This window comes from Pedobacter sp. GW822-FHT03F06 (assembly GCF_058801365.1).
Map to the genome: position 1 here is coordinate 461372 of NZ_JBXANE010000003.1, position 100390 is coordinate 561761.

A 100390-nucleotide genomic window follows, 5' to 3' on the forward strand; every position below is an offset into this window, starting at 1 on the left:
TATTCTCAGTAATCAAAATCCCTTCGCGTAATGCATTATCGCTGGTATATTCTGCTGGTAGCTTTTTAGCGAAATAAGTAGATTCCAAAACCTGGAGTGCCTGTTTGTCGGCAGCAATTGCCTTACAATGTTTAAACGCCTCATTTAAGAAATGAATGGCATTGGCCTCTCCACTAAGTGCATGAACTGAATTAGTGCCCCCAGGCACATATACTGCATCGTAAAGGACAGATGCTGCTGTTAGAAGACTTTCATCCACTGCAATATTTTTACCACCTGCCGAAATAATTTCGCCCAATCTTGGTGCTATAATGTGCACCACCGCTCCCTGTGCAACAAGGAAATCTTTAACTTTACTCAGTGTTTGCTCATTTACTCCATCTGCGGCAAGAATTGCAATTTTTCTTGACTTGATGGTATCTTTGATCGTTGTGGCCATACTTAGCGCTGTGGACCTTGCAAGGCTTCCTTTAGGATTTACAGAAGCATAATCCTTCCTTTTGCCATCAGCTGGCAGGCTATTGTTAAGGTCTGCCAAAGGGATTTTTGGAATCTGCAGGCCAAGTGCCTGCGCAACGGCCCCAGCCAGGTCCTTATCTATCTGGATTAATACAGCCAGCATACGTTCCCGGACAGGAATTGCCTTTACTTTACCGAGTTCAAAGCTAAAGGCATCAATAATGTGGTTCTTTTCGGCATTGCTCTGTGAATTGAGGAATAAGCGGGCCTGCGAAAAATGATCAAAAAAACTCCTGCTCCTTGCGCGGATCTTTCTGGCATCAATTGCCTCATTATGACTTACAAAGCCACCTTGGGCAGCAGGTACCTGCCTTGGGTCGTTTGCGGCGAGTCCGTTCGGACCATAACTGGTTTTACCCCTGTTTATCGTTTGGCGCATATGGCCATCGCGTTGATTATTATGCACAGGAATTACAGGTCTGTTAATCGGGATTTCATGAAAATTTGGTCCTCCCAATCGGATTAGCTGGGTATCGGTATAAGAAAACAATCTGCCCTGCAATAGCGGGTCATTGGTAAAATCGATACCTGGTACAACATGACCAACGTGGAAAGCGACTTGTTCAGTTTCCGCGAAAAAGTTATCGGGGTTTCTGTTCAGTGTCATCTTACCAATGCGCTGCACAGGAACAAGTTCTTCAGGGATCAGTTTAGTGGGATCCAAAAGATCAAATTCAAACTTAAACTCATCTGCTTCAGGCACGATCTGCACACCAAGTTCCCATTCTGGAAAGGCACCGGCCTCAATCGCATCCCAAAGATCCCTTCTATGAAAATCAGGGTCTTTGCCCGAAATATTCTGTGCCTCATCCCAGGCCACCGAATGAACACCCAGAAGTGGCTTCCAGTGGAATTTCACAAAACTGGCTTCCCCATTGGCATTTACAAATCTAAAAGTATGTACGCCAAAGCCCTCCATCATGCGGTAACTCCTTGGTATGGCCCGATCACTCATCAGCCACATAATCATATGCGACGACTCTGGCATCTGGGAAATAAAATCCCAAAAAGTATCGTGAGCTGAGGCGGCCTGTGGCATTTCATTATCAGGCTCTGGTTTTACCGCGTGGACAAGGTCTGGAAATTTAACCGCATCCTGAATAAAAAATACCGGCATGTTATTGCCTACAAGATCAAAATTCCCCTCCTGGGTATAAAATTTTACGGCAAAACCCCTTACATCACGCGCAAGATCTGTCGATCCCCTGGAGCCTGCTACGGTTGAAAACCTAACAAACACCGGAGTTTCTGCTCCCGGATCGCATAAAAATGCAGCTCTTGTTAACTTAGATAGGTCTTCGTATACCTTAAAAACCCCATGTGCAGCAGAACCCCTGGCATGCACTACGCGTTCGGGTATGCGTTCATGATCGAAGTGTGTAATTTTCTCCCGGAGGATAAAATCCTCCAGAAGTGTTGCGCCTCTTTCCCCGGCTTTGAGCGAATTCTGATCATCATTAATCCTGACTCCATGATTAGTTGTTAAAAATTCGCCTGTCGAATCCGCTACAAAAGATTCCAGTTTGGCCGTCTTACCATTTTCTGGCTGAGCAGGTTTATTTTTTCTTTTTGGTGTTTTCTTGTCCATATTTTTTTTAGCTTACGCCTCTTTTTGGGCTGTTAACAATTATTTTTTCTGCGATTTATTCATTATTGGTTGAGGGAAAAACTATCGGCCAATGTGCCGTTGGCACGGACAAAGTTTATCTTTGCCAATGTATTTTCATCAACAATCTCTGTAATATGGTTCCGCAGTTCCGATGCAAGGGGTTCTAAGGGCTGCTCGTCATCAATCAGAATATCAACTTCCGCTGGTCCCTTTATCGTTAGATCCATAATTCTGTTTCCTAAAAATGCTTTAAGCTGTTCAATGAGTTTTTCCATGTTGTTTAAGGAAAGATGCGTAGCTGGATGAAAAATTTAAGTTTCTAAATAGCAATTAAGGTTTTAAAACAACCTTTACACAATCCTCCTCCTTTTCGTCGAAGATCTTATAGCCGTGTGCTGCCTGATCAAGGGGAAGGGTATGCGTAATAATGTCATCAAGCACTACCTTTCCATCATTTACCAAACCAACAAGTTTATCTATATAGTTAAGTACGGGTGCCTGGCCCTGTTTGATGGTAATACCCTTGTCGAAAATTCTAAAGAGCGGAAAGTTATCGTAAGGCGAACCATAAACACCCATAATAGATACGGTTCCCATTCTACGAACAGCTTCAAAGCACATTTCGAGCACTTTTATAGAGCCTTTTTCAAAATTGAAGGTTGCCTTAACCTTATCCATAAAGCTACGTTCGGGCTCAAATCCTACCGCATCTACACATACATCAGCTCCCCGTCCGCCTGTCATTTCCCTTATTGCTTCCACTACATCCACTTTATGTGGGTTCAGCGTATCAACTTTATTTACCGCCTTTGCCTTTTCGAGCCTATAATCTAAGGGATCAATTGCAATTACCCGGCTGGCACCATTTATCCAAGCTGCTTTTTGTGCCATTAACCCAACCGGTCCTGATCCAAAGATGGCGACCACTTCTCCTCCTTTTAACTGCGCCCAATCAATGGCCGACCAACCGGTTGGAAAAATATCGGTAAGGAACAGTGCCTGTTCATCGCTTAAATGATCGGGAACAATACGCGGACTGATATCGGCATATGGTACCCTCACATATTGCGCCTGGCCACCAGAGTAGCCACCATAAAGATCGGTATAACCAAAGAGTGCACCACCCTTCTGGCTCATCATATCACCATTTGGTCCATAGTTTTTAAAGTTCGAATTCTCGCAGGCAGGTGAAGCTTCATGAGTACAGAAAAAACACTTACCACATGCAATGGGAAAAGGAACTACTACCCTGTCGCCTCTTTTCAGGTTCGTAATGGAGGCGCCAACCTCCTCAACTATCCCCATAAATTCATGCCCCATAACCAAAGGTTCTTTTTGCGGAACTGCACCGCTTAAGATATGCAGATCGGAGCCACAGATTGCGGTTGAGGTTACTTTAAGGATTACATCCCTGGGATCAAGAATTTCCGGATCGGGTATATTGTCTACCCGGATATCGCCAGGTTTGTGGAATACTGCTGCTTTCATAATTTAAATTTTATGTAGATAATGAATAAAGCCTTCATAAACAGCCTATGGTACAATAAACAACAATGAAAAATATGTTAAAGTTTAGCTAATTTGAATTAAAGAATAACAAAAAACATTTTTCGGGCAGAATGGGTTGTACAATAATGATGAAGGAAAAAAGAACGGTTGTAATTACAGGCGCTTCAAGTGGCGCTGGCAGAGCAATGGCTACGGTATTTGCTCAGAATGGAGATAAATTGGTAATCTCTTCCCGCAATATAGATGAACTTACAGCACTGGCTAAAGAATGTGAATTATTCGGTGCAGAAGTGTTAACAGTTGAAGCAGATGTATCCGATTATAAACAGGTAATTAATCTGGCAGCGGCTGCCGACAATTTTGGACCTGGAATAGATATCTGGATAAATAATGCCGGCGTACTTGCTATCGGCGAATTTGATGTTACACCAATGGAAGTTTCGGAGCAGGTGTTACGCACCAATCTGCTTGGCTATATGAACGGAGCTCATGCCGTACTCCCATATTTTAAAAAACAGGGATCAGGTATCATCATCAACAATATCTCCATCGGTGGCTTTCTTCCTGTACCTTACGGCGTGGCCTATTCTGCAAGCAAATTTGGTTTGAAAGGTTTTAGTGCAGCCCTTCAAACAGAATTATCCAGGTACCCCAATATTTATATCTGTGACGCCTTTCCAGCATTTTTAGATACACCAGGGATCCAGCACGCGGCAAATTATACCGGAAAAAGTTTAAAACCTGCACCACCGGTATACGATCCGATGCGTATAGCACTAAGCATACTTAAACTTTCTAAGCAACCGAAACCGCAAACGATGATTGGAAGCACTTCGATACTGCTTCGCTTATCTTATGCCGTTTTTCCGGCAATTACAAGGGGCATAGCCGGAGCGGTGATCCGTAATTACTTAAAAAATGCCCCTGATATCGAAAAAACAAACGGCAATATTTTCTCTCCACTTCCTTTTGGCAATGCCATACACGGTGGTTGGGGAATACCTGGAAGACCTAAGGCGCACCGTAAATACCTTACTGGCGGGCTACTTCTCTTTGTAGGCGCAGTGCTTTTAACGGCCAAAAGTTTATCACAACTGCCCAAGGGATAACCAGGGATTTTACACGTTTAGCGTCCATAAAGTTCGGTTTCTGATTTCAACCAGTTTACGGTTTTTTCGGTAATAAATCCTTCATCCACCCTCCATGCCCAGTTACCGGATGCTTTACCCGGTGTATTCATCTTAGCGTCATCACCTAACTGCATAATATCCTGCATGGGGATTATTGCTATTTCCGCAATCGAAGAATAGCAAAGCCTGATCATGGCCTTGATAATATTCGTTTCATTAATACTGGCACCCACATAGTTCGATAACCGTTTTCTAAGCGCCTCGTCTGTTTCATTTTTAAACCATCCCAAAGTTGTATTGTTATCGTGGGTTCCGGTATAGACAATAAAATTCACCGAATCAAAATTATGCGGAATATGGGGAGAAGCTGCCAGGTCTTCGCCAAAGGCAAACTGTATAACTTTCATGCCCCGCAGGCCGAACTGCATTCTTAAATTGACCACATCTTCAGTAATTTCGCCAAGATCTTCGGCAATGAAAGGAAGTTCGCCAAATTTTCCTTTCATTGATTTAAAAAATTGAGCACCCGGCCCAGGTTTCCATGTACCATTTACCGCATCATCAAAATGAGCTGCAACCTGCCAATAACTCGCAAAAGCCCTGAAATGATCCAGGCGCACAAGATCGTATATCTTTCTACTTTTCTTGAGCCGGTTCTTCCACCATTTAAATCCATCATGTTCCATCCTCTCCCAATTATATATCGGCATTCCCCACAACTGCCCTTTTTCATTAAAATAATCTGGTGGTACAGCCGCAACAACAGTTCTGTTTCCATTTTTATCAAGCAGGAAATTTTGAGGTTCTGCCCATACTTCAACCGCATCGTAATCCAAATAAAATGGAAGATCGCCGATCAATTTTATTCCCTTTTTATTTGCATAGGCTTTTAATTTGTACCATTGACGGTAAAAAATAAACTGGTTCCATTTTATTTCTTCAAGCTCGGCCAGGTAGTTTTTTTCATATTCAGCAATAGCCTTTTTATTTTTAGACTTAAACTTTTCTGGCCAGTTAAACCATTCACTGTTTTTATAAAACTGTTTTAAATGGGTATAAACAGAAAAATCATTGAGCCAGTGCGCTTCAGCCTTACAAAACGAGTTGTAACTTGCAACCAGTTTCTTGTTACCCGTACTTTTAAAGCATTGATAGGCCTTATCTAAAATGCGCTGTTTCATTTCTGCTGTTTTTTCAAAATCAACTTGTGCTGTTGCGGGTAATAGGAAGGCATCAAGATCGGTTTTACTCAAAAGCCCATCTTCGAATAGTACTTCCGGACTAATTAGCATGGTATTTCCAGCCATAGCAGAACTGCTGGAATAGGGAGAATACCCATTCTCCTTTTTTACCGGATTGAGGGGCAGAATCTGCCAATAACTTTGTCGCGAAGCATAAAGAAAATCTACAAATTTATATGCCCAGGGACCAAGATCGCCGATACCAAAATTGGATGGTAAGGAACTGATGTGCATCAACACCCCCGCAGAACGTTCATTTTTTTTGGGGATTAACCTAAGCACCGCCAATTGAACCTCGTTGAACAACTGGCTGATGAGTATCCCCCTCTGTAATGGATCTTTAGCCCCTTTTTTCCCGGTAAGCAGATTTTCCCATGTTAAGGGGGCCTCATGCGGTAAAATAACTGCAGTATCTTCCCAATCGAAATCGCTAATTGCTACATTCTGGATTTTACAGCACTTGGCAAAACCAAGGGGAACAACGGTTATTATCCAGCGCTGTTTATACCTCCTTGCAAAAGCACAGATATGGTTACTATATTTACCTTCAACCGTTAAAGGAATATAGGTACCCAGTTCAAAAACATCAGTTTCAGATTTTCTGATTAATAGCAAAGTTTTGGTTAACCACATTTTCAACTTTCCAGAAAACCTGTCTTCCCAAAGTTTTTTATAGTCAGCAGGTGTATCCAGCTCTTTCATCATTTTGGATCTGCAGCTATAATCAACAGCTCTTCTGTTATCAGGGTCAACAAGGCTTAAATCCCATAATTCGGTTCCCTGATAAATATCCGGAAGACCAGGGCAGGTAAATTTTAAAGTAAGCTGCGCTAAACTATTGATTATTGCAAAGTCCGAAATGCGCTTCAAAAAGTCTTTGATCAATTTTCCGCTTTCCAGCCTTTCGTTTAAAATAACCCTCGAAAACTTATTCAGTTGATGCTCGTAAACCTCATTCGGACTTGCCCAGTCTGACCGTTTCTTGGATTCCCGCAATGCTTTTACAATAAACTGTGCTAAACGGTTATCAATATCCTGTTCATCGTCTTTTAGAAAAGGAAAGGCTCCAATAATGGTCTGCAGGAGGAGATAAACATCATTAATGTGTAACTGTTTGAAGGATGGCACCTTATGCTGTAAACGGATAAAATTGCACTTAAGCTGTTCAACCAGCAGGCTCCACTCCTCAGGAAGATCGCTGAGCACATTCAATCTCGCCCTTACATCCTCCCCTTTTTTAGTATCATGGGTAGAACTCGCATTTATACTTAGTGGCCAGTACTGCTGTCGATTCAGCATTTCATTATGAAAGCCATCGAGCGATATCCCGAATGCATCCGGCGCATCTCCAACTTCGCTGTGGCCTACAAAACGGTTGTAGGTAAACATCAGCGTATCTTCGACTCCTTTGGCCATTAACGGACCGGTAAACTGCATACAGCGCTGAAAAAACTGACCGACTTTTCGTCTATATGCATGATCTGCATTTCGGGGTTTTTCTAAAAATATGGCAGCTAATAATTCTCCTGCTTTACCCAGTTTTTTATCACCAATAAGGGGCATCAGCAGGCTGCTGATTCTCTTTTCATCGATTTCTGCAAGTGGGAAACTATAATTGTAATACCGATATACAGGCATGCGGATGAGGAGCCAGCCAAGCGCCTTTTTCAGTTCTGCATTTTCTACAAAAGAAAAACCAGGCGGTTTAAGTGGCAAAAGCATTTCAAACAGGTTATCCAATTCACCCTGCATATGTTTAAACAATATATTATGCTTTTTTTCATAGATCAGCTGAGATGGATTGAGTTTTTTTCCTGTTACCCGTTTATAAAGTCTGGTAAAAGGTTTCTCGGCCTGCTTATTGGTAAAAAGATTGTTTACCATTGCCATAAAATCATAACCAGTGTTCCCCTGTACTTTCCAGTCCAATGGCATCTGTTCTCCCTGTTCCAGAATTTTTTCCACTACAATGTAAATTTCCTTTCCAACTGACCTCCGGAGGCTTTGTAAATAACCTTTGGGATCGTAAAGCCCATCTACATGGTCGATTCGTAGTCCCTGAAAAACACCTTTATCGATCAGTTCGAAAATATAGCGGTGATAAAGATTGAATGTTTCCTGATGCTGCATGTTGAGGCAGATCAGACTATTGACTGTAAAAAACCTTCGGTAATTGATTTTATGATCGGTTTCGTGCCAATTACACAAGCGGTAATGCTGATCGTTAACTATCTGTTTTAAAACAGCTGTATTGCTGTTAATTTTCCTAAAATCGAGCAATGCCAGCATTTTATGCGTATCAGCATTAACGGGCCAATCGGTTTCACCATAACTCAGGTAATATTCGCCTTTAACTTTCTTGAGTTGTAATTTCTCCAGTTTTATGGCCTCATCGAGCTCCTCACCTAAAAAAGGAACCATTAAGCGTCCATCGCCCTTTTCCAGGTCGATATCAAAAAAAAGGGCAAAATCTGAAGCACTGCCTTTTTGAAGCACATCCATTAACCAGGCATTACCAGGATGAAAGGCCATGTGGTTGGGAACAATGTCCTGAAGCCATCCAATCCCTGCCGCTTTTAATTTTTTAGACACATTTAACAACTCTGCTTCGGTACCGATCTCAGGATTTATCTTTAATGGATTTACAACGTCATAACCGTGCATACTGCCCGGAATGGCTTCAAAAATGGGTGAAGCATACAATGTGCTTATCCCCAGTTCGATGAGGTATGGGATAATACGGTCAAGAGATTTCAGGTTAAAATCTTTGTGAAACTGGATACGGTAAGTGGCGCTTGGTTTATACATCTTTTTTAGAAAGAATAAGAATTGATTCTGGAAATAAGGTAATTTGTTCACCGGGAGCTAAGCGCTTTATTTCTTCGTTTGGTCCATTCCAAACGAGTGAAGAAGAGTTAAGCAATATGGTCCAATCTTGAATTGTTTCGCCAGTTAAAAGGTTTTGCTTTTGATCTGAAAAGTTAAACAGCACCATTATTTTTTGTGCACCCTTCCCCCGTTTTAGCATTAAACATTTTTTTTCTGGGTAGGCCCTTGCCTTAACGTTTTTTCGATCTAAGTCTGCAAGCACCTCGTTTTGCTTTCGGAGTGCAATCAATGTTTTGTAATAAGACAACATTTTAAGATTTAACGGCACTTCAAGTTTTTGCCAATCCAGTTTTGAATGTTGAAAAGTTGATTCGTGCTGTGGGTCGGGCACGGCTTCACCTTCGTGGAAAGCAGAAAACTCCGCTTTTCTGCCTTTTCTAACGGCTTCTACCAGATGGTGATCACTGTGACTTATAAAAAACTGGAAAGGATTGGTTTCTGCCCATTCCTCGCCCATAAATATCAAGGGTAAAAAGGGGCTGCAAAAAACAGCAGCAGCCATCACTTTCAACATTTCAAAACTCACCAATGTAGCAGTCCGTTCACCCAGCATGCGATTACCGATCTGATCATGATTCTGTGAGAAAACAACAAATTTATAACCCGGAACATCTCCTATGGGTTCACCAAACTTTTTCTGTCTATGGGGCGAATATTGTCCATCGTACACGTAAGCGCCGTTAAAAGATTTAGCCAGATCATCCACGCCATTAAAATCTGAATAATAACCTTTTTGTTCCTGACCTGCGCAAACCCGCAGCGCATGGTGAAATTCATCTATCCACTGGGCATCCATACCATAGCCATGCTCCTTTTTCGGCCTGATAAAGCGACCGTCGTTCAAGTCAAGTTCAACAATCAGTTCATAAGTTCTACCGGTTACCCGAGCAAGTTTTTCGGTATGCGATTTAATCTCTGCCAGAATATGAACAGGGCTAAAATCTTTAATTGCGTGTACCGCATCTAGCCTAAGCGCATCGATGTGAAAATCCCTGAACCACATCAGCGCATTTTCGATAAAGAAATCCCTTACCGCATCGCATCCTGCATCATCAAAGTTAATGGCCTGCCCCCAGGGCGTATGGTATTTATCAGTAAAGTATGGACCAAAATCTGCAAAATAATTTCCTTCTGGCCCCACGTGATTAAAAACAACATCCAAGATTACGGCCAGCCCCTTCTCGTGGCAGGTATTAACCAATTGTTGTAATGCTAAAGGACCACCATAGGTATTTTGTACGGCGAAGGGAAATACGCCATCATAACCCCAATTCCTGCCGCCCGAAAATTGTGCAACAGGCATAATTTCGATAGCGGTAATGCCGAGTTTAACAAGATAGTCGAGTTTTGTTTCGATAGCGGCAAAATCTCCTTCAGGTGTGAAAGTTCCGGTATGAAGTTCGTAAATGATGAAATCTTTCAATGCGAGCCCATGCCAATGTTTATCTGTCCAAGGGAAACTTCGCAGATCAAAAGCTGTTGATAGCCCCTGTGGTCCTTCGGCCTGGAGCAATGAGGCTGGATCAGAACGCATAAGTTCTTTTCCATCTTTAGGGGCGCTGATTTTAAAGCTATAACTTTCCAGTGGCTTTATCTGATCGGTTTGCAAAAACCAATACCCATACCCCTCATTAAACATATCAATAACGGCAGCACTTTCTGTTATTAAAACAGCAACCTGTTCTGCAAACGGTGCCCAAATCCTTATTTCTACCTCCCCGTTTTCGTTAAAATTTAAACCAATACTTCTTTTTTGTACGTTTACTCCCATTAAAGCCCCTTTTTTATGAGAACAAAAAAAAACAGGCCAAAGTTTTGACGGATATCGATGAAGAATATGCTGCAATTTGCATAAACCTTAAAGCAAGCTATTATAGCGCTCCACGCGGCTTGTCATATACTAGTTCCTGCATTTTACCTATTTGTTCAGTTTGTATTTACTGTTAAAAAAATTTAATCCTGATGAGGAGTTCAGTCATCTTCTGCGCGGTCTGCATCCGAATCCGATTTCTTTGCCTGTTTTGATAATTCCCCAGCAGAAGCCTCATCCTGATAAGCACTATCTGCATCACTAGCCTCAATCTGTGAATGCGGTACAATACCAACCTTATTTTCATTGTCCTGTTGATCTGTTTTTTTGTTTTCCATTGTTTTAAGTTTAAACCTTCAAAATTATTTCCTGCAAGAAGCGCAACCTTTGTTTTAAAGCATGTACTTCATTAAATAAACAAGGCAAAACTGTGGTAGGTTTGATTTATTTAACGGTTAAAGTATTTGGTTACAACACCGGTTAACACATCAATTAAATATTTTGGTAAACGCAGTATCAACATGTTTTAATAACTTAAAAAAGGAACACCCTTGTATTTACATTCTCATTACCAGCAAGAGAAAACAAAAACTGAAAACCATCTGAAATTTTCGCCTGTTTATATAAGCAAAAACACTCCTTAGACTTAGTACCAAAGAATATGACAAACAAGCACAACTTTTTTGAGCGTATATCTGACAGGATTACGAATTGGACCGGAAGTGCAGGCGCCTTTATTACAGCTGTTGGCATTGTCGTAATTTGGGGCGTTAGTGGCCCTGTTTTCAATTATTCGGATACCTGGCAACTGGTAATTAATACCGGAACAACCATTATTACTTTTTTAATGGTATTTCTGATCCAGAAAACCCAGAATAAGGATTCGAAAGCCATACAGTTAAAACTTAATGAGCTATTGGCAGCGAGCAGGCATGCCAGTAACCGTATGGTTGATATTGAAGATCTTTCGGAGGCAGAACTGGATGTACTGCACAAATACTATGCGAAACTTTCTGATGTGGCAGAAAAAGAAGAGGATATCCACCATTCCCATTCAATTGATTCTGCAAAAAAACTTTCGGAAGAAAAATTAACAGGGAACCCCAGGATGGTTAAAAATAAAAAAATGGTTAAACATTAGTCGCTCCATTTATAATTTGATAACACATTAATTAATAAGATAAAACAAAGATGAGAGACCTACCCTTAAATAACAACCAAGAAAATCTGCATACAACAAAGAAAAAATTTAATGATGGATTAATTGAGTCATCATGGAGCGAAAACGGAGAATTGACCTATATTATCAACGATGGATTGGATTTAAACGAATATGCTAACCTGGCCAAACAGATTCTGGAAAGTGAAGGCGATATTGCCCATGATTTTACGGGCAAGGTTACCAATAAATCGGGAACTTCATCAGCAAGATTCGAATACAGGTCTGGCTGGTTTTTAGATGGCATGGCTGATGGAGAAATTGAATAACCGGTAGCGGCTATGTGCAAATAAACCGATAACGAAATATGAAATTAGGAAAAGCATTCATCGGCACATCGGGATGGAAATACCGCCATTGGGAGGGCAATTTTTATCCAGATGACCTTAAAAAGAAAGATCAGTTTAAATATTTTGCCGAACATTTCGATACTGTAGAGCTGAACAATTCATTTTATCGCCAACCAAGCATCGATAATTTTAAGCAGTGGCAATTGCAAAGCCCTAAGAATTTTATTTATGCTGTTAAAGCCAACAGATATTTTACCCACCTCAAAAAGTTGAATGTGGAACAGGCCGAAATCCTGGATTTTCTAGAGGCCAGCGAAGGACTGGAAAACAAACTGGGGCCTATCCTTTTTCAGCTCCCACCTAAATGGAAATTAAATACCGAAAGGCTGGAGCGGTTTTTAAAAATGCTTCCTAAAAAGCACCGATATACCTTCGAATTCAGAAATCCAAGTTGGTATCATGATGATGTATTTACACTGCTCGCTAAATACAACTGCGCATTTTGCATTTACGAGTTGGCCGGGCATCAATCTCCCATTTTGTGCACAGCAGATTTTGTGTACATCAGGCTACATGGTCCTGAAGGAAAATATCAGGGAAGTTACAACAACCACAACTTAACAAAGTGGAACAGCATGTTGTTTTCGTGGATAAAAGAAGAAAAAGACGTATACCTCTATTTCGATAACGACCAGGCTGCTTATGCTGCTTTTAATGCGCTCGAAATAAAAAAAATGATCGCCTCAGTGTATCAAAAATAATTTAGCAGATAAAAAGTTAAACGAAATTGCCCAAGCTTATGCGGGTTAATTCTCGTTTTGCTTAAAACTTTAATCTGATGGTTCTGTTTATTTTAACAAAGTAAACCGCATTATGGCAAATACCAAAAACGACAGAAAAGACCTTGAGAAAGGCAATGAAAGGAAAAACCAGGAACAGCTGAATCAAATTGCCTTGGGCAATACTGAAATAGAAAACACACCGTTAGCCAATAACAACGATCTTTTAAGTTTGCCCAAAACCGATGGCACAGGTTCAAACCCCGCCGCTGCCACTCCCCATTCGCTTATTGTACACGAAGATGAAAAGGAGAAAGACCGGTATGAAGAAGGCAGCAGTGTAGATCAAAAAAATATTGATACCGAATAACTTAAAAACACAATTGCCATTTAATGAACAAAATTTTAGTGTGCAAACTATTTCTTTATGAGTAAACTGATCTGTATACTTGAGGATGATGCAGGGATAAGAGATATATTACAGTTCCTGCTTTTAGAAGAAGGCTACCAAGTAGCGTGTTTTACTACCGTTAATGAGTTTTTTACCAGAAAACATATCAATCCAGACCTTTACTTGTTGGATGTAATGCTTCCAGACGGCAATGGTATGGCGGTATGTAAACTGCTTAAGGCCGACCCAAAAACTGCTGATACACCCGTAGTTATGATGAGCGCCCATGCCGATATTCAACAAATGACCAGCGGATGTAACGCCGAAGAATTTGTGGTTAAGCCTTTTGATATCTTTATATTATTAAAAAAGATTGTCGATCTATTAAATTTAAAAAGTGCTGGAAAGGATACATAAAGTAGCTAATTAAACTTAAATCAATCTGTTTGATATAATATACAGCGAACACCAGAACAATAAGAGCTGGGATGGTATAAACAGCCTTACTTATTTTGTTAAGCCTTGGATTTCATTCAAGTCTGCTTTCCAATGGGCAATTTTTGCTTCTGCCCAGGCCCTCAGATTAGGGTTGAGCAATCCTGTAGCGCCAGTAGCTTTTACATGAAAACCAATCATTTTTTGGTCTGAATCGATGAGCAGTGAATGTAACTGTTCGAATTGGACCGGATCACGTTGACGCAATAGGGTTAGTTTTTGTACATGTTCTTCTTTGAGCGAAGTTTGTGAAAATTGATCCTGTGTATTTGTATTTGCTGCTAACTGCTGAATATAGGCTTGATTTTCATCCCCTCTCCTGATGCCTAAATCCTTAATTGCTGGAGCATCCATCTTTTGCAATTCAAGGTTCAACTGCTGCTGATACCGCATTTCAGGATACACGGAGTCGGTAAATTCGCGATCGTGCATGGCAAATTCGGTCTGATCATGCTTACAGCTAAGCAAAAACAGCAAAACGATAAGAAATAAACAAAACTGAGGGTATTTCATGATTTAACTCTTTTTACATACTAACTAATTACCTGTAGATAAACCAGTACAAAATTGTTCGGCTTATTTAATCCGTTTTTTCAACATAAAACAAAGTAAAAAGAGAGATGGTTTTATAAAATTAATAAGTTGATCGAGCAGAAATGCATCAAAATACCAATGGTTGTGTGCTGAATATAGACGAAAAAGAAAAATTCATAAAACATTCACAAAAACACCATTGTTTTATTACTGGCATTTTAACAATAATTCTATTCTTATGAAAAAACTTATGATGATGATGCTAGCCTGTTCAATCTGCCTGGCATCGGTTGCACAAACACGACAAGACACCACTAAAAAAAAGACGGAAAAAACAAAGCCTGCCAAAAAAAGCAAGGAATGGCCGTCTAAAAAAGACACCACCAAACGTGACACACTCAAACGTGACACCATGCACAAAACCAATCCCGTACATTAAGCAAAGGCCCAAACGGGCCTTTTTAATGCATTCAACAATTTTTCTAGAAGTTTAAGTTATTTAGACATCAGGTGGCCTACAAGCTCAGCCTCATTAGTCAGATCTAATCGCAATGGCGTAATAGAAACATAACCATGATCAACGGCCCAGCGATCGGTGTCTTCTTCGGCTGGCTCAAGTGGCGTTACAGTAATCCAAAAATGTTTCCTCCCCATCGGATCTTCTCCCGGAACAACATTTCCATCATACAGGCGCACAGACTGCCGTGTCCACCTAATGCCCTTAGGTTCTGGCGGAAAATTAACATTATACAGGGCAAGCTCATTGTTTATAAATAATTCCTCCAGTGAACTAACTACAAAGGGTTTTAATTTTTCGAAATCAGGTTCAGTGTGGCCTACTGGCGTACTTAAAGCAATGCCTTTTACGCCCAAAAGAACACCTTGTTTTGCCGCAGCCAATGTGCCCGAATGCCACATGGAATTACCTAAATTTGGCCCCATATTAATACCCGAAAGTACCACATTGGTATCAGGATATAGGTGCAAACCAAGTGCAACACAATCGGCTGGTGTACCGTTTACACGGAAGGCGTCTATTCCCTCAAAAGCTATTGGTGATTTCTTGTAGCTCAAAGGCCGTGAATGTGTTATGGCATGGCCCATTGATGACTGTTCTACATCAGGGGCAACAATTCTTACTGTACCAAAAGTTTTGGCAATGTTGGCAAGTGCTGCTATTCCGGGGCTGTAAATGCCGTCGTCATTGGTGATCAAGATATTCATTTCTATTTTTTTTACTGTTTATATCTCTTAATAAAACTAAGTCTGGCCTATATTGTTCAAATAAAGATGAAAAAGCCAGCGCCTTTAGTTCATGTAATCCATAATCCTGGAGCAGGACAGCAAAAACATTCAGAAAAAAAACTCTCGTCTGCTATTGAGCGTCATGGCTTTTCGATAGATTACGCGTCTTCTGAAAAACGCTCGTTAAAAGAAATCCGCCCCGAAACTTCATTTATTGCCATTGCCGGCGGGGATGGGACGATAAGAAAAACAATTATCAAACTTCTTGACAAAAAACTGCGTTATAAACGACCGGTGGCCCTCCTCCCCTTCGGTACTGCAAATAATATTGCAACCTCTCTTGGTATTTCAAGCGATCTGGACCGTAATATAACTTCCTGGTCTAATTACAATCTGCGAAAATTTGATATCGGACAGGTTACCGGAACAGCAGAACCACTGTTTTTTATCGAATCTTTTGGCTTTGGTATTTTCCCTAAACTGATGCAAAAGCTCGAAAGCATGGATACAAAAGCAATCAAAACGGCTGAGGATGAATTCGAAATTGCACTGGATACGCTATTGGCAATTACCGAAACCTATGTTTCATGCACCTGTAGCATAGAGGTTGAGGATAAAAAAATAAGGAAAAAATGTATCATGGTCGAAATCATGAATATTTCGCGCCTTGGTCCTAATTTGAGGTTAAGTGAACACGCTGATCCCAGTGATGGTTTTTTCGATGTATTAATCGTAGAAGAAAACCAAAGGGAAATCCTAAAAAATTATATTGCAGAAGTTGCAAAAGGAAAAGATGTAGTATTTCCAGTGCCGCCGATAAGAACAAAACATTTAAAGATAAAATGGAACGGAAAAGATGCACATGTTGATGACCAACTGATAAATGACATAAAAAAGAGTCGTTTAAAAGTAAACCTAATGCACAGCCTGCTAGAGATAATGGTTGAAAGTAAAAAACTCAAATAAATAACTACTTGAAAATATAGCTGATTTATATAAGCGGTCGTCACCCTGACCTGTAGCGCAGCGGAAAGTTACACAGTAGACCGAGCCTTAAGCGAGCTCACCGAAGGTAATTTATTTCAGGGTATTAAATGTTAAGACACTGTTATCTCAAGTATACTTCAAGTTTATTTCCGAAAAAGAGGGCTTATTGACTACATTTTTTTATATTAAAGAAGTAATTTTTGCATGGCATAATAAAAATCAGCCTTTCAACCTAAACTCGATTGAAGCGGCATCCCCCTACCGATTTTACATCGGGCTCATTGGGGATACAGCGCAAAGCGAGACTGCATAACCCGAAGAACAACTGCACACTCATTTTCAAAAAAAATAAAAGATTTGCAGAAATTAATCAGTTTTTTATCCAAAAAGAACAATCATCCGTTTAAAGGTAAAAAATAAGTCCTATAAAATCGCGTATAATTCAAAAACCTTTGCGCTTTACATCCTGTTTTAACCTAAAAACAGCTTATGAAAAACCATACTGACCTTAAGTCCGCCAGGGACGGAGAAAATGAAAGTCTATGGCAGGTTTCGCATCCGCGCCTGGAAATCAAACCACTCAAAGAAAATACAATTTACGATGTAGTAATCATAGGTGGAGGAGTTACGGGCGTAACCACTGCCCTTGAGCTACAGCGAAAAGGTAAAAAATGTATTTTGATAGAAGCGCAAAACCTGGGCTTCGGTACAACAGGTGGTACAAGTGCACACCTGAATACCTTTTTGGATGCCACCTATCCGGAGATAGCTAGTGATTTCGGAAAAGAAGCCTCTGCCCAACTTGCCCGTGCAACAAAAGAAATAATAGAAATGATCCGTAGCAATATCAAAGCGCTCGAAATCGATGCAGACTTTGAATATAAGGATGCCTTTCTCTTCTCTCAGAACCAGGAAGAGACGAAACAGCTTAAATCCATCCTTTCCGCTTCACAACAGGCTGGTGTTAACGTAAGTGAAGTATTTGAAAACGGCATTCCGATCGATTTCCAACACGTATTGTTATTTAAAGAGCAAGCGCAATTCCATCCCATAAAATATATACTAGGCCTCGCCAGAGAATTCCTTAAATTGGGCGGAGATATCCTGGAGCATACCTTTGTTGAAAACAGTGTTTATAAAGGCGACGTTCACTATATAAATGCAGGCAAGATAACCGTTCAGGGCAGGCATTTGGTATGGGCTACACACATTCCGCCTGGAATTAATATCCTGTCGCTCAGGAATGCGCCTTACCGAAGTTATGTACTGGCGGCTAAACTTAAAAACGGAGATTACCCCAACTGCCTGGCCTATGATATGCAAGAGCCTTACCACTACTTCCGAAGTCATGAAATAGATGGAGATCAATACCTGTTAATTGGTGGCGCTGACCATAAGACGGGGCACGATGATCCGGAAAAGGCCTTTTCGGCGCTGGAGCAATATGCAATGGAAAATTTTGACATTAGCTCTATTGATTACCGGTGGTCATCACAGTATTATGTTCCCGTAGATGGCCTACCCTATATTGGGCAGTTTCCGGGTGGTGATCCGAACAGCTTTGTAGCAACGGGTTTTAACGGAAACGGGATGATCTTCGGCAGCCTTTCGGCAGTTATCTTAACCGATCTGATATTGGGTATTGAAAACGATCTTGCTAAACTGCTCAGCCCGTCGCGATTGAAACCTATTTCAGGTTTTATGGATTTTGTACAAGAAAATGCTGATGTGGCCTATCATTTCGTTGCTGACCGGTTTGGGACAGAAATTATCCAGTCAACAAAAGAGTTAAAAAACGATAAAGGTAAAATAGTAGAGTTAGAAGGCAAAAAGCTCGCTTTATATAAAGATGTAAACGGCAAGGTTATCGCCCTAAGCCCGGTGTGCACACATGCCGGTTGCATTGTTAACTGGAACGCCAGCGAAAAGAGCTGGGACTGCCCTTGTCACGGAGGAAGATTCGCTACTGATGGTAATGTTCTTACCGGGCCACCAAGGAAAGCATTAGAGAAAATAGAAATCCACAAGATTGGACAAGTTTGATAAATAAGCTCAGATGTAAATCTGAACAAGATTTCAACCTTTACCAAAAGCAGGGCTAAAAAGACCAATGTCCAAACAAATCCATCAACATTAGGGTTGTAATTTTATGGTTCCATTTAATATCCAGATCGATCATGGTGATGATAAAATTACCCTGATTATTATTCCAAAGAAAGATTATTATATAATCGTTTATTTTGGCAGTATCCTTGGCGCCATCAGAAAAATGGGGCTGGACTGGATACTGCTCCAACAGGAAGAGATTGATCCTGGAATGCCAGAATATTTCGACCATAGACTGAATTCTGAAGCGGCACAGGTATCATTAGGTATTCATGAGATTAACCTCATTGCGGGCGAAATTGAAAATCACCTTGTAAATCAGTAATAATAGAAACCTTAGCTAAATCTTCATTTTGTTTATTACAAAAGTCCCGCTCCTGCGCTCCGCCACATAAAACCATTTATCCATAAAGGTTGTTATTTAGGCCAAAAGACCTCCGCACTACCACCATCAGATTCTGCAGAGACCTGCAACTGATCTCTTAATGTTGGGGCCAATAGTCAGATTTTATAATGGATGATAAGATGAAAAATGTAGGCAAAATGCTTATAGGCAGAAACCTCACAATTGCTTTTGCTGAAAGCGCAACGGCAGGCCGGCTTTCAGCAGATTTTTCAATGATAGAAGATGCGGGTAAATTCCTTAAAGGAGGCATTATTTGTTATGATGCCTGTTTAAAGGAAGATCTTTTACAGATTGACGCTTCGTTAATCAAGACCTATACTCCTGAATCAATGGAGGTTACACAGGCCATAACCCTGGGACTGTCAAAACTGATCGATGCTGACATCCATATCGGCATCACCGGACTTACTGCTCCAGGAGGAAGTGAAACTCAGGAAAAACCGGTAGGCACCATGTTCATCTACGCTACTCACCACAATGAACTGGCTTTTTCAGAAAGGCTTAATTTTACTGGAAGCCGGGAAGAAATTGTTGCCGAAACCGTATTGACTTGCGCAACTATGTTAGCAGATTACCTCAGCTCCCTGGATAACCCATAAATAGATATGAAAGCAAAGAAAGTATTTCCAAAAAAGACCTGGCTGTACCGGAACGGACTTTCGGTAACCTTTATCAGCCTATTTGTTTTTACACTCCTGGCACAGGCAATTACCGGCTGGAAAGAACATAATAGCGAACTGAGCGACCAGGGAGCTTCGCCGATCTCTTTTAATAATTACCTTCATACCGGGCATTTTATTTCCGCCACTTTCGAAAATTTTGAAAGCGAGTTTCTGCAGATGGTTCTTTATGTGCTGCTAACCGTAAAACTGCGTCAGATCGGTTCGGCCGAATCTAAAAAACTTGATGAAGAAGAAGCGGTAGACCGCGAGCCTGTTGCCTCGAAAAATGCCCCATGGCCCGTACGCCGGGGCGGGCTGATTTTGAAACTGTATTCCAACTCGCTTTCTATTGCTTTCTGCATCCTTTTTCTGGTGAGCTGGTACCTCCATTTTTATGGTAGCTGGCTAGATCACAACACTGAGCAAATATTAAAAGGTAAAGCAACAGATACGATGACCGCCTATCTGGGGCAGGCCAACTTCTGGTTCGAAACCTTTCAAAACTGGCAGAGCGAATTCCTCTCGGTAGCTGCTATCGTGGTATTAACCATTTTCTTAAGACAGAAAGGCTCTCCGGAATCTAAACCAGTAGATGCGCCGCATATGGAAACCGGGAAATAGAAATATTAAAATTGACCATAATGGATAGATTTATGCCAAGAACTTAAAATAAAATACATAAAACCATTTGAAATTTCAACCTGTTCTATAGCTATCAAAAACCTATAAAAATTATAATTATGGCAACAACAAAAACAGCAGGCAACAAAGCCTCAAAATCTACATCAAAAACAGGAAAAATAGAAAATTCTGAATTCCATGATTTTTTTATTGATGAATTAAAGGATATTTACTGGGCAGAAAAACACCTTGCTAAAGCGCTTCCAAAAATGCAAAAAGCGGCCACTAGCCCTGAGCTTGCAGCAGCTTTTGAAAAGCACACCACAGAAACTCAACAACATGTGAGCACACTGGAAGAAGTTTTTGGGCTTTTAGGTGAAAAACCAGTAGCTAAAAAGTGTGATGCAATGGCAGGTTTGCTGGAAGAAGCCGATGGAATTATCGCTGATACCGACAAAGGCACGATGATAAGAGATGCAGGACTTATCCTGGCAGCTCAAAAAGTGGAACATTATGAAATTGCAACCTATGGTACGCTTAGAGTATTTGCCGAAAATATCGGACACAACGATGTAGCCGAACTACTTTCTCAGACCCTTGACAATGAAAAGGCAACCGATGTCGCGCTCACTGAGATTGCTGTCAATGCGGTTAATGAAGAAGCCGTTGCAGAATAAAAAAGGATGTATCATAAAGGCTGTCATGTTGAGCCTGTCGAAACACCTTAAAGGGTATTTAAGCGGTTCCTTCGACAGGCTCTCCACAGAAGTCCTTTGGACAGGATGACAAATCTATCTTTATGATATAACCTCTTTTACAAAAGAAATCTATAAGATCACATCCATCCAACAATAACGGGTATATAAGTGTTATTTATTATGCAAATGATATGATTAACACCGGAAATCCTATATTCAGCCACAAATTCACTTCTGATCCAACTGTTTTGGTATACGATCAGAAAGTATATTTATACACTGGGCATGATGAAGCACCACCAGGGGTGCATAATTATATCATGCGTAACTGGCTTTGCTTTTCTTCTACAGACCTGATCAACTGGGAAGAACATCCGATACCATTACAGGCAAAAGATTTTAGCTGGGCAAGCGGGGATGCATTTGCATCCTGTGTGGTTTTTAACAAACGACAATTTTATTGGTTTGCTGCAGTCTCCCATCGCGATATACCTGGAAAAGCAATTGCGCTTGGAATATCAGAAACACCTACAGGTCCTTTCCGTGATGCAATCGGATCAGCACTGATCACAGGAAATGATATCCCTTTCGACAAAAATCCAATGGCAAACCTTGATCCTTCTGTAATCATAGATACAGACGGGCAGGCTTATATCTTCTGGGGCAACCAACAGTGCTATTTCGCTAAACTAAGTGATGATATGCTCAGTCTACAGGGCAAAATCAATACGGTTGAACTACCTGGTTTCTCGGAAGGTGCTCATGTTTTTAAACGCGACGACTGGTACTATCTAACTTACGGTTATGGCAGCCCGGAAAAGGTAGCCTACGCCATGAGCCCGAGTATACATGGACCATGGATATTTAAAGGGATATTGAACGAACTGGCTGGAAACTGTGAAACAAACCGTCCTGCCATTGTCGAATTCAAAGGAAAGCACTACTTCTTTTATCATAACGGCGCACTAAAAGGCGGAGACAGTCACAGGCGTTCGGTCTGCGTGGATTATCTTTATTATAATTCCGATGGGACAATCAAGCGGGTGCTCATGACAAGCGAAGGATTACGGTAGCACTCCCTGACCTAAGAAAGCTAGATGCCTGCAATTGAACATCAATTTTACTGAAATATCTCCCACAAATTTCATATTAACACCCTATTTGGACTAGACCCCAGAGCAAACGAACAACAAAATACCATTCTAATACCCTTTATTACTCTAATCCAGATTGTTGCAATTTCATTTACCAGGGAAGCACAAAACAAACAGGTACTACAAAAAAAACATCCGATTGTTCAAATGTACTAGTAAAAATGACGAAATAAACTATTCTCATAGCCACAATCCAAATAATTTAGCCTGCTGATCATCAAGCCAGATTATGAGCCGAAAGCCGAATAAATTACCAGTGATTCTGCTATTCCTTTCCTTAGGAATCCTAACCTTAAGTGCATACAAAAGCGCCAGCGGGCTAAAAGATTATTATAAAAATTATTTCCCCATAGGTGTTGCCGTCAAACCAAGCGACCTGCACAATCAAGAAAAGTCGCTGATTTTAACACATTTTAATAGTATCACTGCAGAAAATGCCATGAAAATGGGTCCAATACATCCCTTTGAAAATAGATTTTTCTGGCAAATTGCAGATTCAATTGTTCAATTTGGACTAGAGAATAAGATAAAAGTAAGGGGGCACTGCTTACTCTGGCATGCACAAACACCAAGATGGCTATTTAAAGATGCTACAGGAAACATGGTAGCTAAAGAAGTCTTACTTTCCAGGATCAAAAACCACATCAACACCGTTGTGTCCCGGTACCGTGGAAAAATTTATGCCTGGGATGTTGTGAATGAGGTGATTGCAGATGATACCAGCACTTTCCGAAAATCTCAACTGTATAATATTGCCGGAGAAGAATTCATTGAACAAGCATTTAGGGATGCACATGCGGCAGATCCAAAAGCATTGTTGTTTTATAATGATTACAATACAGAAAATCCTATCAAACGGGATAAGATATATCGGATGCTTAAAAAGCTGTTAGCCAAAGGAGTTCCCATCCATGGTGTTGGATTACAGGCACATTGGTCTATCAGTAACCCTACGCGCCCGGAGCTTGAAAAATCTATTGAATTATTCTCATCTCTTGGTCTTCAGATCCAATTTACCGAGCTGGATGTTTCCGTGTATTCGGGAAGACAGGGCGGCCAGATGATTACCGGAGAAAAAGGCGCTAATGCAGCTGTTTTTACACCAGAAATGGAACAACAGCAATTGGAAAAATATAAAATGGTTTTTGAGGTGTTCAGAAAATATAAAAAAACATTACAGGTGTTACCTTTTGGAACCTCTCAGACCGCTACAGCTGGCTCGATGGCAGAGGCAGGAAAAATTTTCCATTACTATTTGATGTGGATTTAAAACCCAAAAAAGCATACTACGAGGTTACAAAGTTTTAAACAACAACTTGATGATTAAAGACAATATCTACGGCTAAATCATCAGCTATTAAGCTTAACAATACATACATCAACTATAACCAAATATGACTAAACTCCGTGCCATCTTTACATGCGCAGCTTTATTGCTGATCAGCATTCCCTCATTTTCACAAGATTCGAATTTTTATATATTTCTGTGTTTCGGACAATCGAACATGGAAGGTGCCGCCAAATTTGAAACACAAGATACTACAGCAGTTGATCAGCGGTTTCGCCTTTTGGAAGCCGTTAATTGCGATAACTTAAACCGTACAAAAGGCAACTGGTATACTGCTGTTCCCCCGCTAACACGATGTAAAACGGGACTGGGCCCGGTAGATTATTTTGGTCGGACACTTGTTGCAAACCTGCCAAAAAATATTAAAATCGGTGTAATCAATGTCGCCATAGGCGGATGTAAAATTGAACTGTTCGATAAAGAAAATTACCAATCTTACACGGCAACAGCCCCAGATTGGATGAAAGGTATGTTAGCTGAATATGAGGGAAACCCATATGCCCGTATGGTAGAGATGGCTAAAATTGCACAGCAAAGTGGCATAATCAAAGGAATATTGTTGCATCAGGGAGAATCAAATACAGGCGACAAAGCCTGGCCAGAAAAAGTAAAGGGCGTGTATGAAAACCTGCTGAAAGACCTAAAATTAGAAGCTAAAAATACTCCATTACTCGCCGGAGAAGTGGTAAACGCCGACCAGGGTGGCGTTTGTGCCAGCATGAACGCCATTATTGCAACCTTGCCACAAACCATTCCCAACGCACACGTTATTTCTTCTGCAGGCTGCCCCGATGGGCCGGACAATCTTCATTTTTCTGCTGAAGGCTACCGTATGTTAGGCAAAAGATATGGAGAAAAGATGCTGAGCTTACTCGGCAAAAAATAATCAAATGGCCTATAATTTTCCAAATTGATCAAAATACAATGAGTGCCAAAAATATATTTTCAAGCTATACCCTATTTCTATTCTTCGTACTGGGCTTTGGAGGATGTAAAACGGGTCAATCGCTTTCCAGTTATCAAACAGATACCAGGGGTTTAAAAGATTTTTACAAAAATTACTTCCCCATTGGTGTTGCCGTTGGCAAAAGAAATCTGACCGGAGAGGAAAGTGCGTTGATTAAAAAACATTTTAACAGCATTACAGCAGAAAACGACATGAAAATGGAGTCGATGCAGCCTGTAGAGGGAAAATTTAATTGGCGGGAAGCCGACTCGATTATCAGCTTTGCAGCGCAAAATAACATCAAAGTACGTGGCCATAATTTATGCTGGCACGAGCAGGCGCCCTCATGGTTTTTCACAGATAAAGGAGGAAAGGAAGTAAATAAAACAGCTTTGCTACAACGATTGAAGGCACATATTGATGCCGTAGTTGGGCGATATAAGGGAAAAATATATGCCTGGGATGTTGTAAATGAGGCCATTGACGATGATTCTACAAAATACTTACGAAATTCGAAATGGTACCAAATCTGCGGTGAAGACTTTATCATTAAAGCCTTTGAATACGCGCACGCCGCCGATCCCGATGCAAAGCTTTATTACAATGATTACAATACCGAACGACCAGAAAAAAGAGAACGCGTTTACAGGTTACTCAAAAGCCTGAAAGACAAAGGCGTACCTATAGATGGCGTTGGCCTCCAAGCGCATTGGTCTATTTATGAACCTACTGAAAAGGAACTCGTTACAGCAATTGAACGCTATTCATCTTTAGGCCTTAAAATACAATTTACCGAGTTGGATCTTTCCATTTATCCATGGGAGAAAAATAAACGTGCCAAACGTGCGAATGAAAACGATGCTTATACCGCTGAACTTGAGGCCAGTCAGGTTGCAAAGTACAAAATGGTGTTCAACGTTTTCAGAAAGTATAAAAATGTAATCACCAACGTTACATTCTGGAACATTTCTGATCGCCGTACCTGGCTGGATGGTTATCCGGTACCTGGCCGCAAAAATTATCCCTTACTTTTCGACACGCAATTAAAACCAAAAAAGGCTTATTGGGCCGTTATTAAATTTTAAATAATGAAGAAAATATTTCTGCTGGCCTTACTCCTTTTCAACATCGTCATTGTACAAGCCGCTTGGCTCGGTCCAATTACGGTAAATACTTATTTGCCCGGAAGTTTTGCTGTGGTGAGCAAAGGTAAGGTTCCGTCTATTTTGGTAAGTGCTAACGAATGGCCAGGCACTATACGTGCCGCCCAAAATCTTCAAAACGATATAAAAAAGGTAAGTGGACTTGAACCCGAATTTTTAACGGATAAAACAACCAGCATGCCTATCATCATCGGCACGATCGGCAACAGCAAAATCATCGACGAAATGATCTGGAACCATAGTCTAAATGTCTCTGAAATTGCCGGAAAATGGGAAGCCACATTAATTCAGGTGATAAAAAACCCAATTAAGGGCATAGATTCTGCTTTAGTAATTGCCGGAAGCGATAAGCGGGGAACTATATATGGAATATACGAGCTTTCTGCTCAAATCGGTGTTTCGCCATGGTATTATTGGGCTGATGTTCCGGTAAAAAAAAGCAGTTCGGTTTATGTTATTGGAGGGCGGCATATCATTTCTTCACCTGCGGTAAAATACCGTGGGATATTCTTAAATGACGAAGCGCCAGCACTTTCCGGATGGAGCAGAAAAGAATTTGGAGGGTTTAACCATAAGTTTTATGAGAAGGTGTTCGAATTGATTCTTCGCTTAAAAGGAAATTATTTATGGCCCGCCATGTGGGGAAATGCATTTAACGACGACGATAAACTCAACCCCGTTTTAGCCGACGAATACGGTGTAGTAATCGGAACTTCTCATCACGAACCCCTAACACGTGCCCATGATGAGTGGAAAAGATATAAAGGTGGCAAATGGAACTATGATCAAAACCCAGAACAGTTACGTGCATTTTGGGAAAGCGGGCTGCAACGTGTAGCCGATAAAGAACAGATCGTTACTATTGGCATGCGTGGAGATGGCGACGAACCCATGTCAACCGGCACAGCTACTGCCCTACTGGAAAAAATTGTAAAAGATCAACGTGAAATTATTGAAAAAGTAACAAAAAAACCTGCAGCGCAAACGCCACAGCTATGGGCCCTGTATAAGGAAGTTCAAGATTATTACGACAAAGGGATGCGCGTTCCCGATGATGTAACTTTACTTTTATGCGATGATAATTGGGGCAACATCAGAAAATTGCCAAGTTTAGGTGAGGCGCCCAGAAAAGGCGGTTATGGGATTTATTATCACTTCGACTATGTGGGTGGGCCCAGAAACTACAAGTGGGTTAATACTAACCCTATCCAAAAAATCTGGGAACAAATGCGATTGGCTTACGAACATGATGCTAATCAGATCTGGATCGTAAACGTAGGCGATTTAAAACCAATGGAGTTTCCCATCCAGTTCTTTTTAGATTATGCCTGGAATCCTGACGCCATCCCTGCCGATAAATTAATGGACTACACAATTAATTGGGCGGCCAACCAGTTTGATAATAAACACGCCACAGCAATTGCCAGCCATATAGACGCTTACCTAAAATATGCAGGTAGAATTAAACCAGAACTGCTTCATGCAAATACCTATAGTTTAAGCAACTATAACGAGTTCGAACAAGTTACCGCTGATTTCAAAAAACTTGCACAACAAGCTACCAGCACCAATAATCAGTTAGCTGACAATCAAAAAGATGCCTATTACCAATTGGTTCTTCACCCGATTGAGGCTGTTACTAATTTATATGAAATGTATCTCGCGGTGGCCAAAAACAAACTATATGCCAAACAGGGTAGATTTTCTACGAATAGTTTCGCCAGGAAAGTAGATTCTTTATTTAAGCGGGATGCCGAAATCAGCACTTACTACAACAAAACAATGGCTGGAGGAAAATGGGACCATATGATGGATCAAACGCATATTGGCTACACTTCCTGGCAACAGCCTGATAGCAATATTAACCCTAAAACTACGCTGATTAACAATGCGACCACCACCCTTGGTATTTCACTTGAAAACTCGGAGCTCCACTTTACTGGAAAAACAAAGATAGCGCAGGGCTTCACTTTTTCAGCGCTTGCAAATACATCACATACGCTCGAAATTTTTAGAACAGGTGCAGGTGAACTGAAATACGAGATCAAAGCGCCTGATTTTGTAATGTTAAGCAGCAAAAAGGGAACACTTCACGATGATCAGAAAATCCAGATCAGCATCGATTGGAATAAAGCGCCAAAAAACACTAAAACAAGTGAAATTCTCATTTCTGGCAGTGATAAATCGAGTATCACCATCCCCATTATAACCAAAAACTTTATACCAACCGACTTACCTGCCAATTTATTCCTCCCTGATAAGGGATACATCTCGATGGAAGCGACAAGTTATAGCAGCGCGGTAAACAGCAGACCTATTTTTTGGAAAACCATTCCCAATTACGGAAAAACCAGGGACGGAATAATCGCAACACCTGTAACTTCACCAATTCAGCAACCTGGTAATAGCTCACCACATTTGGCTTACGACATTTTTGTAACTGAAACGGGCAATTTTACCTTAAATACCTTTATCTCGCCCACTATAGATTTTACGGGGAAGGATGGACTAAAGTTCGCTGTTTCATTGGATGAGCAACCTCCTATAGTCGTTAATATCAGCAAAGATTACGCTACTGATTATACATGGGGACAATCGGTTGCCAACAACATCAAAATTTTTAAAACTCCCCTTGTCTTTAACAAAACAGGAAAACACACCATCAACTATTGGATGATTAATCCAGGCGTGGTGCTGCAAAAATTAGTACTAGATCTGGGAGAATTAAAACCAAGTTATTTAGGACCACCAGAAAGCATTAAAAGCACACGAAATTAAATTAACCAAACCATGAACAACATGATTAACGAATTAAAAAAAATCACCCTTTTTACATCCATTATGGGAATGGCTATTGCCAGCTCCTGCCAGCAGGCAAACCAAAAAACAGAAAAGGAAACGGCAAACACTGCTAAAAAATCCAGCTATTTATCACAGCCTATCATTTCCAAAATTTATACGGCCGATCCGTCTGCGCACGTTTTTAATGGAAAAATTTATGTTTACCCTTCACATGATATCGAGGCGGGCACTCCCGAAAATGATAATGGTGATCATTTTGACATGAGAGACTACCACATCTTGAGCATGGATAGTATTAATGGTAAAGTTACCGACCACGGTGTGGCATTAAGCATAAAAGATATTCCATGGGCCGGCAGACAGCTTTGGGCACCCGATGCTGCCTTTAAAAACGGAACCTATTATCTGTATTTTCCGGTTAAAGATAAATCTGATGTATTTAGAATAGGTGTTGCCACATCAAAAAATCCGGCAGGACCATTTAAGGCTGAACTTGAACCCATTAAAAGAAGTTATAGTATAGATCCGGCGGTATTTACAGATACTGATGGCAGCAGTTACATGTACTTTGGTGGAATTTGGGGCGGGCAGCTGCAACGCTGGAATAACGGAAAATACGATGCCAATGGATCTAAAACCGATTCACAGAAAGAAAATGAACCCGCATTGAGTGCTAAAGTAGCAAAATTGAGCAGTGATATGTTATCGTTTGATGGTGAAGTAAAAGATGTTCAGCTTGTAGATAAACGGGGAAAAGCATTACTTACTAATGACCACGACAGACGTTTTTTTGAGGGTGCCTGGATGCACAAATTTAATGGAAAATATTATTTCACCTATTCGACAGGCGATACCCATTATTTAGCTTATGCGATTGGCGATAAACCCTATGGACCATTTGTTTATGAAGGCACTTTTATGAAGCCTGTTCAAGGCTGGACTACCCACCATTCTATTTTAGAGATAAAAGGCAAATGGTATATCTTTTACCACGACACCCAGCTTTCGGGCAAAACACACCTTAGAAATGTGAAAGTGACCAACTTGAAGCATAATGCCGATGGAACAATCCAAATGATTGAACCATGGGTTGAATAAGTATAAGTTGAAAATAAGGTTGTTATGGATAATTGAAGCAATTGATGAAATTAATCATGGTTATCCTATTATTCCCCAGGTTTCGGGAATTGAGAAATCTGGGGACAAAAAAACGCAATACAGCTAGAATTAAAGCTCAACAGGCGGCCTTGCAAAATTGACGTGCTTTTGAAAACCGTTATTTTCCGGCTCCTCTTCAGCTTATCGATGGAGATTTAACTTAAATATTAAATTTCCATCGATAAGTAACAATTACTTACTTACAAACAGCAACTGAGAAAAATTAAACAGATCATTTTTCCAAACTTTAAAATCGTGCTTTCCGGGTTCTTTGTAGAAAATATGCGGCACTTTGTGTTCAACCATGTAATCGCGGGTGCGTTCGCTGATGGTTAAAAGCCTGTCTTCATCACCACAGGAAATCCAGAGCAGTTTTATCTTATCTCTTGCTGTTTCCGGATTGGGCAATAACTGATCTGGCATTTTGGTATTTGGCGCCGATGAAAACCCGCCTATCCAGGCAAACTTATCTAAATTTCCCAATCCAAAATTTAAGGATTGGCCACCCCCCATAGATAGACCTGCAATAGCTCTTCGTTCTCTGGTTGTTTCTGCGGGATAATTTTTTTCGACATATGGGATTAGATCATCTAGCAGATCGCGCTCAAATGTTGCAAAAGCTGCCACTTTATCTGCTGCCATGATATTGCCCGAAGCGCGATCATCGGCCATTGCCCTTCCGTTTGGTAATACAACGATCATATCTTTCACTTTTTTTTGCGCATAAAGATTATCGAGTATACGTTCCGGCCGTCCTTGATTTAGCCACTCAAATTCATCGCCACCAATACCATGTAAAAGATAGAGCACTGGATATTTTTTAAGCTTTGAATAGTGTGGCGGCAGATAAACAACGGCCTTTCGTTTCACCCCAACAGTTTTCGAATTGTACGTGATGGTATCTAATTTACCATGGGCAATAGCAGGATTTAATTCGTCAAATCCTGCGGGAGCCAGGTTGGTTTGCGCATTTGCTAATCCTACAAATAGACAGAGGTTTAGCAAGAACAATAGCGGTTTTTTCATATATATTTAGTTTTTAGTGTCTGTCATTATTCAAGCGAAATGGCAACATCATTAAGTTAAGCACCGCGGTCGTCACTCTGTCCAAAGGACTCCTGTGGAGAGCGTAGTCGAAGATTTCTTTAGATTGATAAAACGTAAATAAATACCCTTCGACTACGCTACAATTGACACATTCAAAAGAAAGGTCGTCATTGCGAGGAGGAACGACGAAGCAATCTTTATGCGCACGCTGGTAGCGATCGTTGTAAGATTGCTTCGTCGGCTGAAAAAGCCTTCTCGCAATGACGATAATCTGAAGAGGTTAATCTTTAAAATTCTCCTGTCATTTATATTGATTTTTATACAATAAATTAACCCTCAGGGGTGACATCTTTTTGCGATTTATCCCACTTAATAACATTGAGCAAAAAGAAAAACTTAATGGCCATATTTAGGATAAGATTAGGCGGAAACTATCTTATTTTGCTTCAATCCTAAAATAATCGAAGTCAACATATCCTCCGGCATTTTCAGTGGCGTAATTAAACAGTCCGAAACGGTAGCCCATAAAATGGGGAAGCGTATACGACATTTGCAACGGCTCTCCTATCGGTTTCCAGGTTTTTCCATCAAAGCTGTAAAAAAAATAACCTTTATCTGTTCGGTTCTCAAAGTCACATCTTGCTTTGAGATAAATGGTTTGCTGTCCAGCTGGAACATCTTCGCCATTAACAGTGCCACTTTGGGCGCTTACTGTTACCACCGTTTTCTTTGACCCCGTGTTTTTTATACCAACCCAACCAAATTTGCGTTGCAACAGCATCAATCCAGCCTGGTCTCCGGTTTTCATATTGGAAATATCGATCGAAGTGATTGCGGTTGATACGGGCCCGATGGTACGCTGGGTTAATGTATTGCGGGCAAGAAGAATATTAGTATCCAATCTGGAAGTGCTAATCCGTAAAAATCCCGGGCGTTTAGTTAGCGACCAAAATGCATCGTCTGGATTGTGGTTCCATTGCCATACCAGTGGAAGCTCGGGCTCACCTTTTTTGCGGGCAAATTCATCTGATGCTACAATGCCGGGAATTAAGCCACTACTAACCGGAAGTTCTAGTGTTCCGGGAACTTTACCATCAACACCCAACACCGGCCAGCCATCTTCCCAGGTAACCGGAACTAAATATGGAATACGGCCAACGGATCCAAAATCTCTAAAAAGATAAGAAAACCACTTTCCTTCTGGTGTACTGATTAAACCGCCTTGCGCAACCCCCTTATCTTTAAGGGCTACCCGCCCTTCATATGGCCCCATAAGTTTGTCGGAACGGTGTACCACAACCGTACGCATCCCATTTCGTGGCCAGGTAATGTTAAAAAGATAATATTTGCCATTAATTTTAAATAATTGGGCGCCCTCAGCTGGTAATCCGGCACCCGTACCTGTAGGAAGACTTGCGTTTTCGATAATCGTTATGGGTTTCGTATTGGGTTTTATTCCAGATAAGTCTTCCTTTAATTCCACCAAAGTAATTTTGCCGGCACCGTATACCATGTAAGGTTTTCCATCCTCAAAAAACAGGGAGTGATCATGGAGCGAAGGTTTAAAAGACCTAAGTTTCCACGGGCCTTTTTCGATATCTTTTGTACTGTAGATATAAGTTTTTCCGGTGGTACCAGAAAAAGTACTGACATAATAAATGCCCTGATGAAAACGAAGGCTACTTGCCCACGATCCCCGTCCATAATCCCATTTTCCATTGGACAAAGTTAATTCATCAGCATTTCCGAGGGTATCGTAAGCGTAACTTACAATTTTCCAGTTTACCAGATCGGTTGATTTCATGATGGGCACACCTGGGTTCATGTGCATTGTGGTGCTGCTCATATAATACACTTTCCCTACTCTGATCATCGAAAGATCGGGTACATCGGCAAAAATGAGCGGATTTGTCGCCTTTTGCGCATCAACACAAACTGTATTTAGCACAAAAAAGAGCAATAATGTAAATAATTTAAGATTCTTCATACAGGTTTAGTCAGTTTCTCAACTTGCGATGTGTTTATATTCGGCATTCAAAGCTATTCAGAAATATGAAGATCAGCGAACTGCTTTGTTCAAATCTATGTTACAAATGTTTCTAATTCAATCAATCCCGTTACAGAAAAACAAGCAAACTAACCAAATGTGCTAGTAAAATTGACGAAATAAAGTAGTTGCTGACTAAGGTTCTCAATAATTTAGCAGCATTGATTGAAATTAACCAAATTATCTTTATGAACCTTAAATCCATCCTAGCCTTCTGCGCTTTTCTATTTCTTCTTACAACCACTCAGATCAGCTCCGCCGATGAAGTTATTGTCGGTTACCGTCATTTGGCAGACCCTGGCACCCTTGTTTACAACGGAAGAGTTTATCTCTATGCATCCAACGACGATGAGAACTCCTACGATAAAAATAGCGGATACAAAATGAAATCGATCGTTTGCATTTCGAGCAGCGACATGAAAAACTGGACAGACCATGGTGTGGTATTTGAAGCACCGAGAGATGTAGCCTGGGCTGGCAGAACCTGGGCTCCGGCAGCAATTGCCCGCGACGGCAAAATTTTTCTATACTTCGGAAATGGTGGCAATGGCATCGGCGTAGCCACTTCGAGCAGTCCGATAGGGCCATTTAAAGATCCAATTGGAAAAAAACTCGTTGAAACCCAAACGCCAGGTGTACTTCCTGCGCCAAACATGTGGTTATTCGATCCGATGACCTTTATTGATGATGATGGCCAGGCCTATATGTACTTTGGTGGTAATGGCGAGAGCAACGTTCGGGTAATTAAACTTAACCGGGATATGATCAGCGTAGATGGCCCTGCAACTTCTATTACTGCTCCTGCCTTTTTTGAAGCTTCATGGATGCATAAGCGTAATGGGATTTACTATTTCTCTTACTCAACCAATCCGAAAGCACAAATGCGCATCGATTATATGATGAGTAAAAGCCCCACCTCTGGATTTACCTATGGAGGAATCGTTGCTGCACAACCGCCAAAAAACAATAACAACAACCACCAGGGAGTTTTCGAATTTAAAGGGCAATGGTACCACGCCTACCACAACAGGGCTGTAGCATACAAATTGGGAATCCCCACAGAATTTAAAAGAAATCTGGCTGTTGAAGTACTCAATTACAAAGCCGATGGCAGTATAGCGCAAGTAACCTACACGGCAGATGGAGTGCCACAGGTGGAAGGATTAAATCCCTACATGCGGGTGGAAGCCGAAACGATGAATGACCAACAAGGTGTTAAAACTGAAACGTGCAGCAAAGGTGGTTTAAATGTTACACATATTAAAAACGGGGATTGGATAAAAGTTAGGGGTGTAGATTTCGGCAAAGGAGCAAAACGATTTTCGGCTTCGGTAGCCAGTATTGGAAAAGACAATAAAATTGAACTCCGATTAGGCAGCCCTGACGGAAAAGTGATCGGAACACTGGCTGTACCAAATACTGGTGATGCGCAGGCCTGGAAAGAAGTAAGCTGTAAAGTTAATGGTGCAACAGGAAAACAAGATCTTTTCCTAACCATTAAAGGAGCAGAAAAACCGGAAGTAAATATCGATTTTTGGACATTTTCGGCGAAATAGAATTTTACCCTATGTTTAAAAAATAACCTCGCAGTATTGCATCTGCGAGGGTTATTTTTTTTTATAACTAATCACCTGGAAGAAATTTCTCAAGTGGCCTAGGTACATCAACTATTTTTCAATAGGTTTCTGGCAATAAGATCATCAGAAACCTGTATTATCTATTTTTGCTTGTAAATGGCATCATTACCGCTATAATCTAACCATTTAAAGGAAGCTGTACTTTTAGTATTTTCTCCGGATGAAGTGGCGTAAAGCGCGTAAAGTGAGCCGACAAAACCTCCTGCGGTTTCGGTACTCAAAAACTTTCCGTCCACATTATCCTTTAATGTTTTCCATTTGCCCGGGCTTTCAGCGTAGCGGAAATTATAATGCCCCCGATCAGCTTCTATTTTAAGCTGCAGGGTTTTAGCTTTTACCGGAGTTTCAATAATCAAGTCCATACCCTTAGTGCTTCGGTTTCCTTTGTAAAGCTGAACCACCTGCTTGCCATCTTTTATTGATTTGCAGATGTAGTAAAAATTATATTCACCTTGAAAGATAAGCATCCCTGCTTTTTCATTTGGCTGCACCGCCATAAAAGTCATCTCCGTTGAAGCGCTACCGGTTAAATGCTGCTGTCTTTTCCCGATAAATGCGGGATTTCCCAACCCCATACACGTTTCTGGCAGTAACTTCATTGTTAAGCCATTTTCTTTATCTAACCTATACCAGCTGGTATCATTGGTTCTTAAAAACAATAACGATTGATCTAGTTTTTTATCGAACGTAGTTCTGTAGGTAAAGTTTCCACTTTGTGGCGGGGCAATCTGTTTTACTTCTTTAAAATCAGCAGTATAACTATATTGAACTTCTTTATGGTCTGGATTGATGATTGGCCAGCCCTCTACCCATTTAACCGGAGCGATAAATGTTTCTCTGCCAGTATTATAATGATTGCCTTCATAAGGCCTTACAGCCAGGAAAATGGCGTAAGTTTTACCATCTGGACCGTCAACCAATTCTGCATGACCGGTAGAGGTAATCGGGTTTTTACGGTTTGGATCTAAATCGCGTTGTGTCAATATCGGGTTTTTCTCATAGGGAACATAAGGTCCGGTGGCTTGTTTACTTCTTAAAATTACCTGTGAGTGGTTAACGGAAGTACCTCCTTCGGCAGCACAGAGATAATACCAATCGCCGCGTTTAAAAATATGCGGTCCTTCAATCCAGACTGGTTTTTTGCTGATGTCTACCCCACCATTTACCAGCTGAACTTCTTCACCCACTACTTTTAGGCCTACCGGATCGAACTGAAAAGTACGGATGGTTCGGTGCCCCGGATATAGGGGTTTATTATCTGGCGCATCGCTGTTATAAACGATATAGGCTTTGTCCTGATCAAAAAACAGTGACGGGTCAATCCCTCTCACTTGTGGGAGCCAAACCGGATCACTCCATGGTCCTTCAGGTTTTTTTGACGTCATTACAAAATTTCCGCGCTTATCGATATTGGTACAGGTCATATAAAATGTGCCTTTATAATAATTGATTGAAGGTGCAAAAAGCCCTCTTGAGGTACCATCACCGAAGAAAGTCATTTGCGATGGGCGATCGATCACATTGCCGATCTGCTTCCAATTTTTTAAATCCTTACTATGAAACACCGGAACCCCTGGAAAGTAGGCAAAGGTTGAATTAACAAGGTAATAATCGCTTCCCACCTTGGTAACACTGGGATCAGGATAAAACCCTGCCATAATCGGGTTTGTAAATGTAATTTGTCCGTAAGAATAGCCAGTATAAAGAAAGGCCATAAAGAGAAGAAGTTTTTTCATAAAGTGCACGTTGATTATGCTCAAAACTAACATCTACGGCCTTACTGTCATGAGCCATTTGTTCAAAAGAAAGCTCCAGATGTTTGTTTTTAAATAAGAAAATTCTACTGAGAAGGATTTTAAATCTTCACACGTTTATCTTTTCGTTTTGCATTAATATATTCGGAAGGAAGCATATTAAACTGCGCTTTAAAAAGCTTAGAAAAATAGCTCGGTGTACCAAAACCAGTCATGTATGCGATTTGTGCAACATTGTAATCACTTTTCTCCAGGAATTCTACTGCCCTTTCCAGTTTTACCGATCTAATGTATTCGATTGGTGTTAGACCGGTGATTTCAAGCAGTTTATGGTAGAGAGAGCCTCGGCTCATGCCCACATGCCGGCTTAGTTCCTCTACTGAGAGTTCTGGATTGTTAAGTTTTTCATCGATATACTGGACGATTTTATTTAACAACTTAACTTCGCTAGACTCAATTTCGATTTCTTTAGCCTGTACCTGCACCTGTTTGGAATACGCATTTTTTACCGAGCGATTAAACAACAATAAGTTGTCGATTTTTGCATGGAGAATGTCAAAATTAAAAGGTTTGGTGAGGTAGTCGTTGGCGCCTGATTTCAGGCCTTTAACCTGGTCTTCTTCTCCACTGATTGCGGTTAACAGAATAACCGGGATATGGCTTGTTCTTTTGTCTGCCTTTATTTTCTGGCTTAGCTCAATGCCATTCATCTCTGGCATGCTGATGTCGGTAACAACTAATTGCGGATGTCCGGAAAGCATTTTTTGCCAACCTTCTTTACCATTTGACGCCTCTATAATATGATAAAAAGGCTGCAGACTATCTTTTAGGTAAAATCTAAATTCCTCATTGTCTTCAACCAAAAGGATTGTGGCCATCCTGACCTCGTTAGTTGCTGGCTCAGTAACGGATTCGTCCAGTTCTTCGTTCGTAAAACTATAGGCTGTATCGTCAACCTCCTGATCATTTTCTTCATCCACTATCTCAACTGGCATCGAAACCAAAAACGCGGTTCCTTTTCCAAGTTCACTTTCCACTGTAATCTGCCCCCCGTGCAGTTCTACAAACTCCTTTACAATCGATAATCCGATTCCACTGCCTTGATTTAAGATAGAACTTACATTGTTATCCATAAAAAAACGATCGAACACCCTATCTTTACTTTGATTTGCAATACCTATCCCGGTATCTGAAACTTCGATACAAAATACAGGTTTAGTTTGATCGGTAGCGGCTCTTAAGAACATGTTAAGAGATACTTCTCCACCTTCTTTTGTAAATTTAAATGCATTAGAAAGCAGATTAAATATAATCCTTTCCATTTTATCCTGATCAAAATGCGTTTTCAGATTCTTAATATCGCTGTTAATACGAAGTGAAATTTTCTTGCGCTCGGAAAGGTCCTGGAATGCTTCTGCGGCTTCGCTGATAAAAGTAATGAGATCGGCCTCGTTCAGGTTCAATTTCAGTTCCTGTTCTTCCATTTTTCTAAAATCGAGCAGTTGATTGACCAGATTTAACAGTCTTCGCGCATTTCTACGGATCATCTTTACCTGGCCAGCTACAGCAGATTCCTGTTTAATGGCAAGCAACTTATCAACGGGTGCCAAAATCAATGAAATCGGCGTTCTAAACTCATGGCTTAAATTGGTGAGGAATTTGATCTTTTGTATATCCAATGCATGGGCACGTTCGGCATCCCTTCGCTGCTGTAGTATCCTTTGTTCAGCATTGATCTGGGCTTGTTCAATAGCAAGTTGCTGTTTAATGCGCTGAATTCCCCGCCGCCTAATGGCAAATAGGATTGTACCGATCAAGAGTGCATAAAAAACATAAGCATAAATCGTTCTCCAGAAGGGTGGTTGTATATGAACAGAAATTGAAGTGATTTTATCACTCCAAACGCCGTCATTGTTACTTGCCCTTACCTGAAAAATGTAGTCTCCAGGATCCAAATTTGTATAATACGCTGTTTTCTCTTTACCAACTTCATTCCAGCCATCATCCAAACCAACAAGGCGATAGGAATAGTGGTTTTGTTGCGGCGCTGTGTAATTTAACGCTACATAACTAATTGAGAAATTTTGCCCATAGCTCAGTTTAATCTTTTTTGCGAAACCAATCTGCTCTTGAATAGGTGATTTTTCACCAGGAAGTACAACAGTATTGGCTACCTTTAGTTCAGTAAGCAATACATTTGGAACCACATTATTAGAGGGCAACTCAAGCGGATTAAAATAGTTGAAACCATCTTGTCCGCCAAAATAAAGCTCGCCATCTGAAGTGCTGATTCCCGAACCCAATATAAAAGGACTGTCTTGCACTCCATTGGGTCGTCCAAAGTTTTTTATTTTTTTTGTTTCTGGATCAAGACAACTGATGCCATTATCGGTACTGAACCAAATCAGTCCGTCTCTTCCTTCCAGTATTTTGTAAACAATAGCATTGGGCAATCCGTTTGTTTCGTTAAAATTGGTAAATTTTCCGGTACGTCGATTGAAAAGATCGAGTCCGGCACCATCGGTTCCGGCCCATACATTCCCCCTACTATCACATAACAAACTCAATACCACATCATTAGAAATCCCACTATTTGCTTTTCGGTATACTTTAAATTTTCCGTTTTTACGTTGAAATACGGCTATTCCCGTTCCGCTGGATGATATCCACATATTTCCGTAAGGATCTTCGACAATTGCACGTATAAAACCATTGCTAGGGAGCACCATAGGTGGCGAGGATTGGGTGCCGTAACGGGTAAATGAATTCGTCTTATAATCAAATACATTAACACCAGTTCCGTTTGTACCAATCCATATTAAACCCTTGCTATCTTCTTTGATCGCGAAAATTTCGTTTTGGCTAAGATCAGTTGCCGATGGTCCGGCCAGGTATTGTTTGTAAGTTTTGGTTTTGGAATTATAGGCAAATAAGCCATGTTGGTAAGTGCCCACCCAAAGCGTGCCCCTGGAATCGAGCATTAATGTAAGTATGGTCAATGGATTTCGGGAAAAATCTATTTTGCTCTTGATGTCGATATGTTCAAACACGCCTTTATCACGATCGAAAAAGTGTAAGCCTCCACCATCTGTGCCCACAAAGATTTTTCGTTTTGAGAATTCGGCAAAGGAAGTGACAATGGGCGATGAAAGTCCTTTAGGATCAAATGGGCTACTACGCTTTAGGTTAAACAATGCTAAATTTGGATCGAACTTATTAACGCCACCTTGGTAGGTACCTAGCCAAATAATGCCATTATTGGCCATACAAATGCTTCTAACCGACTTATGGCTAAGGCCAAAGGTTTCGCGTTTGTTGGGACGAATGTTTGAGAAAACCTCGGTGGCGGTATCGAAAATAGTTACGCCATCTTCGGTTCCTAACCACAATTTACCTCCTTTTTCCAATCTGGCAGAATAAATAATATCGTCTGAAAACAACTTATCACCCGATTGCAAAAAGGACTTGAAATGCTTTTCATCATCCAGCAACATATTGAGGCCATTGTAGGTACCAAAAAATATCCGCCCCTTTTCATCCTTCACCATAGTTTTAATGAAATTATCAGTGAGGCCTGATGGGTCATTGGGGTGATGGATAAACTTTTCGGTGGCACCGCTGGTTAAATTAAGGGCCAAGAGCCCTAAATTGGTACCGATCCATATCTTATTGCCACTACCCTGAAGAAAAGAAAGCACACTGGAACCGTTGCCCATCAATGCGCTGATACCTACATTTTTTACTTTAAAAGTTTTGGTATTGATTACCCGGTAGCCGCCAAAAGTGCCTACCCAAATATTTCCGGCTCGATCTTCGTAGAGTGTTAATACATTAAACGGGACGTTACGATTCGGGATACCTTCACCTGTAAATGATTTAAATGTATTTTGCTTAGCATCATAGTAAGCCAAGCCCCCGCCGTTAGTACCCACCCAAAGTCTTCCCTTCCGGTCTTCTAAAAGTGCCGAGATATTGTTAGACGGAATGCTCGTGCTATCTCCACTTTTAGTGGTATAAACGGTAAAATTGGTACCATCGAACTTATTCAGTCCATCGCTGGTACCAAACCATACAAGGCCATTATGATCCTGCAGGATGGTATTTACAGTATTTGAAGAAAGGCCATTTTTAGTATTAAGGGTAATAAAATTGGGGTTACTTTGCCCCTTTACAATAGTGTACGTTAATAACAATATCCCTAGAAGTGACATTGCGCTTATACCTGATATTCGTTTTAACATCATAACAATAGATTCACGCTTTAGCGATCTGGATTGTGATTGTACTAGTGCAGGGCTCGCTTAGCTTACCTTGGTACACTTTGGATTTATATTTGCTTTGTGCGTAAATATAGTTAACACCCCTAATTTAAGCTACTTTATTTCAGCCTCGAATGGAGATGCCGGCAAGCCCTCCACGTTATACAAATTTGCACCGTCGGGATTATCCGCCCAGGCATATCGAACAGTAACAGGGCTGGAAATGCTATCGTTCCAAACCGTTACGGTGCTGCCTTCAATTTTAGCCTTTGCCCAAACATATTTTTTATCGGCACCTGCAATGGCAAAATGATAAAGTTCAGGTTCACCTTTTGCAGTTAGTCCACTTCCCACATGATCAAAATTCAAAATTACTCTATTACCCTGAACCGTTGCCGATCTGTAGATCGGACCTGAGTAAACGATGTTTTTTTCACCATAAATCAGCTTTTGGGCCCATAAAGCCAAACGTTCGCCAATTGTTTTTTTGTTCAGGGGATGAATATCATTCCATTCGCCGGCACCGAGCCCAACAGCCATTCCGGTATTTGGTACTTTTAAGGTTTGGAGTTGGCTCTGCCGAAGTTCCGCCCAGTCGCTCTCAACGGGAACATAATCAACCTCCATATAATTGGGCAGTTGTGCAAATAAAAACGGAATATTGCCTAAACCCCATTTATTCCTCCAATCGTTAATGAGTGCAGGTAGCAGTTTGGCGTATTCTCTTGGCTTGCCTGCATTTGTTTCACCTTGATACCATAAAAAGCCACTTATACTATAATTGATTGCAGGAGCAACCATGGTATTGTAAAGTCCGGTAGGGGAATTTTGCGCCACAATTGGCTGGACAATTTGTTGCCCTGAGGGGGAATAGCTTGGTTTAGGAAATACCTGGATCACCTGGTAATCCCATTCGCCCCTTAAATCAATTATTTGCCCGTTGGCCTGTAGCGAATAATTTTTATCAGGCACAAAACCACCTTTGCCCATTGTATTAGTAACTTTAACTAAAATGGTATTTTTTCCCGCTTTTAACAGATTGGCTGGCACATTGTATCTTCTTGGAGGATACTGATAAGTGATATTGCCCACAAAAATGCCATTTACGAAAGTGGAATCAGCATCGATAATACGCCCCATAAAAAGTTTTGCCTGCACGCCTGTCATCCGTGCAGGAACATCAATTTCATTTTTAAAGTACAGGATGCCATTCAGGTTTCTCACGCCCTGATCTGCCCAATAGCCCGGCATCCAGAACTTATGCCATGTTTTTGGCACATAGGATGATTGCAGGCTTTTACCTGGCATGGGTAGCCCCTGTTTTTTTAGGCTGCTCATATAAGTCGTATCCCGAAAGTTTTTGATCTGGGCTTCAGCTGCAGGAAAATCCTTAAATGCATCCATACTCATCCAGGCCTCTATTGGTGTTCCACCCACACTGGAATTAATGATCCCAATGGGAATTTTGTATTTTTGATAGAGTTTTTTTGCGAAGAAGTAAGTAACTCCTCCAAACTCAAGCAATTCTTGACCTGATGCCAACTTCCACTCTCCTTTTGGCAGATCCAGTGATTCTTTGGATACATCAGCTTTTGTGGGTACAAAGAAATTCCTGATCTGTGGAAAATTGTCATTCTTAACTTCGTTTGGATAATTTTCCTTCAGTCTTTCCATTGCTAACACCATGTTAGATTGGCCAGCACAAAAATATACGTCTCCAATTAAAATATCGGTTAATGTGATCAAATTCCGCCCTTCAATGGTCATGGTATATGGGCCTCCGGCTTTCATTTTGGGAAGCATAATTAACCACTTCCCGTCGCTGCCAGTAATTGTCTCAAATTTTCTATCATTAAAAGAAAGTTTAACTTTCTCATTTGCACTGGCCCACCCCCAGATCTTTAAATCTGTATTTCGTTGTAGCACCATTCGATTACTGATTAGCTGTGGAAGTTTTACCTCAGCTTTTGTTTTTAGGTTAGTGAACAAAACTATAACGAGCAAGGCGCAAAGCGGAAGATAAGATTTTACGGTCATGCTTATAAAGTCTGGAAAATATGGCAATAGATAATTTTCGGGGAAATGTAAACGCTTACAATTCTTGCCCCAGTATCATCACAGAAATACATCGTTTAAGGTATTAATATTTGGTTATATCTTTTTAAAAAAAATTATCTCATGTAAAAGCTTCATACCTGAGTAATTTTAACCCGAATATATCATTTATTTTTCAAAAAAAACAATCGGTTGCATAACTATATTAAATTTGTTATAATCAGGCTAGAAAAAAGAGCCTGGGAAAATGAAATGATAAATTTTGTGGACGGAAGAGGTAGCAGAAACAGCAATTAGATCTGATTCAACTTTACTGGTAATTTCCAATAAAAAAAGCCAGGAAAACGGTTAACGTTGTTCCTGGCTTTAAGCGTGTAGTAAATTTATTTATTCTTCAAGCCTTCGGCTGTGCCAACATAGGCCGGTTTTCGCACAAAACCTTCTGTCCACAAGCCAATTGGCTCCCCTGCCCTCCAACTTGAAGTAGCTGGACTATCCTGAGGTGCCCATATGGTAATTCCATATTGCTGAGCTGCCGGAATAAGCTCAAAGTATTTCTTGATTACATATTTGTACATCTCAGATTGAGCTGCATATTGCTCAGGTGTTGCCTGTGCCGTTTTTATATTTCCTGTAAAACCCATATCCAACTCTGATATTTTGATCAGTTTACCAGTTGCAGCCAATAATTTGAACATTTCTTCTATCTTGGCTTTATCAGAAGTGGCTACAATGTGCATTTGCGTACCAATACCATCTATTTTTGCGCCCTTGCCCTCTAAATACTTTACGTAATCAATTAATCCTTTGCATTTATCGATACTATATTCCAGGTTATAATCATTAATAAAATGGATATCAGTTGCATTACCATACTGCCTGGCCAATTGAAATGCCTTTAGCGCATAATCCTTCCCCAGGTAATCTTGCCAAAAGAATTCATCAGCCGCAATGGATGTTCTGCCCGCAGCAGTTTTAAGCTCAGTTGGCTTTGCATCATCCATTGGTTCGTTTACCACATCCCAAGCTTTAACATAATCTTTTGAAGCAGTAACTATACCTTTAATCCAGGTATCTAATGCAGTGGTTAAAATGGTCTTTTTCTGCTCAGCAGTTTTTTCTACAATTGTAGTGCCGCCAAGCGGATTGTATTTTTTCAACGTGATATTATCGAAATAAAAATTTGTTGCTGTTTTACCTAGGTTAAAAGCCAAAGCACCGCTTGTTGCAATGTCTGTAGTAACGGTAATTTCTTTAGTATAGGTTGTCCAGGTTGGTGTTGAAGAAATTGCGCCAAAAAAATCATAAAATTTGTAGGCGCCGGGCGTAGTATGGGCCTGTGTAGGGTAAGATGCTGCTACATCAGAACGCACATTCATTTTAAGCTCATATTTCTCTCCAACCGCTACCGCTGGAAACTTAAGAAATAATTGTGCATCGTAATCGTTGGTTCGTACTGCCGAGTTACTAATTTTCAAAGCCCGTCCTGTACCGTTAAAGCCTTCGCCAGCTGCAGTAAAAGAGGCAACGGCATTGGTATTGGATTGATAAACCGAGGCGTTGTCTGTTTCAAAATCGGCTCCGATGACCAGGTCCCAGGTAGGGCCACCGCTTGAAGGAATAACCACTGGGGCAATCAGCCCTTTTAAATATGTTGCATTTTGATTGGCATGCCAGGCCAGGGTATGCCCAAACACGGTGATGCCGGCTTTAGATGCTGTTTCCAATAGGTTTTTCACATTGGTTAAGGCCAAACTTCCATCAGCCTGTACAACGGCACCGTGTTTCATTTCATAACCTAGTGTAATTTCATCAAAATTACTGTTAATGAGCCTGTAAATTACGCCTTTGGAGAGATAGGACTGCAGGCTGGCTCCGGCACCAAATTTAAATTTAGGATTTGCTGTTCTATCAATATAGGTTTTTAATGGCTGATAGGCATCAATCTGCTCTTGAGCCACGAAGCTTGCTGGCTTGGCCACTTGAAATTCGAGTGCTTCATATTTGTGGCAAGACGCAAGCAACATTGCCCAGGAAAGACCGAATGCTATTTTGTATAATCGTTTCATTTTCTCGATTGTTAGATTAAATATTAATTATTTGACCGGCGTAAATGTTTCGGCTTTCACACCGCGGTCACGCATTACCAGGGTATCTAAGCTATTCACTGTTCTATCATTCAGATCGATCTGATAGTTCAGATAAAGGGCGTCGCGATCCTGGCTGCCCCAGCTGTTTTTCTCGCCCCGTTTAACAAATTTACCGGTGCCACTCGCCGTAAAACTGGCATCACCAGCTGTAATTGTACAGTTGCCCGTGTTATCAAAAGTTAACAATAAGGTTCGACTGATACTGGTTCCGCCTGCTACTTTAAACGTGACAGGAAACTCGGCCTGGGTTAGCGAACGCGTGTTTAATTTGTTGATTTCATCATTCTCCACATATTTCATATGGCGAACGACGGATTGATTGAGTGAGGTATTGCCGTTTTTTCCGGTAACCACATCCTTCCCTCTGCGAAGGTAGAAACCCTGCCAGGTATTGATATACTTTACGGCATACAAGGTGTATTTTTTTTCGGGCAAAATCTTTTTGTTCTGATCAACACTGGTCATCGTTAAAGGGATCACATAAGTGGTATTTATAGCCAATGGGTCTGCGAAAAAAGCATCGGTGAGCTGCACATCTACTCCACCGATCAAACTTCCTTTCGGGATGACAATTTTGTTCGCCGCAAGTGTATAATAGTTAGCGGGCATGGGCTTTACAATACCGCTGTAAGGCGATGGAAAAGATAATCCCTGCGTTAACGCGTTATCTACACTGATGCCTATGGTAATATCTTCCTTATTTGAGTAAACTCCACCAACGGTACCCATAATCTGAAGTCGGTGTTGGTTATCAAGTGAAGTATCAAAAATATCTTCGCCCATGGTGAGGGTCCTGATCGGCCCCTGATAGGCAAAATAAACGGTTTGACTATCATTATCTGGAAATGCCCATTCTTCGTTTTTGCAAGCGCCAAGTGTTAAAACGAGCGCAAGTAAAATATATATTTTATTTTTCATGATGTTATTGGTTATAGTGAATGAATATTACCATCCCATGTTTTGTTGCAAAGCATTGTACTTTAATGTTTCGCTGTAAGGAATTGGTCCGAATCTCATATATTCCTGATAGCTTCTTGCTTCCACATTGATTTCCTGATAGTTGCCCTGCGAGATACTCACCCCTTTTACCGGTTCGGTTAATGCTGCATTCCATCTACGAAGATCCCAGAAACGAAATCCTTCAAAAGCTAATTCTAACCTACGTTCATTCCTGATCAATGTTCGCATGGCATCTTTATCTCCCTTAATCGATTCGAGGTAGGCATCACCGTTTGTGGTTCCAACGCCGGCCCTGGCACGAATAGCTTTAATAATATCATAAGCCGAATAGGGATTGCCGCCATTGGCTGTAGGACCCCAGGCCTCATTTGCTGCCTCTGCATAGATCAGGAATATTTCGGTATAGCGGATATGTGGCCTATAGTGTTTCTGATTATTTATGGTTGGCGTACGACTAACATCCTGCCTTAACAGTTTTTTCATGTAGTAACCAGTTCTCGTAGAAACTTCTTTTCTATTCAATCCATCATCATTCGTGGCCACATCTGTTGTGGTATTGATTGCCTTGTTTGTTGGCCCGATGGTATTTCCGTTGTACACTATAAATTTTGCTAAACGCGGATCTCTACCCGTAAATGGAGCGGCAGGATTGTATCCGCTCTGTGGTGTATTGGCAATTGGATAACCGTTTTGCATCGGGAATGCATTAACCAGATTTTGCGTAGGGTTTATGCGGCCCTGTCCAGACAAAGTTGGTGGATAATTAGCAGCTTCTAAATCACTGTTTGATCCAACATTTGTGCGCCAAAGCACTTCTCTGGGACTAGCACCAGAAGCCAATGCATCAATTTCTGCTTTGTTATCATACCAGGTAACACCATTAGGATCTAAGTTGGCCAACCAGTTATTTAGTGTTAGTACCTGTGCTGCGTAGGTGGCGGCATCGGCCCATGTGGTAGAATTACTTGTGCTGAAAGCCGGACTTGCGCCCATTAGTGCTACTCTGGCACGGATGGCTTTAGAAATACGGCCTGTCATGCGCTGATTAAAAAACTTACCAAAAACCCGGTTATAGGTCTCTACATTAACGCCAGCGTATTTTGTCGGAATCTGGCTGGTGCTATTGATATCAGCATAATCTAAAGGAAGCAATTGTTCTGCCTTATCCAAATCACCATAAATCTGTTTTATACAGGCATCAAATGTGGCCCTTGGCTGGTTAAAGTTAGAAGCCGGTGTTTCGGGTTCTAGCACAATAGGGAACCCATATAAATTACCCCCTACTTTTCCGGCATGTGCCTGTAGCATATACGACATTAGGTAGGCTCTCAAAGCATATGCTTCACCTTTTTGCCTATCATTAAACATTCTGCTCAACACCGGGTCTTTAGAATCCCAAAGCACCTTATCTGTCTCTGCTAAAAATAAGTTGATATACTGTATTCCTGCTCTTGCATTGGTCCATTGATCTAATGGATTAAATTGAGCCGACCATTGTCCGGTGGCAATTCTCCTAAAATTATTATTGATATCATTACTTACCGCATCATCTGTAGCTACATCATTAAAAGACCAGCCATTTGATGGAAGCCTTGTATAACCATTTAGCAATAACCCATGGGCAAGTGCGGGTTCTGTATAGATGTTCTCAAAATCTCCATTATTTTGTGGAGCAGGGTCAGTAAACTTTTTACAGCCCGAGAGCATCACAACGACAACTATAAATTGTATTAATATTCTGTTCATCTTTTCTAATCTAATATTCAATTAAAACATTGCCTTTACGCCCAGGTTATACATCCTTGTTTGTGGGGCACCTCCTAAGTTCAGCTCCAGTATTTCTCTTTCCTTCGCTATTGTTAAAAGATTAAATCCGGCTACATACAGCCCCAGTTCTTTCAATACTTTACTTTTGAACAACTTATCGGAAACTGTGTAGGAGATCTGAACTTTAGATAAATCAAACCGGTCTGTGCTGTACAACCAGAAATCAGACGCTCTGAAATTATTATCGCCATTTAAAGTGGTAAGTCGCGGGAAGGTTGCCGTATTTTTTGTTTGAGGTGTCCATCTGTCGCGCACCACTGCCGAATACTTATCACTTCCGTTAACCCAAAAATAGTTATCGCTTTTCATGGCACTTGCACCGAAGCGGCCTGTACCCAAAACAAACAGGGTAAGATTTTTCCATTTGGCCGTTACGTTCAATCCTGCTGTAAACGGAGCGCCGAACCATCCACCGCGACCAAGATATACCTGATCCTTATCGTCAATGATTTTATCACCGTTCTGATCAATATATTTGATATCTCCAGGAGCCAATGCAGACCCAAATGCAGGTTTTGCACTATTAACTCCATCGGCCGCTGCAACTTCGCTGGCATCCATATAAAAACCATTGCTTTTTAGTCCCCAGATCGCATCAAGTGGTTTGCCGGCACGGTATTGATAGCTATTTTCGTACATTAACAGATCGGCACGTTTAGTTGCTCTGGTGGTATAATATGTTCCTGAGGCTCCAAAAGTCCAGTCAATAGTGCCAATGCGTTTGTTAAAATTTAAGTAAAAATCCAAACCGGTTCGCTGATCACTATTATAATTGCTGTAAGGAACAAAAGAAGAACTCGGAAACCCGGTAGTGAAATAGTTTGGATAAAGAACATTAATCTGACCGATAATCCCGGTGATGTTATTTCTAAAAACATTTGCTCCGAAATTAAACTGATTTTTGAACATGCCACCTTTTATCCCGATACTGATTTCTTTCCTTTTAGCGAAAGTTAAATCCATGTTGGATCCGCGGCGCGAATCTGTAGACTGTGTACCTGTACCATCATTCCAGCCATACCAGTTACCCCCTGTGCCTGTATAAATACTTTCATAGGCATAATACTCATCAAAATCAAGATCGGTATTTAAAATACCTGCCGATGCGGTTAGTGTTAAGTCGTTAATGAATGAAACTTTTTTCAAAAATGGCTCTTCGCTAAGGTGCCATCCAATAGAAGCTGCAGGAGAAAGTGCAATCCTGTTTCCAGGCGGCATTTTTGGTGAGCGTACCACAGCTCCGGTAATTTCGGCAAAATACTTACGGCTGAAATCGTAATTTAACTGCAATCCTAAATTAGAATTTGTGGTTGGCTGGTAGATTTCAGATTGCGATTGACGATATGCCGCAGCCAGCAATACTGCAGAGATATGATGATTATTACGGATGGTAGTATTGTAGTTAAATTGACCAGATAACGAAATAGTCTGTCTATAGTAACTATCTGCAATGTTCTGAACTCCGGTTTTAGTATCTTCTCCCCAGCGCGTTAAGCTGCCGATTAGCGTTGTACCAGAGTAGGTTGTCCAATTGGGCTGGTAAGTTGCATATCCGTTTCGATAACCCTGATTATAGCTGTTCAGGTAATCAACCCCCATAGTGGTACTAAAGGTAAGTCCATTCAAAATTCCTTTCAAATCAGCATCAATGCCTGTGGTAAACTGAAACTGGCGTTGTACAAATTTATTATTACCACCTGCATAAATGGCCGCAAAGGGATTAGTCTGATCTAATTGCGTACCACCCAGGATGTATTGTCCATCTATAATTGTTGCATTTTTAATCATCGCCCTGCTCACCTCGTCGCTCTGTTCCAATAAATTAATTGGGATTAAAGGTGTAAATAAATGGGGACGCAAGGTTGCAGCGTTAGCCCAGTAATTCGTATTTACGCCGCCGCCGCTGGCAAACACAGCACTTGCGTCTACCCGGGCTTTTAGTGCTTTGGTTAGCTGCATATCAACATTTCCGCGGATATTAAAGCGTTCTGATGTATTATTTTCTTTGGCTTCGCCGAAATTAAGCAGCGAACCTGTAGATACAAACCCAACGTTGGTGTAATAACGGGCACGGTCATTCCCTCCCGAAATTTCTGCCACGCCATCATAGCGTGAAAAACTATTTTTGAGGTACTCTGATGAGTAATAATCTACACTTGGATAACGATAAGGGTTAACACCGGAGTGATTATAAATAGTTTCTGGTGTATAAGCCGCCGCTAAACCATCATTAGATAAAGCCTCGTTATATAACGTCATGTATTCGGAAGAGCCCAGATATTGAGCGAATCTTTTCGGTGTATTTAATCCGATGTTGGAACGCACGTTTATTTTTTGCTTAGTTGGCATCCCCCTTTTTGTGGTGATCAAGATTACTCCTTTTGCACCGCGGCTGCCATATAGGGCAACTGCCGAAGCACTCTTGAGAAAAGTGATCTCCTCAATTTCATTTGGTGTAACACTATTCACATCCCTCGGTACGCCATCAACCAATATTAACGAGGTGTTCATGCCCCAAAGGTTGTTGCCATTAAAACCAGGGGCAAAAGCTTCTATCCCGTCCAATCCATAGGTTATAAAGTTTTTCTCAAAAAGCTGAGCCAGATTAACGCTTGAAACGCCAGCAGGAAGATTACTTTCGGTGGCATTTTTAAAGCCCACATTTATCAGTCTATCCTCTTTGGTTAAAGTAACTTGCTTTAAGTTGGCTAATGCGATTACCGGCAATGTTTTATAACCTTTAGCATTTACCGTAAATGTGCTGTTCTCCTCTATCGATAGAGAGAATTCACCTGCCTGGTTTGCGATGGTGAGCACGTCGTTTCCTTCAATAGTGATGGATGCCCCTTTTATCGGATTTCCATTGATATCCCGAACAACAGCTTTTATAGGTATCTTAACGGCGTCCTGACCTTTGATTACACCGACAAACAGCGTAAAAAAGACACACAGCGCCAATGCATTTCTTAAAAATTTCATCATTCTTGTCTTTAATTATTTGTGATCATGAACTACCTTACCATCCAGGGTTTTGCGCAAACTCCTTATACATATTTACATCTGCCCGTTTAAGTGGCAACCAATAATGCTTTTCACTAAACGGACGTTGTAATATTAATCGCTCACGATAGTTTACAACCTTGTTTAATTTGGTGTCGACCGCAGGGTTTAAAGGAGCAGCACGATCAAATTCGGCGGCTGTTTTTAAGGTATAAGGTACCTCAGCGAGCAAATGCCAGCGGCGAAGATCATTAAACCGATGTCCTTCAAAGGCAAGTTCAACAGCACGTTCGCGTCTTACTTCTTTCATAAACTCTGTTGTAGATACCAAGAACTGTGCGGCAACACGCCCAACACCAGCACGATCTCTGATCACGTTGATTGCATCTACGGCAGTTTTGCTAAATCCCTCTGCGGTTGCACCTGGAGAGTCGTACCCTGTTGCAACCGATTCTGCGTACATCAGGTAGACATCGGCCAAACGCATATATGAAACCTTAATATTCAGGTTCTGTCCATAATTCCAGCCCTGATCAAAGTTATTGGCAGTTCGGGGCACAAATTTGAACATCATATACCCTGTACGGCTACCAGAACGTTCATCTCTATAACTTCCGTTTGTGAACAGATTTGCATATCGGTGTGGTTCCATGTTCGCTGCTAAAGTTCCCTGTACCACTTTAACTCCATCATAAATAATATCATTATAGAACCTTGGATCGCGATCGCGCCAAGGAAATTGCGGATCATATCCTGAGCCAGTAGGATCGGCCTGGGCAGAATTCGAAATGGGCAGACCATTTTTCATCCCATAATAATTAACATAATTTGCAGTAGGTGCAAATACAAGTGCATCGGCACCTACAATTGCGGGTGTATATTGTTTTGCTGTGCCATAGGTTGAACCATGTGCGCCCCAATATGGTCCTGTAAATATCACTTCGGTACCTCCAGGCATTAAGAAATTTTGACCAGTTGTATAAAAATTGGTGCTGTATTGTGCAAAAGGCAATAATTTATGAGGAGCAGCGCCACTTTCTGTTAGTTTCAATAACTCTGCAAATGCAGCAGCCGCTTTTTTACTCAGCTCTGCATTGTAGGTTTTGCTACCGGTAGATTCTAAGTTCATTAACGGACTAGCGGCCCACAGATAGTTTTTACCTAAATAGCCTAATGCCATGATTTTATTGATGCGCAACTGGTTTTTACCCAGGGTTTGGATACCGGCTGTTGTATTATCCCAATTGATTGGCAAAAGATCGGCAGCGGCCCTTAAATCCAGGGCTGCCTTGGCTGCACATTCCTGATACTTTAGTCTGGGCAACCTCAACTCTTCATCGGCAGGCAATACCTTATCAATGTATGGCAGCCCCCCAAAATATTGCATGAGCTGGAAATGGAACCAACCTCTAAAAAACAATAGCTGACCTCTGATCAGGTTACGTTCTTCGTCTGTTGCGTTTACCATCAGGTTTAGGTTCTCTATGCCTAAATTTGCTTTACGAATGCCATACCAGGCCAGTGGATACAGGCCCTTGGTAAAACGGTCGTTATTTGTATTCGCGTTGGCATTATCTAAAAATCCTGCTCCCCATCCATCAAACTCTCTCTGCCAGCCCCAAAAATCGCCGTTATCTACTTTGTTAACGAAGTGGAAATTTTGAACTGTAGACTGGATTTCATCTTCACCCCAGTTGAAACTGTTGGTCCAATAGCGGTTGGTAAAATCTGGAATACAATTATATAGCTCCTCGGTAAAGCCCTGAAAACTACGAAAGTCTTTGAAGGCAGATTCTGCTGACACAGTTGCTTCAGGATCTCTGTCTAAATATTTTTTACAAGATACCATGCCGGTTCCTGCCCAAATCATTCCTATTAATAATAGGCGTGTTATATATTTTTTCATAATGATCATGTTTAGAAGATGAAATTAGCGCCTAGATTATATCGCTTTACAGTAGGATAAGCACCCTGTGAGGCCCATCCTTGTCCGCCAGCGCTTTGATAGTTTGCTTCACGGTCATCCGGCATCTTAGTCCACACGTATAAATTGTTTCCGTTTAGGAATATACGTATACTCGAAATTCCTGCTTTTTTAACCCAGTCTTGCCTAAACGTATAAGCAATCTCTGCATTTTTTAAACGCAGGTAAGAAGCATCATAGAAGTACCTGTCTGCCGTGTAAAAACCCGCTGGTGTTGTTTCCCAACGTGGCATCGGACCATCAGGGTTTGTATTGTCTTTTGACCAATAACTTCCTTCATCATAGGCAACTGTATTTTTTCCGGAAAATGTTCCGAATACAACCTGGCGGGTAACATTGTTCACACCGTAAAACTGAGCAAATGCACTAAATCCTTTCCATTCAAAGCCTATAGTCGCATTGTAGGTGTTTTCAGGAGCGCCAGAATAACCGTAAGGAATGTTATCATTCGCATCAATTATCCCATCTGCATTGTAATCGACCAGGTGATAGTTTCCTGGGATTTTCAATTGGTCATTGGCATTGTGCATGGTACTTCCATAAAGCTGATCCCAAGTATTGTAATAACCAGCGCTCACATAAGAATAAGCCTGTCCAATCTGTTTATCAATGGGCTTAGCATATAACGGCAGCAATCCGGCAACATCAGCATAGATAACTTTGTTCTTGGCATGAGTATAATTGATATTGGCCCATGCAGTAAAATTGCTGGTGATTTTTTTGTTGAACCGGATATCAATTTCATAACCTCTGGACCGCACCTTACCAACATTAAACGTAGGTGGTGTGGCGCCATAGTAACTTGGAACAGCACGGGTGTTGGTAAGGATATCGCTCCTGTTGTCCTGGAAGAAATCTACACTTCCGGAGATCATGTTTCCAAAAAATCCAAAATCAAGCGCAATATTCTTCTTCACAACCTTTTCCCAACGTACGTTTGGATTACCTACAGAAGTTTCCCTATACCAGTTGTAAGGACTATTCTCTGCAGCTTCACCAGTGGTTCCCAGTGGCGTAGTGCCTCCAAATGCCCAATTCGTCAAAAAGGCAAACCTAGGAGAACCACCATCATCACCAATTTCACCATACGATCCACGTAATTTCAATGAATTGATGAATTTGATTGGTTTCATGAATTTTTCTTCAGAAATCATCCATCCAAGTCCTCCAGAAGAAAAGAAATCAAAACGATAGGCAGGTGCAAATCGCTCAGAACCATTATAAGCTCCATTATATTCTACACTATACTTACCTGCATAATTGTACGTGGTACGGAAAACCCAGTCTTCACGGTAAGAAGGGATAATACTTCCCGTGGCAGTATTATCTCTGCTCCAAAGCCCCATAGCCGTTAAATTATGATTTTGAGCAATTGTTCGGGCATAATTGATCTGCATTTGAGAAAACATTCTGCGGTAGGTTGCGCCATCGTTAACGTCGCCTGCCCGGCTTGCCCATCTTACACTTTCCCTCCATTCCAGCTCTGTTGCCGCATCCTTGGTTTGTGAATAACTTACCACTCCTGTTTCAGGGTCGATGTATTTACTTAATGTCCCATTATTCCGGTCATCAATTCCACGACCAGCTTCAATAAATGTATTATCGATAGAAAGTGTTCCTTTTAAACTCAATCCCTTAACAAGAGAATTTAAGCTCTGATCCAAGGTAAAGTCTGTGGTGATGCGGGAAGTTGTGGTTGTTTGAAGACCACTGGTAGACAAAATCCTCACAGAGTTTAAACTTTGTTGTTCATTGGGCTTGTAGTACCCCCAAGTACCATCCGAATAGACAGGGAGATAGAGATTTGGTGCTGCAGAATAAGCCGCTGTCCAGGTATTGTAAGGGTTAACATCAATCCATGGCCGCTCCGATGTACCTCTTGAACCAGAGATATTTGTTCTGAATACCGTTGATGGTGTTAATTGAAAATCCAGGTTACTCCTTACATTCAGTCTTTTGAAACTGTAGCCGCCGCTATAACCGCGATCGTTACCAAACCTTCTAAACAAATCTCCTTCATCAAGGTAATCAACAGCAGAAAAATACTTCACAAACGATGTTCCACCGCTCACATTAAGGTTGGCATTATAAGACATTGCATTATCTCTAAACAGCGTATTTACCCAATCTACGTTTGGATAGCGTTCAGCCTCTTCGAGATTGGCGGGCGAGCGATATTTTTGCATCACAGCTTCTGGAAGATATGAACTCCAGGCACCCGGAGCGAGTGCCAATTCATATTCGATTGTTCGGTTACGCATCTGGAACATATCATAAGAATCGAGCTTACCAGGCAATTTAGATGCTGATTTAATAACAGTATTAGCAGCTGCCCTGATTTCTGCCTTCCCTTCACGCCCCCTTTTAGTGGTAATCAAGATTACTCCATTTGCTCCTTTTACCCCAAATACCGCTGTGGCTGAGGCATCTTTAAGTACAGATACTGAGGCTACAGAACTGATATCGATGTTATTCATCGATCGTTCAACCCCATCTACTAAAATAAGCGGACTGGCATTGTTCCAGGTGCTACGGCCCCGAATAAGAATCTGAGGATCTTCATCCCCGGGCATTCCAGTGCTGGCGGTAGTAATTACCCCTGGCAAATTACCAGTTAATGCTGCACCTAAACTAGATACACCACCTGTTCGTTCCAATACCTCGCTTGTGGTTTGTGTAATTGCGCCAACAACACTCTGTTTCTTTTGAACGCCGTACCCTACAATTACTACATCACCCAGTTGATCAGCGTTGGATTTCATGGTTATGTTTACCGTATTTTTGCCGGCAATGCTCACATCCTGAGTCTTCATTCCTATATATGCAACGGTAAGCGTCTGTCGATCAGCAGGCACCTCTATAGCAAATTCTCCATTTGTGCCAGTTTGCACTTTAGAACCAGTACCTTTTACAGTAATAGTAACTCCTATTAATAGCTGCTTTTGTTCATCAACTACCGTCCCGGTTATTTTTCGCCTTTGTTGTGCGGCAGCTGTATCAATTAACAGCGCGGAGATAATCAGTGTTAAATAGATCACGAGTAATAACTGCTTTGCTCCCCGATATCTGGAGCGCACATTATTACCCATATTGGTTATTTTTTCCATTATTTAAAATCATTTAAAGAGAAATAGATTTGGATAATTGTATGCAAGTCCTAGTTAGTTAGGATCACTAAAACAGATTTTTCAACTATTTTAGTTAGCATAGAGCGGTGTAACCCCTCTTCGAAGTAGTAGTAGTTTTTAGTCATAAAATTTGGTTTATTTTGGTTAGGATTAATATTCGATACCATTGAACGAATTCAATCTGTATCGGCGTGAGATCGATTTGGATTTAACCAGGTGCTTTCATGAGCGTTTGTTCAGTTTGGTTCATATTTATTTGGTTAGCCCCTTAAATAAAACCAATTTTAGCTTTCCTGATCATTGAACAATCTGCCTTTGGCATCGCACTGAGATTTAAGATCAGCGTTAAGCACGCTTTGGGTAAGTTTTGGTCGTACTTACTTCAGCATCATGTTCAAACGGAAAGGTAATGGTTTTACCTGTATTGAGTATTCGAAGCTAAGACAACTGCAATTTTAAGGATAGCACAATTGTTTAAATTTATACCCAGTTTGTTTAAGTGGTGTAGAAAGTGTCTTTGTGTATCAAAAAAGGCACTAAAGCGATAACATCCATTTTATTTAAGACACAATTGTCTTATCCATATTAGCATATAGGTAGGGCATAAATCTAATGTGTATCCTCTTTTAGCTATTATACGTCACGCTGTTTTCCATTTGATAACCATTGAGACGCATAAAAAATGCAAAAGTATAATTGAGAAAGCGTATCAGATCTTTCCCTACGCAACAAGGTAGGATTATCATCATAGTCATCATTTTTTTGTAGCATAAGCCATTAATCCACCGGTGCATGCTTCAAGGATTAAGTGATAACCAGATTGGTTATATCATTCAGTTACCTGACGGCCGAATGGTTTTTAAAACAATTGGCAATATTAACATCAATAAAAATATTGAGTTTAATGGTTAAAACCGACCTGATATATCTGTTTCTTATATATACTGGGTGCCATGCCGGTTAATTTTTTGAAGGTTTTAGAAAAGTAGGAAAGGTTATCAAATCCGGTCTGGGCACAAATCTCTGAATATGACATTCTGCTTGTCGCCATTAAATACTGTGCCCGTTCAACGCGTTTTTCGTTTATATAATTTAAAGGCCTGGTTCCGGTATGCTGTTTAAACAGCCTTGAAAAATAATCGGGATTTTGATTTACACGAGAAGCAAGCTGATATACAGAAAGGTCTGTATGTAAATTGATAAGGATATAATTTAAAGTTTCCGCAATTTTTACCGGTATAAGTTTATGTTCCGGACTTTTGAAAAGCTGGGGGTTTAGGAACCTGGCCGTTAATAGCATCAGAATCCCTTGGGTTTCCAGATACGACGAAGTGTTCTGCTGGTTGTTAAGTTCCTGATATTCTTTATAATAAATATCTTTCTCGTAGATTTTAGGATTATCAGACCGGTTAATTCCTCTTCCAGGGTTAATCTGGAGCAGCCTGTCAAAAAGATTAAGATCTATTTCAGTGGCCGCTGTTTTCAATACATTTCTGTTATTGGCAAAAAGTGAACTTCCATCTGTCGAATCCTCAAAAAACTGGACAAAATACTGGCCCAAATAATGCTCACAATTTAAATTACATAACGTGAAACTGGGAACAATATACAAATAGCCTGGCTCTAGCTTTAGCAAGCTTTGAGCGCCTGATATTTCACCTTCTCCTTCATCTATATAGTAAATGCGGTAGTACGGACTGATCACATTCCTATAATTCCATTTGGAGTTAAGTCGCACATAGTCAACATTAAGAAGTGAAAAGCTATGCTGTAAATTTCTTTTGATCATCTCAATTACAAATATGCAAACTACTTTAATATCTTTAAACGTGTGCGTAAGATTTAAAATCTAATAAAAATCGGTTTTTTACAATTACTAGCTGGCACGAATACTAATTGCTTTCTGAACAATTAGCAGCTTGCCAAGGCGCGGATTATTTCGCTATACATTAATTGCTGTGTATAAAGTTTAATGTAAAAATAATACAGGTATTTTGGCAGTCAATACTGTAAAGCACAGGCGAATCAAACGTTTGCGCAGTCTTTATCCTTTTACATCAATGTAATTATGGATACATTGTACTGACATTTTAAACAGACTTACACCACCTGTTTTAGAATAAACTGGCTAACTAAACATTACAAATGTAATTACTACCATAATCCATTTATTGGAATATGGCTACCTATAACCAAATATTAACAAAAACCTAAAAAATGAAAAAGAAACTATTACTCTTAACCGTGTCGGCAATTGTAGGCCTTTCGGCCTGTAAAAAAACGGCTGTATTACAAGAAGAAGTTGTAAACAGCAAAAAAACTATGAGTGGCGCCAGCGTGCAATCCCTCACTCAGACCAATGTTTTTAATGTCACCGAAAAAATTAATGCATCAATTGAAAGGGACCGCTTAAAAAATGGATACTATTTAACCGATTTTACTGCAACCGGTTTATACATGGCTCCAGGTGCTACTTTAGATATCACCGTAGAACAAACCACAGGAACCCGCCTGCCAAAATTATTAATTGGTACCTATTCTCGATATGGCACCTGGAACACCCAGCCCACAGCCGTGCAGTTAACAGCGGGCACCAATACCATTACCAACGCTGTTGGTGGCTTATTATGGATCAGGTACACCAATTCTACAACTGGCTCTACCGCTAAAGTAACTTTTAACAGCGGTTACCAATACGCTCCATATTACAAACTTGGCGTAACCACCAATTCAGACTGGATTAATCAATTACAAACCTACACCACTCCTGATGTGGTTCTAGAAGGCTCAAATTGCTTTATCGTAGTATCAAGAACTAAGGCAATACAATACCAAGCAGAAGACCAGAGTGCTATATTGAACAAAATTACGCAGGTTATTGCGCTAGAGGATGATTTGAACGGCTTAGACAACTCTTTGCCTGCACATGCGAAAAATGTACATACCTATCTTTTAACGCAGCATGAAGATCCGGCTTATTATTTTTTCGCTTATGATTACCGTACAGCCTATATCACCTCAGATGTGAATGCCATTTTAACTTTAAGCGCAGTAGGCACCAATGGTTGGGGATTATGGCACGAACTGGGCCACCAGCACCAAATGATGTGGCGTTGGGGAGCTTTGGGTGAGGTTTCGGTAAATCTATATAGTTTATACGTGCAACGTACCCTTACCCCTTCTATCAACAGGCTGGTAAACGATGGTGTGTGGCCAAAAGCTTTTACCTATTTAGGAAAACCTGCCGGTACCAAAGATTATAACGGATCAACAAGTTATACCAATCCTTTAACCGATCTGTTTATCAGGCTCTGCATGTTTCAACAATTAACCTTAGCTTATGGTGATAATTTTTATAGAACCCTGGCTAAGGATATGCGTGTTGAAAATCCAACTTTAGCTAATGATGATGCCAGGATGCGTTATTTCATGCTGAAGGCTTGTAGTATATCGGGCAAAAACTTAAGTAACTTCTTCCAAAAATGGGGATTGAATTTATCTACTTCAGCAGCTACAACGCAAATATATGCAGATATGGCAGCATTGGGTTTACCAGCGCCAGGCATTGATCCCTCTACCCTGCAAGACAATGTTGCACCTTTAAGCGAATTAAGTAAAACTGGCTGGAGCATCAATTCTTTCAGCTCTGAAGAAACCAGTGGCGAGGGAGCTATCAATGGCAGGGCTGCTACTTTAATCGATGGTAGCCACAGTACATTCTGGCACTCACGCTGGACCACTTCTGCAACAAGTTATCCGCATCAGATTGTGATTGATTTAGGATCTTCGAAATCGGCAAACGGCTTAAGTTTAGTGCAAAGAAGCGGATTGAGCCGTGCGATTAAAAACTTTCAGGTTTTAACAAGTACCGATAATATAAATTTTACATCGGTAAACAATTACGTAGCTCAAAATGCTGCAGGAGTGCAATATTTTGCATTTGGCAGCACCAAAACCTTAAGATACCTTAAGGTAACTATGAACTCTGCACAAGATGGTCTGCAGTTTGCATCCCTGGCAGAACTGGGATTATACAATTAACGATTTGATAAAAAAGAGGGCCAATATTTGGTCCTCTTTATTTATCACTGTACACATTGCCTTTTTGATTTTATTCAAAATCGAAAAAATGTTATTGGTATAACAGAAACAGCATTTTAATGATGTGCCTGATGGACAGGCCAATTAGAACCGACAAATCGGTTTATAGGCTTATAGGTTATTTACTTCAAAACCGCGATAGCTAAGCATTTCGGCATTATGCGATACGATCAGGCGAAGTTTTAATCTTTCGATTATTGCTCTGGCTTGAGCAATATTTCTTTGCATATCGTTTATTCCCCTGATTTCGATCCCGCCAGCCATGAGTTTAAATTTACTGGGCTCAAACTGATCAATAAACTGCTGTAGATCCGGGCTAACTGTTACCTGATTGTTTTGCATAATCAATTATTAATTCTTTTGCCACAAAGCAAGACAAAGCATTTTAACTTATCAGCGCTTTCATATTAACTTATTAAGAAATGTTAACAAAGGGATGTCACCAACATGATCATTCTGTTATTTAGGCTAAACGGCTACAAAAAAAGTGCAATTGCAGTTATAACCGATTAAATTAATGTTTAAATTTAAAATTAATCGATAGTGTAGAATATATGGTGTATTTTATTGCACTTGAGCTGAAAATGCAATAAATTAGCTTAGAAATCAAAGCCGATCACATTTGGCTCGTAGCGAACCTCTTCCTAAAAAATAGATGATGCCCAATAACAAAGTATACCCGCTAAGCTTGCTGTTCCTGACGCTTTTATTCAGCTCTTTATCTTCAATAGGGCAAATTGTACTCAAGGATAAAAAATTTCGTGTAGACACTAAAATATTTTCGCAAACTGATTCAGGCACGTTAAAGTTAGATATTTATTACAGTGGTAAAATAACAGAAACTAAGCCAACAGTGCTTTTTGTATTTGGTGGCGGCTTTGTAATGGGCCACAGAGACAGCAAGTTATTTGATCAATACTTTAATACTTTGATAGGTCATGGTTTTAAGGTAGTGTCTGTTGACTATCGACTGGGCCTTAAGGGAAAGAAATTTCCCAGTCCATTTAATACTTCAAATTTAAAAGCAGCTATTGATACTGCTACGACTGATGTTTTCGACGCAACAGCTTATCTGCTTAAAAATGCAAAAGAACTCGGTATAGATACGGCTATGATCATCCTATCGGGATCGAGTGCGGGCGCTATTACTGCTCTACATGCCGACTATAACAAGCGGAATGCGACAGCGTTATCGGCTAAACTTCCACAGCATTTTCAATATAAAGGTGTAATTTCTTTCGCGGGGGCAATATTAAGTTATCATGGTGCACCAAAATATGCCATACCACCAGCACCTACAATGCTTTTCCACGGCACAGCTGATAAACTTGTTCCCTACAACAAAGTGAGGTTACTTAACAGGGGCTTTTTTGGTTCCAGGTATCTTGCACGCACCTTCAGAAAAAACGGGTATCCGTATTACTTTCAGTATGTGCAAGATATGGGGCACGAAATAGCAGGTTCTCCAATGGTGGAAAACCTGCCTGATATTTTATGGTTTATTGAAAATTACATCGTTAAAAAAAAGCGCTACTTTATGGAAGTAGACTTTAAAGATGCTAACAAAAAACCCACCTTCAGCATACCTCCTGCTTTAAAAAAGAGGTAGCGTAAATCGTATGGTTTCGCTATTTTTTCAATTCGAGCACGGCAACGATAGGCAAATGATCTGAGGCATAGCGTTCAGGAATAACTTCGTGGGAAATAATTTTAAAAGAATTTCCGGTTTTAAAACCTATATGATCAATGGTTTTCCGTGGGTTGATCACAGGAATGGTAAAACCACAATCGCTACATGTTCTGGTAAAATTCGAATCGAATATTTTAATGCTTTCGGAACTTGGATCGGCGTTCAGATCACCTGCAACAATTAGCGGCAGGGTTTCTTTTGCTGTTAACCGATTAATCTCCTTAGCTTGAAGGATACGGTTATCTTCCTGGCGTTGCGCATCAAGATGGGTTGAAGCAAAGCGGATAAAAACTCCTTTGGCAATTTCGGCAGTTGCAATGGCCAAAACTCTTTGTTCTGCTTTGGCATCATTATTTTTAGGTAACATAAAAGTCTGCTGTGCAGACAGAGGAAAGCGCGATAAAATAGCTACGCCATAGTCACCCCCATCGTGATCTATCGCTTTACCAAAATAAAAATTCATCTTCAACTTGGTGGCCAGCAAAACGGCCTGGTTAATAGTGCCCGATCTTTTGGTATTCACGTCTACCTCTTGTAAAGCCACAAGATCAGGTTTTTGTTGTGCTATCGCTTTTGCAATGGCATCAATATCAATAAGGCCTTCTTTCTCTTTTGATGGCGGGTTACAATGGTGAAGGTTATAAGACATTACGCGCAGTACATGATCACTTTTCGATTCAGCTTGTTTGCTGATTTTTGGTGAACAAGCACCTAAAAAACAAATACCTAGTACTAAAAAGGAGTATAATTTCATATTGGTTAAATAAATAAAACCAGGCAGTATTATAAAATTTAAATTTCGGTCCGAATATACCCATGTTTAACTTCCCCATAAATTGGGCAGCTACGGGATTACGGTTTCAGATTAATAATATAATATAGTGCTTCTTTACCTTAAGGTTAATATCAAAAACCATCTCTTTATCTTAATGGGTTAGTTTTCATGCTCTCCGGCCTCACCGGTAAGTATCCTTTCCATTTCTATCATCATCTGCTCGGCCAGGCGTTGTTTAGCTTGCAATTTCGACAGGTAAGCATCTGCAAATGTTACTTCAAGTTCATCCATAATAAAGGCATATTTTGCCTTAAGTTCTATAAGATCAATCTGAAGTTTCTTGGAAAGATTTTGCATGGTACAAAGCTAAAAAAAGCGAGGCTATATTCCTGATAAAGGTTTTATTTTTCTTTTTTTAAAAAAAACACACTAAATAAACAAACCCGGCAAAACAATCTCCTAATTCTTTCGTTTATAAATTGATTCCGACGTGGTTTCCGGAATAGTTTGTTTGGTTAGTTGATTAGGGATCACTCCCAAAGTGAATCCCTTTTCTTTTTTACAAAGCTTTTATCGATTGAGCATAGTTTCCAGACAATATTTTCTAAATTCAGCTTTCAAATAGATTATACAATGGAAGAAATCAGATGGGGCATTATTGGTTGTGGAGATGTGACCGAAGTAAAAAGCGGACCAGCATTTAATAAGGTAGCCAATTCTAAATTGGTGGCCGTAATGCGCCGCGATGGTACCAAAGCAGCAGATTATGCCAAACGGCATCAGGTACCCAAATGGTATAATGATGCTGCTCAACTGATCAACGATCCGGAAGTTAATGCCATTTATATTGCTACCCCACCTCTCCAACACGAAGCTTACACCATAGAGGCCTTAAAAGCTGGTAAGCCGGTATATGTAGAAAAACCCATGACTTTAGATGCTGAAGCTGCTCAACGCATGACTGATGCAGCCAATCAGCTAAAGGTGAAGCTCTGTGTGGCGCATTATCGCCGTGCCCAACCAATGTTCTTAAAAGTTAAAGAACTACTGGCTGCTAATACCATTGGTGATGTTCGTTTAGTCCGCTTAAAAATGCTCCAGTCGCCAAACCCTGTGCTAATTGCCAAAACAGCTGATAATTGGCGGATCAATCCAGCCATTTCTGGTGGTGGTTTATTTCATGATCTGGCTCCTCACCAATTAGATCTGATGACTTATTATTTCGGTGCAGTTAAAAACGCTATGGGCATCGCCACCAGACAACAGGAAAACACCAAGGTGGATGATCTGGTTGCAGGAAATATCCTTTTCGAAAATGGAGTTGTGTTCAGCGGTACCTGGTGTTTCTCCGTTTCGCCACAAGACCAGGCCGATAGTTGCATGATTTATGGCTCAAAAGGCCACATCAGTTTCCCCATGTTTGGCAATAAAGTCACGGTTACTACCCATCAAACGGAAGAATTTATATTTGAGCCTTTGCAGCATGTGCAACAACCTATGATCGAAAAAGTAGTTGATTACTTTTTAAACAAAGGAGAAAACGCATGTAGCGGTGAAGAGGCATTGATTACGATGAAGTTAATGGATGATTTTACACGGAAGTAAACTTAGAACATTGTATTGGCTTACTTGCCAAAGCTGCACAGGGAATTGATACCATATTGGGTGAAAATGGGATGAAGCTATCTGGAGCCAAAAAACAGTGGATCCCTATAACAAGGGCATTATTGAGAAAAAACAAGGTTGTTGATCTCAAAGAGATTATCACACATTCAATAACACCTTGTTGCTCAAGAAATTACACAAACTAATAGCCAAAAAAATTATTTTTGGAGCGCAATACCTGTGCAGTTAGGCAAATTGGTACCCGTGTTACGCTTTTACACTTCGGCTTCGTACCTCAGCCTGCAGGATAACACTTCACCCAGGGCTAAATGGCTAAAACAGCATTTCATTTTTGGGGTTGCAAGGTGCAAAACGCTGTTCATTAACCTGATTGACGGGGAAAGCTCCCGATTCTTTACCGATAAATCGGCACTAAATTAGCATCGGGACTTGTACCAAAAGCAGGGCTGCAGTCAGTCAAGAATTACGCCCCTTTCATTTCCAAACAAAAACGGATGTAGCCTATTGATCATCTAAATTTTGTTTAAAATGTCACCCCATAACTAAAAAAAATGATACTATACTCTACCTAAAGTTTTGAAAGCAAAAGTTTTACAGAGGCTCTTTTTTGATAGTTGGGATCAAAATGAACATACTTAATTTTACCTGAACGATCGATGATATAGGTTGCAGGAACGGGTAAAGTATGTCGGGTATTACCATTGTTGTCTTCTAAATTTATACCATAGCCCTTGTATTTGGTAAAGGTTGCCTCGTCCATCATAAAGTTAACGTTGTAGGCTTTCATAATCTCATCGTCTTTATCCTGAAGGATAGAAAAACCAGCGCTTGTTTTTTTAATGGTTTTATCGATATTTTCTTTGGTTTCAGGCGTAACACCGATCACATAAGCATCTTTCCCACTTAATAAACTTAAAGAATCTTGCAGCGTTTTAATGTGTTTATTACAATAAGGGCACCATTGACCGCGATAAAAAAATAATACCACAGAACGGTGTGCTTTAAGTGCACTTTTCAAACTCACGGTTTTACCGTTTTGATCCATTCCGCTAAACATGGGCGCTTTATCACCTTCTTTTAAACCCTCTTGTGCTTTTGTTTGCAGTGATAATACAAGCGCTAACGCTGTAAATAAGATAATCCTTTTCATTTTGTCTTTATGTTTTTCCCTCTTAGTCGAACCAGCAGCATTAACCTTACAGTTAAAATTAATTTTTATTTATTTCTTTTTCAATCTTCTCGTTTAACGTTTTTTTAAAGGCATCATCCAGTTTAAAATCGCTGTTTTTAAACCCTACAAATACCTTATTAATCAATATACTTTGTTGCTGATAAATTTTGCATACAGAACAACCTGCCAGATGTACATGCAATTGTAGTGTTTCGGCAGCCGTAATTTTTCCGGCAATTCTTTTTTCGATCAAAAAAGTAGCTTGTTTACAGTTATAGATTATATTTTTTAGCGCACTCGTCATATCAGTTCCAGTTTTTTTGAAGGCAAGCCCTCAGGTTAAGTTTTGTGCGGTGCATAATCACCCAGAAATTAGCTGTGCTGAGTTTTAATTCGGTACAGATCAGCTCCGATGCAAGATCATCCATATGTTTCATCGAAAATACAGAAAACCATAAGCCGGGAAGTTTGGACAAACAATCGTTCAATACAGCACCTAATTCTTTCATCATTAAAGGGTTATCTACTTCCAAACCAAATGCCCGGGGATAATCTTTTTCCGTCCAATGCCCTGATTCCGCATCAAAAAACCCCTGAACTGTATCTTCTGCACTTCCTACTTTTAAATAATGGGAAGAACGTTTTCGATAAAAATCGGCTATTTTATTTTTAAGGATTGCTGTTAGCCAGGTTTTCTCTTTACTATTACCCTCGAAACCGTCTAATCTTTGCAAACCTGCCAAAAAGGTATCTTGAACCAAATCTTTAGCCACATCTTCATCTCGTATTCTCGACATCGCAAAGCCGTACAGGTAATCGGCATATTTTTCTACCCAATGCAGTGGGTCTGAATGAGGGTTCTTGATTGTATCTTCCTTTTCCGTTTCGTTTTGCATCTTTTGCTATTATCTAATATAAATATACTCCATAATTACTTTGTCGCATGGGATGAAACATCCTTACAAATTATTTTTTTTAGCAGGGCCCGTATCGTTAAAACGGCTAAACAGATTAGCTCAAATAAAAAGATAAAAAAAATCCAATCCTATTTAAAGTAATTTCTAAAGTTGTACGTCTACAGTTCCAACAAACCTAAAAACTTTTCTATATGATAGCCGTTTTCAAAACAAATGTATCCACGGATAACGAGTTAAACGTAATCAGCCCATTGCTGAACAGCCAGTTCAAAGAAATTAAATGGAATATCGATTTATGGGATTCTGATAAAATCCTCAGAGTAGATTCGCCAAGAGATTGGACAAAAGAAATCACTGAACTCTTTAACAGTATTGGTTTGCGCTGTATTAACCTCGAAATTTTTCATTCCGAGCCTTTTTAAGCCTAACATTTAAATTTCCGTCAATTATTATGGATATCATATGCTGGTGGGAGGGTATATCATAAAGGCGATTTCACCTCAGTTGCTGTCATGTTGAGCCTGTCGAAATACCTTAAAGCGTATTTAAGCGGGTCCTTCGACAGGCTCAGGATGACAAATCTATATTATGATACAACCTATTGAATTTCGTTTTCAGAGATAATAAGCATTGGAGTTGCTATTGCAATTCAACATTGGAATTTACTTTATAAGTCAGATGGTAACATCTGACTGCACAAATAAAGGGTACATCTTCCTTTTGCTTGGCTATTTGTAATAGATTATCATTAAATTGCATCATCTATTGCATCAACCCCTAATGAAAGAAATTACCGATATCATAAAGGCATATCAAAAAGCAAAGAAGGAAAAGAAAAAAGCAGCCCTTGCAACGGTAGTTAAGGTAGAGGGTTCCTCTTACCGCAGGCCCGGCGCCAGAATGCTGATTACTGAAGATGGCCAGTTAACAGGTGCCATTAGTGGCGGTTGTTTAGAAGGCGATGCGTTGCGAAAAGCACTTTCGGCAATTGTACAGCAAGAAAACAAGCTCATTACGTACGATACCACCGATGAAGATGATGCCAAATTTGGCGTTCAGCTGGGCTGCAATGGTATTGTACATATTCTGTTCGAACCCATCATAGAAATGGATGGCTTAAATCCAATTGCTATTTTAACCGCATTGCAAGGCAAAAGGGAGCATGCAGTATTAGCAACACTTTTTTCCCTAACAGATAAGCTGCAGTTGGGTACTAGTATGCTTTTTAGAAATGAACCTATTCTATCCAAAATCCCTAAAGCGATCTTCAATGAAACAATTAAAGATATCCTTGAAGTTTCTGAACATAAAACCACGGCAATTAAAGCGTATAATATTGACAACCAGCAGGTTGATGCCTTACTAGAGTTTATCCAACCCCCAATTTCATTAATTATAGCCGGTGCAGGCAATGATGCACGGCCTTTAGCCGAAATGGCGTACCTTTTAGGCTGGGAAGTAACGGTGATAGATGGAAGACCTACCCATGCTACGCCACAACGTTTTGCAAACGCAACCAAAGTTTTGGTGAGCAAACCCGAACATGTATTAGCTCAAATTCAGATAGATGAACAAACGGCTTTTGTATTGATGACCCATAATTACAATTATGATCTCGAACTACTTAAATATTTATTAGCCACAAACGCAGCCTATATTGGTACATTAGGGCCAAAGAAAAAGCTAATCAGGATGTTAGAAGAACTTTATATGGCAACGCCGGCAAACCAAACACGTGTGCATGGTCCGATTGGACTGGATATTGGTGCAGAAACGGCAGAAGAAATCGCCATTTCTATCCTCGCCGAAATCAAATCTGTTTTTACAGGTGCTTCGGCCATGTTTTTAAAAGAGAAGAAAAAACCAATCCACGTTTACGAATTAAAAAATAACTAAGCGTTGAAAACGGGCATTATCATATTGGCAGCAGGTAGTTCCTCTCGTTTGGGAAGACCAAAACAGCTTTTGGATTACAAAGGAAAAACGCTCTTACAAACCGTAATAAATGAAGCTTTAGAAACAAGCTGCAGACCTATTCTCGTTGTTTTAGGTGCAAATGCTAAAGAAATAGCCAGCCAGCACCACAATGATCAGGTTAATTTCGTTATTAATGAAAGTTGGGAAAATGGAATGGCATCGAGCATTGTAGCCGGACTTTCAACTATGATCAAAAATAATAGCGAAATTGAAAGTATCATTATTGCTGTAGCCGACCAGGCTTTTATAAAAATGAGTAACTTTAATAACTTAATAGAAAAGCAGAGAGAAAAAGGTAAAAATATAATTGCCAGTACCTATGCCGAAACGATAGGAACTCCTGTCCTCTTCAGAAAAGATTATTTTGAGTCACTTTTATCGCTCACAGGAGCAGAAGGAGCAAAAAAGATACTCAAACAGTACCCTCTGGATGTAGAAACAGTTGTTTTCGAACACGGAGAAATTGATATTGATACAGAAACAGATTACAACAATCTAATTAGCCAGCAATGATAGCAGATTCTTTTGGAAGAATACACGATTACCTGCGGATATCGCTTACCGATAACTGCAATTTTCGCTGCTTTTATTGCATGCCTGAAGAAGAGTACGACTTCACTCCTGCCTCCCGGCTCATGCAAACCGACGAAATTATTAAACTGGCAGAAGTTTTTGTGGCCAATGGCGTAAAAAAAATCAGGCTTACAGGTGGTGAACCATTAGTGCGAAAAGATGCAGCTCAAATTATTGCGACATTGGGTAAACTTCCAGTCGAGCTCGTCATTACCACAAACGGAACCCGTATTGCCGAAATGTTGCCTGTATTAAAAGAAGCAGGGATTAAAACCATCAACATCAGCTTAGATACCCTTCAGCCAGAAAAATTCTTTATGATTACCCGAAGGGATGTTTTCCATCAGGTACGGAGTAATATCGAACTGCTTTTACAGCATAAAATCAAGGTGAAAGTAAATATGGTGGTGATGAAAGGCCTTAACGACAATGAGATCGGCGATTTTATCAGTTGGACCAAACATAATCCCATCCAGATCCGGTTTATTGAGTTTATGCCCTTTAGCGGAAACAAGTGGACGAGCAATAAGATGTTCTCTTTAGATGAAATCCTATCCGTGGTTGAAAAAGATTTCACCGTATTACCTGTTAAAGGAGAAGCACACGATACAGCCAAAAGTTTCATGATTCCTGGTCATGAAGGTTCGTTTGCCATTATCAGCACCATGACCAATCCTTTTTGTGATACCTGTAACCGCATGCGATTAACAGCAGATGGCAAACTCAAAAACTGCCTTTTTTCGGATAGTGAAACCGATCTGCTTACGGCATTGCGGAAAAATGAAGAGGTGCTCCCACTAATTCAATCGGCCATTTGGAGCAAAAAGAAAGCCTTGGGTGGGCAACTGGTAAGCGATTTCGAAAAAATTGATGCCACTACCATTCAAAACAGAAGTATGATTACCATTGGAGGATAAAATTTTCATGATTAGCGTTAAAGAAGCAAAAGACCTCATTTCTCAACACATCATAGCATTAAATTCCATTTCAATTGATTTGGCCAAGGCATCGGGACACATTCTTGCAGCTGACATTTATGCTAAATACGATATTCCTGCATTTAGTCAATCATCCATGGATGGTTATGCCATTAAGTTTGAAGATCACGAACAAGAGCTCACCTTAATCGGCGAAATGGCCGCAGGAACAGCAACAACTATTACCATCCAAAATGGCCAGACCAGCAGGATATTTACAGGTGCTCCTTTACCGGAAGGTGCCGATACTGTGGTGATGCAGGAAAAAATCACACGTACAGATGAGAAAATCACTTTGCAAGATCCCAATTTAAAGCTTGGCTTGAACGTACGCGATAAAGGTTCAGAAATTAAGGAAGGCGCATTGGCGATGGAAAAAGGAAGCCTGCTCAGTCCTGCGGCTATTGGCTTTCTGGCTGGGATTGGTATTAACGAAGTTAGTGTTTATCCCATGCCAAAGATTTCGATTATTGTAACAGGGAAAGAATTACAACAACCAGGAAAAACACTCGAATTTGGGCAGGTATATGAATCGAATTCCTATTCGCTTTCTGCAGCTTTAAAATATGAAGGCATTGAACAAATTGCCGTTTACAAAGCCGATGATGATCTCGAGATCCTTAAAAAAGTATTACAAACAGCAATAGAAAACAGCGATGTTGTGCTGCTCACCGGAGGTGTAAGTGTAGGCGATTATGATTTTGTAATCGAAGCCGCTGCACATTGTGGCATCAAACAGATTTTTCATAAGGTAAAGCAGAAACCAGGCAAACCTTTGTTTTTTGGCACAAAAGATCAAAAATTAATATTCGGACTTCCAGGTAACCCATCATCTGTACTCAGTTGCTACTATAATTACGTATTGCCATCCATCAAATCCTTATCGCATAAAAGCAATAGTGTAATTGAGGTTCAGGCAGCACTTACACATCCTTATTCAAAAGCTGCAGGGCTAACACATTTCCTGAAAGGCAAATACGAAAATGGGCTGGTTACCCCGCTCAGTGCACAGGAATCGTACCGATTAAGCTCATTTGCACAGGCCAATTGCCTGATCTGCCTTGATGAAACCCAAGAGCAATTTAAAAAAAGCGACAGCCTAACCGTAATGATTTTACCAAACTAAACCATGCAAGAAAGTTTTATCCTCTTTTACTGCTTACTTTTTATTGTTGCCTTTTTATATGCATCAGTAGGGCATGGCGGAGCAAGCGGCTACCTTGCACTGATGGCTATTTTTGCCATTTCTCCAGCCATCATGAAACCTACTGCGCTATTACTCAATCTGTTTGTTTCCTCCACTTCCTTTATCCAGTTTTACCGTGGCGGCCATTTCAAGTGGAAAACCTTTTGGCCTTTTGCGCTTGCCTCTATCCCCCTCTCTTTTGTGGGCGGTATGATGGTAATCGAAAGTTCCATTTACAAAAAGATTTTGGGTGTGCTTTTGCTCATTCCCGTCATCCGTTTTTTCTTCTTTAAAAATACCGATCCAAAAGATTTCAAACCATCAAATATTCCGTTATCGCTTGCCATTGGTGGTATTATCGGCTTACTTTCGGGCATGATTGGTATTGGCGGCGGCATTATCCTTTCTCCTATCCTGTTGCTTTTAAAATGGACAGATCAAAAACAGACCGCAGCTATTAGTGCAGCTTTCATCTTTGTTAATTCGGTTGCTGGTTTAGGCGGCCAGCTGATTAAGGGTTTCGAATTTAACAGCCACATGCTTGCTTATGTTGGCGTAGCTTTCGTAGGCGGCATTTGCGGCGCTTATTTTGGTGCCTTAAAATTTCCGCAAACCGTTTTAAAAAATGTGCTGGCCTGTGTATTGGCGCTGGCCGCTTATAAATTACTTTTTACACATGCATAACATGAAATACCTGATCATCGCCTTATTATTTTTAAGTTTTACTGTGAGTGCTCAAGAAATCAAGCAATTTGTAATCGAAGGAAAGGTTAAAAAGCCATTAACAATCACTTTAGACAATTTAAGTGCTTATAAATCCGTTAGTTTGGATAGTATGACGATTTTTAACCACTTGATGCAGCGTAAAAGCAGCATCAAAAACATTAAAGGTGTGCTTTTGAAAGATATTTTGGCCAAAGTAGAAATAGATGCTGCTTCACCAAAAACATTAAGTGAATATTTTCTGGTTTTTACTGCAACTGATAATTATAAAGTGCTGTACTCGTGGAACGAAATTTTTAATTCGCCTACGGGAAATCAGATATTGGTTTTAACAGGTTATGATACCGATCCTGCAAAGGCTGAAAAGGGAAATATCGCCGTTATTACGCCAAGCGATTTCGCTACCGGAAGAAGATTTGTAAAAGGATTGAGTAAAATCAGCATCTTACAGGTAAATTAGCAGCATGAAACCATCATGAGCAAACACTCACAAACGGTAATAAACCGAGCCTGCGAGCGCTTGAACACAAAAATCAAATAGAAACTTGTGAAACCATCATGAGTTTACAAGTCACCAACAGAAATGCATATAAACTCATGATAGCTTCATAACAATTAAAAAACAAACATATACTGATGAAAATATGCTCATGATAGCTTCATCACCGATAAAAAACAAAATATACAGATGAAAATCGAATTGATCAGTTTTGGCAAGATTGCCGAGTTTATCAACAATCAAAATATTGAGCTTGATGGCATTGCTGATACCGATGCTTTTAAACAGTACCTCGAAAACCAGTTTCCTGCCTTAAAAAGCATGAAATATAAACTTGCCCTGAACAAAAATATCGTTCAGGAAAATACCGAAATTACCAACAATGCTACAATAGCCATAATGCCACCTTTTTCTGGGGGATAAACGATATGAGTGCAGAACGATACAACAGGCAGATTATCCTTAAGGGATTTGGAGAGGAAGCACAACAGCAGCTTTTAAGGGCAAAAGTATTGGTAATTGGTGCTGGTGGTTTGGGCTGTCCTGCCTTGCAATACCTCGCTGCTGCCGGCATTGGCCATATTGGTATTGTTGATGACGATACCATTTCATTATCCAATTTACATAGGCAAATTCTTTTTACAACCGCTGATATTGGAAAACTGAAAGTAGAGGTTGCAGCAAAACGCCTGCAGGAAATGAATACCCAGATCGGGATTATCCGCCACCCGATCCGTTTGCAGAAAAACAATATTCTCGATATTCTATCCAGATACGATTACATATTGGATGGTACAGACAATTTCGAATCCAGGTACCTGATTAACGATGCCTGTGCATTATTGAACAAAGCACTTATATTTGCTGCAGTTTCAGGTTTTGAGGGTCAGCTGGCCATATTTAACACTCCTGATCATTTAACCCCCAGCACCAATTATCGCGATCTTTTCCCCATTCCGCCCGATAAAGGAGAAGTAGCAAATTGTGCCGAAAATGGCGTTCTAGGTGTATTGCCGGGTATATTGGGTACCATGGCAGCCGCAGAAACCATTAAATTGATTGCCAAAATCGGGCAACCGCTTACCAATAAAATTTTAAGTTACAACTTACTTACACAAGAACAATACACCATCAACATCAGTCATGGAGGCGGTTATACCCTGCCCAAAACTGTTGATGAATTTTTAAATATGGATTATCAGGATACGAGCGAAGGACCGCAGGGATATATAGAAATTGATGCCAGCGAACTGGTTAAACTTCAGCAGTTAGAATCGACAATTTTAATCGATGTACGAGAAAGGCACGAAGTACCCATATTGGATAAACAGATCTTTACGCAGGTACCAATGTCGGAGTTTGGCGCCTTTATGAGCAAAGAATTTTACCAAAAACATGTAGTGCTGATCTGTCAGCATGGTATCAGAAGTGTAGCCGCAGCAGAAGCCATGCAGGAAAAATATGGCGATGCAAAAAAAATATACAGTTTAAAAGGTGGTATTGTAAAATGGAGAGATCATTTTCTCAAACCCTAAAATGAGCGAAAAAAAGATAAAGAACATATTTGTAGATGGCCCGATCGAACCTGCTTTTATAGCCGACAGTATTGCCAAACACAACAGCAAAACAGCTATTGGTGGCCATAGTATTTTTATGGGACAGGTAAGAAAAGATGAAATTGAAGGCAAATTTGTTGCTGCGATTGAATATACGGCCTATAAGGACCTTGCGCTCGAAAAAATGCAGCAGATCAGGGAGGCTATTTTCGAAAAATATCCGCTTAATTGCATGCATATTTATCATAGCTTGGGCACAGTTAAAATAGGCGAAATCTGCCTTTTTGTTTTCACCTCGTCGGCACACCGTAAACCGGCAATGGCTGCTTGTAGTGAAGTGGTAGACCGGTTAAAAGCAGAATTACCGATCTGGGGAAAAGAAATATTCGAAGACGAAACCCATCAGTGGAAAGAAAATATTTAATATGGTAAACATCACAAGAAAATCCAACACCTTAAGGATTGCCATTGCAACCGCTACTGTAAAGGTATCGAAACAAGAGACCATTGATGCTATTGAACAGCGTAAAATACCCAAAGGCGATGTATTTGAATTTGCCCGTGCTGCAGGCCTATTCGGCGTAAAAAAAACCAGTGATGTAATTCCGGATTGCCACCCGCTTCCTGTTGAGTATACCGCTATTACCTACGAAATTGTGGGGTTAACCATCATTATTACGGTTGAAGTACATACCATTTACAAAACAGGTGTAGAAGTTGAAGCCATGCATGGTGCCTCGGTTACGGCTTTAACCATGTACGATATGTTAAAACCAATTGATAAAGGCGTTGAAATAGAAAACATTAAGCTTTTAAAAAAATCGGGAGGAAAATCAGACCTTAAAAATGCCAGATTCCCTGAGTTAAAAGCTGCTGTTGTAGTTTGTTCGGATTCTATTTTCGAAAACAAAGCTCAGGATAGCGCTGGCAAAGCGATTATTTCGAGATTAGCACAATGGGATATCAATGCCGGGAAGTATGAAATCGTACCCGATGAAATGAATATCATCAGCAATAAAGCCAGCGAATTAAGCCAAGGCGGCTACCATTTAATCATTTTTACCGGAGGAACCGGTCTTTCACCCCGGGATGTAACTCCAGAAGCCATTGCTCCTTTAATTGAACGCCCTATCGATGGAATTATGGAAACTGCCCGACGTTACGGACAGGAGCGCATGCCTTATGCCATGCTTTCGCGCGGTGTAGCAGGTTTTATCGGAGAAACACTGGTGCTTACCTTCCCTGGCTCAAAAAGTGGTGTAGAAGAAAGCATGGACGCCCTATTCCCTCAGGTTTTGCATTTATTTAAGGTGATTAAAGGTGAGAAACATTAGATTGAGTTAAATCGTCATTTCGACTGAAGCGCAGTCCCGAACCTTCGGGAGAGAAATCTATTACCTATTTATTCCATAAACATTGTTTAAAGATTTCTCCACTGCGGTCGAAATGGCGACTGATTTTTAGAATCTATTAGTAGTAACTTGTTTGGAATCTTAATGCCTCAGCAATAGCTTTATTTTGCATTAAGATTTCCGCCTGCGCGGGAAAGACGAATTCGTTTAAACCAACAAATATTAAATCTAAACAGCAAAAATGTTTTTTGTGATAAAAAATTAAGTCCTATTTTTGCGGCATGTCGTCTAAATATAAGATTTTATACTTTTTCCAAAATTCTGATACTGCTATTCTAGAAATTCAACGTCTAGGTCTGCCCGACAATGCAGATGCAGAAGCGACCTACCACTGGCTTTACTTTGATAAAATTACAGGATCACTGATTAAACTATGGTTCAGATCGATGGATTCTTCTACCGAAATTGAAGAACGTTATTTTGAGCAGGGTTATCTTAAATTCAATAAAACAGAGGCTACATACATCGAAAAGCACAATTCTTCGCAACAAAAACTCAATAATATGGGCAATAGAGCTATTGGAGATGAAATAAGTGTTTTATTAGAAAATTACCTGAAATAATTTAGGCCATTTCTGGCAGTTCTGATTCTAAACCTGCTTTACTCAAAGGATAACGAGAGGCGTGGAAATTTTGTAGCGACTGGCAAAAACCAGTGTACCATTCTTGTTTTTGCATGCTTTCTAAAAGCTGCGCACAGGCGAGTACATCTGCATCAGCCTGATGCAGTGCATGGGCAACAAAATTAACCACATCCCAAACGCCTTCCATCATAAAAAACCTAAATGTAGATAAGATTGCAGACCATTGTACTTTTTTAGCCTGAAGCAAAAAAAAACGTGAAACAGGGCTGCATAAACGTTTAAATGCCATGTAATCCTCTTCAGCGCCTTCTAAGTTTAAAAGTCCATCGCTATAAGGGAGATTTACAATTTCTGCTGCAATTTTATCACGGCCGTGGAAATAAACACTTCCTGCACAGATGGAAGATATCGATATCAGGGATAAATGATCGTAGATTTCGGGATGCATTTTCAACTTTCCATTACGTACAAATACCAGTCCGCCCTTTTTAGCTGCTCCAACCTGTGTATTCATGGCCGATAAACTTAAGAGCTCAAATTCGCCCGCAAAATTAAGTGCCGTTACAAACTGTGCCGCAGCCATAAAAGTACCCCGATCAAGAGGTTTGTCGTTTATAACAGGTTCCTGAATTGAAAAAATAGAAAGTTGCAAAAATATTTAATTTGTTTGGTTCCGGTCGACTTGATCGACATTAGCAAAAATAAAAATCCAATTCAGAAAACAACTATATAGATAGCGGGTAAAGCGGGTCAGATTGGTAATCAGCTAGAAATGAGAAGGAAATTTTTTCAACCTTTTTGTTCAGTTATTGATGTACCCCGTTTCGATGGCGAAATACAAAATATAAAGGCAAAAAAAAGCAGGACTAAATCCTGCTCAAAATCTTTTGGGGAAGAATTAAACAACTCTTACTTTCACTGCATTAAGGCCTTTTTTGCCTTCTTGAACTTCGTATTCAACTGTATCATTCTCTCTGATTTCGTCAATCAGGCCTGATGCATGCACAAAAATCTCAGATCCGCTCTCTTCTTTAATAAAGCCAAAGCCTTTTTCTGAGTTAAAAAATTTTACTGTTCCGTTTTTCATTATACTGGATGTTTTTAAATTAAAAACCAAAAATAGGATTAAAACCCAAAAACCAAAATTACTGGCAAACAAAATTGCGAATTATGCACAAAAAGATTTACAACTGTAAAGATTATGGCTACTATTTTACAGTTAAAGGTATTAACCACGAATGTTTATGAGCATTAAAAAGATTTTCCTTGCGTAATGGAAGAATACCAATTAATTGGGTGCGACCTTAAGTTCATACCGTCACTCTCAATATGATACAAGATAATTGGCATACTAAAATCGACAAAACGTTCTACCTGTCTGGAAAGTTTACCGAGAAAATCCATACTCGATATGCCTTCCTTTAAATGAACATAAATCACACTGCCTGTTTTAAACTCAAAGCGTTCTACCACTCCTGGCCACTCTGCTTTTATCCTGGTGAGGAAAGCTTTGATTTTGGTTTCTTCTTTTAGATTTTCCATAAGCTTATCAGGTTTTTTAATATATGCTAATTTAAAAAATTATTCCAAATAAGATTAATTGTAACAGGACCTATACAATTCGCGTTAAAAACCAATAAAAAACAAAAGAGCTGCATAATGCAGCTCTTTTAATGATAATTTTTCAACTAAAATGACAATTACCCATCAATAACACACTTAAAATCAATTATTTGAACCAAAAATCTGTTAATTTCAACTTTATATACTAAATAAAGATATATTTGATATGAAAGATTACTTTAGGGAAACAATTTCCAAACCTTCACTCTTTAATTCTTTTCCTTTAACATTTAATTGTATCGTCCCGCCTTTCATATCTGATTGTACCACCACCACCAGTTTTCCGCTGAATAATTTCATGGTTGGTTTTACAAATGATTCCAAAGAAGTAGCATCGCCATTACAAACCGCTTTAAATGTCCCCGCTCCTTTTACTTCAAAGTTTAAAGCATTGGTGGCTGTTGGACAAGGTATACCGTTTTGATCAACTACTGAGACGGTTATAAAAGACAAATCTTTTCCGTCGGCCGTAATCTCTTTTCTATCCGGTGTTAACACAATTTTATAAGGTTTACCTGCTGTAGTTATCTTTTCTTCGGCTACGGGGTTTCCATTGCTGTCAAAAGCTATAACCTTTAAGGTTCCTGGTTCGTATTTTACATCCATCCACATCAACCTATAGCGGTTTTGGGGTGTTGATTTATCTTTTTTACGTACACCCAAACTTTTACCATTCAAGAAAAGTTCGGCACTATCATAACTGGTGTATACAAAAACTGGCGTAGTTTGACCTTCTCTTCCCTCCCAGTTCCAATGTGGCAGTAAATGTAATGTTGGCGCAGCTTTATTCCAACGGCTTCTGTACAGGTAATAACGGTCTTTGGGTAAACCAGCCAGATCAGAAATCCCAAAATAAGAACTTCTTGATGGCCAACTGCTATCGTAAGGGGTTGGCTCGCCAAGGTAATCGAAACCTGTCCAAACAAATTCTCCGATTACCCATGGTTTATCGTCCTGCATCACAAAATCATCGTCAGGTACATTAGACCAGCTACAATATTCAAGATCATAAGAAGAAGACTGAAAATCAGGATATTGTTTATCAAATCCTTTTACAACCGGAAATTTATATATCCCACGGGAGCTTACCGTTGAGGCTGTTTCAGATCCCAAAATAAAGCCTTGTGGAAAAACCTTATTGGCTTCTTCGTAAAGATGTACCCGATAATTTAGACCCGGTATATCCATCAATGCACCAAAACCCGATTGCATGGTTGCCTTCACCTGATCCATCCCTACGGTAACCGGACGTGTAGGATCTTCTCGGTGGAAAATTTCCTGAAGCCATTTAGCCCTTTTAACACCTTCTGAACCAAACTGATCGGGCACTTCGTTTCCTGAGCTCCACATCACAATACAAGGGTGATTTTTATTGGCCTGTACCAGGTTTACAATATCTTTTTCGGCATCGGTATTAAAATAAAGGTGGTAACCGTTTTCTACCTTGGCTTTTGCCCATTCATCAAAACTTTCGGCAAGGAACATGAATCCCATTTCATCACACAGTTCCAATTGCTCAGGCGAGGGCATATTGTGCGAACTTCTGATGGCATCGCAACCCATTTCTTTTAAAATCGTTAATTGTCTTCTTAATGCAGCGGTATTAATCGCAGCGCCAAGCGGACCAAGATCGTGGTGCAGGCAAACGCCTTTAAACTTTCTTACCTGACCGTTGAGGCTAAATCCTATTCCTGCACTGAAATTAATCGTTCTGATCCCAAATCGCGTTTTCACTACATCTTTCAATTTGTCCCCTTCATATACTTTCGATACGGAAGTATACAGATAAGGTCTTTCGGGGCTCCAAAGTTTGGGATTGCTGATTGCTATATTTTGATCGGCTTCGTTTCCAAAGATCGATTTTGCTGTATCAATAGCCACCTGCTTACCTAAGCTATCTAAAATCTGCGTAACCAAACGAACACCTTTACCTGTTAATTTTGTTTTGATATTCACTTTGGCAAATTCTTTCTTTACTATTGGGCTTGTTACTGTAATCCCCCATTGTTCGATGCTTTTTTCGTCTTTGATGATTAAATGCACATTGCGGTATAAACCTGCCCCAGGGTACCAACGAGAGGATTTTGGCATATTTTTAAGATGGATAGCCAATAAATTACCGGTTGTTTTTAAGTCGTTAGTGATGTCTATATAAAAGTAATTGTAACCATAATTCCATTGTCCAACCTGTTTCCCGTTGAGGTACACACGAGGTTCGCTCATGGCGCCATCTATCTGAAGCAGCACTTTCTGGTTTGGTTTAAGCGCCTGGAGATTAATTTTTTTTCGGTACCAGCCTTCTCCAATATACGGTAAGGCTCCTGTTCTACCCGTTTTTTCAGTAGCCTTGCTTTCGCCGTTCTGAGTAATGGCGGTTACCTGTTTGTCTATTTCCTTATCAAAAGGTCCGCTAATGGCCCAATCGTGCGGAACAGCAACCGTTTCCCAACGGGTATCATTAAAAGTAGCCTCGGCAGCATTCGGAAAATTTCCTTTTGAAAATTTCCAGCCTTCATCAAGTAAAATTTCGGTTCGTTGTGCAAAGGCATTTAAATAAGCCAGGCTAACCATAAAAATGGTAAAAAGTATTTTCTTCAATCGGAACATATAATTGATGGTTATTTTAAATAGATAGATTCGATAATAATATGAGTTGGTTTAGTGGGGTTTCCATAACCAAATGTAACTTCAAGTTTTTCAGCATTCTTCAAACTAAAGACAGCTTGAGTTGGTGATTGAAAATAAAGTGGTAAAAAACCCGGATAAGGACGTGGAAGCAACAATTGCGCATCGTTTTTAAGCTGATTTAAAGAGATTTCTATCAATTTAAAATCTTTTCCGGCGAGAATTTCTGTCGCGAAGAAATGTGTATCAGTATCAGCTAAACCGATTTTAATCTTTGTGTTTTCGGTATTTGCTTTAATCTTGATCACCAATGTTTTTAAATTGTTCAATTCTGCAGACCTCCCAGCCATTTTATCAGCAAAGAAGCTTTGAAACCCCATCAATTGATTAGTTTTTGGCTTACCCATGGAGAGTTTCAGGTTCAGTACCGATGGATTTTCTTCTGAAACATATTCAATTTTATTGTTTCCCCAATCAGGATTATAGATATTGATATTTTTGCCGTCTTTGCCTGCATTGAAAATTTCTACAATGGCATCTTTAGCGGCCACATAGGTCTGGTAACTTTCCGTTTCAAGCTTATCCCATACATTGGGATTTCCTTTTACATTTGCCGGAAAAGTGATGTAATCGCCATTTGCTTTATGAACGATGATCTGATATTTCAGCACACCATTTTTCACCAGTTCGGCCGGAATTGTTGCATGATATTGGTATTCCTGATTTTTTTCTAGCGGAATATTTTTCCAGCGGTTGGCAGCATTCAATTGAACAAATGCTGAATCTTTTGCACCTAAGCCTGTAATTTGTGCATTGATTGGTAAGGCTATATCTTTTGAAACCGTTGTTAAAGCCTCATGTTTAACAAAAATAGCCTCATTGGAAGCTTTTGGTGCAACAAATTCACCTAAGGCTATATGCTGACTAATGCTTTGAGCGTTCAGATTGGTTTTTAAGTTTTTCTTAATCAACAGATAAGCACCAGGAGAAACACTAAAACGATGTTCAACAGCAGCTGAATTAAAGGTATTGCCTTGATTTAATCCTTTGACTGTAAAGCCAGCACCCAGATCGGGAATATCGATATCGATTGGTAAAGTAGACCAGATAATCTTAGTGACCTCTTTTTGTGGTGAAGCTTTTTCAAAAGGATCTCTGATGGGGATTGCATCTGGCATTACTTCCAAGCGCCACACCCCGGTAGCCACCTGATCTATAAAGTAAGCCCCCCTGCCCTGATATTGAACAATTTTAGAGCTGCCCACACCTGCAATATGTTTTAGTTTTTTTGCATTGATTAGTTTTGAGGTGGTGTTATTGGTATAATAAAATTCTTCAGCGGTATTCATTTCGCTCAACGAATTTTTGTAATCAATTTTAAACGGGCCAAAAGTATTGCCGTTGTTTAAAGTATCTAAACGGCCAAATTGATGGAAAACCTTCGAAGCAATTAACATACTGATTGCTTTTGATGGCGTATAAGCGAGGTTTAAATAATGAGTTTGATACTCGGTATTGGCATAAGCAGTTGCCATCGGGTCGTAGGCAAACTGGGTTGCCCATTGAAAACCTGCAGCCCTAAAACTCCTGGCCATTGCAGGGTACATAATCGGCGCCATTACGTCACCGGCATCAAATTCGTAAACTACTTTAGCCCGGTTTTTAAATTCAGGAATGCTATCGAAAGGGATTTTATACCGGGCTACATTTGGAAGGTAATTTCCTTGTAAAGTATGCCCGGCAACCAAACCTGTTGGATACCATTGAAAGCTATGCCCCTGAACAGCTGCTTTTACAATGGCATCAGCATACCAGGGCGATTCGCTAATGTTATAGAAAACAGGTTTTGTCCAACCCGTACTTTTTATAGCGGCAGTCATGCGGTTAACGTATTCGGTTGCCCTTTCCTTTGGCCCGCTGTGATGCGGTTCGTTATTGATCTCGGTGGCTAGAATATCTATATCCTGTTGGTAGGTTAAACCAGTGTAAGGGTTTTTATGCTTAAAAAACTGTTTCAGGTAATTTTCCTGTGCTTTAAAAGCTTCTTCATTTACTACAGATTTATCTTTACCATATTTATTGGCAAAGCTTCCTGTATTTTCATCTTTCTCCGGATAACCGTTTCCCCAAAAGGCAATTGGCGTAACCAGGGTTTTGATTTTACGTTTCTTAAGCTCTGCAAGCAGAAAATCAAAAAGACGTAAATGTTCGTTATTGATCAGGTTTCCTTCAGCATCTGATATTTCCTGATCCCAGACATGTACACGGAAAGCATCTAAACCCAATCGCGAGAAATGATAAACATCGTCTTTTATGGCTTGTTCGGCAGTTACGCCCCTTCTTAAAATGGCCCGATTACCATAGGCAAAAGGTGCGGTATAATTGGTACCGAAAAAAGCAGCTTCCTTCTTATCTTTCTCCCAGCGGATTACACCCGATGCATCTACATCAATACCTTGTTTATTTTGCGCATGGGTAACGATTGCCATAAGGGCAAAAGCAACAGAAAGAGACAGTTTTTTGAGTAAAATCATAAATAAAAATTGTTCATTAACTGCGGATTTAAAATCCGCTTCCCGCCAAGTCCGGATTACAAATCCTGACCAACTGCCAAGTTAAGGCAGAAACGCATCCATTGCAACCGTTGGTTTGCCCGTATCATCAAAAGCACCCAGTTTATAACCACTCCAGCTATTGTAAGATTGCGGTTCCCAATAGAAAACCCCTAATCCTTTGTTATTTGGCAACGATTTATTCTTCGCGATTAAATCTTTAATAAAAGCTTTGCAGGCTACTGCTTCTGAAACTGGCATTCCCAATTCACAGATCATTACTTCCGATCCGTAACGGGAAACCATATCCGTCATGTTGGCTAAACACTGGGTGTTTTTTGCCGACCAATCTGTAGCTGTAGGATACATTGACATGCCGATTACATCCCATTTGGCACCATTATTTTTTAATCCATCGAAAATCCACCTGAATAGACTGTTATCATAACCATTAGAAATATGCACCACCACTTTCGAAGTTGGATTTACTGCTTTCACACCATTATAGCCAGAAAGCACCAGATCTGCAAAGTTTTTCATGTTTGTAGATGCTTTTCCATCATTCCATAACATGCCATTATTGGTTTCGTTACCCACTTGCACCCATTCAGGTATAATTTTATTGGTTTTTAAAACGGTTAAAACCTCAACGGTATGGTTGTAAACCGAAGTTTTTAAGCCGGCAAAATCCTGTGTTGCCCATGCGGCTGGTTTGTTTTGCTGCCCTGGATCTGCCCAAGAATCGCTGTAATGAAAATCGATCAACAAACGCATGTTCATGGCTTTTGCCCTTTTTGCCTTGGCTAAAACGTCGGCTGTATTGCAATAACCTGCAGCTGGATTTACCCAAACCCTAAGGCGAATGGTATTGACCCCTTTATCTTTTAAAATTTTAAGCAGATCTTGTTGCTCTCCTGCAGCATTGTAAAACTTTTTACCTGCAGCTTCCATTTCGGTCAGCCAGCTTACATCGGCTCCCAAGGCATAAGTGCCCACAGGATCTGGCTCAGGATAAATTTGTGTTTCGCCTTTAACTGATTTTTTACATCCGGCACCTATCATTGCCAGCAATAAAATAAATCCCAGCCATTTCATGCTGTTTATGCTTATATTTTTTAACATCTCTAGCCTATTTAATTGAATACGTATAATTTCCATCACCAGCGCTTAAATCTAAAGTAACGGTGAAAATGCCTGTTTTGGTAACCGGGATATTGATACCGCCCCAGGTTGGTGCACCAGCATAAACTAAGGCCCCATTGGCATCTACTTTGTAACTGATATCGTAACCACCATTACAGGTAAACACAAAAGTTTTGCCTGCAGTTAATGAAACATTCGCCGCAACCCACTTGCCTGTTGCTGCATTGTAAATCAATGGTGTGGATGAAGTACTCCAGGCGTTATCATCACCAGAGATAAAAAATTTAACAGGTGTATAGGTGATCGTCAATGCATCTACATCGGCATTTACTTTCATATAAGCCGGAGCTGGTGTAAGGTACAAATTACCTCCTGTTAAGCTCATCGTAGTTGAAGTGCCTCCCCAGCCGTAAACCTTGCTCGCATCTTTTGTAGATACCAATTGAAAAGCATCGCCACCATAACCATCGGCGTTTGGCAGATTAAGATAACCTTCGTATTTCGAATTGAATTTAGCAGAGGTTAGCACAAAACCATTGGTTCTTGCGGTTGGTGTTTTCCAGGAATTACCTCCTTTTACCATCAAAGCAGGATATTCTATGGTGGCTTTGTATGGATTAACCGTCATGGTTAAACTCGAATAAATTGGTTTAATGGTTGAGGCTGTCCCGGTATTTTGGGTCACTTCTGCTTTCAATCTCACCACTACAGTACTTACCACACCTGTTGGCAATAACAGCTGATTGGCTAAAAGTGAATTAAAATCGGCACCCAGATAAGCTTTTTCAAAAGTACCGGCAGTAAGTTTAACGATTACCGCATTGGCCCAGGCATTTGTACCTACAGTATCTGCAGGCACATCAAATTCCAGTGAATAGGTTGGAATAACACTTGCACCAAAGTTTGCGGCTTTAAAACTAAATGTCGCCACCTGAGCAGCATCATTCGCTGAGGTTAATACTACATTGGCTACCGAACTTTTAAAAGCAAGGCTACCTGCATTTGGTGGCGTAACGATGTTTGTACTTTCTTCTTTTTTGCAGCCAAAGAACAGACTGATTAAAAGCAAAGTATATATGATCTGAATTGATAACTGTTTCATAATTGTTTTGGATTAATAACCTGTATTCTGACGAAGGTTTGGATTAGCCGAAAGATCGGTTGGCGGCAATGGATAAAGGTTGTACTTGCTATTTACGGCTGCACCGCCTTTAACGCCACCTTTCCACGCCCATAAATAAGCAGCGGTGGTAAACTTTCCAAAACGGATCAAATCCGTTCTGCGGCTTGCCTCGTACCAAAGTTCACGCCCGCGTTCATCTAAAATAAAATCGGTAGTTAAAGCGCTTGAGGTGATGTTTCCGGCTACGCTTCCGTTATATGCACGGGTACGCAACTGGTTAATGTACGTTAATGCCTGTGTTAAACTACCGCCTGAGCCACCCCGTAAAACAGCTTCAGCATAAGTTAAATAGGTTTCACCTAAGCGGAAAAGCGGGAAATCGATATCCGAAAAGTCTTTGGCTACATCCTGATGTGGCGCCGGCCCACCTGAGCGGGTTTTATTACGGAATTTAGTGCTGGAGTAACCATCGTTAGAAGTATACAAATCGTTCACCTCCAAATTTTGTCCCGACATATAAAACTGAGCCCTTGTATCCGTTGCACCTGTTTTATCGGTAAAAAGATTTACAAATTGTTGGGTAATCCTTAATCCACCCCAATCGCCGTTGGATCCTGAAACTTCTGCCGGTACGTGTGCCGGACCATGCATCAGGTAAGTAGTACCCCCAAAATTCTGGGTATTTGTGCCGTCGTAATTAATGGTAAAGATGTTCTCGTCGGTATTTAAGTGATTATCGGCAATAGTTAACTCACGGTAATTGCCATGAAGCGTATAACCTGCAGCCGTAATTTTGTTGCAATAGGTAATCGCGTCGGTATATCTGGCGGTACCGGTATATACCTCTGCATTTAGATAAATCCTCGATAACAAAGCCCATGATGCAGTCCTATCAGCACGGCCATATTCGTTTGCTTTTGGCGCAGCAAGATCATTTTCAATGGCCTTAAGTTCTGATTCTACATAGGCGAATAAATCTTTACGGGCAATCTGTTTCGGCAAATCTTTACCCCCAATTTCGGTAGTTTCGGTAACCAGTGGCGGGTTTCCATAAATATCCATTAATACCGCATATTGATACGCCCTGATAAAACGGGCTTCAGCCTTAAACCTGCGTACCTGATCGGCATCAGCGCCTGTAATTCCCCTTTTGCTTAAATTATCATCTGAAGATTGATTGATAAAATCGTTGCAAAGTGTAATCTGGAAAAATGAACGGTAGTATAAACCATTGATGATGGAATTGATTGATGACCAGGTCATTTCGTGCAGTCCCTGGATACCCGCATCGTTCTGCCATGACCAAACAGCCTCATCAGTAGTTAATTCCTGCAAGTTCCAGTATAAACGAAGGAAATCGGAATTACCTTCATCTTTAATAATCTCTACCGGAATATCGGGCTGACCAACGGATGCATTTCCGGTGAGGGCAAAAGCACCGTACACCTTGGCTAATGATTGTTTATAACCGGCAGCTGTGGTATATACTTTATCGGCCGTAAGATCGTTTGTGGGTACTAAATCCAGTTTGTTGCACGATGTGATCAGCATCCCGATGGCACAAACTAGCGTGAATAATGGTAAAACACGTGGTTTCATATATTTTTTATTAAAGCAGTTCATCATCTTAGAAATTAACATTTAAGCCTAAAGAGAAAATACGAGGTCGTGGATAGATATTGTTATCCACTCCTGACGCCACCTCTGGATCCAATCCCTTGTATTGGGTAATTACAAATACGTTCTGTACGCTGGCCGTTAGCTGTACGTTTGCTTTGGTTTTAAGGATCTGACCGAAAGCATAACCCAGATTAACGTTATCCATTCTTAAAAAAGAAGCATTTTGAACATAATAATCGCTCAATAACTGCTGGGTTTTAAAATTGGTGGTCAGATAATTGGGCGAAGCATTCAAAATAATTGCAGTTCCTAAAATCTGGTTTAAATTACCGCTTTGGCTATAGTTATTGTTGTAAACGTAGTTACCTAAATTTGCCCTCAAGGTGAATGATAAGTTCCATTTTTTGTAACTCAGGTTATTACTAAAACCCAGGAAAACTTTAGGATCTGCTTGTTTTCCTTTTTTGAAATCGTTCTGATTGATTACGCCATCACCATTCTGGTCTATATAAACACCCTCAATTGGGTTTCCGTTCTGATCATAAGTCTGTTCAAACAGGTTGAAGGTATTTTTTGGTCCGCCAACCGCGTTGATAAAGGCATTTTGTCCACCAACCCCACCAGCAATGGTTCCACTCGGAAAGCCCGCATAATTTGGATCATTTGGTACTACCGTTAAATTGGTAATGGTATTTTTGTTATAAGTGGCATTAAAGCTAAAATCCCAGTTGAAATCTTTCTCTCTTATTGGGTTAAAATTCAGGGTTAACTCTGCTCCTTTGTTTTCCATATCACCAACATTCACAATTGCTGTTGCAGCGAAATTGGTTCCGGCAGGCTGAGGAATTAAATTCAACAAATCGCTGGTTTTCTTGCGGTAAACTTCCAGGGTGCCCGTAATGCGGTTATCCAAAAATCCGAAATCCAAACCAATGTTGGCTGTTGCAGTTTCTTCCCACTTGATGTTTGCAATGTAAGCGCTTGGACGGAACATCTGATAAAAGGTATTGCCAAACTGGTAAGAGGCATTTAAGGCACTCAAACCATAGGTAGACATATATCCGTAATTGCCAATCCCATCCTGCTGACCGGTTATACCATAACCTACACGTAGTTTTAATGCAGAAACAATTTTACTATCCTTCAGAAAAGAATCATTTTTAATGGTCCACGCTAAGGCCGCAGATGGGAAAACGCCATATTTAAAAGAAGGCCCGAAACGGGATGAGCCATCACGACGTACCGTTGCGGTTAATAGAAAACGCTCATCGTAGTTGTAATTTAATCTTCCGAAATAAGAGATTAAACGATATTGAGGTTTGTTAAAAGCAAAAGCAGGATCTGAGTTTACAACTTTATTTCCATAAGCATCAAAACTGGGATAGTTGTACTGTGTAGTTAAATAATCATTGTAAGAATAACCTGCGGTTGCATCAATCCTACTTTTAATCGATTTAAATTCTTTAACATAGTTCAGGTAAAAATCCAGAACGGTATTTCTTCTATTTTGTTTGTATTGATTGTTTACGCCGTTGCTTAAGATCGATTCCGCAGCATTTGGATCTACATAAACCGTTCCTTTGCCCGAAGCCACATCATAAGCAGCGTTTAAATTAGCGTGCAGTTCTGGCAAAAAGTGAAAACTATAATCCAGTTGCAGGTTACCGATACTCCGCATTGGTTTCGCACGGTCTTCTCTTTGTTCCAATAAGCCAACCGGATTACGGCCAACTAAATTAACCAGACCGGTCGGTGTAGTTGAATCTAACCACTCCCAATAACCATTATAGTCTGGCCTGTTCGTGTAAGTAGCTTGTGTTGGATCAAAACTCACTGCACCACCAATAGCGGATGTATTTGCAAAACGTGTTTTCTGCATACTTCCTTTCAGATTGATATCGAGTTTTAAGTGATTATCAAAAAACCTTGGATTAAAAACAACGGCAGCTGAAGTTTTCTGCAATTCATCCGTCCTTAACACACCTGTTTGATTCTGATAACCAATTGATAAACGGTAGGGCAATTTTTTGATTCCGCCACTAATGCTGATATTGTTATCGGTAGAAAAACCATCCTGATAAATCAGATCTTGCCAGTTGGTATTAAATGTACCCAATTGTGCTTTTTGCGCTGCCGTTCCTTTCGAATTCACAATCGCACGGATTTCATCAGCATTTAAAACATCCAACGGTTTGCTTAATTTAGAAACAGAATTTACCGAATTGAAAGTTACTTTTAAGGCATCGCCCAAACCTTTTTTTGTGGTGATAATGATTACACCATTTGATGCTCTTGCACCATAAATGGCTGCTGCCGATGCATCTTTTAAAACCGTAAAGGTTTCAATATCATTCGGATTGATGAAACTCAAAGGATTTGATGCGCCTGAAACGCCACCGCTTTCTAAAGGTACGCCGTCTATCACAAACAACGGATCGTTACTTGCGTTTAATGATGAACCGCCACGGATACGGATGGTACTGCCACTTCCCGGCTGACCGCTGTTCGAAGTAATCGAAACCCCCGACACCTTACCCGATAACATCTGCTCTGGCGTACTAATACTTCCCTTTTGGAAATCCTTTACACCAACAACTGCTACAGAACCCGTAAGATCTTGTTTTCGGGTGGTTCCATAACCCACTACAACCACATCATTTAGGGTAGAAGCATCTTCAATTAAGGTTATGTTTAAGGTTGTGGTTTTCGAAACCGGGACCTCCCGGACTTTATAACCTACCGAAGTAAATTCGAGCATACCGGCCTTAGCAGGAATCTTGATACTAAAATTTCCATTTGCATCTGTAGAGGTGGCAATCGCCGTTCCTTTTAAGCGAACACTTACACCCGGCATACCTAAATTATCGGGCGCTGATTTAACAACACCGGTAATGGTTGCCTGCTGTGCAAAAAGATATCCATGGGTAAAAATCAGAAGTAAAAGCATTAACATTCGCTTGTTACCTTTGAAGAAAGATGTAAAAATGTGCATAGAATATTATGGTTAGAATTAACGATACAAATGAAGGATTTATCGCATTGTCCGCCTTGTGCTATTGTTCATTTCTTTTGTGCTAATCGACATATTATTGCTTTAAATTGCTTTCAATCCGTCATTCCTCATGTATCATTCCCGCGCAGGCAGAAACCACGAAGTGCTCAGCAAAGCTAATCTTAATGAATAATGCAAGCCTGGCTAAGGTTTCGAAATTCCCAATCAAGTTGTGAATGAGGTTGCGAGGATAACCATCGTTTATAATTCCGACGATTACCCATCCTCTATAATAAGGTTGATAAAAAATCAATTATCTTTATCGGCTCAGAACTGTCTGCATAAACTGTCAAATGAACACGTTAACGAAAACTTTTTTCCTGCTCCTCTTTATTTTTTCGATAGGAAATGTTAGCGCACAAAATTTAAAATTTAAGCATGTTAGTGTAGAGGATGGACTATCGAACAGCACCATTGAATGCATCTTTCAAGACCATCGGGGTTTCATCTGGTTTGGTACACGCGATGGTTTGAATAAATACGATGGCAATCAGATTACTGTTTTTAAGCACAACAAAAACGAAAATAGCATCAGTGATAATTTTATCAGGTGCATCTTTGAAGATCAAAACCATACCCTTTGGATCGGCACTTCGGATGGACTGAACAGGTTTAATGCCGAGAAAAACAATTTCTTTACCTACAGGGCCAAAAACCAAAAGAACCAGACCAACATTGTTACCTCAGTTAAAGAAACCAGCAAAGGAATCTGGGTAGGCACTTATGGTGGTGGACTGAACCTGCTCGACAAAACCTCGAATACCTTTAGCCGATATCAATATCAATCCGATGTGGCAAAAACCGACCGAAAAGATTACATCAATGATCTGTATTGCGATGCTTCAGGAAATATCTGGATGGCTACCGATGCTGGTATTCATATATTAGACCTTAAATCAGGTAAAGCAGCAATTATTAAGACATTAGAAAATGAATCCTTTAGGGTGATTAAAAAAGATTCAAATGGCTCTTTTTGGTTTGGAACAGAAGAAAATGGCCTAATCTATTACGATCCTGGCAAGAATACCATTAAAACATACCAGCACCAGGAAAAAAACAGCAATAGTATAGGAAGCAACCTGATAAGGGCAATTGTTTTCGATAAGCATAAAAACTTGTGGGTTGGTGGTATTAATGGTGGCTTAAACCTTTTTAATCCTAAAAATGAATCATTTACACATTATCAGAACGAGCCTGGCAATGCCTTTAGTTTATCGCAGCGCACCGTTTCGGCACTTTTCGTCGATCAGCAGGATAATTTGTGGATTGGTACCCACCGGGGAGGAATAAACCTCTATAGCCCACAGGCAGAAAAGTTTAAATTGGTGCGCCAGGAGCCCAACAAAAACAGTTTAAGTTACAATGATGTACGGGCCTTCCATGAAGATAAAGCCGGCAACATTTATATTGGGACTGATGGTGGCGGACTCGATATTTATAACAAAATCAGTAAAACCTTTATCCATCACCGCTATAATCCCTTCAACCTCAATAGTATTGGTGCTGATGCCGTTTTAGATATTACCGCAACAAAAAGCGGTTTGTTATTAGTCGGCACCTGGGCAGGTGGCTTAAACCTCATGCACAACGATGGCTCATTTACCCGTTTTAACCACAATGCCAATCCTACTTCCATTTCTTCGGATTATGTACAAAAATCGTTCGAAGACAGCAATGGCAACATCTGGATCGGCACTTATTATGGTGGTTTAAACCTTTTCGACGCGCAAAGCAAACAGTTTAAACGCATTACCGGGGGGAAAAATGGCAGTAAGTTAACAGGCAATAACATTGTTTCCCTTAGTGAAGACCAATACAAAAACCTTTGGATTGGCACCGATGATGGCGGTTTAAACTGTTATAACCTCAATACCCAGGTATTTACCCATTATTTTATGGGCGGTGGAAAACGACCGGATTTAAGGGTAATCTTTATAGACAGTAAAGGAAACCTTTGGATCGGGCAGGCTGGTCTTTACCGCTTTAACCGTGCAAAGAACAAATTTGAACTTTACACCACCAAAGCAGGTTTATCAACTGAATTTATAAAAGGAATTACCGAAGATGAAAAAGGCAATTTCTGGATCTCGACTGCCCATGGCCTTACTAGATTTAATCCACAAAACCAGACTTTTAAAAAATATAATACAGCTGATGGTTTGCAGGGACTTGAATTTGAAACCAATGCCTATTTAAAAACACGAAACGGGGAAATGTTTTTTGGGGGAATAAACGGTTTCAACACGTTTTTCCCTGATGATATTCAGACCAACAAATTTATCCCACCTGTTTACCTTACCGAATTTCAGATCTTCAATCAAAAAATCTTACCAAACACAGCAGGTTCTGTACTCGAAAACGACATCAGTTACACCAAAGAACTTCAGCTGGATTATGATCAGGCTTCAATATCGTTCCGTTTTGCCAGTTTAAATTATGTGGCCAACGAAAATAATAACTATGCTTACCGCTTAGAAGGTGAAGATAAAGACTGGGTTTTTGCCGGCCATGTGAAACAGGCCTTTTACACCAACCTCGATCCGGGAACTTATACTTTTAGGGTTAGGGCATCGAACAACGATAATGTTTGGAATACCACCGGAACTGCTGTAAAAATCATCATTTCTCCACCTTTCTGGGCAACCTGGTGGTTTAGGTTAATCGTTATTGCAACCGCTCTTTACTTAACCTATTTAGCGCTGAGCTTTAAACGTAGATTGGAAATCAGAAAAATAGAGGAAGAAAAAAGAGAAGAAATGCACCAGACACAGCTTCAGTTTTTCACCAACATTTCGCATGAGTTCCGCACACCGCTTTCGCTAATATTGGGCCCAATAGAACGCCTGTTGAGAGAAGATACACAAGAAAGTTTCCAAAGTTATTACCATACCATTCACCGCAATGCCAATCGTTTATTGAGGCTCATTAATGAACTGATGGATTTTAGGAAAACAGCTTCGGGGGCTTTAAAACTCAATGTGATAAACGGTAACCTGAACCTTTTTATTGATGAGGTTGCCGAAGAATTTTCGGAAATGGCTGCTGAAAAAGGAATCAACTTTACCGTAGAAAAAGAAAATCTCCCAGCCGATATCTGGTTCGACAGACAGGTAATTGAAAAAATTATCCTCAATCTGATTAATAACTCCATTAAATACACTAAAGCTGGTGGAATACTCAAACTTCAGGTTTTCAACGAACCGATCGGTTATAAACCACAATTTGAAAACCAATTGGTGATTAAAAGTGACTATGAGGCCAAAGCTTACATCTATTTCCGCGTGATTGATAGTGGAATTGGGATTTCTAAAGATTCTATCCAGCATTTATTTGAGCGCTACTACCGGATCACTGAAACGCATCTGGGCTCGGGAGTGGGATTGGCTTTCGTAAAGAGCTTAACCTTATTGCATAAAGGATTAATTCAGGTATCGAGCCAGCGGAATGAAGGAACAGAAATTATTATCGGCATCCCAAGCAGCAAGGCAGATTATACGCAAAATGAACAGTTCAGCCAAAATAACGAGCCTGGTGGCACAAGGCTCGAAAGTATCAGCTACCGGTCGGAAACTGAAGTTATCCAACCGGGAACCGAACAAACACCTGCGAATACTAAAACCAGTATCCTAATTGTAGATGACAACGAAGAACTGAGAACTTTTTTAAAGGATACGCTAAGTCCTTTTTATGCCATTATTGAAGCTTCAGATGGCCACTCAGGGCTTGAACAGGCTCGAAAAAATTTACCTGACCTGATTATCAGCGATGTGATGATGCCTGGCATGAACGGAACAGAATTTTGTAAGCGCATTAAAGAAGATATTGAAACAAGCCATATCCCGTTTTTAATGCTTACCGCTAAAAACAGTGTGGAAGCTGAAATTGAAGGTGCCGAATCGGGCGCCGATCTTTATTTCACCAAACCCATCAACATTAACCTGTTACAGCTTACCATTAAAAATATTTTTGAGCAACGGCAAAAACTGAAAGACCATTATTTAAAAAATAAAGATACTGAGCCCAAAGCGCTTGCCCATTCTGAAAGAGACAAGGCTTTCCTCACCAAATTATTATCGATCATTGATGCGGAAATGATTAATCCTGAAATGGATATCGATTACCTCTGCAAAGAAATTGGAATGAGCAGAACCAAACTTTACCAGAAAATAAAATCAATCACAGGACAATCTATTGGTGAGTTTGTAAGATCAGCTAGACTCAGAAAAGCCATTGAGATCATGAAAAGTGAAGATGTTTTGATGACAGAGGTTATGTACAGGATCGGTATTCAAACACAATCATACTTTACAAAAGCATTTAAAAAAGAGTTCGGCGTAACGCCAACCGGCTACATGCAGAACCTAAAACCTTAAGGATGGATTAAAGTAAAAAAGCCCTTCAATCCTGAGAGGGCTTTTTCATAGTCGTCTATCCCTATAAGTAGGAATCCAAAACTAATTAATGCCTTTAATATTTTTAGGGGTTGAATAAACTGAACAGAAAAAATTTTCACATTAATTCATTCTTAGTTTTTTCGGCTTTATATGCCCTTAAATGGCTATAACAAACTATTACTCCACGCCCTTTGTATTCGTTGGAATAATGTACAGCGATTTTGAAGCCGTAATAAAAAGCATGTTTTTGTTTTTTCCGCCAAAACAGATGTTACCACACCACTGTTCAGGCACTTCAATATGACCGATTTGTTCGCCTGTAGGTTTATAAATATTTACCCCTTTACCGGTTACATAGATATTTCCATCGCTATCTAAAGTCATCCCATCAGAATGCTGATTAAGGATGAGTTGCCTGTCTGTTAATTTGGCATCGGCACCAATACGATAACGATAAGTTTTATTGGCACCCATATCGGCCACATACAAAAATTTACCATCCGGAGTACCTACTATGCCATTAGGCTTGATAATATCATCTGCCACGACAATCGCTTCTTTTTTTCCTTTCGGAAGATAATATACCTTTTGCCCTTGAATCTCAGGTGATTTTCTGGTCCAGTAATCGCGCTGATAATAAGGATCAGTAAAATAAATACCTCCTTTGGCATCTAACCAGATATCGTTTGGTCCGTTTACCTTTTTGCCTTCATAATCACTGAAAAGCACTTTTATCTTTTTGTTTTTATCTATAGACCAGATCTGGTTATCCTCATCCGCACAAACAATCAGGTTGCCTTTTTTATCGAAATAAGTACCGTTTGCCCTTCCCGATTTGTCCATATACAGGCTCAGTTTGCCATCAATACCATATTTCCAGATTTTATCATTAGGCTGATCAGTAAAAAACACGTTTCCCTGTTTATCAACTGATGCACCTTCTGTAAACTTAAATTGTGAAGAAATCAACTTTAAACTATCCTGAACAAAAAGGTTTTGCCCTGCACTTTGCGCAAAAGAGATGAGGCTTAAGGCTGAAAGCGCCAAAAAGAAGAAATATTTTTTCATTTGTATTAATTATTTGATCAGACCTCGCAGGTTTTTAAAACCTGCGAGGTCTATGCCCGTAAAGATATTAACTTACCCGTTTCCCTTTCAGTAACATATTTAATGCATCATTCAGCGTTCCGGCTTTTTGCACTTCACCTTCATTTACAAAATAAATTTCATCAGCGTTTTCGATGGTATTTAAACGATGTGCAATAATAACAAGCGTAGTTTCTTTCGACAATTTATTTAAAATACTACCCAAAAGTTGTTCGGTTATGGTATCGATGTTGGCCGTAGCTTCATCAAGGATTAACAGTTCAGGATTTCTGAGCACCGCACGCATAAAGGCAATCAGCTGTTTCTGGCCTAAACTGATACTGTCCGATCCGGAAGTAATCTGTGTATTTAACCCTTCATCAAATATGGCTAAAAGTGCATTCAGATTGGCTTCTTCAATTATTTTCTCCAGCTGCGTGTCACTTACATCCTTATATTGACTATTACCATACAAGATATTCTCTTTTACCGTTCCGGTAAATAAAAATGGTTCCTGCAAAATGAATCCGATTTTTTGTGTTCTTTCCGCTGCAGAAGATGAACGGATATCTTTACCATTTAATAAAACTGTTCCCTTTGTGGCATCGTATAAACGCGAAATTAAAGAAGCAGTAGTGGTTTTCCCTCCTCCGGTTGGTCCAATTAAGGCATAAGTTTTTCCTTTTTCGAACCTCAGGTTAATGTTATGGAGGATTTCTTTACTGTCATCATAAGAGAAATGCACATTTTTAAATTCAAGCAAAGCATCAGAAGTGATATTTCCGTCAACTTCTATCTGTTTTAGGTCACTCTCCAACGATAAGATCTGCGATATCCTGTCCCAACTGGCCATCGCCACCTGAAAACTTGTCCAAAGTGCAGCCAATTGCCTTAACGGATTATAAAAATTAGTGGTATAAGCTATATAACTCACCAATAAACCCAAAGTAAAGTTTCCGGTAGAAATCAGGTAAATACCAAATAATAAGGTAATCAGCTGTGCTATGCTTGATAATAAACCATAAACGGGCACAAAAATATTGTTGGCCAAACCTGCACCTATGGCTGTTTTATAGTTTTCGGCATTGGCCTCATTAAAACGTTTCCTAAAATAATCCCTGCGGTTAAAGGCAATAATCACTTTAAAGTTGTTCAGGCTTTCCTGTATTTCGGCACTCATTCCACCAACGCTTTTTAAGTTTTTGGCATTTTTCCCTTTTACCCAGGGAGATAAAGCCATCGTAAAGATAACGATCACCACCGCAGGCGAAAGTGTTGCGGCCCCTAGTTCTAAATTAATCGAAAGCAAGAAAATACCGGCACCGATCATGGTTACAATACTGCCTATAAACTGCATTAAGGACTGTGAGAAAAACTGGTTCAACTTATCGGTATCATTATTTACCCTCGAAATCAGATCGCCAGCTTTGTTCTGATTAAAAAATGAAACGGGCAACTCCTGTAGTTTATTAAAAATGGCATTGCGTAATGTGTATAACATTCGCTGGCCTACTCCACCCATCAACCTGGTTTGGGTGTAACCTGTAACCATGGCAATCATATACATCACTAACAGTATGCCACCAAAAATAAGCACACCATGAAACTGTTTGGTGCGGATATAGGTATCAACAGTATGGCCAACCAGTAATGGCCCCAAAAGCAACAGACCTGAGTTAACCAAAATGGCAATCAGCGCCAGCCAAAGGTTCTTACGTTCAGCCGAGATCAGTTTAAGCAGGCTTTTCAGCGCCTTAAAAGTAGATTGCTTTTCCTGCCCGGTGTTAAGCTGGTTAAGATTGTAGTTCATAATTACTGGTGCTCTGTTGTGAATTGTAAATCTGAACATATTCGGGACTGCTTTTCAGCAATTCCTGATGGGTTCCTTCTGCAATGATTTCGCCCTGCATCAGCAAGATCACTTTGTCGTAATGTTCAACAGAAGCTATTTTTTGTGTAATGGAAAGTAAAGTTAAACCAGGATAATTTTGTTGGATGTTCTCCAAAATCCTTTTCTCGGTATTGGTATCAACGCGGGCTGTAAAATCATCAAGCAATAAGATTTTCGGATTCACCGCTAAAGCCCTGGCCAACATAATACGTTGTTTCTGCCCCCCCGAAAGGCTGTTTCCACGCTCTGAAACAATAGTATTCAACTGATCAGGCAAAGCATCTACAAAATCTTTAAGTTCGGCAGTAGCTATGGCTTTGGCCAGTGATTCATCTGTAACGGTATCGCTAAAGGCAATATTTTCCCTGATGCTCATGTTGAACATAATGCTGTCCTGAAATACTAAGCCGACCTGTTGGTGAAAATTCTCCTGGTTGTACTTTTTAATTTCTTCGTTATCGAACAGCACCGAGCCAGCATCTGCTTCAATAAGACCAGTTAAAATATAAAGTAATTGTGTCTTACCCGCAGCCGTAGGGCCGATAATAGCAGTTTTAGAACCTGCCTTGGCAGAAAATGAAACCGATTTTAAAACTGGTTTTTGTCCGAAACTTAGACTAAGGTCTTTTGCCTCCACATCCCCTATCAATTGTGTAGTCAGCGTGCCTGGATGTTTGATCTCAGCAGCATTCAGCACACTTTCTATCCTTTGGTAAGATGCTGTAGCCTGCGCAATTACATTGCTCATAAAACCGATTACCAAAATGGGAAATATAATGAGGGTGAGGTAACTGCTAAAAGCGGTAAATTCTCCCAGGGTCATCGAATTGGTGATGACAAAGTGACCACCCAGTACCAGAATGCACAAACCAGATAAATTGGCTGTAAAAACAATAACCGGAATCAGTGCCGCAAACATACGGAGAATGGAAATTCCTAAATCTCTTGCTTTGGCATTTGCATCTATAAATTTATTGTATTCTAAAGCTTGTGAATTAATTACGCGGATTAAAGCCGAACCTAAAATACTTTCGCTGATTACCTTGTTCAGCCAATCGATCACTTCCCTACTCTTTTTGAAAAGCACTTTTACCTTGCTTAACACGTAGAAAAATGCCCCACCGATTATCGGCACAATAGCAATCACACAAAGTGCCAGTTTCCAGTTAATTATCAGGAGCAGAATACTTGCCCCAACAATTAAAAATATAGACGAGCAGATAGAAACGATAGCCTGCGAAACAAACATTTTAATCGAATCAGCATCGGCTGTAAGATTGGTTAACAGTTTTGAGGGATTAGCCTGAATAATATAGGCATGGCTCTGTCGCGAAATCTGATCAGATAATCTTGTTCTTAAGTCTCTTGCCACACGTTCAGAAGCATAGGTCTGTACAATACTTTGCAAATAAGTAAAGATAAAAACCAGTACAATAGCCAGTGAAAACTGAAGCAGAATGGATTGAAGGTTGAAAGTTTTGTTGGTATAAGAATCGATACCGCTTGCAATAATCTTTGGTAAGAGTAAGTTGATACCGTTACTGAGCAACGCAAACAGGATCAGCATAAAAATTAAGCCGCTGTAGTTTCCAAGTAAACTGAAAATACTCGGCTTTTTGGCTCCTTTGGTTTTTTCCATATCAATGAAGATACCTTAAATTGTAGGCTTCAAATTTAACCCAAAGAAATGATTAAATGACTAAATTATTGAATGAGAGAATATAATTTATTCGAGGGATATGCTCGGTCAATAATTCAATCATTCTCTCATTCAATAATTATCCTACTTGCTTTCCTTCAAAACCATATCAATGGTAATGGCAGTGGCCACAATTGCAACTTTTTGATTGCTTTCGGCATAACTGGGATCGATAGATACATTGTATTTATCGGCCGTGGTGAAAACTTCTTTCAAAGCACCAGCCCACTTTTTGTTTATTTTGCCCATTTCGGCACCTGCGTTATTGGTGATACTAAAATTCCATGCTTTCCAATCGCCAGATATTTTTGCGATCTCTTCTCCAGATGTTGGGCTCGAAATGGTAAAAGTTGGCTTGAAGAATTTAAATTTTTGTTTTATAATCCCCACTTCAACACCAAGCGGATCGGTCACAATAATTTTCGACATCCAGAAGGTCCACCCTCTTGTAATGGTGGCCTGTAACTGATCGTTGGTATCGGTAATTTCTAATTTAAAAGGCATCATTCGCTTATCAACCAATAAGGTTAAAGCTTTTTGCCAGCCAGAAATACGCTGTTTAATAATCCCGATCTGAGCACCCTGATCGTTATAAACTTTGTACTCGTTCGCAAACTTTAAAAAGTTTACTTTCTCATCAATAAAATACTCGTCGCTTAAAAAAAATGGAGGAATCTGCTTGTTCATATTGTAGATTTAATATTAGATAAGTTGCTAAAATATATATTTTTTTTCATTGCAGGTTCAAATAGCGGTGATAGATCATCGTTGATAGCTCCCATGTAATAGATCTCTCCACTCCGCGTTGCTTCGGTCGAGAGGACGACCGCTCTAGCCGAGTCAGTCAATGATAATCTGGCTAAAAAGAAACATGAGGTTAGTTTTTTCACCACAGATGCACACAGATCTTAATATCTGTGTACATCCTTTTTATCTGTGGTTAAAATTATTTCAACTGATTTAAAAACCAATTTGCAGCTAAACATTGCTACCTTTGCAACAAAAGCCATTGAAGAAAATGGTTAAACCCAAACACATGATTGAAATAGGAAAATACAACGAGTTAAGGATTTTAAGCAAAACAGAAGCTGGATTAAACTTAACCGATGGCGATAAACTGGTCATCCTCCCTTACCAATACGTTCCGAATGGCGTAGAAATTGGCGATAACATTACCGTTTTTGTTTTTGTACAAAAAGATGGTCGCTTAACCGGCACTACCCAGAAAGCTTATGCCGAAGTAGGCGATTTCGCTTTTTTGAAAGTGGTTTCTGATGGTGATGATGGCGTTTTTATGGATCTTGGGATCGATAAAGATGTATATGTACCAGACCGCGAGCAAAAAAGGCCGATGCAAAAAGGCTATAAATATGTGGTTTACCTGTATTTAGACGAAAGTAACGACCGCTTGTTGGCTTCTTCTAAGCTATATGATTTTGTTGAAGAAGACGGTTTTGATTTTGAAGAAGGTGATGAGGTGAGCTTATTGATTACCGAAGAAACTGACCTTGGTTTTAATGCCATTATCAACAATACTTATATTGGTTTACTTTATAATAACGAGGTTTTTGATAATATCCAACCTGGCGAAATGCGCAAAGGCTGGATCAAGAAAATCCGTGTGGAAGGTAAGATCGATTTAACCCTGCAGCCAAGTGGTTACGGCCATATTCTCGATTCGAAAGAGATGATGTTAAGAGAGCTTAAAAAGAGTGGTGGTGTAATTGAACTGGGCGATAAAAGTTCTCCGGAAGATATTTATCACCGTTTCCAGATCAGTAAAAGCGCTTTCAAAAAAACCATTGGTTCATTGTACAAAGAGCGCCTGATTATGCTTTCTGACGATTCGATCAGACTGATTACAGACGACGAAGCAGAATAAGATCGCCACAGATCAAAAGGATAAGCACAGATTATCTATAATTAGCCACGGAAACACAGATTAACACAGAATAATTTTCCGTGATTTCTGTGCCTCCGTGGCCAATATATAAATCGTCATTTCGACTGAAGCAAAGCGGAACGGAGAAATCTTTTAAAAAGACTTGGGAATACTGCGATCGAGATGAAGGACCAATTTCCGTGCCTCCGTGGCCAATATATAAATCGTCATTTCGACTGAAGTGAAACGAAATGGAGAAATCTCTCTAGATAGATCTCTCCATTCCACCGCGTTCCAGTCGTATTCTAGGTTTACCACAATTGCAAATTTATTTTAAGAAAAACTCTTTTTTTGGAGTTTTTCTTAGCTTTTAT

At 40.2% G+C, this 100390-nt stretch carries 76 protein-coding genes and 1 pseudogene (1 of these 77 only partly in view); 38 read left to right on the plus strand and 39 right to left on the minus strand.

Annotated elements, in window-relative coordinates; translation table 11 throughout:
- From AC1RJ8_RS07285 to AC1RJ8_RS07295, 3 genes are all read right to left on the minus strand, one after another.
- A protein-coding gene (locus AC1RJ8_RS07285) for a catalase (RefSeq protein WP_492952936.1) crosses the window boundary here: on the minus strand, positions 1-2107 show its 5' portion. The gene continues 86 nt to the left of window position 1, outside the view; only the first 2107 of its 2193 coding nucleotides appear in the window; the start codon lies at positions 2105-2107; its stop codon lies off the left edge, out of view.
- Between the two features lie 62 nt (positions 2108-2169).
- Positions 2170-2403, minus strand: coding sequence for a hypothetical protein (locus tag AC1RJ8_RS07290; protein WP_492952935.1), 234 nt, complete (start codon positions 2401-2403; stop codon positions 2170-2172).
- 55 nt (positions 2404-2458) lie between these two features.
- Positions 2459-3616, minus strand: a complete 1158-nt coding sequence (locus AC1RJ8_RS07295; RefSeq protein ID WP_492952934.1) for a zinc-dependent alcohol dehydrogenase — start codon at positions 3614-3616, stop codon at positions 2459-2461.
- 146 nt (positions 3617-3762) lie between these two features.
- Here AC1RJ8_RS07295 and AC1RJ8_RS07300 point away from each other — a divergent pair, with 146 nt between their 5' ends.
- Positions 3763-4746, plus strand: a complete 984-nt coding sequence (locus AC1RJ8_RS07300; RefSeq protein ID WP_492952933.1) for an SDR family oxidoreductase — start codon at positions 3763-3765, stop codon at positions 4744-4746.
- Positions 4747-4763: 17 nt separating this feature from the next.
- Here the strand turns inward: AC1RJ8_RS07300 and treY are convergent, their stop codons facing one another.
- From treY to AC1RJ8_RS07315, 3 genes are all read right to left on the minus strand, one after another.
- A complete protein-coding gene (gene treY / locus AC1RJ8_RS07305; protein ID WP_492952932.1) occupies positions 4764-8816 on the minus strand; it encodes a malto-oligosyltrehalose synthase in 4053 nt (1350 codons plus the stop codon).
- Positions 8809-10668, minus strand: coding sequence for a malto-oligosyltrehalose trehalohydrolase (gene treZ, locus AC1RJ8_RS07310; RefSeq protein WP_492952931.1), 1860 nt, complete (start codon positions 10666-10668; stop codon positions 8809-8811). Before treZ ends, treY begins: the two co-directional genes overlap by 8 nt.
- Positions 10669-10868: 200 nt before the next feature.
- Positions 10869-11045: a hypothetical protein gene (locus AC1RJ8_RS07315; RefSeq protein WP_492952930.1), complete on the minus strand. Its 177-nt coding sequence runs from the start codon at positions 11043-11045 to the stop codon at positions 10869-10871.
- 323 nt (positions 11046-11368) lie between these two features.
- Between AC1RJ8_RS07315 and AC1RJ8_RS07320 the strand changes: the two genes are divergently transcribed.
- The 5 genes from AC1RJ8_RS07320 to AC1RJ8_RS07340 all read left to right on the plus strand — a co-directional run bounded on the left by AC1RJ8_RS07320 (position 11369) and on the right by AC1RJ8_RS07340 (position 13803).
- On the plus strand, positions 11369-11848 hold the full coding sequence (locus tag AC1RJ8_RS07320; RefSeq protein WP_492952929.1) for a low affinity iron permease family protein: 480 nt from the start codon (positions 11369-11371) through the stop codon (positions 11846-11848).
- A gap of 50 nt (positions 11849-11898) precedes the next feature.
- On the plus strand, positions 11899-12195 hold the full coding sequence (locus AC1RJ8_RS07325) for a hypothetical protein (protein WP_492952928.1): 297 nt from the start codon (positions 11899-11901) through the stop codon (positions 12193-12195).
- A gap of 38 nt (positions 12196-12233) precedes the next feature.
- On the plus strand, positions 12234-12977 hold the full coding sequence (locus AC1RJ8_RS07330) for a DUF72 domain-containing protein (RefSeq protein ID WP_492952927.1): 744 nt from the start codon (positions 12234-12236) through the stop codon (positions 12975-12977).
- A gap of 112 nt (positions 12978-13089) precedes the next feature.
- Positions 13090-13365, plus strand: coding sequence for a hypothetical protein (locus AC1RJ8_RS07335; protein WP_492952926.1), 276 nt, complete (start codon positions 13090-13092; stop codon positions 13363-13365).
- A 57-nt stretch (positions 13366-13422) separates the two neighbouring features.
- Positions 13423-13803, plus strand: a complete 381-nt coding sequence (locus tag AC1RJ8_RS07340; RefSeq protein WP_492952925.1) for a response regulator transcription factor — start codon at positions 13423-13425, stop codon at positions 13801-13803.
- Between the two features lie 90 nt (positions 13804-13893).
- On the opposite strand, the gene AC1RJ8_RS07345 is transcribed toward AC1RJ8_RS07340, so the two are convergent.
- Positions 13894-14394, minus strand: coding sequence for a hypothetical protein (locus AC1RJ8_RS07345; RefSeq protein ID WP_492952924.1), 501 nt, complete (start codon positions 14392-14394; stop codon positions 13894-13896).
- A 259-nt stretch (positions 14395-14653) separates the two neighbouring features.
- Between AC1RJ8_RS07345 and AC1RJ8_RS07350 the strand changes: the two genes are divergently transcribed.
- Positions 14654-14854, plus strand: a complete 201-nt coding sequence (locus AC1RJ8_RS07350) for a hypothetical protein (protein ID WP_492952923.1) — start codon at positions 14654-14656, stop codon at positions 14852-14854.
- Positions 14855-14910: 56 nt separating this feature from the next.
- Here the strand turns inward: AC1RJ8_RS07350 and surE are convergent, their stop codons facing one another.
- On the minus strand, positions 14911-15639 hold the full coding sequence (gene surE / locus AC1RJ8_RS07355; protein ID WP_492952922.1) for a 5'/3'-nucleotidase SurE: 729 nt from the start codon (positions 15637-15639) through the stop codon (positions 14911-14913).
- Positions 15640-15705: 66 nt separating this feature from the next.
- Here surE and AC1RJ8_RS07360 point away from each other — a divergent pair, with 66 nt between their 5' ends.
- From AC1RJ8_RS07360 to AC1RJ8_RS07420, 13 genes and pseudogenes are all read left to right on the plus strand, one after another.
- Positions 15706-16626 (plus strand): diacylglycerol/lipid kinase family protein, encoded by a 921-nt coding sequence (locus tag AC1RJ8_RS07360; RefSeq protein ID WP_492952921.1) that lies wholly within the window; start codon positions 15706-15708, stop codon positions 16624-16626.
- 510 nt (positions 16627-17136) lie between these two features.
- Positions 17137-18690 carry an FAD-dependent oxidoreductase gene (locus AC1RJ8_RS07365; RefSeq protein ID WP_492952920.1) on the plus strand — a complete coding sequence of 518 codons (1554 nt, stop codon included), beginning with the start codon at positions 17137-17139 and terminating at the stop codon, positions 18688-18690.
- Positions 18691-18796: 106 nt separating this feature from the next.
- The gene (locus tag AC1RJ8_RS07370; protein ID WP_492952919.1) at positions 18797-19078 is read left to right on the plus strand and encodes a hypothetical protein; all 282 of its coding nucleotides are present in this window, start codon (positions 18797-18799) and stop codon (positions 19076-19078) included.
- 200 nt (positions 19079-19278) lie between these two features.
- Positions 19279-19758: a CinA family protein gene (locus AC1RJ8_RS07375; RefSeq protein ID WP_492952918.1), complete on the plus strand. Its 480-nt coding sequence runs from the start codon at positions 19279-19281 to the stop codon at positions 19756-19758.
- A 6-nt stretch (positions 19759-19764) separates the two neighbouring features.
- Complete coding sequence (locus AC1RJ8_RS07380) at positions 19765-20442, plus strand: DUF6766 family protein (RefSeq protein WP_492952917.1); 678 nt, start codon at positions 19765-19767, stop codon at positions 20440-20442.
- Between the two features lie 119 nt (positions 20443-20561).
- Positions 20562-21119, plus strand: coding sequence for a YciE/YciF ferroxidase family protein (locus AC1RJ8_RS07385; RefSeq protein ID WP_492952916.1), 558 nt, complete (start codon positions 20562-20564; stop codon positions 21117-21119).
- A gap of 212 nt (positions 21120-21331) precedes the next feature.
- Entirely contained in the window at positions 21332-22213 is an 882-nt protein-coding gene (locus tag AC1RJ8_RS07390; protein WP_492952915.1) for a glycoside hydrolase family 43 protein, read from the plus strand.
- 310 nt (positions 22214-22523) lie between these two features.
- Positions 22524-23402: pseudogene (locus AC1RJ8_RS07395) on the plus strand (endo-1,4-beta-xylanase); the annotation flags it as partial.
- Between the two features lie 65 nt (positions 23403-23467).
- Positions 23468-23602: an endo-1,4-beta-xylanase gene (locus AC1RJ8_RS07400; protein ID WP_492953264.1), complete on the plus strand. Its 135-nt coding sequence runs from the start codon at positions 23468-23470 to the stop codon at positions 23600-23602.
- Between the two features lie 86 nt (positions 23603-23688).
- A complete protein-coding gene (locus AC1RJ8_RS07405; protein ID WP_492952914.1) occupies positions 23689-24528 on the plus strand; it encodes a sialate O-acetylesterase in 840 nt (279 codons plus the stop codon).
- A 38-nt stretch (positions 24529-24566) separates the two neighbouring features.
- The gene (locus tag AC1RJ8_RS07410) at positions 24567-25673 is read left to right on the plus strand and encodes an endo-1,4-beta-xylanase (protein WP_492952913.1); all 1107 of its coding nucleotides are present in this window, start codon (positions 24567-24569) and stop codon (positions 25671-25673) included.
- A gap of 3 nt (positions 25674-25676) precedes the next feature.
- Positions 25677-28529 (plus strand): glycosyl hydrolase 115 family protein, encoded by a 2853-nt coding sequence (locus AC1RJ8_RS07415; RefSeq protein ID WP_492952912.1) that lies wholly within the window; start codon positions 25677-25679, stop codon positions 28527-28529.
- Between the two features lie 21 nt (positions 28530-28550).
- Positions 28551-29651 carry a glycoside hydrolase family 43 protein gene (locus tag AC1RJ8_RS07420; RefSeq protein WP_492952911.1) on the plus strand — a complete coding sequence of 367 codons (1101 nt, stop codon included), beginning with the start codon at positions 28551-28553 and terminating at the stop codon, positions 29649-29651.
- A 252-nt stretch (positions 29652-29903) separates the two neighbouring features.
- Here the strand turns inward: AC1RJ8_RS07420 and AC1RJ8_RS07425 are convergent, their stop codons facing one another.
- Both AC1RJ8_RS07425 and AC1RJ8_RS07430 read right to left on the minus strand, forming a co-directional pair.
- Positions 29904-30737: an alpha/beta hydrolase gene (locus AC1RJ8_RS07425; RefSeq protein ID WP_492952910.1), complete on the minus strand. Its 834-nt coding sequence runs from the start codon at positions 30735-30737 to the stop codon at positions 29904-29906.
- 457 nt (positions 30738-31194) lie between these two features.
- A complete protein-coding gene (locus AC1RJ8_RS07430) occupies positions 31195-32745 on the minus strand; it encodes a glycoside hydrolase family 43 protein (RefSeq protein ID WP_492952909.1) in 1551 nt (516 codons plus the stop codon).
- 248 nt (positions 32746-32993) lie between these two features.
- On the opposite strand from AC1RJ8_RS07430, the gene AC1RJ8_RS07435 reads away from it, so the two are divergent.
- Entirely contained in the window at positions 32994-34361 is a 1368-nt protein-coding gene (locus AC1RJ8_RS07435; protein WP_492952908.1) for a glycoside hydrolase family 43 protein, read from the plus strand.
- Between the two features lie 161 nt (positions 34362-34522).
- Here the strand turns inward: AC1RJ8_RS07435 and AC1RJ8_RS07440 are convergent, their stop codons facing one another.
- From AC1RJ8_RS07440 to AC1RJ8_RS07485, 10 genes are all read right to left on the minus strand, one after another.
- A complete protein-coding gene (locus tag AC1RJ8_RS07440; RefSeq protein ID WP_492952907.1) occupies positions 34523-36178 on the minus strand; it encodes a glycoside hydrolase family 43 protein in 1656 nt (551 codons plus the stop codon).
- A gap of 119 nt (positions 36179-36297) precedes the next feature.
- The gene (locus AC1RJ8_RS07445; protein ID WP_492952906.1) at positions 36298-40407 is read right to left on the minus strand and encodes a hybrid sensor histidine kinase/response regulator transcription factor; all 4110 of its coding nucleotides are present in this window, start codon (positions 40405-40407) and stop codon (positions 36298-36300) included.
- 162 nt (positions 40408-40569) lie between these two features.
- Positions 40570-42492, minus strand: a complete 1923-nt coding sequence (locus AC1RJ8_RS07450) for a sialate O-acetylesterase (RefSeq protein WP_492952905.1) — start codon at positions 42490-42492, stop codon at positions 40570-40572.
- A gap of 401 nt (positions 42493-42893) precedes the next feature.
- Positions 42894-44579 carry an endo-1,4-beta-xylanase gene (locus AC1RJ8_RS07455; RefSeq protein ID WP_492952904.1) on the minus strand — a complete coding sequence of 562 codons (1686 nt, stop codon included), beginning with the start codon at positions 44577-44579 and terminating at the stop codon, positions 42894-42896.
- Positions 44580-44606: 27 nt separating this feature from the next.
- The gene (locus tag AC1RJ8_RS07460) at positions 44607-45578 is read right to left on the minus strand and encodes a DUF5627 domain-containing protein (protein WP_492952903.1); all 972 of its coding nucleotides are present in this window, start codon (positions 45576-45578) and stop codon (positions 44607-44609) included.
- A gap of 27 nt (positions 45579-45605) precedes the next feature.
- On the minus strand, positions 45606-47366 hold the full coding sequence (locus AC1RJ8_RS07465) for a RagB/SusD family nutrient uptake outer membrane protein (protein WP_492952902.1): 1761 nt from the start codon (positions 47364-47366) through the stop codon (positions 45606-45608).
- Positions 47367-47387: 21 nt separating this feature from the next.
- Positions 47388-50429 (minus strand): SusC/RagA family TonB-linked outer membrane protein, encoded by a 3042-nt coding sequence (locus AC1RJ8_RS07470; protein WP_492952901.1) that lies wholly within the window; start codon positions 50427-50429, stop codon positions 47388-47390.
- 34 nt (positions 50430-50463) lie between these two features.
- Positions 50464-52353: a RagB/SusD family nutrient uptake outer membrane protein gene (locus AC1RJ8_RS07475; RefSeq protein ID WP_492952900.1), complete on the minus strand. Its 1890-nt coding sequence runs from the start codon at positions 52351-52353 to the stop codon at positions 50464-50466.
- 11 nt (positions 52354-52364) lie between these two features.
- Complete coding sequence (locus AC1RJ8_RS07480; RefSeq protein ID WP_492952899.1) at positions 52365-55538, minus strand: SusC/RagA family TonB-linked outer membrane protein; 3174 nt, start codon at positions 55536-55538, stop codon at positions 52365-52367.
- A 922-nt stretch (positions 55539-56460) separates the two neighbouring features.
- Positions 56461-57348: a helix-turn-helix domain-containing protein gene (locus AC1RJ8_RS07485; RefSeq protein WP_492952898.1), complete on the minus strand. Its 888-nt coding sequence runs from the start codon at positions 57346-57348 to the stop codon at positions 56461-56463.
- 428 nt (positions 57349-57776) lie between these two features.
- Here AC1RJ8_RS07485 and AC1RJ8_RS07490 point away from each other — a divergent pair, with 428 nt between their 5' ends.
- Complete coding sequence (locus AC1RJ8_RS07490) at positions 57777-59600, plus strand: M60 family metallopeptidase (protein ID WP_492952897.1); 1824 nt, start codon at positions 57777-57779, stop codon at positions 59598-59600.
- Between the two features lie 171 nt (positions 59601-59771).
- Here AC1RJ8_RS07490 and AC1RJ8_RS07495 read toward each other — a convergent pair whose 3' ends face one another.
- The gene (locus AC1RJ8_RS07495) at positions 59772-60002 is read right to left on the minus strand and encodes a hypothetical protein (RefSeq protein WP_492952896.1); all 231 of its coding nucleotides are present in this window, start codon (positions 60000-60002) and stop codon (positions 59772-59774) included.
- Positions 60003-60315: 313 nt separating this feature from the next.
- On the opposite strand from AC1RJ8_RS07495, the gene AC1RJ8_RS07500 reads away from it, so the two are divergent.
- Complete coding sequence (locus AC1RJ8_RS07500; protein WP_492952895.1) at positions 60316-61269, plus strand: alpha/beta hydrolase; 954 nt, start codon at positions 60316-60318, stop codon at positions 61267-61269.
- Positions 61270-61288: 19 nt separating this feature from the next.
- Here the strand turns inward: AC1RJ8_RS07500 and AC1RJ8_RS07505 are convergent, their stop codons facing one another.
- On the minus strand, positions 61289-62104 hold the full coding sequence (locus tag AC1RJ8_RS07505; protein WP_492952894.1) for an endonuclease/exonuclease/phosphatase family protein: 816 nt from the start codon (positions 62102-62104) through the stop codon (positions 61289-61291).
- Positions 62105-62284: 180 nt separating this feature from the next.
- Positions 62285-62482 (minus strand): hypothetical protein, encoded by a 198-nt coding sequence (locus AC1RJ8_RS07510; RefSeq protein ID WP_057933338.1) that lies wholly within the window; start codon positions 62480-62482, stop codon positions 62285-62287.
- 276 nt (positions 62483-62758) lie between these two features.
- On the opposite strand from AC1RJ8_RS07510, the gene AC1RJ8_RS07515 reads away from it, so the two are divergent.
- Complete coding sequence (locus AC1RJ8_RS07515; RefSeq protein WP_492952893.1) at positions 62759-63730, plus strand: Gfo/Idh/MocA family protein; 972 nt, start codon at positions 62759-62761, stop codon at positions 63728-63730.
- Between the two features lie 589 nt (positions 63731-64319).
- On the opposite strand, the gene AC1RJ8_RS07520 is transcribed toward AC1RJ8_RS07515, so the two are convergent.
- The 3 genes from AC1RJ8_RS07520 to AC1RJ8_RS07530 are packed head-to-tail and all read right to left on the minus strand — an operon-like array spanning position 64320 to position 65818.
- The gene (locus tag AC1RJ8_RS07520) at positions 64320-64901 is read right to left on the minus strand and encodes a peroxiredoxin family protein (RefSeq protein WP_492952892.1); all 582 of its coding nucleotides are present in this window, start codon (positions 64899-64901) and stop codon (positions 64320-64322) included.
- 58 nt (positions 64902-64959) lie between these two features.
- Positions 64960-65226: a zf-HC2 domain-containing protein gene (locus AC1RJ8_RS07525; protein ID WP_492952891.1), complete on the minus strand. Its 267-nt coding sequence runs from the start codon at positions 65224-65226 to the stop codon at positions 64960-64962.
- A 1-nt stretch (position 65227) separates the two neighbouring features.
- On the minus strand, positions 65228-65818 hold the full coding sequence (locus tag AC1RJ8_RS07530; RefSeq protein WP_492952890.1) for a sigma-70 family RNA polymerase sigma factor: 591 nt from the start codon (positions 65816-65818) through the stop codon (positions 65228-65230).
- A gap of 212 nt (positions 65819-66030) precedes the next feature.
- Between AC1RJ8_RS07530 and AC1RJ8_RS07535 the strand changes: the two genes are divergently transcribed.
- The 12 genes from AC1RJ8_RS07535 (at position 66031) to AC1RJ8_RS07590 (ending at position 75305) form a co-directional block, all read left to right on the plus strand.
- The gene (locus tag AC1RJ8_RS07535; protein WP_036669980.1) at positions 66031-66261 is read left to right on the plus strand and encodes a hypothetical protein; all 231 of its coding nucleotides are present in this window, start codon (positions 66031-66033) and stop codon (positions 66259-66261) included.
- 358 nt (positions 66262-66619) lie between these two features.
- Positions 66620-67735 carry an XdhC family protein gene (locus AC1RJ8_RS07540; RefSeq protein ID WP_492952889.1) on the plus strand — a complete coding sequence of 372 codons (1116 nt, stop codon included), beginning with the start codon at positions 66620-66622 and terminating at the stop codon, positions 67733-67735.
- Positions 67736-67738: 3 nt separating this feature from the next.
- Entirely contained in the window at positions 67739-68329 is a 591-nt protein-coding gene (locus AC1RJ8_RS07545) for a nucleotidyltransferase family protein (RefSeq protein ID WP_492952888.1), read from the plus strand.
- Positions 68326-69306 (plus strand): GTP 3',8-cyclase MoaA, encoded by a 981-nt coding sequence (moaA, locus tag AC1RJ8_RS07550; protein WP_492952887.1) that lies wholly within the window; start codon positions 68326-68328, stop codon positions 69304-69306. Before AC1RJ8_RS07545 ends, moaA begins: the two co-directional genes overlap by 4 nt.
- A 7-nt stretch (positions 69307-69313) precedes the next feature.
- Positions 69314-70492: a molybdopterin molybdotransferase MoeA gene (locus AC1RJ8_RS07555; protein ID WP_492952886.1), complete on the plus strand. Its 1179-nt coding sequence runs from the start codon at positions 69314-69316 to the stop codon at positions 70490-70492.
- Positions 70493-70495: 3 nt separating this feature from the next.
- Positions 70496-71236 (plus strand): sulfite exporter TauE/SafE family protein, encoded by a 741-nt coding sequence (locus AC1RJ8_RS07560; RefSeq protein ID WP_215126643.1) that lies wholly within the window; start codon positions 70496-70498, stop codon positions 71234-71236.
- Position 71237: 1 nt separating this feature from the next.
- Complete coding sequence (locus AC1RJ8_RS07565; RefSeq protein ID WP_492952885.1) at positions 71238-71735, plus strand: molybdopterin-binding protein; 498 nt, start codon at positions 71238-71240, stop codon at positions 71733-71735.
- Between the two features lie 228 nt (positions 71736-71963).
- Entirely contained in the window at positions 71964-72197 is a 234-nt protein-coding gene (locus AC1RJ8_RS07570; protein WP_492952884.1) for a MoaD/ThiS family protein, read from the plus strand.
- A 5-nt stretch (positions 72198-72202) separates the two neighbouring features.
- The gene (locus AC1RJ8_RS07575; protein WP_492952883.1) at positions 72203-73309 is read left to right on the plus strand and encodes a ThiF family adenylyltransferase; all 1107 of its coding nucleotides are present in this window, start codon (positions 72203-72205) and stop codon (positions 73307-73309) included.
- A gap of 1 nt (position 73310) precedes the next feature.
- Positions 73311-73754, plus strand: a complete 444-nt coding sequence (locus tag AC1RJ8_RS07580; RefSeq protein WP_492952882.1) for a molybdenum cofactor biosynthesis protein MoaE — start codon at positions 73311-73313, stop codon at positions 73752-73754.
- Between the two features lies 1 nt (position 73755).
- Complete coding sequence (gene moaCB / locus AC1RJ8_RS07585; RefSeq protein WP_492952881.1) at positions 73756-74664, plus strand: bifunctional molybdenum cofactor biosynthesis protein MoaC/MoaB; 909 nt, start codon at positions 73756-73758, stop codon at positions 74662-74664.
- Positions 74665-74963: 299 nt separating this feature from the next.
- A complete protein-coding gene (locus AC1RJ8_RS07590) occupies positions 74964-75305 on the plus strand; it encodes a hypothetical protein (protein WP_057933355.1) in 342 nt (113 codons plus the stop codon).
- A gap of 1 nt (position 75306) precedes the next feature.
- Here the strand turns inward: AC1RJ8_RS07590 and AC1RJ8_RS07595 are convergent, their stop codons facing one another.
- From AC1RJ8_RS07595 to AC1RJ8_RS07635, 9 genes are all read right to left on the minus strand, one after another.
- Positions 75307-75978, minus strand: coding sequence for a hypothetical protein (locus AC1RJ8_RS07595; protein WP_492952880.1), 672 nt, complete (start codon positions 75976-75978; stop codon positions 75307-75309).
- 246 nt (positions 75979-76224) lie between these two features.
- On the minus strand, positions 76225-76413 hold the full coding sequence (locus AC1RJ8_RS07600) for a cold-shock protein (RefSeq protein ID WP_025142821.1): 189 nt from the start codon (positions 76411-76413) through the stop codon (positions 76225-76227).
- A 164-nt stretch (positions 76414-76577) separates the two neighbouring features.
- Complete coding sequence (locus AC1RJ8_RS07605) at positions 76578-76868, minus strand: hypothetical protein (protein WP_057933358.1); 291 nt, start codon at positions 76866-76868, stop codon at positions 76578-76580.
- A gap of 255 nt (positions 76869-77123) precedes the next feature.
- A complete protein-coding gene (locus tag AC1RJ8_RS07610; RefSeq protein WP_492952879.1) occupies positions 77124-79547 on the minus strand; it encodes a DUF4982 domain-containing protein in 2424 nt (807 codons plus the stop codon).
- Between the two features lie 20 nt (positions 79548-79567).
- Positions 79568-82108, minus strand: coding sequence for a membrane or secreted protein (locus AC1RJ8_RS07615; RefSeq protein ID WP_492952878.1), 2541 nt, complete (start codon positions 82106-82108; stop codon positions 79568-79570).
- Positions 82109-82189: 81 nt separating this feature from the next.
- Positions 82190-83248 (minus strand): glycoside hydrolase family 53 protein, encoded by a 1059-nt coding sequence (locus AC1RJ8_RS07620; protein ID WP_492952877.1) that lies wholly within the window; start codon positions 83246-83248, stop codon positions 82190-82192.
- A 7-nt stretch (positions 83249-83255) separates the two neighbouring features.
- Positions 83256-84371, minus strand: coding sequence for a SusE domain-containing protein (locus AC1RJ8_RS07625; protein ID WP_492952876.1), 1116 nt, complete (start codon positions 84369-84371; stop codon positions 83256-83258).
- Between the two features lie 12 nt (positions 84372-84383).
- The gene (locus AC1RJ8_RS07630; RefSeq protein ID WP_492952875.1) at positions 84384-85991 is read right to left on the minus strand and encodes a RagB/SusD family nutrient uptake outer membrane protein; all 1608 of its coding nucleotides are present in this window, start codon (positions 85989-85991) and stop codon (positions 84384-84386) included.
- A 28-nt stretch (positions 85992-86019) separates the two neighbouring features.
- Positions 86020-89004 (minus strand): SusC/RagA family TonB-linked outer membrane protein, encoded by a 2985-nt coding sequence (locus AC1RJ8_RS07635; RefSeq protein ID WP_492952874.1) that lies wholly within the window; start codon positions 89002-89004, stop codon positions 86020-86022.
- A 353-nt stretch (positions 89005-89357) separates the two neighbouring features.
- Between AC1RJ8_RS07635 and AC1RJ8_RS07640 the strand changes: the two genes are divergently transcribed.
- Positions 89358-93437 (plus strand): hybrid sensor histidine kinase/response regulator transcription factor, encoded by a 4080-nt coding sequence (locus AC1RJ8_RS07640; RefSeq protein ID WP_492952873.1) that lies wholly within the window; start codon positions 89358-89360, stop codon positions 93435-93437.
- Between the two features lie 198 nt (positions 93438-93635).
- On the opposite strand, the gene AC1RJ8_RS07645 is transcribed toward AC1RJ8_RS07640, so the two are convergent.
- The 4 genes from AC1RJ8_RS07645 to AC1RJ8_RS07660 form a co-directional block, all read right to left on the minus strand.
- Positions 93636-94526, minus strand: a complete 891-nt coding sequence (locus AC1RJ8_RS07645) for an SMP-30/gluconolactonase/LRE family protein (protein WP_492952872.1) — start codon at positions 94524-94526, stop codon at positions 93636-93638.
- A gap of 67 nt (positions 94527-94593) precedes the next feature.
- Entirely contained in the window at positions 94594-96354 is a 1761-nt protein-coding gene (locus AC1RJ8_RS07650) for an ABC transporter ATP-binding protein (protein WP_492952871.1), read from the minus strand.
- Positions 96338-98074 (minus strand): ABC transporter ATP-binding protein, encoded by a 1737-nt coding sequence (locus AC1RJ8_RS07655; RefSeq protein WP_492952870.1) that lies wholly within the window; start codon positions 98072-98074, stop codon positions 96338-96340. The genes AC1RJ8_RS07650 and AC1RJ8_RS07655 overlap by 17 nt, the downstream gene beginning before the upstream one ends.
- A gap of 144 nt (positions 98075-98218) precedes the next feature.
- The gene (locus tag AC1RJ8_RS07660) at positions 98219-98821 is read right to left on the minus strand and encodes an LURP-one-related/scramblase family protein (RefSeq protein WP_057933366.1); all 603 of its coding nucleotides are present in this window, start codon (positions 98819-98821) and stop codon (positions 98219-98221) included.
- Between the two features lie 349 nt (positions 98822-99170).
- Here AC1RJ8_RS07660 and AC1RJ8_RS07665 point away from each other — a divergent pair, with 349 nt between their 5' ends.
- Entirely contained in the window at positions 99171-100016 is an 846-nt protein-coding gene (locus tag AC1RJ8_RS07665; protein WP_492952869.1) for a CvfB family protein, read from the plus strand.
- The last annotated feature ends 374 nt before the right edge of the window (positions 100017-100390 follow it).

Coding starts and splice junctions, on each gene's coding strand:
- AC1RJ8_RS07290 (WP_492952935.1), bottom strand. CDS start 2,403: ATGGAAAAACTCATTGAACAGCTTAAAGCATTTTTAGGAAACAGAATT.
- AC1RJ8_RS07295 (WP_492952934.1), bottom strand. CDS start 3,616: ATGAAAGCAGCAGTATTCCACAAACCTGGCGATATCCGGGTAGACAAT.
- AC1RJ8_RS07300 (WP_492952933.1), top strand. CDS start 3,763: ATGATGAAGGAAAAAAGAACGGTTGTAATTACAGGCGCTTCAAGTGGC.
- treY (WP_492952932.1), bottom strand. CDS start 8,816: ATGTATAAACCAAGCGCCACTTACCGTATCCAGTTTCACAAAGATTTT.
- treZ (WP_492952931.1), bottom strand. CDS start 10,668: ATGGGAGTAAACGTACAAAAAAGAAGTATTGGTTTAAATTTTAACGAA.
- AC1RJ8_RS07315 (WP_492952930.1), bottom strand. CDS start 11,045: ATGGAAAACAAAAAAACAGATCAACAGGACAATGAAAATAAGGTTGGT.
- AC1RJ8_RS07320 (WP_492952929.1), top strand. CDS start 11,369: ATGACAAACAAGCACAACTTTTTTGAGCGTATATCTGACAGGATTACG.
- AC1RJ8_RS07325 (WP_492952928.1), top strand. CDS start 11,899: ATGAGAGACCTACCCTTAAATAACAACCAAGAAAATCTGCATACAACA.
- AC1RJ8_RS07330 (WP_492952927.1), top strand. CDS start 12,234: ATGAAATTAGGAAAAGCATTCATCGGCACATCGGGATGGAAATACCGC.
- AC1RJ8_RS07335 (WP_492952926.1), top strand. CDS start 13,090: ATGGCAAATACCAAAAACGACAGAAAAGACCTTGAGAAAGGCAATGAA.
- AC1RJ8_RS07340 (WP_492952925.1), top strand. CDS start 13,423: ATGAGTAAACTGATCTGTATACTTGAGGATGATGCAGGGATAAGAGAT.
- AC1RJ8_RS07345 (WP_492952924.1), bottom strand. CDS start 14,394: ATGAAATACCCTCAGTTTTGTTTATTTCTTATCGTTTTGCTGTTTTTG.
- AC1RJ8_RS07350 (WP_492952923.1), top strand. CDS start 14,654: ATGAAAAAACTTATGATGATGATGCTAGCCTGTTCAATCTGCCTGGCA.
- surE (WP_492952922.1), bottom strand. CDS start 15,639: ATGAATATCTTGATCACCAATGACGACGGCATTTACAGCCCCGGAATA.
- AC1RJ8_RS07360 (WP_492952921.1), top strand. CDS start 15,706: ATGAAAAAGCCAGCGCCTTTAGTTCATGTAATCCATAATCCTGGAGCA.
- AC1RJ8_RS07365 (WP_492952920.1), top strand. CDS start 17,137: ATGAAAAACCATACTGACCTTAAGTCCGCCAGGGACGGAGAAAATGAA.
- AC1RJ8_RS07370 (WP_492952919.1), top strand. CDS start 18,797: ATGGTTCCATTTAATATCCAGATCGATCATGGTGATGATAAAATTACC.
- AC1RJ8_RS07375 (WP_492952918.1), top strand. CDS start 19,279: ATGAAAAATGTAGGCAAAATGCTTATAGGCAGAAACCTCACAATTGCT.
- AC1RJ8_RS07380 (WP_492952917.1), top strand. CDS start 19,765: ATGAAAGCAAAGAAAGTATTTCCAAAAAAGACCTGGCTGTACCGGAAC.
- AC1RJ8_RS07385 (WP_492952916.1), top strand. CDS start 20,562: ATGGCAACAACAAAAACAGCAGGCAACAAAGCCTCAAAATCTACATCA.
- AC1RJ8_RS07390 (WP_492952915.1), top strand. CDS start 21,332: ATGATTAACACCGGAAATCCTATATTCAGCCACAAATTCACTTCTGAT.
- AC1RJ8_RS07405 (WP_492952914.1), top strand. CDS start 23,689: ATGACTAAACTCCGTGCCATCTTTACATGCGCAGCTTTATTGCTGATC.
- AC1RJ8_RS07410 (WP_492952913.1), top strand. CDS start 24,567: ATGAGTGCCAAAAATATATTTTCAAGCTATACCCTATTTCTATTCTTC.
- AC1RJ8_RS07415 (WP_492952912.1), top strand. CDS start 25,677: ATGAAGAAAATATTTCTGCTGGCCTTACTCCTTTTCAACATCGTCATT.
- AC1RJ8_RS07420 (WP_492952911.1), top strand. CDS start 28,551: ATGATTAACGAATTAAAAAAAATCACCCTTTTTACATCCATTATGGGA.
- AC1RJ8_RS07425 (WP_492952910.1), bottom strand. CDS start 30,737: ATGAAAAAACCGCTATTGTTCTTGCTAAACCTCTGTCTATTTGTAGGA.
- AC1RJ8_RS07430 (WP_492952909.1), bottom strand. CDS start 32,745: ATGAAGAATCTTAAATTATTTACATTATTGCTCTTTTTTGTGCTAAAT.
- AC1RJ8_RS07435 (WP_492952908.1), top strand. CDS start 32,994: ATGAACCTTAAATCCATCCTAGCCTTCTGCGCTTTTCTATTTCTTCTT.
- AC1RJ8_RS07440 (WP_492952907.1), bottom strand. CDS start 36,178: ATGAAAAAACTTCTTCTCTTTATGGCCTTTCTTTATACTGGCTATTCT.
- AC1RJ8_RS07445 (WP_492952906.1), bottom strand. CDS start 40,407: ATGTCACTTCTAGGGATATTGTTATTAACGTACACTATTGTAAAGGGG.
- AC1RJ8_RS07450 (WP_492952905.1), bottom strand. CDS start 42,492: ATGACCGTAAAATCTTATCTTCCGCTTTGCGCCTTGCTCGTTATAGTT.
- AC1RJ8_RS07455 (WP_492952904.1), bottom strand. CDS start 44,579: ATGAAACGATTATACAAAATAGCATTCGGTCTTTCCTGGGCAATGTTG.
- AC1RJ8_RS07460 (WP_492952903.1), bottom strand. CDS start 45,578: ATGAAAAATAAAATATATATTTTACTTGCGCTCGTTTTAACACTTGGC.
- AC1RJ8_RS07465 (WP_492952902.1), bottom strand. CDS start 47,366: ATGAACAGAATATTAATACAATTTATAGTTGTCGTTGTGATGCTCTCG.
- AC1RJ8_RS07470 (WP_492952901.1), bottom strand. CDS start 50,429: ATGATGAAATTTTTAAGAAATGCATTGGCGCTGTGTGTCTTTTTTACG.
- AC1RJ8_RS07475 (WP_492952900.1), bottom strand. CDS start 52,353: ATGAAAAAATATATAACACGCCTATTATTAATAGGAATGATTTGGGCA.
- AC1RJ8_RS07480 (WP_492952899.1), bottom strand. CDS start 55,538: ATGGAAAAAATAACCAATATGGGTAATAATGTGCGCTCCAGATATCGG.
- AC1RJ8_RS07485 (WP_492952898.1), bottom strand. CDS start 57,348: ATGATCAAAAGAAATTTACAGCATAGCTTTTCACTTCTTAATGTTGAC.
- AC1RJ8_RS07490 (WP_492952897.1), top strand. CDS start 57,777: ATGAAAAAGAAACTATTACTCTTAACCGTGTCGGCAATTGTAGGCCTT.
- AC1RJ8_RS07495 (WP_492952896.1), bottom strand. CDS start 60,002: ATGCAAAACAATCAGGTAACAGTTAGCCCGGATCTACAGCAGTTTATT.
- AC1RJ8_RS07500 (WP_492952895.1), top strand. CDS start 60,316: ATGATGCCCAATAACAAAGTATACCCGCTAAGCTTGCTGTTCCTGACG.
- AC1RJ8_RS07505 (WP_492952894.1), bottom strand. CDS start 62,104: ATGAAATTATACTCCTTTTTAGTACTAGGTATTTGTTTTTTAGGTGCT.
- AC1RJ8_RS07510 (WP_057933338.1), bottom strand. CDS start 62,482: ATGCAAAATCTTTCCAAGAAACTTCAGATTGATCTTATAGAACTTAAG.
- AC1RJ8_RS07515 (WP_492952893.1), top strand. CDS start 62,759: ATGGAAGAAATCAGATGGGGCATTATTGGTTGTGGAGATGTGACCGAA.
- AC1RJ8_RS07520 (WP_492952892.1), bottom strand. CDS start 64,901: ATGAAAAGGATTATCTTATTTACAGCGTTAGCGCTTGTATTATCACTG.
- AC1RJ8_RS07525 (WP_492952891.1), bottom strand. CDS start 65,226: ATGACGAGTGCGCTAAAAAATATAATCTATAACTGTAAACAAGCTACT.
- AC1RJ8_RS07530 (WP_492952890.1), bottom strand. CDS start 65,818: ATGCAAAACGAAACGGAAAAGGAAGATACAATCAAGAACCCTCATTCA.
- AC1RJ8_RS07535 (WP_036669980.1), top strand. CDS start 66,031: ATGATAGCCGTTTTCAAAACAAATGTATCCACGGATAACGAGTTAAAC.
- AC1RJ8_RS07540 (WP_492952889.1), top strand. CDS start 66,620: ATGAAAGAAATTACCGATATCATAAAGGCATATCAAAAAGCAAAGAAG.
- moaA (WP_492952887.1), top strand. CDS start 68,326: ATGATAGCAGATTCTTTTGGAAGAATACACGATTACCTGCGGATATCG.
- AC1RJ8_RS07555 (WP_492952886.1), top strand. CDS start 69,314: ATGATTAGCGTTAAAGAAGCAAAAGACCTCATTTCTCAACACATCATA.
- AC1RJ8_RS07560 (WP_215126643.1), top strand. CDS start 70,496: ATGCAAGAAAGTTTTATCCTCTTTTACTGCTTACTTTTTATTGTTGCC.
- AC1RJ8_RS07565 (WP_492952885.1), top strand. CDS start 71,238: ATGAAATACCTGATCATCGCCTTATTATTTTTAAGTTTTACTGTGAGT.
- AC1RJ8_RS07570 (WP_492952884.1), top strand. CDS start 71,964: ATGAAAATCGAATTGATCAGTTTTGGCAAGATTGCCGAGTTTATCAAC.
- AC1RJ8_RS07575 (WP_492952883.1), top strand. CDS start 72,203: ATGAGTGCAGAACGATACAACAGGCAGATTATCCTTAAGGGATTTGGA.
- AC1RJ8_RS07580 (WP_492952882.1), top strand. CDS start 73,311: ATGAGCGAAAAAAAGATAAAGAACATATTTGTAGATGGCCCGATCGAA.
- moaCB (WP_492952881.1), top strand. CDS start 73,756: ATGGTAAACATCACAAGAAAATCCAACACCTTAAGGATTGCCATTGCA.
- AC1RJ8_RS07590 (WP_057933355.1), top strand. CDS start 74,964: ATGTCGTCTAAATATAAGATTTTATACTTTTTCCAAAATTCTGATACT.
- AC1RJ8_RS07600 (WP_025142821.1), bottom strand. CDS start 76,413: ATGAAAAACGGAACAGTAAAATTTTTTAACTCAGAAAAAGGCTTTGGC.
- AC1RJ8_RS07605 (WP_057933358.1), bottom strand. CDS start 76,868: ATGGAAAATCTAAAAGAAGAAACCAAAATCAAAGCTTTCCTCACCAGG.
- AC1RJ8_RS07615 (WP_492952878.1), bottom strand. CDS start 82,108: ATGATTTTACTCAAAAAACTGTCTCTTTCTGTTGCTTTTGCCCTTATG.
- AC1RJ8_RS07620 (WP_492952877.1), bottom strand. CDS start 83,248: ATGTTAAAAAATATAAGCATAAACAGCATGAAATGGCTGGGATTTATT.
- AC1RJ8_RS07625 (WP_492952876.1), bottom strand. CDS start 84,371: ATGAAACAGTTATCAATTCAGATCATATATACTTTGCTTTTAATCAGT.
- AC1RJ8_RS07630 (WP_492952875.1), bottom strand. CDS start 85,991: ATGAAACCACGTGTTTTACCATTATTCACGCTAGTTTGTGCCATCGGG.
- AC1RJ8_RS07635 (WP_492952874.1), bottom strand. CDS start 89,004: ATGCACATTTTTACATCTTTCTTCAAAGGTAACAAGCGAATGTTAATG.
- AC1RJ8_RS07640 (WP_492952873.1), top strand. CDS start 89,358: ATGAACACGTTAACGAAAACTTTTTTCCTGCTCCTCTTTATTTTTTCG.
- AC1RJ8_RS07645 (WP_492952872.1), bottom strand. CDS start 94,526: ATGAAAAAATATTTCTTCTTTTTGGCGCTTTCAGCCTTAAGCCTCATC.
- AC1RJ8_RS07650 (WP_492952871.1), bottom strand. CDS start 96,354: ATGAACTACAATCTTAACCAGCTTAACACCGGGCAGGAAAAGCAATCT.
- AC1RJ8_RS07655 (WP_492952870.1), bottom strand. CDS start 98,074: ATGGAAAAAACCAAAGGAGCCAAAAAGCCGAGTATTTTCAGTTTACTT.
- AC1RJ8_RS07660 (WP_057933366.1), bottom strand. CDS start 98,821: ATGAACAAGCAGATTCCTCCATTTTTTTTAAGCGACGAGTATTTTATT.
- AC1RJ8_RS07665 (WP_492952869.1), top strand. CDS start 99,171: ATGATTGAAATAGGAAAATACAACGAGTTAAGGATTTTAAGCAAAACA.